The organism is Bacillus cereus group sp. RP43 (genome assembly GCF_040459645.1).
Taxonomy (GTDB): Bacteria; Bacillota; Bacilli; order Bacillales; family Bacillaceae_G; genus Bacillus_A; species Bacillus_A mycoides_C.
The window spans coordinates 230,687-346,029 of sequence record NZ_JARVHQ010000002.1; the positions used below are offsets into that span (position 1 = coordinate 230,687).

Consider the following 115,343-nt stretch of genomic DNA (forward strand, 5'->3'; position numbering starts at 1 on the left):
CGATAAAAACAGAAACATTCCGTGATTCATGTAGTATTTCATCGCCAATTCCGGTTAATTTACTTACCCGTTTTGCAGGGATCTATAATAACGATTTAAAAAATTCTATTGGCAAAGATATTACGCTGAAATTTGCTGATCCAAAGGTAAAGCAAAATAAGACGCCTAAGAACTTGTTGATTGGCGATAGTATTACGAATGCCAATGGTCCATTTTACGTGAAGTATTGGCTTGAAAAGTTAGGTTTTACTCCTACGATGATAGGTACAGTGGATAATGGTCATAACAATTATGGATATGGAATCGAAGGGTGAACAACAAAGGTAAAAGGCGAAGGTCGAGGTGGGTGGCGTTTAACAGACTTCACAGGCACAACAAAACGGAAGGATGGGACGATCTATTTCAAGCCAGATAATCCATTTTGGAATCCAAATACACAAGCATTTGATTTCACTTATTACATGAATGCAAACTCATTTGATGGTGTAGATTATGTCATCTTTATACTTGAAACAAATGACATCACTGGATTTAGCCATGAACTTGAAACGGAGAATATTGCTCAACCGACAATTGAAGAAATCCTTGCTTATACACCAATTGAATACAAAAAGATGATTGATTCAATTCATCAATACAACCCTGGTATCAAAATTGGTATTATTCCGCCGCCATTAGCTGGGAGAAATGACGATTTCAACTTTAAGCAAGCAAGAGTCGCAGAAATGCAGCAGTATCATTTTGATAAGAAAATAAATAATGTGTATGCATTAGGTAATTACTTAGCGACAGGAAAATTCGCGTCTAAGACTTTTGAATCTACACCAAGACCACCAGTAGATCCATTAAATAAATCATACAGGCTCGCAATATCACCAAACGTCCATGATGCTGTAAATGCACAAATGATTCACGGATTATGGAGTGCGAGTTGGATTATTAATCAGTCTAATTAATAAAAGGATTTAACAAATAAATCCTTTTATATGATAAATTTAACGTATCACAATTACTCCTAGGAGGATATATCAAGATGAATTTTAAAAAAGTAGCAACTATTTCTATCGTATTAAATGCAGCATTTTTTCTTGTAGGTGGTTATTTCGTCTACTCAAACGAAGGGATTTCTTATATTAAGGATAAAGTACCATTCTTTACAAGTGATGATAGAGAAGTAGAGACACCATCAGAAACAAAAGTAAAGGGGACTGAAGTGTCATTATCTACAAGTGATAATAATGATAAAAAAATAACGTTTACTCCATTGCATAAAGTACGAGAATCTGTATTTAATAGTGCGGAATCTGTAGGAACGGGAGTAGTATTTTTAGGGGATAGCTTAACAGATTATAATGAATGGGGAGAAGTTTTCCCACATGTTAAGACGTATAATCGTGGAATCAGTGGAGATACCACGATTGATGTGATGTATCGTTTAAACCAGGTAATGTCTTTAAAACCATCTAAAGTATTTCTTATGGTAGGAATAAATGATTTACGAGCTAAAACACCAAAAGAGGAAGTAGTAGACAACTATAAGAATATTGTTAAACAATTAAAGACAGATTTACCAGATACCAAAGTATTTATCGAGAGCATACTTCCTGTTCGTGTATCTAAGCCTTCTAATTTAAAAAATGAGGATGTTAATTGGATAAACAAAGAGCTTGAAAAAATAGCTAAGGAAAATGAATATAAATTTATTGATTTACATCCATTATTTACTGATAATGATGGCCAGTTAAAGGAAGCGTGGACAGTAGATGGCGTACATATAAATAGTACAGGATATAAGGCATGGGAAAATGAAATTAAAAATGATGTTTATCGATAAGTAAATTTCTAACAAAATACGGCATTTAAAACAAAACGAAGCATGTTTATTACATGCTTTTTTATTTTGCATAAAGGAGTGAAAAAATGGCCGAATTAAAACACGATGATATGAAAGAACTACTTGTAGGGTTAACCAGAGTAGAAACAAAGCTTGATACACTAGGTAATGTTAAAGAAGTCGCAATTGAAGCGCAACAGTCAGAAAAGAGTGCTCATATGCGTGTGGATAGATTAAACAAATTAGTTTTTTGGATTGGAACTACAGTAGTAGGGGCTATTATCACAGGTGGGATAATGGCTCTTTTTAAATTCACAGGAAAGTAGGGAGAAGCATGAATAAAGAAAATATCAAAAAACGATTCCGCAACTGGCGCACCTGGGTTGCGGTTTTTTCTTTGCTTGGATTCTTATTTACAAGGTTCGGTGTTCCTGAAGCTAAGAGTTTCTTAGATGAGCTGGCACCTTATTTATTATCAGTTGGTATTGCTTTAGGAATTTGGTCAGATCACGAAGAAAAAGGAGAAGATGCTTAATGAAAAAACAAATTAAACTAGTTTCCTCTGTATTAATGACCTTACTACTCCTGTTTAGCTTTACTACAGGGGCTTTTGCTGATAGAACGCTTATTATTGATGATTTATATAAGCAAGCATATCGTTATGGCGTAGGAGCTTATGAAGGCGTTGTGGCGCATTCATAAGCAACTCCTGAAGCGCCGGCTATTAATATTCAAAAGTATGAGTCTCGTACATGGCGTTCAGCATTTGTACATTACGCAGTAGATTGGAATGAGACGATTCAAATCGCAGATACGAAATACATTGCTTATGGAGCAGGACCAAGTGCGAATAAGCGCTTTGTACACGTAGAGTTATGTGAAACCGCCGACTATACAAAATTTAAACGCAGCTATGATAAATACATTAAGTTACTAGCTAAAATCTTACGTGATCGTGGAATTAGCGTAGAAAAAGGATTGTGGACGCATAGCGATGTGACGCATCATCTCGGCGGCACAGATCATGAAGATCCACTTGATTACTTACGCAGCCACGGTGTTTCAGAAGCCCAGTTCCGAGCTGACGTGCAACGTGCATACAATAATTCTAATGTAGCAGTTTCAGTTCTTGAAAAGCCATCTAAACCAGAAGCGGTACCAGCAGCTGTAACAGATGGTATTGCTTATATTGAAGGATACAACGTTAATTTACGTAAAGGACCAGGTACAAGCTATTCTAAGATTCGTCATTTAAATAAACCAGAATCATATATTGTGTGGAGTGAAAAGGATGGTTGGTTAAATCTTGGCGGTGAACAATGGATTAAGAATGATCCATTTTATGTGAAGTTTAATAAGAAGAGTGCAGTAGATTCTTCTATTGTTGGGAAGCGCGTTATTTCAAAAGTTAACAATCTACGTTTCTATGATGCTCCATCTTGGCAGGATAAAGATGTGGCTGGTTCTGTAGATATAGGATTAGGATTCACGATTGATGCGAAAGTAAGTGTTAATGGTTCGCCACAATATAAGGTACATAATAGCAAAGGTAAAACATATTATGTAACTGTAAATGAAGCCTATGTATATGTGAAGTGAGGTGAAAAAGGTTCTCTTAACTGAGAACCTTTTTATTTATCTCCAACGCCATTCTATTTCATTTGAATCAAAATAGACAGCGGGTATTCCAATTCCCTCTAATTGATCATTTTTAGATACAAACCAATTGTTTTCATCCAATAGAATTGGATTTACATCATCTAAAGATGGATTATTTTCATCTACCATTTTGTTAAGAAACTCTTTGAAATCAGAAATATTATTAGTGAAGTTAATATTCCCATACATCCAAAAACCATCACCATTTTCATTGGAAATATCACCTAAATGTATGTCTTTAAAGTATAGTTTCATAGCGAATATCCCTCTTATTCCTTAATGTTAAAGTATTTAATAGCAAAATTCATCTTATGTAAAGTTTAATAAGAAAATTACAGTGGATTCTTCTATTGTAGGTAAGCGTGTTGTTTCTAAAATTAATAACCTACGTTTCTATGATGTTCCATCTTGGCAAGATAAAGATGTTGCTGGAACTTTAAATATAGGTGAAGGGTTTATAATTGACGAAAAAGTAAAGGTCAACGATTCACAGCAATATAGGGTGCACAATAGTAAAGGGGAAATATACTATATTACAGCTAGTAATGTATATGTACGTGTGAATTGAGAATAACAGCCGACTCGATATAAATGAGTCGGCTGTTATTATTTTAACTATGACAACAATTCTTCTACTCCGACACCATCTATTAACAATGCTTCTAATGAAGGAGCTATTTTAATTGTCTCTTCAATATCTAAATCTCCAAAATCCACTGTATATAATCCGAATCCTTCTTTTCCATCTACATATAGTAATGCTTTTCCGCCTTCATCATCACCGATTGCCAGTGAATTTGGTATATATTTTTGAATATCATGTGCTTCATTCATCTCTATGCAATCAGTAGGGTTCCAAATACGTATGTAAAGTTCATTTTGTACATTAATCTCTGCATTTGTACAATGTTGGATTACTTCTAAATAATCTAATGGTACATCTATTGATGAGAACTTTTGTAATTCTTGAATAGCCTCTTTACTCGCTGGTGATTCATGAGCTTCTAATGTGAAGGCCCCATTTAATTTTTCTAGAATATTCATTAATAATCAATCCTTTCATACTTTACTTTTAATTTATCAAGCATTTTATATTGCTGTTCTAAAGTTTCTGAAATGTTTTCTTTAGGAAATCCTGCGTGTTCAAAATCAGATACTAGATTTTTTAATTCATCTTGTAAAGTAGAGCTCCATTTTCCATTGCCTGAACTTAAACGCTCATCACGTCTTAGATTCTGTGCATTAGAAATAATGGTATGAGGTAATCCTTTTCCGGTCTCAATGGTCACTGTTGGTGCGAGCTTCGGGTCATATCCATACTTACCTAAATTTTCTTTTGCCCATTGTTGCTGTAAGCCATGATGTGATTGTAAATTACCGCCGTTTGGTCCTCGGCCCTTAGGCTTAGGCATTGAATCACGATGTGTTTTATTAAATAATACATAATTTGGTTTTGCGCTGGTTACAGCTTTAGTAGCCTCAACGGCCTCAGTGGTCATTTTTACCCCTTTTCCCAATTAAAATTATGAGATAAAAAGAAAAAAATGTAAACACAGAAATTTTAGATTAGTATAGTAATATTTATATAAAATAAAATCTGCTTAATTGTAAATAAAGCCTATGTATATGTGAAAGAAGAGCCATCCAACAGGATGACTCTTTTCATTTAACTATTTAATTTTGCTATTCAAATAGTTTATCCATTAAGTCCTGGACTTCGCGTCTTTTTTTATCTGTTTCGTTCTTATCGATTGTATACTGATCATCCTCAATAATAAGAACGTCACCTTCTTTTGCAGTAGAAGGGAGTTTTGATTTTGGTACATCAATTGTGGAGTTATTAATTTCAATAACTGCTAGTTCTCCTTCAAAACGGTCAATAATACCTCTTTTCATAATTATCTCTCCGTTCTTACAGAAATGTTAGAACCATCACTGTTAACAACTACTGTTCCATTTAAATCAGTTCTATATACCTTAACAGACATTGCAGATAACTTGGCTAAAGTTTCTTGTGTTGGATGTCCATATCGGTTACCTGCACCGGCGCTGATTACAGCAATACTTGGTTTAACTGCATCCAAAAATGGCTGGGAAGAAGAAGTTTTACTTCCATGATGGCCAGGTTTTAATACATCAGATTTTAGGTTAGAACCATGCGCTGCAACCATATCTTTTTCACTTTTTGTCTCAGCGTCGCCAGTAAATAAGAATGATTTGCTGCCGTGCGTTACTTTTAACACAGCACTCCATTCGTTTAAGTCGTCACCATATTCTTTAACTGGGGCTAAGAACTGTGAGTTTAAACCATTGATTGGTAAAGTTACACCAGTTTTTGCTTCTTTAATTGTTAATCCTTTGTTAGCTACTGCAGTTAAAAAGTCTTTATATGTTTGTGTGGTATGGCTTACTTTAGGAGCGTAAACATTTTTTACATTCATAGAATTAAGGACCTCATCTAAGCCACCTACATGATCTGCGTCAGGGTGTGTAGCAATCATATAATCAATTGTTTGGAATCCTAATCCTTTTAGATAATTCGCCACTACTTTACCTTTTCCATTGTTGCCTGCGTCAATAAGGATTGTTTCTCCGCTTGGAGATTTAATGAATGTTGCATCACCTTGTCCGACATCAATATAATGAACCTCTAAGTTACCCTGAGGCTTAGGAAGAGCAGGACGGAAACTTGGTTCTAATACGCGAGCTAAGAATGCAGCGAATTGCTCACGAGTTACTTTTACGTCTGGACCAAATGTACCATCAGGCAATCCAGCGGTGATATTATTTTGAGCTAGAGTTTTGATATATTGGTAACCCCAATGAGTAGATGGAACATCAGGGAAATTGACGTCCGCGCCTGTAGGCTTCAAATCAAAAGTTTTAACGAGAACTACTGCCATTTCTGCACGAGATAATGAGCGGTCAGGGAAGTAGTTTTGCTCACGTTGTACAATGTTATTATGTGCTAACTTATGTACAGAATCATAGTAATAGATACCTTTGGTTACATCAGAAAAAATATGATTATAGCTAGATGGTTTTTCTAATTTTAACGATAAATCTAGCATTAAGGCCATTTGTCCACGAGTTACATTGTCACTTGGCTTAAAATGTCCTTCTGGAGTACCATTAATAATGCCTTTTTCTGATAAATAGTTAATCTCTTTAATTGCCCAATGGCCAGCTTGGACATCAGGGAAAGATTTAGCACTTGCAAGATTAGGGATGAACAATGATAAAACCATTACAAATGCTGTTAGTAATAAGCTTAACTTCTTCAAGAATATCGCCTCACTTTTTATGTTTTTAACGAATTTACCGAAAGAATTCTCCTTCCTCAAGCGTGTGAAGGGCGATAGCCCAACGGTAGGTGGGAGATGAATTCCGGTTTGGCATAGCCAAAAACTTTTGATAAACTAGCTATATGAAGTTCTTTGATAACTTGATATATGAGGTTGCAGGAAGAAAATAGAGTGCGAAAACCAAGCCATTCGGTTCCTGCGTAAAATATCAACCGTACCAAGAGAGCGTCCAAGCGTTGGACATCTAGGGGTGGAACACCCCGAAGTAACGCTCAGGGAGACGAAAGGTTACTTTCGTCGTGGAACTGAGAAGCTCCCACTTCAAGCTTTGCTAAGTGGCGAGTAGTTCACCCTACTTAACCTTAGCATTTTTTACAAATAATTCAAAGTTTAATAGGATAATATAAAGTGCAGAATGGCAAAAGGAAAACATACTATGTAACAGCAAATGAAGCCTATGTGTATGTGAAGTAAGGTGAAAAAAGGTCTGCTCAGATTAGAGCAGACCTTTTTTGCGTTTACTTAATAACTCTTATTAATTACGAACTGGACGGAAACTTGGTTCTTGTAAACGCGCTAAGAATGCAGCGAACTGTTCACGAGTAACTTTTGCTGTAGGTGCAAATGATCCATCTGGGAATCCAACAGTAATTTTATTCTGAGCTAAAATTACAACATAGTCATATGCCCAATGAGTACGTGGGACATCTTTGAATCTAACGTGAGCTCCAGTCGATTTTAAATCAAAAGCCTTAACGAGTACTACAGCCATCTCTTCGCGTGTTAATTCTCGTTCGCCAGCGAAATTAAAACTATTAGCTATGTAACCGTAATGCATTAATTTATGTGCAGCATCATAGTAATAGGAATCGGCCGGAATATCTTGGTACGTGTCCTTGTAGTTATATGGCATTTTTAAATCTAATGCTTTATCTAACATTACAGCCATTTGACCACGAGTTACATTATCGATAGGTTTGAAATACCCCTCTGGAGTACCATTAATAATTCCTCTTTCAGTTAAATAGTTAATTTCTTTGTACGCCCAATGAGTAGTTTGTACATCTGGGAATGATTTAGCACTTGCAAGATTAGGAATAAAAAATGACAGAATCATTGCAAAAGTAGTTAGTAACAGACTTGCTTTTTTCACTAAAAACACCTCTATATATTTTTATATTTATATATTACCATTGATAATTGCAAAAATAAAGTAGATTTACTGGACTTTAAACTTTTATTAAAAATGATATAGAGTTTCAAAAAAAAGAATCCATTATGTGGACCCTAGGTTATTTTACATCAATAATATCTATGAACTTCAATGTCATCTGATTGAAAAATGCATCCGTACAAATTATAGATTTATTCAGTGGATCAATATCAACAACGGTCATATAGCTAGTAAGCAAATGACCATCTTCATAATAGGTAATTTTTTTTATTTGCTTTCGACAAAATATGACAATATAGTTGTAACCATTTCTGTTATGATAATCTCGGAAATCTTACATTTTACATAACTGGAGGAAAGAAAATGTATAAAAAAATGGGTACAATTGCTTTAGCAGGAGCACTTGCTTTTAGTTTAGCTGCATGTGGTGAAACAGAAGTTAAAGAAGTAAGTAAAGACAATGCTCCTAAACAAGAGGAAAAAAAGGACAAAAAAGCATCTACTGAAAACAAGGTTTATAAAATCGGGGATACAGTAGAAGTTAATGGTCTACAACTAACTTTCAGTTCAGCTAAATTCGTTGAACCTAACGAATACATCAAAGCTGAAAAAGGAAAAGTTTTAGAAATCGCATTTAATGCTAAAAACAACGGCAAGAAAGATATATATTTCGGAACTTCTGAATTAAAAATTGCTGATGTTAACGGCAATCAATTCAAAGAGTACTTTGGCGGAGGAGATACATTCGTAAACGAAAATATTGCACCAGGTAATCAAATCACTAACAAAATGACATTTGACGTTCCAGAAGGTGATAAATTCGTTGGTACATTCAAACCAACATTTACATTCGATGAAAAATCTGTCAAATTCGAATTTGACGTGGCTAAATAAGGAGAAATTAAAATGAAAAGAACAGCTGAATTTGTATTAGGACTTATTGGTGGTATTTTCGGTATTATTTGTGCATTTATTGCATTATTAATCGGCGGTATGGGAGCTGCTTTCGAAGCAGAAGGTGCAAATACGATTATTGGATTAGGGTGGGGTGCTGTAGGCCTATCAATCTTAGGAATCGTTGGTTCTGTTATGGTAAGAAATAAAGCAAAAGTTGGCGGTATCATGATGACTATCGCTGCTATTGGTGGATTTGTTTGTATTTCTATCTTCTTCTTATTACCAGGAGTATTATTATTGATTGGCGGATTAATGGGAATCTTCCGTAAGGATAAAGCTGCTGTATCTGCATAAAACGAGCACTCGTAAGAGTGCTTTTATTTTGTAGATTGCATCCAGGAAAAACAACAAGAATTGAGGACAACTATGAAAAGAATCATTTTAACTATTATCACGGCAATGTTAGTTTTATCAGGTTGTGGTGGACCAGAGTATACCACTGAGAATTTAGATGGTATTGTCTCCGGAATATCAAAGGATAAAGAGATTAAAAAACATCTGAAATCCGTTACATATAAAGAACTAGAAAATACAGACCCAAATGCTGAAAATCCATATTATTCTTATGACATCGTGGCTTCCCTTAACGATTCATTTGATAACTTACAACCTAAAGAACAATATGAATACTTAGTATCCATAGGTAAAATCATTGAAAAACAAGGCGGAAAACCGCAAGGTAAAGATGGTGCGGGAAATTTATATTGTGGACAAGGCGTTGCATGCGAAGTGTTTAGCATTGTATTGAAAACAGAGAAACACGAATATTACGCATCTTATAATTATTATACCTCAGTTGGAGATCAGCTGCACTTAGATGATAAAGATAAAGGTTATATTGAAAGTAATATTATTTACGATGCAAGTGCTAAAGATGGAATACCTGTTAAACCCGTCAAAACTGAAACCAGTACTACACCACCTTCAACTGACACTTCCTCATCAGCTAATGAAGAAGTAGAAAAGATTAAAAGCGCCACTGGTAGAGATTGGGTTGAATTATCATTTGATGATAAATTTATATATGTTCAAACAGTTATTGAATCAATGAAATCTGCAGGTAGATCAGTAACAGCCGACGCATATTGGTTTATTGATGCATTAAACGCCTACTATGGAGGCGGAGAAGAAGCCACCGTATCAGATAAAATAATTGATATTATGGCAATGTCTGGGGTTTCTGGTGGTGTAATCAAGTAAATTAATAATAATGCACTCGAAAGGGTGCTTTTATTTTGTTCTAAGACATAAATAAAAATAGAGGTGATAGTCATGAAGAAGGGATTTATGGGAATATTATTGGCTGCTTCATGTCTTATGTTCACAGGTTGTTCAGCTGATATGAAAGTAGTGGAGACGGCTACTAAAGATAAATTAGAAGATAGTCAGTTAGGACCATACATTGAAACAGTTACTTATAAAGCTGGCGAAAAGGAAGATGATGACACGCCTGTGAGTGTTCAAATAAAAGCGAACGAAAAATTCTCTGACTTATCTAAAATGGAAACATACGCAGCTATGAACGACGCGTTCGACAAAATTATAGGATCTTATAATCAGGTTTCTTGTGGAGGTAATAACAACTGCAGATACACAGACATCCAAGTATTAGACAATCAAGATACATATGTTATGAATATTATGTATAGAGGGCTTCTTATTAACGATTTTGAAACATATACAAAAAATGATTATATAGTAGATGCTGATAGAAAAGAACAAAAAGAAAAAGCAACTAATAATACTTATACAGGTAACTCCAATAATACATCTAATTACACACCACATAATAAGGAACAGTATTCTAGTAACGGGATTAATTACAAATCAATATTCACATTCATGAAAGAGCAATATAACATCCTTACAAATAATGATGAAAACTACATCCCTGAAATGCATGATCCGCAAGTTGCTGAAATCGCTGCTAAACATTTCGGGATTACAGCTAAAGAAGCTGGATATATCTATGAAAAAGTTCAAATGGATGCTTTTAAATAAAATATAGATTTTAATCATAATAATATAAAAAGACGCCTGTATAAGCGTCTTTTTATTGTCTCTATACTACTCATCATATTTCACATCATCATACATTTCATCAGTATGTTTTTGCATCTCCTTTTGTTCCTTTTCTTGATCTAGTTCAATATTTTCATCTTGATTATCAAATTTATGAGAATCGATAAAAGTTATTGCAGCTACTGTACCTCCAATAATAAATACAGTATAAAACAACCATTTTAATAAAACTAACCCAAAATCATTTCTAGTCTCTCTAAGGAATCTACTAGCAGGAAATAAAAGGAGTAAAAGAGCAGCAATAACAAAAACTCCTATTCCAAATAAAAGTTTCAAAAATAACTTCCTCCTCACTACTAAATCAAAATAAATACATAAAATAGTATATAACAACCAGATAAACTCTGACTAAATACATATTATTAAAATTAAAGTGGTTCAAGTCGGAGAAAGGCACCTTAGGGTGTCTTTTCTTTATGCATTAAAAAATCGATTATCCCTTAGCGTGGTAAATCCCCAATATACTGGAGACTCCTGAAAAGACAAGCAAAATAAAAAAACTCCAGTAATGGAGCACTCAAAAAAACAGAAAATTATTATCATTATAATCTATATAGTGAATCAGTTCGAACTGAACCATCCGGTCTGATTTAAGGATAGGTTATTCCCACTCTTATTTTTTAAAATCCACCTAAAAATTTGTCCGAGTACAAAATATACTGCTATCCCAAATATAAAATTTAGATTCCAAGTATTTTCTGAGATAAATCAGATATTGATATTGGTTTCCGAAAAAAAGGACTAAATAAAGGACTACCATCTGGAGACGGAAATCTTGCAGCTGCAAAGTTTGTAACACTAATTTCTTCCGAGATTGTACCTATTTCACCACTTGCAGCAAATATCTGCACTGTATCTCCAGCTTGTAATTGAAGAATAGAAGAAACAGCCACAATATTTATGGCATTACTATTTATAAAGTTATTTTTTACTTGAATAGGACTACTGTTAAGAAAAATAACTATTGCTATTGTAAAGGTTGGTTCAGTTGTTTCAACTGTAACTCCTATACTTGCCTCAATTAAATATACTCCATCTTGTTTTGGAATAAATAATGATACATTCCCTGGAATATATTCATTATTTAAATCAAATTCCTCAGTATCAAATCCAACTAAAGTGAAATTTGTACCAATGGTTTGTGGACTGCCATTAACAGCCCTAAACGCCGATTGTGGTACCGGTCCTGTAGGTCCTGTTGATCCCTGTATTCCAGGAACCCCCTGTTCTCCCGTAGGTCCTGTTGATCCTTGTGTTCCTGGAACTCCCTGTTCTCCCGTAGGTCCTGTTGATCCTTGTGTTCCTGGAACTCCCTGTTCTCCCGTAGGTCCTGTTGGCCCTTGTGTTCCTGGAACTCCCTGTTCTCCCGTAGGTCCTGTTGGCCCTTGTGTTCCTGGAACAGGAAACGCGCAAGAAATATCACAAGGATTAAATTTATTTTTTGATGGCATAAACAATCAGACTCCCTTACTTAACATATTCATTATATATAATGTAAAGTGAGCTGTTGTTCCTGTATGTTTATCCAGGATTATCTAATAAATAGTGAAAATATACATCATATTCATGCAAAGCTAACATGATACTCCAATACATAAAATGTGGTTATCAAGTCGGAGGAAGGCACCTTAGGGTGTCTTTTTTTATTTCTTAAAGAACCTGCTCATTCATCATTAAAAAGCATAAGGTTATGTAAACTTCATTTTTATTTTTAAAACAAATTGGTTAATTGATTTAGATCATTTTAATAAAGTATTGAATACTATGAAACTATAATCTATAGGTTATTAATCTTTTAATTTAGTGGGAGGTGAATTTAAAATGCCTTTCTCTACTGGTCCGATTGAAAACGTAGGAAATCAACCTAGTAATGCAACTAGAGCGAGGGTTAAAATTCTCAATCGTACTGCAGGTCCACTTACTGGGGTAGTTAGATCTTTTAGACTTGACGGTACAAGAACATTAATCGAACAGGTAAACTTTAATGTGGTTGCTAATGCTTCTGGTTTTGTAAATCTAAGTTTAGTTCACTCTACTTTGGGACAAGCTCTTCAATACGAAGTTGAAATTGTTCCTAATCAAACCGGTGGTTTATACAGTGTCTACGGAATAGCACCTGGTAATGTTATTATTACTGCACAACGAGTCTTGAATTCAGAACTAACGCAGATTCTTTAGTGTTAAAAGTAAAGTGGTTCAAATCGGAGGAAGACACCTTAGGGTGTCTTTTTTGTCTTTCGACAAAATATGACAAAATAGTTATCACTAGATTTGTTATGATGATGCCGAAAATCTTATATTATTTTAAGTAGTACTTACACAACCATCAAAGAAAAAAGGAATTGTTAATTGATGATAACCATGTCTTTTTGAACGTGAATAAGAGTTCTAGTTTATCAGATGTTTAAATGTATATAAAAAATTACCTGAAGGGGATAGATATTTGAAAAAGAGGCCGGTTGTTATAATATGTGGTTTAGTTTTGGTCGTTTTTGGGGTTTGGGGATGGGATAAATATTTGGATTACAAATACGAAAAGGAACGTGCACAGGTCCATGCTGACTATGAAAAAGAACTGATAGAACGTGAAAAGGAACAAACCAAAAAGCTAGCCAAAGAAGAAAAAAGATTAGAAGAGTTAGAAGAACAGAATCGTAATGCAGAAGCTAAGCAGAAACGTATGATTGATGCTTTCAACAACTTACGTCAGGGTATGTCCTACGAAGAAGTTGCAGCCGCGTTCGGTGGAGAAGGTGATTTAAAAAACCAAGGTACATATAGTAACGAATGGAAAGACTATAAAAAAAATCACCCTGCGTATTTTTGGAACTATGACAGCATCTACAATATAGTTTGTAATTTTAGCTATAACAAACTAACGTCATGTAAGAAACAAGAACGTGTTCGAGTGAAAGTAAATGGAACTTGGTATGAAAATTAATCCCATCTAGTTCTTGATTGATGGATTTTTCTTATATAAAAATGGTCGTCAACAAAGGCGATAATTCGCTAAACAACCAGCGTTGTATGTCAAAATGCTGCTAAACAACAAAGAGATACTATGATTTGATTTCATCATAAAAGAAATCTTTTCCAAAACAAAGAAGTGAATCTTTACCAAAAACAAGAAGAGTGCCGATTGACTCTCTTCTTGTTTTTAATTAATCTATTAAGATAGTATCGTTACAACAATATATATATAAGATCCTTAAGTAAGCTTTCCATTTTGGTTTGAAGTAAATTCTACAAAGACTGCCTGACCTCTTGAAAGAAATGAACTACGTCGCAGTAGGAGTTATATCCACAGCTGTAATTTGACAAGTTGAAATAGCAAATCTAAAGAGTGTAGTTGGATTTAAAGGTATTGGCAAAGTACCTATCACTATGCCAAGAGCTGTTTGTTCCACATTAAAACCCGTTGCCATAGAACCATTACTTACTAAAAGATTCACTATGGATCCGATATACGTATCCAGTAATTCTCTAATTGGTCGTTCACGACAATCACATTCGCATCCTAAATCGGCAGGTGGCAGTAATGTTAGCGGTGGTACTGTTAGTGAAAATCCTACCCCTATTACATCAGAAATATTGACCACGAAGGTTGTGGTACTAACTGGATCTGTGACCGTAACTAAAAAATCATTCACGGAAATAATATTGAATAAAAAGAAACGAGGGGCTACGTTTGGTGCATCTGCAATAGTTGCAAGAATCACATTCTGCCCAATAAGTTGTTGTAAAACATTCTGCATTGGGAAAACACAGCAATCACAAAGACAGCCTTCAGTTGCTCCTGTTGGACCTGTTGGGCCTGTTACTCCTGTTGCTCCAGTCGGACCTGTTACCCCGGTTGCTCCTGTTGGACCCGTTGGGCCAGTAGGACCTGTTGCTCCAGTCGATCCGGTGACTCCTGTAATCCCAGTCGGACCAGTAGGTCCTGTAGGCAAAGTAAATGGTGGAATAGGTGGGAGTGTCGGACCAATTAAGCTTGGGTCTATTGCCGCACCATGTAAATCTTTTTCTTCTGACATAGGTCACCTCCAAAAATACTTATCATACTAAATAAATGCAGTTTGAAAGCAATTATGACAAAAGGACCCATTGACTCTCTTTTTTATTTGTTTAAACTCCAAAAAAGCTTGAGAGTTTTTCGAAATGCTGGTGGTATCCCAAATATCACTTAACATGGTAAAATAATATTTGGATAGGAGTCCAATACATATTATTAAAATTAAGATGATTCAAGTCGCAGGAAGGCACCTTAGGGTGTCTTTTTTATTATCTTCCGACAAAATACGACAATATACAGATAACTAGTTTGCTACTATAAGTTGAGAAATCTTACATTTTTGCTGAAATAACTAGTACATACTGGAGGCACTCAACATGAAACGAAAATTACTTACAGCATTAGCATGCAGCGCGTTACTTATGGGAATGGTTGCTTGTAGCTCAAACGAGAAGACTACAACTGAATCAAAACCTAAACAAGAAGAAAAGGTTCAGGAAAAACCGAAAGTTCAAACCATTCAAAAGCAACAAAAAGATAATTATGTAGTAAGTGAAGATGATTTATCTAAAGCGGCACAGTCGATTGGAGAAATCCAAAACGAGCAAACTATAAATGACATGTTGATACATATGTCTCTCCAAAAACTCACATTCAATGGAAATAATCTTCATGTTCCTGGTACCCGTGATGTAGGTCGATTTCAAATGACCAAAGCAAACATTCAATACCTAAAAAACAACTTAAATGTTATTAATGATGATGAAAGACAAAGCTATGAATCTCTTCTGAACAAATGGTACGATGGAGATTTCGAATCTGCAGTTGAAGACTTTGAAGAAATTCATTATTTACGTTCTGGAAAAAAGAAAAGTATGGAGGGATCTAAACTAGCTAAAAAAACTGATAGTGATGAAAAAGAATTTATTCTCCATTTCTTTGGTCAAGAAGGATTAGATATTCATAATAAAGAGTGGAAACATGGAGAGTTATAGAAATAAAACTGAATTCCACTCCACTAGGAAGTAGAATGTTTTTACTCTTTAATACGGTATTTCCTTTTGGAGTATTATGATAGCTTAACTTGATCGGCTCGGCATCCAATACATATTTTTAAAATTAAGATGGTTCAAGTCGGAGGAAGGCACCTATTCTGGTGCCTTTTCTTTTTTATATTTTAGTAAAACCTCCCATCATTTTTATTGACTATCAAAAAAATTCGATTCAAATGGCTCAATAGTAGTTTCAGCTTCATCCGGAACTACATCTTCCTCAATAAGATTAGAACCATCATTTACCACTTTACTATTTTCATTATCTTTTAAAGGATAGTATGGTGATGAAGTTTTATCTTTTATTTTAATTACACCCTTTCTTCATAATAAATAGTTTTAATTTTGCACTAATACTACTTTGCTTTGTCTAGCCTTTTGACACTGTAAAGAAGTAATAACCGGATTATTCCTCGGTACAGTCGGATACATAATATTATTTACATTATTATTATGAGCTATATCTCTAGCATTCGTCTGGGGATTAATATAAGGTCCTGATGGATCAATAGTAAGAAAAGCATTCTGGGCAGAATCATAGCTAGTAAATAAAACATGACCATTTTCATGAGCTAAAGCATAACTCCCAGCTGCTTGATTAGTAAGTGCTACATAACCAAATATCTTATAATCATTTGCATTTCTAAAGTCTGCAAATCTTCCAGAACCAGTCCCAAAAGTCCTACCGCTTCCACCAGCAAAATAGTCTCCACTTAAATAAACAACATAAATTCCAATAGCATTATTAGTAAGACCTTTAACTTGACTAATTAACGTATCAACTGGACCCCCATTTTTCATTGCTTGATTAGTTGTTAAAACACTAGCATTTATTATTTTCTGAGTAGAATATGTTCCACCTGAAACAAAATTTATACAACTTGTCCCTCCAGTCTGCCACGTCTGATTACATTTAGCAATATCCGCATTTAATCTTGCGCGACGTTGAGTAGCGGTTCCACCAGAAGTAGAACCATTAGTGAAAATACCATAAACAAACACATTATAAGAAGCCAAACATAAAACAACTCCTTTAATAAAATAGTAAATACTAATATAAACTATTAATAAAATGGACAAGTTGTGTGGACAAAAAAGCAGTTAATTTCACGTACTATAGTTTATTGATAAAACCAAATCCGACAATAAAGCATATTCTAAATATCCTCCACCAAAATAAAAACCCCCTAAATAGGAGGTAACATTAATTAATCTTAGAATCTACTTCAGAAGTATCAACATCTTCACCAAATAGATCCACTAGTTTATCTTTTGCTTGTTTTTTTACATCTTGATCTATATACATCATTACTTGCATTAAAGCTATACCTAAAGCTCCTAAATCATCTGCATAACCAACAATTGGTGTAAAATCTGGTATTAAATCAAAAGGTAAAATGAAATAACCTAAAGCTCCAATAATGATTCCTTTAGTTTTCATTGGAACGGTATCTTTTTGAAGAACATAATACAATAATAAAACTGTATATATAGCTTGAGTTCCAGCCTTCTTAGCGTATTTCTTTACTTTATCCCAAAACTTATTATCCGAATAATGTTTACCTGAACTTTCTAATTCTTTCTCTAGATCCTTAGATGAAGTCGACATAAAAAATATCCCCTTTCTCGTATATAAGAATAATAATATCAGGTTATTAAATAAAAAGTATAATAAATAACTAAAAATATCCATAAAACTTATTCTAATCGTCGTCCCTTTATCCTCTAACCAAGTAAGTAGTAATCCCCTTATTTATTCCTCTATCTTAGTAGGTAATTCTCCCAGATGTTATACAATCTCATATTTTTTAGCTTTTCTTCGTAATTAGCCTTGACTGAAGGTTTTGAGGGTTTTTATCATGTGGGAACGATTATGGAACACGGCTGGAAGGCAGATTTATCCCCTACTTTGAAAGACTACAAAAAAGTAATCAGTCAAAATAGATGGATAAGCGTCTTTGTTTTCGCCATGCGGTCACTTATAAGGTATCCGTATGTATAGACCCTGTTCACTCAGCGATCTTCACCGCATACATCCTTTTTCTATGGCTTGTCCTTGTAATATCGTCCCTACACGACAAACTGAATGTACTCCCTAGCACCGTAATGCTAACGATAACCACCCGAACCTTTTAGAGAATCGTCCCTGGGCAAGTTCTCGCCCTCCCTCACCAGAAGAACAGGATTCCAATGAGGGGTGCTGTTTTTGTAGGCGTGTACTCTGTACCCCCTGCACGACCAACAGCTAGCCACGCCGTAACACGTTCCCGCTAAATGTATGGCAGCACGGAATTACGGCTTATCAGTTTTTATTAACGTGGTATCAGGGGTCACCATACATGTCCATCAAGCTAATAATTTGAAGTATTCCTTAAGGTTCTGATGAGATGTGGATTCAGTGTTAAAGGTGAAGACAACGGTTTTTCCAATGCACGTAGATATGATTTAGAAGAATTTGTTCTCACCCTAAGCTATGCAATTAGTATGAGGAGAGCTTCTTCTGTTTTAGAGGGCTATTCTACAATGTAAGTGCCGCATGACTTCTGCATAACGATCTTCCATTATCGGGCGCATTTCTTAAAAAAGAATTGCATCTTTATTAAGAATCGAAAACCATGAGTGATTTCAATAGTAGCTGTCTCCATGGGAGGAAAGACCTCGATAACAATGTGTGAAACGAAGACATCAATGTTGTAGTCAGTATATTTAGGTAAAAACAAGTCTAAAGTTCCCTTTTTCTAGGAATCTCGAGCATTCAACCTACTGATAAAGGGAAACCTAAAGGGCATACTAAGATTATATTTAAAATGGGAGGTTATAAATTTGAGTACAATAGAGAATGCAATATCTATCTTCGCCTTAGGCGGCTTGAATGAAATCGGAAAAAATATGTATGCAATTGAATATTCAAACGATATTGTGATTATCGACTGTGGCAATAAGTTTCCAGATGAAAGTTTATTAGGAATTGATTTGATTATCCCTGATATAGCTTATTTAGTAGAAAATAAAGATAAAGTCAGGGCTTTAATTGTCACACATGGACATGAAGATCATATCGGGGGGATCCCGTTCTTCTTAAAAAAATTGAATGTACCCGTTTATGCCACACGCTTCACACTAGGATTAATTGAAATCAAATTAAAAGAACATAAACTCCTAAGAGAAAGTGAACTTATTGAAATCAACTCAAACTCAAACTTGACAATTGGAGAAATAAGGGTAAGTTTTTTCAAAGTGACCCATAGCATTCCTGATTGCTTGGGAATAGTCTTTCACACACCAGAGGGGAATATTGTACATACAGGGGACTTCAAGTTCGATTTAACCCCTGCGAATAATGAGAATTCGGATATTCATAAAATGGCTGCAATCGGCAAAGAAGGGGTCTTGCTTCTATTATCTGAGAGTACCAATGCAGAGCGTCCTGGTTTGACCCCATCGGAACAAATAGTAGGTGAACATGTGGAAGCAGCTTTCATGAAAGCCGAACGCAAAGTTATTCTTTCTACCTTTGCTTCAAATATTAGTCGCGTTCAACAAGTCGTGAATGCAGCACAAAAAACAAATCGAAAAATTGCGTTACTTGGACGAAGTATGGTTAATGTCATAGCGGTTGCTAAGGTGAAAATGACAATAAGTAGCCGAGGTATTGAGCCGACTCTACGGAGTATAAACGAGAAGATTCTTAGTCTTCTCCCAGTCACCGAACACAGGGCGTGTAGCCATACTAGTTGATACGGTGGTTTGGAGAAGGTTGAGAGTAGTCTTGGCCTTGGAATTAGAGGAACTTTGCCATTTGTTTTCTCTCTTTTCTCACATCCCCTTTAATATTTTTATAAGCTTGTAAAAGAGCCGTTACTCAATTGTAGCGGTTTCTTTTTGTTATAATGAGGTAAAGGTGATGGATGGAATAAAATGGGGTACTTAAAAAAATTAATTATTAATGACTATGATAAAGATCCGCAAAAATATTGTCCTGATTGTAACAAACAAATTAGTGATAATGATGCGAGTGAATTTAAAGGTAAATGTAAAGAGTGTTATGAAAAAGCAGAAGTACATAATTAATAAGTGAGAAGCACCCATAATGGGTGCTTTTTTCTTTGTTATATAGAAATTACACATTAAACATATATTTATACGAATTGTTACTACACGTTAAGGAATAGTAATAAAACGATGATACTGATGAAACCGTATAAAAACAAAAAGAATCCTAATATGGGTAGTTTTTTATGAAATTCGAGCATGATAAACCTCCTTGGGCATATAGAAGATTTTAATATATTGTTGGTCTATTTAGAAGAAAAAACATAAATTGGTATATGTGAGAATGTAATAGACAATTGTTTTAAATAATTATATAAATAGGAAGAATCCAATAATTAAATTCATATATTTACTCTAAGAGGTACAAATTCGATGCGACTTGAAAAGGATTTGTTAAAACAATGGAAGGCGGATTTACAAGCTGTTCAAGAAGAGAAAAAGCTGAAGAAGAAGGCTAAGAAAAAGAATAAGAAATATAGAATTCCTGGCAATACAGCTGACTTCATGAATGGCAATAATACTTATCGTAAAGAGAATGGGGTATGGAAGCAAAGAAATAAATGACGAGAGGATAAATAAATCGATTAAACCAATAGCAATTATCGTAGGCGCTGCCGTGATCTGGGTGGCGTCTTGTTTATTGTTAAAGAAAGATTTGATAAGTATATATAGTATTTGAAGTGTCGAATAAACATTTTCTAATGCTAGTATAGAAGTTTCTGTTCCTGAGAAACCATCTAAACCAGCAGAATTCCCAACGGCTGTTACTGATGGTGTTGCTTATATTGAAGGATACAACGTTAACTTACGTAAAGGACCTGGGATAAGTTATTCTACAATTCGTCAATTAAACAAACCAGAAGCTTATGTTGTAAAAGCTATACTGTAATGAATATGGAGCATAAAATTAATTTCAATCAAACAAAGGAGAGGAGTCTATTCTATGACTCCTCTCCTTTGTTTGATTCAATTTATATGACCTTTTTTAAGCACGAATAGCTTTTAAAATCGACACTTTGTTCGTAGTAAACAGTACATAATTTTGTTTTACCGTTTTGATTAAAATACGGTCTGTTGTCCCATAGGCTGCTCCAATACGAATTGCACTAGGATCTTCAACGCCAGCATAGGTACCATCTTCAGTAACCTCGATTACATCACGTAAAGGGATTGTAACCTTTACCAATTGCCATTTAATTATTAACTCTTCTTGTGTTTTTTTTACCTGAATACCTAGCATAGTACCAAGACCTTTCTATAATAGAATGCTACACTTCTTATCTTATTATACAAATTTTTAGAATATTATTCTATATGTTGAAATAGAATTGGTTTCTACGTGTTAGTATCTAATGCCTATCAAACGTATAGGAGGATTTGCTGTCTTTCTGTTACAAAATATGTTAAGAACAAAAGTTCACATCAAGTTAATATGAATTTGATATGGTTGCAGTATGATGAACGAGAAACATTTAGAGTGGCAGGAAGGAAATGAATCATGAGACTTAAATTAGTAGGAATCTTCGCTTGTATGATTGTGATGCTAGGTATCATTATACTTAACAGCAACATATCTATTGGTAAAGGACCTGGAAAGACAAACTATGATAATAGCAAAAACTCCATAAATAAAGAGAAAGTAAGTTCTTTTGCAAGTGTACAGGCTGTAGTGAATAAGGAATATGGGTTGCCTGAAGACTATAAGCCAGAAGATTTAGTTGTACCAAATGTACCATTCTCATTTAGTGGAACGGTAGAAAAGAGTCACCTTCGTAAAGAGGCAGCTGACGCACTAGAAAAGTTATTTGATTTAGCAAAGAAAGAAAGAATCCAGTTGAACGCTGTTTCAGGATTTCGTTCTTATGAATATCAAAAAAATCTGTATGCTAACAATGTTAAAGGGAAGGGACAAGAGCATACGGATCGTTTCTCGGCAAAGCCTGGACATAGTGAACATCAAACAGGGTTAACGATGGATGTTTCTTCTAAAAGTGCAAACAATGAACTAGAGCTAGCCTTTGCGAATACGAAGGAAGGAAAATGGTTGAAAGATAACGCACATCGTGCAGGGTTTATCATTCGTTACCCAAAAGGTAAGGAGAGTATTACAGGGTATGCTTATGAGCCTTGGCATATTCGTTATGTAGGAGATATCGCTGACAATATATATAAAGAAGAACTAACTTTAGAAGAATATATGAATCAGAAAAAAGAAAAATGAAGAATCAAACTGAATTGTAATAGAACATAGAGGTAATGAGTGCCGACTATAAAAAAAATTAGTACAATATAGATAAGAGAACAATTTGTACACATTTGTAAAATAGCGCTTGAAAGATTCACAGTTAATAAGTCTAACACGTATGGGTAAGTATACGTAATTTTAGAATGAGTTAATACATTGGTAAAGCATACTTTTATCAAGTGGTGTGAAAAGAATTAGGGATTTAGTAAAGAAATTAAAAAGTCCCCACATAGGTGTCATTAACTTGTTTAAGTTATTTTGACACCTATGTGAGGGCTTCTTTGTAGAAAGTTACAATCATTTTGAAAATAAAAATGATTTGAGCATTCAAGTGATATATTATATGAATACTAGTATCGAACAACAATGAGAAAACATTTTTTATAGATAGAATAAAGGATACCTTTGACGTAAAAAGGACTTAAGGAAACACTCTCTTTCGATATCACAACCTATTCAGTTTTTAGAGATTAAAGTTAACTGTTTTGTATTAAAGTTTTCATAACGTGTATTTATATGCTGAGTAAATTCTATAAGCAATCATGTAATCAATATAAAAATGTATAGGTGAATGTATCTGAAACTAATAGATATTTATACTGATGAAAGGTGAATGCTGCATTTTGTTGGATGAGCATAAAAAAATTTTAAAAAGGGGGAAAACAAACACCTAACAACTTCGCACGAAATACCAATTTTACGCAGAATAATACGATTATATAAAAATCAAATACAGTATCTAGGGATTTCAAGCCCAATTGCATGAATCTTAGTATATTGGTATACACCATATAATTGATATTTTATATAAGAATAATCAAATGCTGAATTACTCATAAACAATTTTTATAGTGAATTTCATTTTAATTTATAAGAGCTTTTCTTGTGTTATCTAACTACCTCCTGATTAACCTTGATTAAATTAACCAATTCACATTTTATAACGACTTTTAAACTGTGTTCATGTATTCATTTTGTTAGAATGTATATTTGAAAATCGTTTTATTTTATATACATATATAATTTTATCGCCAAATATGAATTTATCACTTGGTTATCTATAACTTTTATTAGAATAATTACACTTTCTCATTCAATTTCGAGTGAATTTTAGTATTACATAATTTAATTATGTAAATAAGTTCGTGTAAAAATTGAATTTAACGCGAACTTGTGTTCGTGTATATTTTCTGTTATAGTATATATGAGGTGATTTTTATGGATTACAGCAAGCAACGTCAAAAATCAGTACATCGTAAGAAATTATACGAGAATTTAAATGAAATGCCCTTTTACATAGAAGAATTTGTGGAGTACAAAGAATTGCATGATGCCTCTCCCTCCACTCTACTGAATTATGTATATGATTTTAGAGTCTTCTTTAATTGGCTATTATCTGAACAAATTATTGAATTTAAGCCCATTAAAGACATATCCTTCTCTGATTTGGAGAATTTAAAGAAAAAAGATGTTGAGAACTTTATGAGGTTTTTAAAACTACAACAAAATATGCAGAATTCCTCTGTTAACAGAAAAATTTCAGCCTTAAAGTCTTTATTTAAGTACCTTACCTCCCTATCAGAGAATGATGATGGAGAATGTTATTTTTATAGAAATGTAATGGCTAAAATTGAAATACATAAAGATAAGGAAACATTAAATGCCCGTGCAAAACGTATGAGATCTAAAATATTTCATAATGATGACGATCAAGAGTTTTTGAATTACATTAAGTACGAACATGAAAAATCTTTAACAAAACATCAGTTGTTCTATTTCCTAAGAGATAAAGATCGTGATGTAGCTATCCTTTCCCTTTTTCTTGGTAGTGGTATTCGTGTAAGTGAATTGGCCGATCTCCGTATGGAAGATATAAACTTAAAAGAAAGGTTAATTGATGTAATCCGAAAAGGAAACAAAGAAGATTCTGTATGGATTACACCAATTGCATTAAATGATCTTGAAAAGTATATGGAAATTAGAGTAAATAAATACGCTCCAGGGAAAGAATTACAAAATGTGTTTCTATCGAAGTATAAACATACTGCACAGCCTCTTTCGGTTAGGGCTATCCAAGATATAGTAGAAAAATATACTAAGGCCTATGGCAAAAAAATGTCTCCTCATAAATTAAGACACACATTGGCAAATAAATTATATATGGAAGAAAAAGACTCATTACAAGTCATGCAGCAACTTGGGCATACCAGTCAAGATACAGCTTTGTTATACACTCAACTTGGGGAAACAACTATTAAAGATAGTTTAGGCAGAATAGGGAAGAATAAAGTATAAAAGTTTAGCAATTTTATTTTGCTGAACTTTTTCTGGTATTCAAATGAGGTGTATTATTCGTTTCAATCTTGATTTTATTATGTAAAAAATACATAGTTCGAATTCTACTTTAGTTATTTCTTAAGAACTATGGAATATTGGTACTTACTATATTGGCTGGAGTTTTGCCAATAGTTCTTCGCTCCTCAAAAACTGCATAACTATGTGAAGATCCATTCGGAAGTATTATAGCAATTAGTATGAGATTTGCTGTGAATTTATGTGGTATTACAGGACTATTTTCTCTTAAGGGTACACCATTTCTATTTGTTAGTTTTAGTGGAGGCTCTTTAATAATTAATTTAATAGAGGGATATTACTTAATATTTCAATTTTCAATAAAATTAAGTTTGATAATTATAATATATAATTTTCTATATGTAATTCTATTTTTTATAAATTATAAAGTTTAACCCCATTGAGCAATCTATGTTCAAATAATTTCTAATTAGGTTTTTAACTGTATGAATATTAATTTTAATACCAAAAAAGGCAGGCATTAATATATGCTTGCCTTCCATTAAAACAACGTGGGGTAAATCATATCCAAGTACTGTCTTCTACGCTCTATTTTTTTACTATTCTAAAACAATTTCTGCTATTTCATTTGCATATTTTTTAGAGTCAAATTCATCATAGTTACTTAGTACCACAACAGACAAAGATTCTTCTGGAAACCGCATGAAGTGTGAACGATAACCTGCCCAGCTTCCTGAATGTTCCAAGTATCGACAGTTAAAACCTTCTGCAATCCTTAGCCCAAAAGCATAATCTTCATTGTCAATAATCGTCTCTCCAGTTGGAGAAATTTTCGGACCTATTTCGCTCATTCTTTTAACAAGGTCTTTTCCACCAACGGTACCTGTAGTTAAATTCTCTCCCCACTTTACCAGATCTTCAACTGTTGCGTGAACTGCCCCATCCCCTGTATGTTCCCAAGGACTTTCATAAATTTTATATGTTCCTTGTTCATTCTTCGAATATCCACTAGTAATTGATATAGTAGCTGGGTAGAAATCTACAATTGTTGTGTTTCTCATATTTAAAGGATCAAAAATACGTTCCTTTGTAAACTGACGTATAGACTTGCCACTTACCTTCTCTATCGCTTGTGATAATAAAAAATATCCTGTATTGCTATACTCAAATTTTGTTCCAACTGGGAACCTTGCGATCTGATGATTTTTAAGGTGTTCTAGCGATTCTTCCACAGTTAATGTATCCGTATATTTAATATTTGCTGCTTTAGCCAATTTCATATAATCAACTAGTCCACCTGTATGATAAATTAGGTGTCTCAATGTTACAGGTTCAGCATATACTCCTATAGATGAGACAAACTTTACAATTGAATCATCTAAACTCAATTTCTTCTCTTGTTCTAAGAGTAATATAGAAAACGCTGTAAATTGTTTAGAAACTGAGGCAATATTAAAAACGTTTTTGGTAGTTATGGGTAGGTTTTCCTCTATAGAGGCTAGGCCAACTGCACCTTTATAAGTTGCTCCGCCATCGAAACTAGCAATATATACAAAGCCAGGAGCTTGTGGTGAAAATTTGTTAAATAATTGTTTAATGGAAGTATGTGTCTTTTCATTATATGTATTATTCATCTCAATCACATACCTTTCACTTAAAATGATTAGAAATATATTGACCTGTTATCTTTCTCATATTGAAATGTTATTCCAAATCTAATTAGTTTTCATAAAATATCTTTTGTTTTCGCTGAAACGGATAAGTTTTAATTTCATCAGTATCTAAATTCTCATGAAATAAGTGAATAGCTATAATTTGTCTACAATCGTAGGTATGGTAATAATATGTACCGGACTCCATACACATTGCGCTTGTATAAATGGTATTATCTAATGTACCTTCTTCCGTTATAACCCCACCTTTTGGAACCTCACAATTTGATAAGATATGAAAAATGGCCGATATTCCCTCTTCTTCGTTATCTATACCTTGTATATTTTGTTTGCCATACGCTGCCCGTACAAACCTTGATGGTGGGGTGAAATCCCCAGGGAGTCCCATCGAACCTGAACCTTGTCCAAAAGCACTTAATGGTACATCCCCCCATTGTGTTGGCGCATATGGCTGCGATTTAAGACCAATATATTGTCTTAAATTTTGTAAATGCCAGTTAAACTCCGGACTATTGGTCATTACCCCAAGAGGATTATCATATATTTTTAATCCTTCAGTTGACGGCTCTAGTACAATACAATCTCCCCATTTATCCGCTAAAATCCAATGGAGCGGTGGAGTAACTCCTACAACAGGTAATGGTACATCCAAAAAGGAAATACTATCTACAGATTTCTTTAACTCTTCGACAGAATTGAATTGTGTGAGACTCCACGCTACAAAATCAAATGGAGCCAAATTCGTTTTATTGTCATCTATACTATTACTATAAGTAGAGAATCCTGGAAAATAGAGTGTTGCACATGTCATACCTGATTCATTTACTCCGTCCGCCAGGATGATCCTTCCTTGATGGTTAATCCCCATCCCGACAACAGCTTGTTTCGTCTCGATAGTTTCACCAGTTATATTGTTCCATTGATAACTTCGAGGAATTATTATTACTTCTTGATTGAAATCTAATGTAAAATCCATCGTTCTTGCAAAAAGATGCTGACCGCTTTTTGTCTGCAGTGTCAAACTAGTACACATAAAGAACACCCCTTTATTAAGTTTATTTGAACAAAAACTCATTTAATTTCTATCCTTAAGTTAATAGGCATATATGGTGACTTCTATTAAAAAATATGGTTACTAATTTTATTTCGATTTTTCTTGCACCCAAGCAGCAATATCATTTATAACATACTCAGGGATATTAGCAGGACTATAATATTCATCTGGTTTACTTAATTCCCCATCTCCTTCTGTAAAGAAGTGATTTAACTTTGGATATAGTCGATAATCAACATTATCTCGTTCTTTTAATTGTTCTTTCCAAAGAGGAATTTCGATTTTTGATTGAACTTGATAGTCTCTTTCTCCTTGAATAATAAGAAGCGGTGTCTTTTGTTCTTTTGACATTTCTGCTGCTTTAATTTTACGGATAGAATCCCAAAATACTGCTGATCCTAAATAAAAATCTTTTGGAGGATTCTGACTAGAGAAATTGGGATCATTTAATAATTCAAATTGCGATTTGTAAAATTTATATTCATCCGCTTTCATTGCTCCAATAGAAAAAAGATACTCAAATTGATCTAAAACAACATCTTGGATCGTACGAGCTGGTCCTCCCATTACAATTGCCCCAGCAATATTTTGATTTTGGTCTTTTTCAATCATTTTTGGAAGCATCATTCCACCTTGACTATGACCAAGGATATAAATTTGATTCTTATCTATCAGAGGTTCATTTTTAAGAAATTGAGTCACAAGAAGAGCATCATCTGTTGTCTCTTTATCAACTGTATAAAAGGGACTGGATTGTGTTTTCAATCCATGTTCATAAGTTCGTTTATTATAGCGAAGGACAGCAATTCCTTTCGAGGCAAGACCTTCAGCTAAATCGCGAAATGGTTTTAAAGCAAACGCCGTTTCATCCTGATCGGTTGCTCCAGATCCTTGCACAAGAATAACAGCTGGGAAAGGACCCTTTCCCTTTGGAACAGATAATGTTCCTGGTAATGGAAACGCACCACTTCCAACTACTACTTCTTTATCAACAAATGATTCAGGCTTACTATATGATGGACGATCTGCAACAGGACTAAACGACATACTAAGTTGAAAATCATCTATTTTTCCAGATGGATCTAGTTTAATTAGTAAAGGTACAGTAAATTGTTCAAAAGCTAATTTAATCTCTACATTTGTATGAACGGAATTTGTTTCTTTTTGTGTTACCTCTCCAATTCCCATAAAAGAACCTGCTTGTAATTGCGCAGGGATTCCCTTCCAATAGCTCTTCAGCCATTCTTCGGATATTACTTTCTGTAATGATCGAGAAGTTAAATCAATTGCAGATTTATAATCTTCTGTATCCATATAACGGATAAATGAAAGGGTAGTAGCTATAACAGGGTTTTCATCTTCAGTATTGTCTATTTTTTTTATATTTTTGTTCGTTTCCTTTAATGTCGAAATAAATTGGTGATTGAACGGATTTTTATATGTACCAGGATATAAGCTTGATTTCAATATATCCGTATTCCGTCCCTCATATAAATTTGAAGAACTCGCGAAATTTTTAGGTGAAATTACCTCCTCCGCATATGAAACCGAGGGAATAGCTATTGCACAAATTGCACTGACAAGTATTAACTTATTCCCTATTCTTTTTTTCGTGCTCATATTTATTGATTCTCCTTTCAAAATTAAATTTTTTTTAATACAGCATGCCATATACTATAAGGAAAATTAAAATTATCAAAGAGATTACTAATCTACTTTATGATCCCCCTAACAGTTTAAAAAGCTATTATAAACAATCTTCAATAAAAGATGCCTTCTCCCTCTTTTTTTATGACTGGATTTTTTGAGTGGATGTGACACCTAATAATCATTGCAGTTTTGTAATATTAATGTTACTAAAATCAATTTCTTCTTTATAAAAAATCCACTATAATTTCCATATACAAAGATAAAGAGAGAGTTATATAAAAAAACATTAGTTATATTATTTGCACTGTTTCCTAGATTTTTCTATAAGATACGAGAGATTTAGAATGGGAACAGAACAATAAAAACCGTAGAAATTAATTATTTCTACGGTTTTTATGTTTACATAAGGCCATATTAATTATTTTACAACAATATAGAATTTACCTGGCATTTCTTCTTGTGCATCTTGAAATGTTATAAAATTATATCTACCTCTTGACCTAACATATTTTCACCTTCTTTTTAAGAATGAGAATACAATAGATATGTTCGAAATACATCTGCACGAATAACTACCCAGGTAGAATCAACCCAATCAATAATTTTTACGTTGTCATTTAAAGATAAACAAAAAAATAGATTACCTGCACTCTAAAAAGTATAGTAAACAGGTAATCTAAGTGTTTTGAGATTAATATAAAACTAATTTATTTTTTGAATTCTTCCATCAATAATAAGCTGAATTGGTTCTTTTGCTTGTTTTATATAATCTACTAATGCTTCAAAATCAGTTGGTCCTGTTTCAGCATCTTTCCCGTTTTTAAAGGACACAAATCCATCTCCACCTGAAGCTAGAAATGCGTTCGCAACGACGCTGTAAGTTTTAGAAGGAATAATTTCTTCTCCATTTGTTAAGCGAATACTTGTGACTTTTTCTCCATTTGGCTTATTCGCATCCCAAGTGTATTGGATCCCTGAAATTTGAAGCATTCTTGTAATGTCTTTTTGCCATTGTTGATTTAAAATATCACGAATGTCTTGACCCGTTAAATTAACTTTTATTAATTGATTTCCGAATGGTTGAATGCCATATATCTCTCCCCATGTAATATCACCAGCATCTAAGTCATTACGAATACCACCAGGGTTCATAAGAGCAATTTGGGATTGCATTCTTGCACGCTGGGCATCAGCAACTAAATTGCCGAGGGTAGATTCACCAGCCGTATTTAGTTTACGATCTAGTGGAGCGGTAGACTTACCAACAACTTCATTGACAAGAGGTGCGATTTTTTCTTGATATTTCTCCATCTTCTTTTTTATTTTTTTATCAGGCTCCATGCCTTCATGGTAGGTTGTAACAATTTCTGCTTTTTTCTCAACAATATCTTGTGTCTTACGATCAATCTTTACATCAACATCAGCAAAAGCCATACCATAAGAATTTGCTTGTACGACAAGTTTATTATTAACAGTTCCATTTACATAGGTGTGGCTATGCCCTCCAAAAATAACATCGACTTCTGGATCAGTCTCATTTGCTAATCGGGCGATATCACCATTTGTTATACCGTTCTCATTTGTTGTACCTCCGTTATGCGCAAGAACAACGATAGATTTAACGCCTAGCTTTTTTAATTGCTTTACGGACTTGTTAATGGCTTCAACTTCATCTGTAATTTCTACATTCTTTAGCATAGTAGGCATAACAAGGTTAGGAACATCTGTTGTTACGACTCCGATAAAGCCAACAGGAACTCCTTGTACCTTTTTTATAGTAAATGGTGGTAAAAATAGACGACCGGTGGATTTATTATAGAAATTTGCGGCAACATATGGGAATTTTGCTCCTTTAAAATTCCCTGTTTTTTCATGGTATCCACCATAAATAAGGCGGTGCATTTCTTCAATGCCTTCATCAAATTCATGATTTCCTATGGTTCCAACATCAAATTTCAAATCATTTAGAAATTCAATCGTGGGTTCGTCTTGTAATAATGCTGAAACTGGAGGACTTGCTCCAACAACATCGCCAGCATGTACCTTTAATGTATTTGGGTTTTGTTTTTCACGATCACGTAAATAAGCCCCTAAGTACTCGATTCCCCCTGCATCTTTATTGTTAATTTTCTTTACAGTGTCTAGTTGCCCATGAAAATCGTTAATACCGAGCATTTGTACATCTATGTAGCGGTTTGGTTCTGTACTTGCTTGAGCTGAAGGCGCAGCAAATACACTTGAAAAAGTAACTGTACTTAATACCAAAGCAACTGGAATGATTTTTTTCAACATAAATCTCTCTCTCCCCTTAACGTAATCTGACATTATACGATATAATCTGACATTATACGATATTATTCTAATAGATTAGGAGGATTATTTCTATAAAAATTCTACTAATTATAATAATTGATAAGATTTTATTGTTTTCCGACAATAGATTCCTCAAAAATGTGAAGGTGTGAAACACCAATTTTAGGGGGAGATGAATATCGGTAGGCTTGAGCCTACATTTTTTGATTAGGATATAAAGGGCCCCCCATGCCAATCAACTTAAGAGACTTAACTACCCCCAAAACGAGAAAATGTACATCTCCAGATGAAATGTACATTTCTTTGTTTTGAGGATTCTTCAAAATATTATCTTGATAGCGATGTGGTGCTACCCCTGATAAATCAAAGATTTCCTGGCATACTCTTAAAATGATTTGTGCACGGATATACTCACTACGTGAAGGTCCAGTAACTATAAAATATACAAAAATTTAGAAATATAATAAACACTCTTATGATTTCCCTTTTTAGCAACTAAATTCGATGTAACTATCCCCAACTATGATTAATCAGTTAAAGAGAACAACCAGTATTGCGAATCCGGCACATGAACATTAAAGGAAAGAAACAGCTAGTATTGGAGATTGAACGAAAAGCAGTAGCGTGGTATCGAAGTTGAAGAGCATAGATTATATTATTTCACTCATACGAACTTTAGTTAAAGAACAAATCATAAAAAAAAAGGCTGTTTGACATATTAGTCATGTAAAATATGTCAAACAGCTTATGTTCTTTAGTTTTTCTAAATTTAGGTCTTGATAATTTTTTTTAAGAACTTATTTATTTGTGATCATTGTCTTTTCTGATGTAAATTATAAAAGTAAGCCTATATCTTTAGCTTTTTGCACGGCTTCATCTCGATTTTTGACTCCTAGCTTCTCATAGAGATTGGAGGCGTAATTTCTTACTGTTCCGTTTGACAAGTAAAGCTTCGAGGCTATTGTTTTATAACGGCTGCCTTGTGATAATAGTTCCAAAATCTCTAGTTCTCGTTTCGTTAATCCATGCTCTTTTCCATCTGATTTTGATTCAAATGATCCTATTTCTTCATTTTCTTTCCACATTCTATGGAACAAGTCATGATTAATCATCGTGCCTCCTCGATAGACTAGACGAATTGATTCAGCTAGTTCACGCGAATCTATGGATTTCAATAAATATCCATCCGCACCATTTCGTATGATTTCCTTTGCCTTTTCTGTATCCTGAAATGTTGACAGAATGAGTACACGAATGTGCGGCCATTTTTCCTTAATCATTTTAGTCGCATGAATTCCATTCAGATTGGGCATCTCTAAATCCATTAATACTACATCTGGTTTTAGTCTTTCACACAATTCCACAGCCCGTTCTCCATCTTCAGCCATTCCCACTACTTGTAAATCCTCCTGTACATCCAAAATTGTATGAAGACTTTCTCGAATAAAAGAATGATCATCTACAATACACAAGCGAATTTGTTCATTAGACAGTTGTACTTGTTTCGGTAATACACATGAAATTAACGTCCCTTCCCCTTTTTTGGAGTAAACAACGACTCTTCCTTGTGACTGACTCACACGCTCTTTCATTGCAGTTAATCCAAAACCATCCGTCCACTCGTCTACCCCACAGCCATTATCCTGTACATCCAATCGTATCTGTTGTGGTTCAAAGTGAAGTGAAACAAGGATTTCTGTAGAATGCCCATGGCGAACAGAATTTGTTAATGATTCCTGCAAGCCTCGATATAGTGTCATTTTTGATTGCTTGGAGACCATATACTCTTCCCCTATTACTCGAGTACGTACAGTTACTTTTGCATGTTTCTTAAATTCCTCTGTCAATTGTTGTAATGTGACAGCTAAGGGAAGCGATTCTTGTGATAAATCCATTTGATGCAAATACAGTCTTACTTCTTCCATACTGTTACGGGCTAATTGTAATAATGAATCAAGCTGTTGCTCCCCTTCTTTAGAATTTAATTCCGTACGTAATGTTTCCATCCCCATAATAATTGAGGTATAGGAATACCCCATCGTATCGTGTAAGTCTTTTGAGAGCCTATCACGTTCCTCAAGTAATGTTATTCGCTCGACTTGGGATATGTATTGTTCCAATACATGTTTCTGGTTCCGAATAGTTTCACTTTGACGGTAATTAATAACCAGTAAACGAAAAAAAGAACCCATAGCAAAGGCTAAACCAATTTGTAGGATGATTACCCATAAATCTGTTACTTTGAAAAATATCGCAATGAGCAACGGGAACAAAATAATTGTGATAGGACCCGACCAGCGGTAAGATTTATGAGCGCTATTTGCCGCAATCATAAAAGTTGGCATTAAAAAAGCAAGATACGCTGACGGAAATAATAAAGTTAAATAGAAACTCACTCCGCCAAATAATATTATTTCAGTAAACAAATAATAGCGATAACTGAACATTAAACAAATCCAAGGTACTGAAAATGAAACTACTTCCCAAAGAATTATGATCCAAAGTGGTACTGTCAAATGATCTTGTTGTTGGATAGTCATTGATATCAATGATAGCCAAATAATAAAACGTATACAAAGTAAGGCCCAATCAAACCAGAACCATATTTTCAAAGTCTTAAACAAATTATCACTCCCTTATAGCTTTAAACATTGTACGTGTATAGATTCCAATTATTCGAACTAAACAGTTTCCAATACATATACGTATCCAGATGAGAATGCATCCAATAATCATGACAAAAAAAGCTTTCGTCCATGAATTCATAGCAATTCCCAATAAGTATATATTAAAATACCTAAAAAGTAAGGGCGTAACGATAAATACTAGCGGCGTTACATACAGTAAAATAGCACATATAAGACTCATTATTCCGATAAAAAATTTCTGCATGAGCCAAAAAATAGCCCTCCAGTTGCTATTATTAAGGATTGTATCTCTCGCTTTAATCCATTTATCTCCCTCCTTTTTTTTCCTTGATTCGAATAACTCTATCGATATATCCGTATAAACCTTCGTTTGAATGCGTTCATACTGAACAAACGTGTGAGTTGTTTGTAGCACCCAAACCAACAAGGGAATACCTAAAAAGATAATCGTCATTACTAATGCAAATGTAATGCTGACCAGATAGAAACAAAAGTAAAAGAATCCGGATACAAAGGTAAATAACAAGAAATAGAAATCTTGCAAAGTCTTTTGAGCTGATGCTTTTGTCATTAAAATCTCTCCTCCTCATTCATTGCTAATGCGTTAAAAGCTGCTCTTTGATTCTAAGTGTTTTTCTGTCACATACGGTAGTGTCAAAATGTCACGGTTTCTATGACATAGCTATTAATACAGCCGTATCCCACTAAATTTTTGTTGTTCTTTATAAATATGACAAAAGTTCACTATCGACTATGACTCGCCGCTTGCTACACTCTGTTCATACACTAACGAGCCGCTAACTCGTTGTGCCAACAAAAAATTTCAAACTAATAAAGGAGCGTACCAAAATGAAAAAAGTAATTAACAAACTGGGGATAGTTGTAATTCTGCTCACTTCTACAAGTATGATTTCTGCTTGTTCCCAACAATCATTAGAAGCTGGAAAATCAAAATCATCCGCAGCCACAATCGATATCCAAAAGACGAGAGCACCCAATAATAAAAAAGAAGTAGAATCTTTTGCTGATTCGTTATTTGAGGAAAAAATGAAGAAGTACAATGTAAACGGTTCCAGTTTTGTCGTCGTTCATGATGGAAAGGTCGTCGTCAATAAAGGGTATGGATATGCTGATAAAGAGAAGAAAATTCCCGTCACTAAGGACACAGTCTTTCAAATTGCTTCAGTCTCAAAAACTTTTACTGCCTTAGCTGTGATGCAGCAAGTTGATAAAGGAAATCTTAAACTAGATCAGGATGTACAACAATATCTCGGTGGATTGAAAATACCTAATAAAACAGGAAAACCCCTTACCTTGTTTAATATGCTTACTTATACCAGCGGAGTAGATTTACCTGATATCACCACGATAACCGGACCCGAATACGTTAATCACAGTATACCGATGAAGGAATTTTTCTCTAAACAAATGCCAACGGTGGTACGGCCGCCAGGAGAATCTTATACGTATGACAACGTTGCATTTGCACTCGCAGGGTTTGCAGTGGAAAATGTTACAAATACACCTTTTTCGCAATATATGGAAAAAAACGTTTTCAAACCATTAGGTATGAAATCTTCAAGTTTGAGCTTTACGCCTAATCTTCTCAAGAGAATGGCTACACATTATGGGCCCACTGGCGATCCAATTCCAACAAGTGGAAACGGTCTAATGGATGCACCACAAGGAGGTATTATATCTACCGGAGAAGACATGTCAAAATACATGATTATGCAGCTACAGAACGGAAAGTTTAAGGGAAAAGAAATTGTAAGTAAAAAAAGCATGGATATGATGCATGCCTATCAAGTTTTTGATGATAAGACCATTCCAGTTGCAACAATTGGATTTGAAACGCCTTTCAATGACTTGGCTAATGGGCAACACGTTGTAATAAAAGGGGGAAGTATGCCGGGACATCAATCAATGATGATTTTAGTGCCTGAGCAGAAAACAGCATTCTTCATGTCTTACAATAATGATTCAACGATGAGTATAGACATGTATGAAGCTCTCATGGATCACTATTTCCCCGCTAAAAAGGGGGAAAAAACTAGATATCTCCCGTTAGAGGAAAAGGGAGCCCAGAAATATTTAGGTTTGTACCAAAACACACGTTTAGCTGCAATTCGCACCCACTTTACCTATGAAAATGGGACTTTGGTCATGGAAGGGGGAATAGCCGGAAAACAAGTTCTCAAAATGATTCATCCGATGTTATTTGAGGATTCGGAAGGAAAAAAGGTTGCTTTCAAAAAAAATGCAGCTGGAGAAATCGTATATTTTCACTACAACTCTCCTAAGAGCCTAGACTTTATGGCTGATGCCCAGAAAATTAACAACAAGCCATCCTTTGCGGATGTCCCGCAAAAGAGTAACTATAGAAGCCATATCGATAATCTTCATACTTTAAACATCATGGATGCTAAAACGGGCAATATATTCGAACCAATGGGCACTATGACACAAGGAGAATTTGCTGATTCCTTGTTGCGTGCACATGGGTGGAGTGCTTTTCCAGACGAATCCAATGAGGCCAAGGAGAAATTTATAATAGGTATTCCTGGATATGACCGTACAGCTCCGATTACCCGACAGATCGCAGCAACCATGATTCAAAATTTAAAGCAGATTCAACCTGACCAAGCTAAGAAAGTTAAATTACTTGATGCTGCGGATGACTGGGCAGTCCAATCTATTCAAGCACTTGCTTCTCAAGGAATCGTAGACCCTGATACTTTGATCAACGCTGATGGATCCTTTATTTTCCGTCCGAAGGATCTGTTACTGCGCCAAGAAGCAAGTGCCTTGCTCGATTTAGCTTTTGGTTATTATGCCCTACCTATTATACAGAAGTAGGCATTCATACAAACACGAATTATGGCAAACATTTAGGATGGGTGTTCCATCTGTATTAAGCCAAAGCAAAAAACAAATTTCGATTATTTAAAACCATTATGGGACAATAACTCATAAAAAAGCAGTAAAATAAATAACCGGTTTCTTAAGGTACAGGGAACCGGCTATTTTTTGTCTAAACATACAATCTTCTTTTTGATATAGTTCCCACACATACATCAACTTAAGAGTTTTGACTATCCCTAATAAGAACCTAGTATCTTCATGAAGTTCTTGAAAATCTCAAATCTAACTACCTTAAAGTTATCGTTTTATCAAAAATTGCAAAGTTTATTACAAGTGGACCGAAAAATAACGAACCCTTGCGTTACTTCTAGTGGATTTCACCTAATCGAATTATAAATACGCCTTCGTAATGGTACTCTGCTTCTTATCAATTTAAATGTGTTTTTATTCTGAATGCAGGAAGCAAGTGTTCCTCTCTCACATAAAAAATGGAAATCGAAGCAAAAAAGCCGACACCCCCTTAAATAAAGGGCACGATGTCGACTTTAAACTTAACGGCCAAATTCTTTATTGAAAATTTTATCCCGCCCCACCATAACTTCCGGACCTACTGTGTTTATGGAAGTTACTAAAATATGCTCCCCTCTTAGAGAGCCACCAACTCTAGATTCAAATCCGAAAGTACCGCCGGCATGCCCCCAATATGATTGCCCATCCGGTGTCTTTTCTTCATAAATTCCTAGCCCGACTTTACCAATAGGTGAATCTACTGTTGTGAGCATCTGGTCCATCATCTCTTGATTTAGAAGCTTTCCGCCCAACAGCGCACTGAAGAAAGTAGTTAAATCTTTGACAGATGAAACCATATTTCCCGCTGCATTTGCCCATGATTGATTTATTTCTGTCAAATCATACAAATGACCCGATCTGTCCATATTATATCCTGTAGCATGCTCCCCTGGTATATGAGGATTTGCTTCCATTACAAATGTTTCTTTTAGCCCAAGTGGTTCGATGAAGCGTTTTCTGATTTGTTCTGCATACGTATCTCCCGTTACTTTTTGAATAATTTGACCAGCTAGCACCGTATTGGTATTTGAATAGTCCCAACCCTCTCCTGGTGCAAATACAGGCTGCTTAGCAAGTCCCAAGCCGATCAGTTCATCAGCTGTATAGTAACGATATGGATTTTGAGGCAAGGTAATATCTCGTATATCCAAATCTGTATAGGATGCTATCCCGCTTGTATGATTTAGTAACTGACGAATCGTAATTTTGTTACCGTCATAACCATTACCCTTTACGACCCCCGGTAGCCATTTTTCAACAGAATCATCAAGGTTTAATTGTTTCTCCTCAGCCAACTGTAGTATAACTGAAGCTGTGAACGTCTTCGTGATGCTTCCGATACGAAATGAAAAGTTCGGTTCCACTGCGCGTGGTACCTCGTAACTCGCTATCCCTGTAGCATAAGACCAGTGCTTGCCGTCTTTTAATCCACCTGCTATGACACTTGGGATTTTTTTATTAGTTACTACCTGATCGATTACGTATTTGACTTCTTCTCGATGGTTCCTTTTCTTTTCTTTATCCATAAGTCCTTTCTTAATTTTCCCTGTAAATTCTGACACTAAAATATTATTAATATGTTTTTCTGCTCCTAGTACATTGATGTTTATTGAAATGACATGTTGACCATCTTCCGTTCCACCTGCAAAGTTAGTAAATCCGGGAATGCCACCACCATGCCCCCATACTTCGGTACCGTCCGGCAATTTTGTTGCATGTAAGCCAAGCCCATACTTTCCTAATGGTGAATCAGCTGTACTAGTCATCATTTCTTTTTTCATCTCTGGTGTCAACAACTTTCCACCTAATAATGCGCGGAAAAACGTCGTCAAGTCTTCTCCTGTCGAGATCATTTCACCGCCTGCATTAGCAAATGATGGATTAAGCACTGTAATATCTACTAATTTATCACCCGTATTTAAGTAGCCTCGAGCGTTTTTTTTCGGGATATCCATCGAGCTTCCAGGAAGGACTGTATCTTTAAGTCCGAGTGGCTCAATAATTCGTTTCTTAATCTGTTCGGCATATGTCTCCCCAGTAACCTTCTGGATAATACGCCCCACAATAACTGTATTTGTGCTCGAGTATGCCCAACCCTTTACTGGTTCTAATTCCAAAGCGCGAGCAATTAACTGCTCAGGTGTATAATTTTCACTTGGATTTTCAAGTAATTTATTCTTAAGCTCTGGAGTCAAGAAGTCCGGAATTCCGCTCGTATGATTTAATAATTGTCGGATTGTAATTTTGTTTCCATCATACCCGTTCTCCTTTAAGAGCCCCGGCATCCATTTCTCTACCGTGTCATCGAGACTTAGCTTCTTCTCTCCAGCAAGCTGTAATATAACTGTCGCGACAAACGTCTTCGTTGTACTTCCAATCCTGAAGGCAGAATCAGCATCCACCTTATGATTTCTCTCAATGTTTGCTTCACCAGAAGCATATGACCAGTTTGCATCTCCAGTTTTCACGGAAACAATAACACCTGGAATATTATCAGTATTAGCTGCTTTATCAACAGCCTGTTGGGTGTGAGTCTTTTTATACACTGCGTTTACATTTCCATTAGTAGGTAATACTAGCGCTCCAGCCAGTATAGTCGCTGTTAAAGCAATTGTTGTTCCTTTTTTTGTGATGAATGACTTCATAGCACATCTCTCCTATTATTTTAAAATTTTCTGTTGCTTCACTCCCTCACCTTAACTTCAAATTTGTTAAATAACATAGTGATAAAACAACTAAATATTTCATGACACCATGCGTAAATATGTCATATAAATCGTATGATAATCTGTCACCTATATCATGTGACAGATTTAACAGCTATTCTATGACTTTCCTTCCTCTTTTTATTGACGTATTGAAAGTTATGTTACATGATAAATCTGAATACTTAGTAAATTAACCTCAAAATAATACAAGTAGGTGTGCATAATCTATGTTCTCAATAATAAAAAAATGGTTTTGGTATGATTGGATATTTGTAACTGTTCGAACATTTTGGCTGTTCGTAATTATAAGTGCTGATTTTATATATCCATCATTAATCAATGCGTCATTTGGGATTGTACTTTCTCTTGCTATAGTTGTTTATCTTGCTCCATTAATCGTCCGATATAAGAAAGAGGATTGGTATCTTGCGGTCGATGTCACGGCATCAGGCTTATTTTATCTTTATTTAGCTTACGTAGCACCGGGATTGCTCTGGTCTTTCGTTTTACTCGTGATGATTATCGGTTTAGCAAACATTCATAAAAACTATGTATGGACAGGTATCTTCTGTGGAATTGTATTCCCAGCATTGAACAGTTGGATCGCTAATCAGCTCCCATATGAGTCTATCTTTAGCTGTAGCCTTGGTTTTGTCATTGGGATGGCATTTAATATATTAATTCAGTATCATAAGCAAGCCCAAATTATACAAGAGCAGAAGCTGCTACTGGAGCAACATATTAGGCGGATTGAGGAACTTACGCTAATAGAAGAACGCAACCGACTGTCACATGAGCTGCATGACACAATCGGCCATACTCTTACCTCCCTCATTGTGGGTGTCGAATCACTGCGAACCTCAGTGCCAGATTCGCAGTTTGAGAGAATTGATTCACTCGTCGGTATTGCCCAAAACAGTCTGAATGATATCCGAAAACATCTTCATCAGCTCTCTCATAATCCATTAAATCATTTGTTAAGTGGATCATTGAGAGAATTAACCGAAGAATTTATGAGGTCTACAGGTACAACGGTTACATTCCGTGTGATTGGCAATGAAACTCTAGTAATACAAAAAATAAACTTTTGCCTATACCGTTGTCTTCAAGAGTCACTTACAAACGCGGTTCGACACGGCAAGGCAAGCTCGATAGCCGTTCAACTGCACTTTGATAGGCAACAGATCCGGTTACAGATTGAGGATAACGGCATCGGAATGAAAGAAATTCAATTTGGATTTGGACTCAATGGTATAAAGGAACGGCTTGAATACTATCACGGCACATTGTCGGTTTATTCTGAAGCTGAGCAAGGAACATTTATCATATGTAATATACCGTTGCAGACAGATCCTGCACATGATAGAATCCACCTGTTAATCGTTGATGATCAGACACTTATTACCGACAGTTTGGAGCAAGTTTTGGATCAGCATGCTGATTTTACCATCGTTGGTAAGGCAAAGGACGGGCTCGAGGCATTAGAATATTGTGAGCAGTTCCCTCCTGATATCGTACTAATGGATATTCGCATGCCGGGAATGGACGGACTTGAGGCTTTAGTTGAGATGAAACAGAGATGGCCTAATATTAGGATTGTGCTCATGACAACATTTGAGGATTCCTTACAGGCGGCAACTGCATTGGAGCATGGAGCGGAAGGCTACGTGCTAAAGTCAATTCATCCACGTGAGATGATAGAAATTTTGAAACTTATTTATAATGGAGGAACCTGGATTAATCAATCTGTCGCTACGCGAATCTTCGAAGAAATGAAGCGTCAACGCGAGCAACTGGAAAAGGTCAGCTCAAGTAAGGAAAACTACCCGTATGGACTTACGAAACGCGAGATGGAAATTTTGGAACATCTGTCGTACGGGCTTCGCTACAAAACAATTGCTTCTAAGCTGTTTTTATCGGAGGGAACGATACGCAATTATTGCTCAAATCTTTACTCGAAGCTCGGCGTCAACAATCGCGAAGAAGCAATTAAAATGGCGCGAACAAAGAATATATTATAGATGCTGCAGGACTTTCCAATGGTACTCAAGTTTTATATTCTTTTGATATATTTACGCCTGCTTCGCCAATTAATGAGCCTATCTTTCCGAGGAAAAAACTTATGGAAGTTCGGACGGAAGACGAAAATATTTCATTATGCAGTATAAATCCCCTTACATTATATATAAGGGGATTTGTACGATAGCTATTAGTGATTGGAGTGTTTTTATATGCAAACGATGAATATTTACCTTTATGTTTTTAATAAAATGTCAGACTAGGAATATGGATATTAAAATGCTGATTGAAACTCGAGAAGAGATTAAATACTTACTTTCACATATGAAATCAGGCTCGTTACTCCCGCATGTAGAATGTATTTATTTTAAAAGTAATGTAAAGCCATTAACTTTTCACGCAGATTATGAATGTAAACAAAAAGTAGTTTAAATAGCTCCAGACGCTTATATGAGACAAGAAGAGCTTTTATTGATGTAGTTGAGATGGACTCACTTTTTGGATTTGAACAAGTATATCAAATGCTTTACCTAATGATATATCAACAGTTTTTGGTATATCAGGTCCTTCGGTAGTTATTCCAGGAAAAATTGGATGTTGTTCGTTTAACCAGGTTTTTGTCACTCCGTTTGCCTTACGCAAATCAATAAAAAATTGATCTTTTTTGACTTGTCCAAAGATGTAATTATAACTGTTTGGATCATCTGATTTTAATGTTCCATATGGACCAAATTCGCGGTTGCTATTATATACATTATATCGTCCTTCATAAACAGATGTTCCAATAGACACATACCGTTTCCCATAATATTCTGCCAAATGCTGCCCAGCTAATTTAGGATATATAAAAGGAATCATATTTGTTTTCGAAACGTGTCCATTATGTCCCCATACAATGGTTTTTCCTAAATGCTCTTCTGTCCACTTCGCATTTTCATACATTGCGATATCATGTTTCAAAAAAAGTTCTGATGGTTTATCAGGAGGTGACGCTAACATTGTAGTAAATTGCTCAATAATACGGGCATTTTGTTTTATCCATGCGAACTCTTTCGATTTTCCATTTAGATTACTTTTATTTTGTTCTAATAAAGCACTGATTTGTTTAGCATCTGAATTAAACTTTTCTTTCTTTTCTTTCGTAAGGCCGCCAAAGGTATCCATATCCTTTGTTACAGGAATAAGGCCTCTTATCTTCTCTTCTAAACTAGGCACAAGCTCTGAATTGTTTCTTTTTACATATTCTATTATATTGTTATAAACATTTTCGTTTACTGATTGTATATCCATCCCAATGACACGCACTTTAGATTTATGTTTTGGATTAGCATTATATTGTTTTATCCAATTAAGCATATTTAATATTTCTTTCGTGTTAAATTCAGGTGTTAAATGTTGGCTTGGGTTTCCTTTACCAGTAAGAACATATCGATCAAGTTCCAAAGCCCTGTCCCATCCCTCTTCTAATACTAAGTTGATAAAACCCTTTTCAGATACTAAATAATTAACAATGCGGTGTTTCATTGTAAAAACTTCATGAGCTCCATGCGTAGCTTCACCTAAACCTACGATTGAAGCTGATCCTACCATATTCTTAAGTGGTTTCAAATCATTAAGAGGTGCAGTTGGATTAGTTGTTTTTAAAGGCTTTGCATGTGCTTCTAACCATTCTACTATTTGATTTGTATTGTAGGGAGCTGTAACAGAAACTTCTGTTTTCAAGTCTGCATAAGTACTTCCTACAAAATTAGTCAGTGATATAGCAAAAGCACCAATTGCAATAATTATTTTCTTTTTCATAAAAACCTCCTGAAATACTTATTTATTAGTTTTTTGACATGCTCTATGAACTTCCGTTTAAATCATTAACTCTCTTCTTACTGGTAGGATAAATTTATTCTAGTTCCTAAAACTCACATATTTCTTAATAGATTCTTAAGAAACCCTTAATTCACTCATACCAATATAAAAAACCAAATAACCTTCCATCAAAAAATAAATAGAGCAGGTTATTTGGTTTTTCATTTCGCAAGTTTAGAAAAATTGCAACGTGACCTCTTGAAAGAAATGAACTACGTTGCAGAAGGAGTTATATCCACAGCTGTAATTTTACAAGTTGAAATAGCGAATCTAAAGAATCTAGTTTGATTTAAGGGTATTGGCAACGTATCTATCACTAAACCAAGAGCTTGTTGATCAATTATAATAACCTGCATTTCTCTCCACTATCCCTTGAAAATTTGCATAGTTTGTATGAATTCTAAATCTAGTAGAATGCACTCTATCATATAAAAATAATGTAGGTTAATAAACAGAGAGCGTATTTATAGTAGTGGAAAACTACTAAGAAACGTAAATGAAAAACAGTTCAAAACCAAGGGTAATACGAAAGTATAAGAAAGGCGATAAAGTCATGCACGTAATAAGGGCTACGTTCTATAGGGATGGGTAGAAATATCATTTGCTTGTAGCTTTAGGGATATGGATGGCATCGCAACTTCACCCACAGTAGCTCTAACAAAAGATGAACAAAAGCGAATAGTAGATGCTGCACGAATGAGTGAGCCGTTTAATTAAGTAAGAGGGGTCACCATACATGCCCATCAACTTAAGAATTCTAACTACCCTCAAGTGTAAAAGAACGTTATTCTTTCTAAACAAGCTAAATAGGAAAGGATAATATTTTTTATAAATCTCTCAATTCAAGATGAACTACAGCCATTTGCGGAAGAATTACAACGATATGCTACACCTGTATTTTTAGAAGTACTCGCAAGATAAATAGGATTTATAAAGCGAAAACGTAAGTTTTCAGGATCAAACTTAGCTACTATTTGTATTTAGATCAGTCAGCGAGTGGCAAGTGATCCCTTAGTCCGATTATGCAGTAGGCTTCATGCAGCTACTGGTACTTTAATCAGCCCTGAGGGCTTAAATAAACGTTTAAATGCTAAAGCAGTTTTGTTTTTAAAACATATTTTTAATTTACTGATACAACAAAAAGTATGTGAACAAACACAAATTTCTAACCATCTCTTCTCTTATTTCCAACGAATTCGTATTCTAGATGCCACCGTATTTCAAGTGCCCAATGCTTTAGAGAATGTATAGCCAGGCTCTGGGGGATGCGCCCAAACAGCCAGAATCAAAATTCAATTAGAATATGATCTGCACAGTGGAGAATTTCTTAACTTTCAAGTCGGGCCAGGAAAAAATAATGACAAAACATTTGGTACGGAATGCTTAGACACCTTACGACCAGGAGATTTATGTATTCGTGATTTGGGTTATTTTTCATTGGAAGACTTAGATCCGATGGATCAACGAGGTACATACTATATTTCTTGTTTAAAATTAAATACGAATGTATATATGAAAAATCCAAACCCAGAATACTTTAAAAATGGTGCAATTAAGAAGCAATCGGAATACATACAAATCGATGTGAAACAGATTTTGAAACAACTACAGCCAGGAGAAACATTTGAATTAAAACACGCTTATATTGGTGATAAGCAACAACTGTTTGCGCGCGTTATTTTTAATCGATTAACAAAAAAACAACTTCAAAAACGACGAACAAAGATAAGAAATGGTGCCCGTGGCACTTGCGTTTTCGTTTCATTCCGCCTGCTTCTATGCATGGGTGTATATGCTCTTGGTCTCCCAAAATGAAAGGGAATATTATATGGATTTTTTTATTTAAAGTTATATGGTTTTAGAAATAACAAGTAGGAATTTATGGTAAAATAGTAAATGTTTTCGAATAAGGGAGTGGAGGGGTTTTAATTGAAACTTAGAAAGTTTTTTATGCTTTGTTTTTTGTTTATATTCACATTAACTATTGTGACTGGTTGTAGTTCTTCACAAAGTTCCACAGCTGTAAAAAATGGAAAGGCATCGTCGTCTTCGAAGAATGTGGAAATTGAAGTAGAAAATGTTGAATACGTATTACCATTAAGTGGGTTAACGGGAGGAATAAGTAAAGATAAAGTATTAAAATTCAAAGTGAGTGTGAAAAATAAAGGGGATGAAATGTTAGAGATATCACCCTATCTCTTTACACTATATCAAGGTGATGAAAAAATGAAGAAATATGATAAGGCCGATTCAGATAAATTACGCTTAATAGAATTAGAACCTGGTAAAAAAGTATCGGGGACCCTATACTACGAAGTGAATAAAGCCTCATCATATGAGCTTGTTTATTCCAATGAGGAAACAAAAAAAAGAGACGAGAAAATAGAAACAGTTTCTTTCAAAATTGATACGAAAGAAATAGAAAAAAATACAAAAGACTTAAATAAACCAGCTGAAGCTCTAAAAGCCTATATAAATGCTATTTATTATGATAAAGATATAGACAAGATTAATAAGTTATCCGGCGAAGATGGCAAGCAATTTACTGAGAATATACTAAAGGAATTTAAAAAAGATGCAACGTCCAGTACATATAATGAAATTAGTGACCAAGAATTTGAAAGTTATTATAAAAAGTTGAAATCTGTACTACAGGAAAAAGTTACATTTAAAGTAAAATCAGTAGGTTCTTCACCTGAGGAAGATAAAGTTGAAGTAGAATTAAAAGTGAAACCCTTATTATTAAGTGAATTGCAGCCAAAATTAAATAAGGAAAATGAAAGATTACTAAGTGAAAATCCAGGAATCGAACAGTCAAAATTATTTAGTCAATCGTTTGATTACCTTATATCCATATTGCCAGAAGCAAAAGTTTCAGATAAAGAAAAAGTAATAAAGGTTGAGATGGAGCGATACGGAAAAGACCAATGGCGCTTTTCAAAAGATAAAGTAAGCGATGCAGAGGACATAATGGAAATAATGGGAGAATTTTTAAAACAATAGAAAGATATAAACGAAAACGAAGTTTGCAACAACCAAACTTCGTTTTTTTGACGTATAATGAATTACAACAATTACTAAAGATTGCATAAAATCCATCTGCAATCATACCAACTTTTTATCTATTAAAAAACTTTGCAACAGAACGCTCTGAAGCAAAGTTTCCACTTAACTTAGTGCCTAGTTTAGTGTATCATCTCCAATTGCTGCATAATTTTTCTGTCTAACTTTTTGGGTTTAGTTCATTGTATTTTCTATTTTGTCTTTATATACAACATATTCTTTCCCATCTACTACTGCTACCACAGCAAATTCATCTTTTGGATTGAATGAAAGCCAGTCAGCCCACATATTTGTATTTGGTCCTCCACTCCACATATTATGAACAGTGTTTTTAGTTAAATTCATAACTTTATAAGACGCATTTGGTGCATTTGTTCCAGTCTTTATTTCAAATGTATATGCGTTATGAATTTTTTTATAAAAGTAGAAAACGTTTGATGGACGAAGCTGATTTATAAAATCCTGTTCTTTTTTCTCTGCAATTTTTATCCCTTCTTGTAATGTGACAACATCAGTTCTTAATGTTTTCCAACTGTCTTTCGCTGCATTCAAGTTAGGGATTAAGAATTTATATCTATTTTGATCAGCTTTTTGATCAGCTTTATCAATATGTCCCAGTACGCCAGTATATTGAGAGTCTAAATCATCCCATTGCGTGGACATATAAGTAAGAGCAGTAATAGCATTATCAATCGCACTATGCATATCACTAATATTATGAAACGCAACTCCAACCACACGATTTAATGTTATTTTATAATCTACATTCTGACGTAATTTTGCTAATTCCGGCTCTAGCCAGCCTAACTTACCTCTTGCATCACCTATCATTATACCACCAGCAATCAATGTGGGCAGAAAGGGGATTTTCACCATGTCCAATCCCTTAGATTCTATGTCTTTCTGATAGTTTACTTGCCCTAAAAGGTCCTCTAGTCGCTTTTGATCATCCTCAACCGCAGCTCCTTGGCTTTTTAAAATAGACTGCAAGAGATTTTTATTACTTCCAAATGCTCTAACATCTTGTCCAATATTTTCATTTAAATTAGTTAATTCTTCTATTAATGCTTTTGCAGATTTTTGATTTTGTTGAATTTCCCCCCGTAAATCTGTAATCCCTTTTTTTAAAGTATCTCCATTCCCAGTATTGATCGCCTCTACTAATGTTTCATAATGATTTTTAAATTTTTTATCGTATTCAATAATGCCTGTCAATGTATCTAAAAGCTGCTTTTTTACTTGCGTATTCCATGTAACTGCATGTGCTCTTGCATTCTTTTGATCTTGTACAATTTTACTAGGTAAATCTTCATAGCCATTAATAGTAATTCCTTCAAAACTCACATCAGGGTTATTGATTAACAAATAAGAATATTCATTCATAGATTTCAAAAATAAAACAGCATCTTGCAAAGATTTTTTCATCTGTTCTTCATTTGCTGAAAGAGACATATTTCCATTGTTAGTTTGTACAATTTCACTTGCAAAAGCTGCTACTGGTGTGACTACATAAGTAGTTGTAATAGTTAACAACGTTGATATAGCGAGTATTTTGTAAGGGATTTTTTTCAGCATTTCATTTTCCTCCTATATAGGGTTTGATTTCAAGTTCTATTCTTCTTTAAAAGCAATTTCTTTCGAAATGAGTTCTACATCTTTAATGAGTATCATTCTCACTTTCTTTAGCAGCCTTTAAATCATCAAGTATTAAAGAGAATCTATATTGTTTCATAGAGTCGATATTACCAAGCAAATCTATATAATCTGTCCCCAATTAATCGCTTCTGTTGCAAATTTTTAAAAAACAAGTAAAATTGCAAGGTTATCTTTTTATTTTGGATGAAACTTATATATAAGTGAAAGGCGAAGTCATTAATGAGACTCCGCCTTTCTAATGTATAAGGATTTATTAATTGTCGCATTACTATTTAACAACGTAATCATAGATTCTATATGTTTTAGGTGACTTTGCAACAAAACTAATATTTTCTTATTTTTGCGGAGTAACAGGCTCCACTTTTAATTCTTTGATTCCTTCTTTTAAAGTGACCGCATCTGTGTGCAATGTTTTCCAACTGTCTTTCGCTGCATTCAAGTTAGGTTTTAAGAATTTAAATTTATTTTGATCAGCTTTTTGAGATGCAGTTTCAATATGTCCAAGTACTCCCGAATATTGAGAATCTAAATCATGCCACTGAGTGGACATATAAGTAAGAGAATTAATAGCATCATCAAGTGCCTTATGCATCTCACTAATATTAATATACGCAACTCCAACTACACGATTTAATGTTACTTTATAATCTACGGTCTGACGTAATTCTGCTAATGTAGGCTCTAACTTAGATAAATTACCTTGTGCTCCGAGTACTATTAGACCACCAATTAACGGTAGGCCAAAAAGGGCACCCTTCATTACATTAAATCCATCAGATTCTAATTGTTTATAATAATTTACTGATCCTAAAATTTCATCTAGACGTTTTTGATCGGCCTCAACATCAGCTCCTTGGTTTTTTAAAATCGATTGCAAGAGATCTTTATTACTTCCAAATGCTCTAACATCTTGTCCAATAGCTTCTCTTAATTTAGTTAATTCTTGTATTAACTGTTGTGCAGACTTTTGGTTTTGTTGAATTTCACCTTGTAAATCTGTAATTCCTTCTTTTAAAGTTTCTCCATCCCCTGCATTTATAGCATCTACCATTGTTTCATAATAATTGTCAAATGTTGTGTCGTATTCAACAATGCCTGTCAATGTATCTAACAGCTGTTTTTTTACTTGTGTATCCCATGTAAGAGCATGTGCTCTTGCATTCTTTTGATCTTGTACAATTCTACCAGGTAAATCTACATATCCATTAATAGTAATTCCTTCAAAGTTCACATCTGGATTTTTAATTAACATATAAGAATAGGCATTCATAGATTTTGCAAATAACCCAGCCTTTTGCAAAGTTTCTTTCATCTTCGTTTCATTTGCTGAAAGAGACGTATCTCCATTGTTAGTTTGTTCAATTCCACTTGCAAAAGTTGCTACTGGTGAAACTACATTAGCGGTTGTAATAGTTAACAACGTCGATACAGCGAGTAGTTTATAAGGGATTTTCTTCATCATTTCATATTCCTCCTATATAGGTCTTAATTTTCAGTTCTATTCTTGTTTAAAAGCGATGTCTTTCGAAATGAATTCTGCATCTTTATGAATATCATTCCAACTTTGTTTAGCAGCTTTTAAATCATCAGGTATTAAAGAGAATTTATGTTCTTGCATAGAGTCGATATTATCAAGTAAATCTGTATAGTTGGCCCCCATTGTATTCCATTGTTTTTGAATATTTGTTAGAGACAGTATCGCTTGATCCACTGTCTGATACAGATATGCCAAAGTGTCTTTCGCGTTAGTAATCGAAATAACTGCTTGGCTAGCGAGATCAGCTTTCGTACTTAATTCTCCGATTTTTTTAGAAATTTCGTTATAAGAGTTCATATGATTAGACGCCGTGACACCAGCTGCTGTTCCTAAACCAATACCAGCTGCACCAAGAGCCGAAAGGCCACCAATAACAGCCGGTGTTGCTGTACCGCCAGTCACAACAATTACTACCGCTCCTCCAATAGCTGCAATAACTAAAATAGCTGCTCCCAATCCACCGCCAATTGACCATGCTAATACATCATCAAAATGTTTTTTCTGAGTAGAACGGAGTTGCTCAATTTCAGCTTGAAGTTGTGGAATTGTTGCCTGCTGACCTGCTAATATTGCCGTTAATCCACCTTTACCATCTGGGCCACCAACATTATTTTTAAAATCTGTAGAATTTTGATATAGTTTCCCTTTGAAGTCTTGTAACATCTTAATTACATCTGTAACTTCTTTTGAATTTGTATTAATTGTAGTGATTAAATCATTTATGCCCTCTTTTAGGCCTGCCTTATCTTTCTTTTGTACAGTATCTACTAATGTGTCGTAATAATTTTGAAATTGTTCATCGTAATTTACAATATTACGTGCTGTTTTTTGAATCTGCGGTTTTGCTGTATCTAGCCAATAATTCGCATTGATTCGAGACAGTTCCTGATTAAGGTGAATATTTTTGATTAATTCTCCCCCTTCTGAACCTAAATCAATATTGGATAAATTTACATTCGGTTGCTTAATCATTGTTTTTGCGTACAAATCCATTACAAGAATATGAGATCCTGTTTCAGCCAATGCTTTCTTCAGTCCTTCAGGCCCTAATACATAATTCCCTATTTTCTGTTCTTGTGCGGTCTGTTCTTGTGCAAATGCATGAATAGTGTTACCGGTAGTAGAAGTTATAACCGTTGCCAGTGTGGCTAAAGTTAACACTTTAAATGGAAATTTATTCATATCTATTTTCCTCCCTATTTTTTGATAGATTCTTATAATCTTCACGTTTTTATAAATTCTTAATATTAAAATTTATAAACCTGTTCTTCAAGATAACTTGTCATGTTTTTTAATCTTCTTAATGTATCTTTTTGAGACCCCTGGTTAGTAGTATCAACATTAGTAGATAAAGTTGTAATACTATTTTTTATTAGATTCAAATCTTCTTTATAGCGTTTCATTAGATCAAGTTCTACATCTACTTGATTTGCAAACGTATGCAAATCATTTTGCATAAGAAGAAGCATTGATTTTTGTAAATCTGCTATTGATAGTTTCGTTGTTAAATCATATAAATTTTGGTTTTGTTTCTCTAAATCATCTAAATGTGCTCGCTGTTCTGCTGTTAGTTTATTCATTTCAGCGAAGGCACCAAATGTTTTCTTAATTTTTTCAGTGTCAATGGCTTTCATCAGGTCATACTCTTGCGTTTTTGTGGCTGCAGCTGCAGCTATTTCACCTTGTTTGCTTTTCTCAATTGCTTCACGAGCTGCTTTTTTCGCTGATTCAATCTCTAAAGCAGTTTTACCCTTTTCCTTCGCTTCTTGCGCCGCTTTTGTCTCTGCTTCTAAAATAGAGTTATTAATTTCTTTTCCTTTGTTATACGCTGCCAACCCTGCTTGTGCAGCCGGTTCAATGATTTCTTTTGAAAGACTATAGACTTCTTTGAAAATAACAAATCCTTGTTCATTTAAAGCTCCTGGTACTAATGCTATTTGTTGTAAATCATTTTGAATTGCTTTTTTTGTATTTAGTAATTCATTTTTTAGCTGGTCTATTTTCCCTGTTCCATCTGAACTAAGTACATCCTGTGCTTTTGTCACATCAGTATCGAAATCTTTAAGTTTTTTATCAATCTGTAATTTAAGATCTGTTAATTCATTAATCTGACGTTGTACATTGTCTTGGTTCGTCATAGCCATTTCTTGAAGAACTTCAAGTCTATCTACAAAACCTTCTTTATCTTCTTTATTGTCTACAAATGCTTTTAATGTTGGATAATAGCTATTAAATTTAGTTACAAACCCTTTATTTTTTGAATTTAATAGAATTAAATGCGGATAAAGTTCTGATGACCATTCCTTCATATCTTGCTTGATTAGGAATTGATTTGTATTTAAAGCTGGGACTTCCTCAAGCTGTACATTAGAACTCATTAAAGCTTGATCAATATATGTTTGGATTAATTTAGATTGTGCACCTAATTTTCGTAAGGATGAGGAAATATCCGTATTCTCTTGTTGCGTTTCTGCCTGAACGATTGGCATTGCGAGAGTATTGATAGGAATAGTCGCCCCAGTTACTATTGATGTTATTAAAAAACCTTTAATTATTTTATTTTTCATTCCGTACACCTCTTCACTATTGTCTGTTTATAATCTTATACATACCTCTTGAACGACCTAACGCTAGGCTCTTTTCTTGCACATACTTGAGGAAGGAGAATTCTTTCGGATAGAGAGTGTTAAACCCTCGTTATTATTTACTTTTTATAGAATGTAAGGACCTTACTTCTCCCTCATTTAAATATTATGTTTTTTACAAGTAAACAATAAAAATTCATCACCTATATTTGAATTGGCTGTCAAATGAATAGTATAATATTGATTTTTCTCTGGAGTTGCTGCTTGACTTACAGGAGCCCAGATAGATAAACTCATTGTTCCTAAAGCTAAACCTGCCATAACCTTTTTGATAATAATTTCATAATATCTCTCCTAGTTTTGTCGGCAAGGCCCTACAAGATTACAAAAGATGAAATTATACTGTACATTGCTTATACTTTTATTACGGAATAAAATCATTTTTGCTATGTAGAAACTTAAAACACTTTTTTTCAAATGTGATACTTTTGAGATTCTAGACCCTTTCGAAAATGAACGAATATTATGATAATTATTATCGACATAATGTTACTTGCAACTTTAGTGCACATTTATTATTGCAATCTTTTCCCCCTCGAGTGGTCATACCAATTGCACCTTTATTAAAACATCAATTTTTTAATACGTAAATAGTAGAATTTTGTCGATTATATTCAATAATTCGACTATTGAGTATTAAAGTGAATGAAAATGTTATACTTATAAAATGATTTTTTAATATAATTCAAGTAATTATATCAGTTATAACTTGATATACTTAGTTAAAAAGGAGTTATTTTAACTATATAAAAAATAGATAATATAATTTGAACTTTGTTTAATATAATTTAATCACACTCTGCATATCGATCCCCTTTATTTAGATATGCATAATTACATATTTCTCCATGACAAAAAACAACAAATAAACAACAAATATCAACAAACAATAGACAAATAAACAACAAATAAAAGATGGATAAGCAACAAATAACAACATTTCTAAAAAACATGTCGTTATTTGTTATTTTTCGTTATAAGTTTCATAACTTAATATAAAGATTTAATAAAATGTGGTTTAATGTCAGCTCTAAAAAACAGTAAGATTGGTACAAAGTTGAATACATTAATGATTACAGCTAGTATCGTATGGGTTCTATTGCAAAGTTTTCTAACTAGGGTACACTCTAGAAAAAGGAAGGAATGAAGTATTCTTCTCGTAGTAAACGACTCAGAGGTATCAATGTATATATGACAAACACCCCTACAGATATTGTCCCGATGGGACAAGTACATGACTGGTATTCTTTGCGTTGGCACATCGAAATTTTATTTAAAACGTGGAAGTCATTCTTTCAAATCCATCATTGTAAAAAGATAAAACCAGAACGATTGGAGTGCCATTTATATGGTCAATTGATTGCCATTCTACTCTGTTCTTCTATCATGCTTCAAATGCGCCAATTGCTCCTCATGAAGAAAAAACGAGAGCTTAGTGAGTATAAAGCAATATATATGATTAAAGACTATTTTCTTCTTCTATTCCAAACTATTCAAAAAGACACCCAAGAGCTATCAAAGGTGTTACTTCGCCTGTTCAATCTCCTACAGCAAAACGGGCGGAAATCTCATCGATATGAAAAAAAAAACGGTCTTTGATATATTAGGTGTCGTTTACAATTGTACCATGTCTGATAATCAAGCCGCTTAATTCAAAAAAGTGAAACCCATTAGGGTTTATTTCGTATGCAAATTTTTAAATTACCTACACTTGCCCTTTAGAAAAAAGAAACAATCTCGCCTAAAATTGACTTTGCATAAGCTTAGCTTGATAGCGATGGGGTGCTACCCCACATCCATCAACTTAAGGATTTAGAGTATTTTTGAAGTTAAAAGCACGTTACTATTTTCTTATGTTAATGAGAACGACATCAATTATTTATTACCTAAAAATCAAAAAATCCCCTGTAAAAAACACCAGCGACTCAACCGTCCTGATGTTTTTTGACATTTTATTAAAGTAATTTTCCTAGATAATACGGCATTTGGCATCGCCACCAAGCCCAATCATGCGAAACATCCTCGCCCCACTCATCAAACCATGCTGGAATTTGTTTTTCTTCAAAGGCTTCTTTTAATGTAAAGTATGAAGGCAGCCCATCCTGTTCCCAATCACCCCGCCCGGTACAAATAATGATATCTGCTGAACGATATCGATCAATAAACCAGCCATCATTTTGATTCCATATGTAATCACTCGGTGAATTTTCGTATACAAGAGGATCATTTCCGTAATCCCCAAAAAAGAAACGTACATCGTAAACACCGCTAAGTGCAACGGTTGTTTGGAAGACATCCGGATGTCTCAAGAAAAAGTTCAACGCATGATATGCTCCCATACTACACCCCGTTGTCATCATTGAATCAAACCAACCTGTTTTATGTTTAATAAATGGAATAACTTCTGAAATCACATAACGGTCATATGCTTCATGAGCTAATGCACGGTCATGCGCCGGTTTTGAGTCGTGCAGCCAACTTTCGCTATCTATACTAGCCAATGTAAAAAACTGAACTTTTCCGGATTCAATAAAGTCATGACACACATCAATTATTCCAAAATCATAGTATTCAAAATGCGTCCCTCCAGATGAAGGAAAAACTAAGATTGGCATGCCGCTGTGTCCATATCTGTTCAACAGCATTTCACGTCCTAATTCGCCACTCCAATGGTTTAAATGTTCTATATGCATAGAAAAATCTCCTATCCCTATACGTTTACAATGCTGCAATTTTTTCGTTCATGTACAAAACTGATAATGTCATCGACTTCTTCCTGCGAATCTGCATTAATCGCATAAAATTGATTTCCTTGGAGTTCCGCAAACGCATCTGGCATGCGCTGTTCAAACTTCACACGGTCTCCAAATCGTTCATAAATAGCATTTGTATCATGTTTATACTTATACGCATCACGCTGTGTTACACCGACACAAAACTGGTTTTCGGCATCGGAATCCTTAAATTCTCCTCCTGTCACAAGAGAAGCATACTGAGCAAATAAATCAATGGAGTACGCGAAATTGTACATATCAATCGTGTAGCCGCCAGCCAAGCGGTTATTATATTCAAGTGCAACATAATCCCCATCTTCCAATTTAAAAAACTCAATATGGAAAAAGCGTTCTTTCATGCCAAAAGCTTTCACAATCGCCTTTCCATAAGTTTCGAGCTTTGGATCAATTTCTTTTTGAATCACATAAGCTAAATCCAACTGACCCTTAACGAGTTCCAGAGTTGGCACATTATATGTAAAGCTTGTTTGGAAAACAATGTTCCCTTTCTGATCCACTAAACCATCAAATGTACAAAGTACGCCTCCTTCGACATATGGTTCTAAGAAGTAAACTTGTGCCTCTCCCCATTCTTCTTCAAAATGACGTACAGCCGCTTCTGAACTTAATTTAAAGGTTGCAGCTGATCCAACTCCATTATCCGGTTTAGCGATAACTGGAAGTCCTAATTCATCAATGGCTTTAGATAACTCCTTTTTAGTTTTAACGATTCTTCCATCTACAACATGTACATCTGCCTTTTTAAACAGCTTCTTCATTTCAGATTTATATTTAACTTTTTTCAAGTCATTCGTTTTATTGCCGTACACGTTAAATTGCTCACGCAACTGCGCATCAAGTTCTAACCAGTATTCGTTATTGGATTCAATGCGCTCAATTGGACCATGTTTATAAAATAAAAATGCAACAGCACGTTTCACTTCATCTACATCTTCTAAATTATTCACACGATAATATTCTGTTAAAGCGTTTTGTAATTCGGAACCTAATTGGTCATATGGCTCTTCGCCAATTCCTAAAACATTGACACCTGCGTCTTTTAAACGATGAGCAAATGACTGAAAATTACCTGGATAATATGGTGATATCAAAATATAATTCATAAAAAAGCTCCTTTCTCAATGTCGTAAAATTCATTACTTTCACAACTGAAGTGCAATTACTTCATTTTAAAAACGATGTAATATTCCAAAAACATTTAAAAAAGTGATAGATTCCTCCCATGATCTAATTCAGTCAAATATAATTATTCAGTTCATTCAAGACCACTTCTCACTTAAGAAACGTAAACATTCTGGCAGGTGTTTTGCCCAAGCTTTTTCATCATGTTCTTCATCCGCAAAAATATTTAAACGCATGCTATCAATTGGAACAGAGCCTTTTATCAGTTGTTTATAATACTTAAGCGAGCAATCGATATATGCCTGCTTCATATTACCATACATCAATTGTTGATCGGCATCATCGCCTTCCTGAGTCCCAACTTGAATGTACACGCGTTGTTCAGGATCCAACTCTTCTCTAGCAATATAACTGTCAAAGGATTTACTTGTAATCCAATTGGCTAAAGAAAAAATGCCTAAACCACCAATTTGCTCTTTATATTCAATACCCATAAAAGCCGAAATATTTCCTCCAAGTGAACTGCCAATCATCGCTGTATGATATTTATCCGATTTAGTTCGGTAATGCTTATCGATAAACGGCTTCACTACTGTCATGACAAATTTAGCAAACTCCACGCCTCTTCCGCCTAGTTCATTATCTTCAGGAAGTAGGCTTTCAGTAATTTTCCAAGGCGTGTATTCATTAATTCGATCTTGTTCAGCGTTATCTATCCCAACAACAATCATCTGCGGTAAATCGGGGTTTAGAATAATCGCTGGAATAACTTTCCATGAATACCCGCTATAAGCTTCACTACTGTAGAAAACATTTTGTCCATCATGCATATAGACAACTGGATAATTTTTAGCCTCATTTTTATCATAATTTTTCGGCAATAAAATACGCACGCGACGTTTTTCATTTTTATAAGACATATGTAATTGATGTGTTTCTAGTTTTAAATAAAAATAGGATTGATTCATTTTATCTTCCTCGCTCCTTTGATATTACATTAAATATTGGAAATTTTACTTTAGAAAAATCCAACTGCTAAAGTTCTTCTAATGAATAAATGTTTGATAAATATAAATCCCACTGGGCAGATATATCTTCAATAACTTTATATATATTGCTGTTATAAAAATTATAATCATCCATATATTTCATATAATATTTATCACAACAATTACAAATTTGTTACTGCTATTTACTACACCCAGCAATAATTCAACTAAATTTCATTATTTAACTCTAAGTCAATCTCAATAAACTTTGATTCTGACCAACTACCTACATATTTGTTCTTGCACACCAGTTACCACCTCGGTCTGTTAAATGCAATTTGTAATTAATTCAACGTAAATAAATTAGATTCCTTCTTCAACAAACCTGCCCGTTAGTTTAAGTAAAAATCTTCACAACCCCCTCTATATTGATATAAAGGTTCTGGTGCAAAGATAAAATAAAAGAGAATATAGCGCATATATTTCTAGCAGAATTGTATTTTATGCTGTTAGTCCAAACAATTGATGGATGAATTTTTTCTGGTTTTGAACAGACTGATCTCATAAATCAATCTGTTCTTTTTTAATTATATGCATGGCTTCAACACCACTCAATATAGGGGTATAGCCGAGATACGTGTATATCTCGGCTGTACCCCATATAGAGATTGCTGTTTTAAGTGACTTTAATCCTAACATAGAACGAACCCGTCTTTTAATAAACCGGTGGTCTTGTTCCACAATGTTATTAAGATATTTTACCTGCCTTATTTGGATGCCTACGGGCATCTTTTTCTCTTTCTTCAACTCTTCAATTGCCATAGGATAGGCTGGGTTCTTGCCTACTGTGATAACACGGGGCTTTGAAACATGAAAAGACCGCAAAGCTTTCTTGAAAAAGCGCTTTGCAGCCTTATGATCTCTTGTTTTACTTAAATAAAAATCAATCGTATTTCCTTTTGAATCAACGGAACGATATAGGTACATCCATTGACCTTTGACTTTCACATACGTCTCATCGACTCGCCAAGAATCATTGGTTGGCTTAAGATGACACCTTAATCGCTCATCTAATTCAGGGCCATATTGATGAACCCAGCGCATGATGGTTGTATGAGCAATAAATAGCCCGCGTTCTTCCATCATTTCGACTAAATCACGAAAACTGAGATTGTACCTTAGGTACCATCTTACAGTTAATAAAATAATATCAGGTTGATAATGTTTCCACTTGAATAGATTTTGCTTTTTCATACTGATCACATCCTTTTTTAGAGTACTAGTATCAGTATGTCCAAGTTTGGGAGATTACTTCCAGATATTTTGAATTTTTTGCACCAGAACCGCCAACCGCTAGTATACCGACAAACGACAACAATAGATGAATAATTAGCTCCCAGCCTGATAGAATGATTTTCTTCGACACAGAACCACATCCTTCTTACTTAATTTTGCACTCTTAATAATAGATTTAATTTTCAGAATTGAAAACCCTTATATCGGTATAGGTAAACTTTCAACGGGGCATTGTCAAAAATATAGTTTAATTCAAAATCGAATTAAACTATATTTTTGTAAACACTAAACTTATAAACTTGGAGCTCTATTATAAAATTGGCTATAATCTAACATCATTTAGAGCATCGTTATTTTAAAGTCATGGATAGTTTTGTATGGGGAAGTCCGTGAAAAAACGGATGATCTTTAGCCTATTCTATTACCGTTGAGGAGTTTGAAAAGGCCGTAATGGAACTTCTTACAGGGCTACCGTCACATTGCTATCAAGCAAAAAAATAAAACTATCCACAATGAGATTTTGTGCTAACTTGTAATAAAAAAGCTTATTTTTCGTTTTGGGGTATTTGCTTTTCTTAGCTTGATAGCGATGGGGTGCTACCCCTAAAGGGAAAAATTAATACCTTTTTACAAATAACAGGAAATGATATTACACCTTGATGGAGTAAATCCCCCTTCACTTCCTCTATTTAATTCTTTGGTAAGGATATATTTTCCTGATGATAATCATAACCTATATCAGAATTTCATTTATTATCGGAAAATTCCAAAAGGGGTGAATGTGATGGGTTTCCCGCCTCAACAACAAAGTAAACCTGGCATTGAATCATTAATGATACCTAGACCTATATTTGATAACCCCAATTACAAACCAGCCGGTAAACTTATAAATAAGGTAGCGCTTATAACTGGTGGGGATAGTGGAATTGGGAGGGCTGTCGCTGTAGCCTTCGCGAAAGAGGGTGCAGACATAGCAATCTTATACCTAAATGAGCATAGTGATGCAAAAGAAACGGAGTTCTATGTTAAAAAGTATGGCCGTAGTTGCATTACCATTCCAGGTGATATTGGGTATGAGCAGCATTGCCAACAAGCAGTAATGCAGACAATTCACCAATTTGGTCGTATTGACATTTTGGTGAATAATGCCGGTGTACTATACATAAGGAACAGTCTACTTGATGTAGATTCTAACCAACGAACAAGTACCTTTCACACAAATGTTTTTTCTCAGTTTATTTTGACGAAAGCTGCTTTGCCATATATGAATTCAGGGAGCTCCATAATAAATACAACATCCCTTAGTGCCTATCATGGAGATCAAGATGCAATTGACTACGCGGCATCTAAAGGAGCCATTGTTTCCTTTACACGTTCGCTGTCATCGTCACTGGCACCGCAAGGGATCCGAGTTAATGGTGTGGGCCCCAGGACCAATTTGGACTCCATTAATTTCATCTTCCTTGCCTCCAGAATGGCTTGCCACATTTGGAGACCATGTTCCTATGAAGCGAGCCAGTCAACCGTTTGAAGTGGCACCTGCTTATGTATTCTTGGCATCCGAAGATGCATCTTACATATCAGGACAAATTCTGCACGTGAATGGTCGGAAAATTATAAACGGTTAACTATTTAACAAAAAATTACTTATAAATAAATTTGTATTATATTGGCTTAAGTATTATGGAATTAAAATTACAAAAAAAAAAAAAAACACTGTTTAACTACCCTGTAACCACTCATATAAGATTTAATTCACATCGATACCTATGGCATTGATGTGAATTTTCAAAGTGCTTACAAAGAAATCTAAGAGGTCGTTTTTTTAGATTCACAATCATTATTTTGAAGTTTATGTAAAAAAAAGAAAAAGAATCCATTTTTAAAATAGATTCTTTTTCTTTTTACTTCTTTAAATTAGTGTAATTTATATTCTCCTGTTAATTGTTCCTCGGCCATTCGAACTAAGCGTTTTGTAATTTCTCCACCGACAGAACCATTTGCACGCGATGATGTATCAGGTCCAAGTGTGACTCCTAATTCGCGAGCAATTTCATACTTCATTTGCTCAATAGCACTTGCAGCAACTGAAATATGAACTTCATTTGCATTATTTTCGTGTCTTTGAATATTCATCGTTGCACCTCCATTATATTTGTATATAACATTTGCTTGATTATGATATTTATACATGAGTTAACTATTTTCTTCTATTTTATTCATTGCAACATATCCGCAAAGGAAGTACCCACATTATTCTTCCGTTTCATATGCTTCTCTAAATAGATTTTTGTTGTTTGGATATTTTCATGCCCCAACGTTTGCATTAAATGATATAGATCCGCATTTCCTTGTTCAACGGCCATGATTGCAAAAGCATGACGGAATGTATGCGCCGTTACTGGATTCTCACGATACTGCAGAAACTCTAAATTTGTCTTTTTTATCATATCTGTTATCTGACTCGATAACGTTTTTGAATTATAAAAGTTCCCCCTTTGATTTACAAATAAAGGACCTTCATCTCCTTGATCCAATACAGTTTGGAACCCTCTTCTTCGTCTCATTTCACAAATGCACTGATACAAATGTTCCGAAATGAAAAGTTCACGTACTTTATCCCCTTTGCCCATTACTTTTAACCAGTGCTTTCCGTCATAGTGTAAATCTTTGACTCTTGTTGTACACAATTCTTGAATTCTTGCACCGGTACTTGCCAGGGCTAATAAAATTGTATAGTTTACTAAATGCCCTCTTTCTTTATAAAACCCTAGGATTTTCATAACTTCATCATACGATAGGTCCCGATTTGGTCGATCCTGTTCATTTACATTCGCACGCTGCAGTTCTTCATGAAGAGGTTTTTCAATATAAGCAAATACATGAAGGTGTTTTAAAAAAGAACGAATAAGTACTGTTTTCTTTGCAAGTGTTGCGACTGCATACGTGTCACTATTCCTACCGTTCTCTACTTGCTTCAACCAAGAATTATATTTACGAATATGCCATGGTTGCAATGTTTTCAGTAAAGAGGCATTTTGCTGTACCTCTTCCCCATTTAATTCGAACTCTTCTGCATGCTGCACCATGCACTGACAAAATGATAAGATTTCAGATACATAACTCTTTTTCGTAACATCTTTTCTATTCTTCTTCTCATCCATATCTTTTTGTAAATGTACGAAATGATAAATGACTTCCAGATCACTTAAATACGTATATTTACTCTTTCCCTCTTTTTCTGCAACCTCCATCTTCTCTTCTACCTTATCTACATAACTATTGTTATGCAGGAAAGGAACGATATCACTTATATTCTCTAAATATGTATCTATATATTCACTTTGATTATTTATAATAGGTAAGTTTTCACTTCCACTTTTATTATCCATATTTCAAATTCACCTCTCCTATTAAAGATTATGAATACAATTCTCTTTATTAACTATACTTATCATTTTATTTCACTTCTATCAATTATACAAATGATAACTCATATTCTTTCTATAAGAATGCTATATTCTTCTCCATTTACTTATACCTATATTTTTTTATAATTTATTAGTAAATATATATTATTTAATAGCAAATTAAATAACTTTTATATCAAATATATAATAAAATCCGCGATAATAATCAATTAAAATATAAAATAATTTATAAATATTCATTAACTATAAAAGTGTATATGATGTTTAATAAAATCTATTTATTATTTTAAATATAAATCAGATTCTGATATGATATATACATATCTAAAATATTAGCAAACAATAGTTATGGAGGTGTCCTTTCATGACACAAGATTTATTGTTTATTACAAAACCTACTGTAAAGACAAAAGAGGCAGCCGACTTATTAGGAGTAACTGTACAGACGATATTAAAGAAAGAAAAAGATGGATTAATAGAATGTGTATATAAGGATAACTGGAAGCAATTCGGTAGTAAGATTTTCTATTTAGAGGATATTGAACGCTTAAAAAATATAGAAGAGGTTAAAGGTCTTAGTACAAAAGAAGCAGCTGAAATTCTTAATGTAGCACCATCTACTGTCTTTACATATATCAAATCTGGAAAATTACCTGCTTCAAAGATAGAAAAGCGTGGAAAAGAAGTGTATGTCATTGATAAAGAAGACCTTGAATCTTTCCAGCTTAATTATGAAAAAACTACAACAAAAGAGCGAAAAACATTCATTACTAAGATTCAAGATGAAGATATATATTTGTATCAATTATTAACACATCAACATACCGGAAAAACAGCAAGAGTAATAGAGATCAATGGAGCAGACGGCAAGATTCTTACAGAGGACGAAGAAATTTTCCCTCTATCCACTTATAAGGAACATGATTATTCCTTTGAACCTTTCCAAAAACAAGCAGTGATTACGAAACGAGGGTATTTATCTTTCTTATTTAAAAAACCCCAACTATTTAATTCCATCACTTATAATCTAATAAACTTATTTTATAAAGAGCTTGGTGTCACAAATATGCGATTGAATATTTCATCAGATACTATCCGATTAGAAATTAAACCTTTCGTATTACAAGTAGAGCCATTGCAGTTTCAAGAAGAGATAAAATACTTACATTCTCATATGAAATCCGGCACGATACTTCCACATGTAGAGGGAATTTACTTTAAAAGTGATGTAGAACCATTAACTTTTCATGCAGATCATGAATTTAAGCAAAAAGTAGTTCAAATGGCCGCGGATGCTGGTATGGGGCAGGAAGAATTCTTATTGCAAGCTATAAAATCTTATATAAAAAATTCAGAAAAATATTAAATTTATTATCAATTAGAAGTAGCGTAGAAATTAAACCTTTCTACGCTACTTAAATTTTTCACCTTAAGAATTGTATAACACCCTAAAACAAAAAATTAAGCTTTTTCCTGGAGATGCCAATTTTCTTGTTTCGGGGTATTTGCTTTTCCTAGCTAGATTGTGATGTGGTGCTACCCAACAAGCTTGAATTGTAATTTGGGGCTAGTACAATGTTTGTGTATGTACCTACACCTGAAAGGTACTTGTATTTATGTTTGAAACCTGATGGAATAAAAACAGATGCAGGGCTCTCAATGGTTTGCACGTCTCCCTCGATTTCCACTTTACATATAAGCCCTGTACCATCTATGTTATTACCCCAAAACACAAAAGCACTATCACAATGATGTGCATGATAATCCACATGACCTTCCAAGTTTTCGTCCATATGCTGATTACAGAATATACGTTGTATTACATAGAATGAAGCACGCTCATCCGTTCTATAATCCATCTGCACCCATCGTTCTCCTGGCCCATCCCTATGATACAAAAGTTCAGATGCCCCTTTTACAAATGGTTTACTGACGCGTAAATTCTTTGAAAGGCGAGGGCCTTTTCGTTCTACCCGTTTTTGTTGTATCTTCCTCACTCTTCCTATCATTTCAGGTTGAATTCCTTCATATGCTAAAACATTATGATTCACAGCTTTTACGTGATAAGGTGCTGTATGTGTAAAAACATTTTTTCCAATAATAGGTCTCCAATGATCGACTTTACAACCTGTAGCCAATTGAAGAGATTGTGTTAATTCTGGAATCATTTTTAATTGAAAGTGTTGATTATATTTTTGTGATAACAGAACAGATAAATTTAGTAAATCAACAATCCCAGCCCGTTCACCAATCCCGCATAAAGTTGCATCAATGACAGAAGCCCCAGCATCAATAGCTGCAAGAGCATTCGCTAGTGCTAGTCCTAAATCATTATGTAGGTGTACTTCAATTTCACAGGGGAACGTTTCAACCGCTTTCTTGACTATGGTTGCACACTCATTAGGTTCCCAAATTCCCACCGTATCAGCTAAACTAATTCGATTTGCTCCCGCTTGATATGCGATTTTTCCAAGGTAAGAAATATCTTCCCAAGTAGTTCTGGAAGCATCTTCAATTGTGAATCGGATTTTCATGCCTAAGTAACGAGCTTCTTCAATCGCTTGTTTCACTTGATTCATCACATAATCTTTTGATCGATTTGTATACTTGGTTTGTAAAGAAATCGGATTAATAGATGCCCAAATCCCTACCCAATCAGCTCCTGCTCGATATGCAGCATGAACTTCTTCTTTTTTCGCTCGAGCATGCATTAAAATATCAGCTTGTTTTGCAGCAGCCGCAACTTCTCGGCAAACCGCTTCTTCTTCACGAGAAATTCCAGGATGTCCAACTTCAATTAACCGGATTCCAAAATCCTCAAGCATATGAACCAGCGTAATTTTATCTTTCTTTGAAAAACGAACACCACATTGTTGTTCCCCTTCTCGCAAAGTAGCATCTAAGATTGTTATATCTCTGTTCATCCCTTTTTTCCTTCTTTCATTTCTATAAAATTCAATACTTCTTTAAATAGAACATCATGATTTTTTTCATATACTGCCCAGTGTGTTGCATTAGGAATCACAACTTCCTTTTTTTGCTTAGTCCCAGTTAATTTCGATAGCATATCTCTATCGGCAAATAAATCATCTTCTCCATAAATAACCAGCACAGGAGCAGTAATCTGAGATGCATCATATAAAGGGCGGTTATTCCAAATAGAATATAAATCTTCTAGAGGCCCCATCGGTCGACGAATGATGCCATTATTTTTCTCGCTAATTGGATCTGAGTGAAGAAATACGTCTTTTACAGAATCCATAGCTTCATTTGTGACAATTTTTTTCTCGCCCATCATCATATGCCAGTGATGCATTCCTTTATCAAAGTCTACAGTTTGATAAGAGGGTGCATGAGGATTGAATTCCCCCTGCTGTAACCGATTGTCAAAGGGCTCTGTCATCATTGGAAGCGTAAACCCATGCATGTACCCATATAAAACAAGTGTATTAATATCATCAAAATGTGATATTGCATAATTTCCAGCTACCACTCCCCCATATGACCAGCCAACAAGATGAATTTTTTTTACATTCCTTTTACTTTTAATCCAATTCACAACCGTTTCTAAATCTTTTGTTGCATCATCTAAATGAACGACTGGTTTATTTAAGTTAGGCGCTTCTGACATTTCTTTTGGCCTTGAAGATTGCCCAAATCCTCTAAAATCCATTGCCCACGTATCATATCCTTTTTTTGCATACTCATCCATCCATGAATATTTTGATACATCAAAAGCTGCTGCAGTAGGAACACTAAATGGTTCTAAAAACAAAATGATTTCGTCTGATGTATATTGCTTTTTTGTATTTACACTTTTATGAAGTAAAAATAATGTTTCGTCTTCTAGTGGAATTTTATATTCTTCTTTTATTATTTTAGAAGTTTTTGTCCCCTTTGAAACTTCTTGATGATTTGAGCAGCTAGACAGTAAAAGAACGAAAAAAATACCCATTAAACTTATAGATTTCCAATTCTTTTTCATTTTTAAAATCCCTTTCATTTCATAGAAATGATGGCTATTATTCCAGCTGCAATAATTAACCCCGCCGGTAACCCCTTTGTAAACAATACAGCCATCAAAGTACCTATTAAAACACCCAATAATATAGTTGGATTCATCGGTAGTACCCCTACTCCTTTTCCTCCTATAAACGACACTATAAACCCCGCTAAAATCGATCCCCACCCAATTGGAGAAGTAATTAACTTCATTATGTTATCACTCGAAATCTTCCCTGAAGTAATGGGAACTAAAAGAAATAACATGAGAAAGAAAATCCCAATTGGAAAAGCATATTGCTGAATAGCATGCAAGATAGCTTTTTGTCCCATAGCAAATAACACACCTAATAAACTTGCTGCAATAGCTAGTGCATAATCCTTAACAATCAAAGCAAGTATAAAAATAATTCCTAACAATAGAAAAGAAACCATATATTTTACCTCTTCTATAAAGTTGTATAATCCCAACTGCCGTTTTCAGGTTCACATACCTGTACCATATTTGGATGTGAAAGGTTAATCTGTATAAGGTTTGGACTGATAACAGGTTGTAAATCTTCTCGATTTACAATAAACTTAAATGCTTCAAAGCTTGCTAGAATCCCTATAATGTTTGCAACAGGAGATAGTACGGCCCATGGTTGCTCTTTATTTATATAGCTATTCGCCCACTGTTCATCTGCACCATGTTTAATAGAATACAGAGCACGTCCATCTTTTAAACCATGAATTTTGTTTTGCATCTCAAGCGTTAGTTCTTGCTGATAAGATGGATATCCTAACGCAATTTCATAAGGTACAGATTCAGGGGTTAATGACATGACTCCACCTCTAAAGGGTGGTGTAACAGCAATCCAAATAGAAGGAATCTCTAAAGCTTGAGCCATACGGTGAATAATAACCCTTGCTACCAAATTATCAGTTGCATCTACAATAATATCAGTATTTGCTAACAGATCTTTTGCGTTATCTTCTGTAACAAACTCTTGTGTTATTTTTACCTGTAGTAGGGGATTAATGTCTTTTAAGGTTTCTAGAGCCACAAGTGCCTTTGGCTTCCCTAACTTACTTATAGAACTAAGCATTTGTCGATTAATATTACTCGCCTCAAAAACATCTTGATCAATCACATGAAGATTCCCTATCCCCATTCGTGCCAACTGGATAAGCGTAATCCCCCCTACTCCCCCAGCACCAACTACAGTAACACGAGCATTCTTTAATTTTTTCTGTTCTTCTATTGAAATTACACCAATATTTCGTGTAAAGCTTTCTTCATATATATTTTGTGTATTTAAATTTTCAGTGAACAATTTTGCTTCCCCCTTATAATGTTGCATAATCCCAACCGTTTTCTGGTGCGTCTTTTATCTGGACAGGAGTGAGACTATCTACATCTATAACAATGCCCTTTGGTGCTCTAGCCAAAGGTTCACGACCAGTTAACACTTGTATTGCTTCATGAAAGCTAAATAACGATAAAAGATGTGCTCGCATAGGAGTAATAATCCAGCCTACTTTTCCCTCACAAAAATCTTTCGCCCACTCTTCAGGCGCTCCCTTATCAACCGAATACCATGCTCTTTTTTTCTTAATATCAGCAATTTGCTGCCTTAACTTTGAATCTGTTAATATGGATCCTACAACAGAAACATTCAAGGCCTCTTCATATGGAATCCCAGTTGGAAAGAATGTAGAAACAAATCCTCTTGTAGGAGGACTCCCTGACATACCTACACTCGGTATCCCTAATTCTCTAGCTGTTCTATGTATAATGACCCTAGAAGGCATATCATCCACTGCTTCTACCACAATATCATGACCCTTCATTAATTCCACCACGTTGTCTTCATCTACTTTTGTTTGTATAAAGTTTGTTGAGATATAAGGATAAATATCTTTTACAACTTGTTCAGCAACTTTTGCTTTTGGTTTTCCTACCACACTAGAAAGCGCTAACATTTGTCTGTTTATATTAGATATTTCAAATTCATCTGGATCGATTCCTGTAATATGTCCAACCCCCATTCTAGAAAAAAGGATGGCTTCATAACCTCCTACTCCCCCTAATCCAAAGATAATTACTCTTTTATTCCTAAGACATTCTTGTTCTGCTTTTGAATAGACACCAATGTTCTTTTTTACCATTTCCCAATAGTAAGTATCCATATCCATTGAAAAACCTCCTGTGATTTAATAATTATAAAAAACTATCCATATAAAATAATCAACATATATAACAATAAATTTAAAATATGTTAATTTTGTGAGTTATTTGTAAAAAGAATTAAAATTTTCAAGTTATTTATCTTTTGTTAACAAAAGGCATCTTCTGTTTTTTGTGAGTGGTGTAGATTGACGGAATTATACCCACTTAATACTCAGGTTTTTGTTTATTTAAAAATAGATTTTCATACGGTTAACAAAGTAAAATCTAATTTTTTATATGTGTACCCAACTAATTTACCATTAGGAATTATACATGCATGCTCATATTTATTTGGATCGTTTGGCAAGATTGGTAAGTATGCTGGTATCATCTCGCCAACGCATAAGTTCTTATTATCTATAGTCGGGGTAGCACCACATCACAATTAAGCTAAGACAAACAAATACCCCAAAACGAAAAAATGCACTTTTTGTTACAAGTTAACACAAAATTTCGTTCTGGAGGTACTACAAAATTTAGCTTGATAGTGATGGGGTAGCGTCAGAATTTTGTACTTTTACAACGTTAAGGATAAAAAGTCTTGTGTATCAATGTTTTTTAGTTCGTTCCAATAGAGTAAAGCCTATTGAGACAAGGTTTATATAACGTGGAATAAGGCTTTTGAATGTCTCATATGACTTGTTTCAAAATTCTTATCGTTGTTAAATCTTTAATTTTGAGTGATATAAGCACCTTAACGTTATAAATCCTCATTTTCGGGCGGGACCCCATTCTTAAGAATGTCATTGAAATGTATCAATTGATTCTAGTGCAGCAAAATAAATTGTGCTATGATGTGAACAAATATAAAGCTATCTAACGGAGGGATTCACATGCCGCATGTTGTGTTTCGTGGAATTACTACTGAACAATTAAAACACATAAGCAAGCCATTAGTAGAAGAGCTCGCAGAGATTTGTGAGTGTGGTACGGATAATTTTACGTTGGAACTACCAAGTTCTACGTTTGTATTCAATGGAGAAGAAATAGAAGCGTTTCCTCTTATTGAAGTGAAATGGTTCGAGCGTGGACAGGAAATTCGTGATCGATTTGCCAAGGCCATTACTACATATGTAATGGATTTTGGACTTCCAGAAGTAGAGGTTGTATTTACGGTTTTCACAGAATCAGCGTATTATATTAACGGGAAGCATTGTGCAAGTTAGAGCTATTTGAAAGATTTATGTAACCTTTATAAGGGGTAGAACCACATTACTATCAAGCTAATAAGACAAAATCCCCCCTAAAAAGAAAAAGGCGTTATTCTTTCTGTGAAATCATAGGAAAGGATAACGCCTTTATATCAATATGACGGTATCCTATATGAAAAATTAACATCGTTCCAAATTTATATATTGGGGTCACGCCACATGTCCATCAACTTAAGAAAATAAGTTACCCCAAAAACGATAAAAATAAACTTCGGTGCTATAAAAACACAAAATTTCCATTTAACGGGTACTTTAAAATCTTAGCTTGATGGGTATGTGGCACTACCCCTAATATAAATAAGTGGAACTTTTTTATTTCTCTAATTTGGCATTTCTAATCATTTACTCCAGTGTTACTTTATTCAATCACAATAATATATTAAAAATTTGTGACACCTTACATTGTTAACATAATATTTTTATCGTCTCCTTATGTTGATACCTACGCCTTAAGGAATACGGACACGATTCTGGGTATGAAGGGACACTCTAGGAAAATGTTCAAAGTAATTCTATCAAATTCATTAATGATTTTGATACGTTTCCTTCAAAAAACTTACAGATTGTTTGATTAGCGCTTTTAGAACATTACTATCAATGTCTGCTATTTTATTTATATAAATACACGATTTTCCAGAGGTGTATTTTCCAAAGCTTTTTAATAGTTCCTCTCGCTTAGGATCACCTGCTGCAAAATATAGACTAATTTTAGCTTTTCTCGGAGAAAAGCCTACTAATGGAGCATCTCCCTCATGACCAGATACATACTTATAATGGTATGTTCCAAAGCCGATAATACTTGGTCCCCACATTTTTGCTGTATAGCCTGTTGTTTCAGTAAATATATCTAATAATTGATATGCGTTTTCTCGTTTTTTAAGATTTTCAACACTTTCAATAAATTCAATTACACTATTGTTAGTTTCTTTTGTTTTAAGTTTGTACATATTAATATCACTCCTTTTTAGATATAGTTTTCATAACATATATAATTATAATATAGGGCTCATCATACAAGTCTCTCAACTTTAAAATGCTAACTGATTCCTTTTTTATCTTTCTGTCCATTATGGGGAATAAAGATAATTGAATCACTTAAAATCCACGTATTGCTGAATTTTTGATATTAATAATAAATACGGTACGTGAAATTTTTAACTCTAACATCACTGGAGCACCCCTTATCTCATCCATGTATGTATTTATTTACTCAACTGATGCTCAACTACCCTATATGTCATCCTCCACACGTTCCGTAACGTTTCTTGAAACCAAGCTAATTCTGGACTTTCTTTGATTTCTTGAACCATTTTCCGCTGCTTGCCCTTATCCGTTTCATTCAGCGCTTCTTCCTTCCGTTTTACCTGTTCTTCTGTTTTTTCAATAACCATTATCCTAACCTCGCTTTCTATTCAAAGGATTATTTTGTTTTAATTCCATTTACTATTTGCTAAAATTCAGTAAAAAACATCATGTTAATAAAAGGGCAATCATGAAACATACTATAAACTTGTGGTCTTTTATTTTTTCATTTATTTGTGTTGGTTTACTTATCCTATACTTTGAAAATGAATCTATTAATACAGCGATGAATTGGAGTTCTACCGACCCAATAAATTTTTTACTGATATTAACAGCTTGGACCTACGTTGGTGGTCTTATAGGAATGAATACGCCAACTACTGCAAAAACAACGAATAAAAATATAATTACAATCACACTTGCATTGTTCTTACTTTTTGTACTTAATATTAATAGTGTGTTTTAAGTATCTTTAATCGAACCGTAATTAGTAAATTTATTTTTTGATTTAAATGAAACAAAATCCAATATTCCGTCAATACTGTAGACAACCCATTTCTTAACCAAATTCCATTAGTGGAGCAGTTAGCTTTTGCTAGCTGCTCTTTTTATGAAACCATGGTAAAACATTCTTCTCGATACAATGCTCGTTGCAAATATCCCGTTTCTACAAGCACCTCCTTTTTTATATAAAATCGCCTTATATTTTTGACCTAATGTTAATTCAGCATAATTGTTATGCCATTTTGGATATATAACTTCCATATCCATTCCCCCTTTTCTACAAAATGAAATTTTTATTAAAACAATACTTCTTTATTTCTCAATATAAAGAATCTAGAATTTTCACTAACAAACATGTAATATATGAGCAAAGAGTAAGGTAAGAGTTACTCTTTGCCATTTTAGGAGAGGATTTGCTATACATAGCAAGTCCTCTTTTGTTTTGATAAACCCTCACTAGTTACGATAGGTGAAATTTTGAAGTTATCTCCATCTTTTCCCCCGCTTAACACTGTACGTGCGACTTTCACCGCATATAGCGTCCCATCTTCTCCTTTTATACTACCGCAACTAGATTACAACCAAATGTTGTTACTACAGATATTATAAACCATATACATAACCCTATAGGAACTAGAACTACTACTACGCAACCAAGGTTAGGAAGGTTACTTTGAATAAACTCAAACTTTTTGGTTTCAATTTTCATTCTGGATCAAAAATAAATATAAAAAGATAAGCACATCTTGTTATAAAAACAGATGTGCTTATCTTTTAATTTCTATGCATTTTTACGTTTTAAGAATATTACTCCACCAACTAGCAACAACAACGCTCCCGCTGCAATAGAGACCCAACTTGTAAGGTTAGTACCTGTTTGAGGTAACAATCCAATTTTAGATTCACTTTCTTTCTTAGGTTGTGGTTTTTCTGATGTTGGAGTGTTTTTATCTGGTTGCGGCTGTTCTGGTTTAGGTTGTTCCGGTTTTACTTCTTTAAATTTCACTGTTTGGCCCTTATCTTTGATGTCCACGTGAATAGCTACCAAGACATTATCTTGATACAATTCTTCAAATACTACCACTTCTTTACCTTGTAATGCAGAAGCATTAAATGTGAAATCGAGTGTGATAGAACCATTTTTCTCTTTTGCAGTAAACTTAGATTCTACTGTTACTTCTTTACCATCAACTAATAATGGCTTGTTTGTTGCTTTATCCATTAGTTTACCTTTTACAACGTACTCTTTACCAACAATCAAGTCTTTGTATTCCACTTTATCTTGGATTGTTACAGATTTAGAAGCGTCTAACTCTTTAGAACCATCCACCTTGTTTGTAGCTGTTGTTTTAATGGAAGGTTCTACAAATCGAACTGTTTGACCTTTGTCGTTAATATCAGCATGTGTTGCAATTACTTGCCCTTCATGTAATAAGTCTTCAAACACTACTACTTCTCTTCCCTGCTGTTCAGCGCCAACTAAAGTAAAGTCTAATGTTACAAAACCATTCTTTTCTTTTGCAGTAAACTTAGTCTCAGCTGTTACTTCTTTACCATCAATTAATAACGGTTTGTTAATAGCCTTGTTCATTAGTTTACCTTTTACAGTGTACTCTTTACCAACAACTAAGTTAGTATACTCTACTTTATCTTGGATAGTAATAGAATCGTTTGCATGAATCTCTTTTCCACCATCAGCTTTGTTTGTAGCTGTTGTTTTTACTGATGGCTTAACAAACTTAACTGTTTGACCTTTGTCGTTGATATCAGCATGTGTTGTAACAATTTTTCCGTCTTTCAGTACATCTTCGAATACTACTACTTCTTTTTCTTCTAAGCCAGTTGCATCAAATGTGAAGTCTAATGTAATAGAACCATTTGCTTCTTTTGGTGTAAACTTAGTTTCAGCTGTTACTTCTTTACCATTTACAACTAATGGTTTATTAGTTTCTTTATCCATTAATTTACCTTTTAAAGTGTACTCTTTACCTACTTGTAGGTCTTTGTATTCCACTTTATCTTGGATTGTTACAGACTTAAAAGTGTGCATTTCTTTTGTACCATCGGTTTTATCAGTAGCTGTTGTTTTTACTGATGGAATCTTTTCATCTTTGACAATATGTTTAATGATTTGACCATTCTCTTTGATCTCAAAAGAGAACGTTTCTTCATTTAATACATAACCTTTTGGTGCAACAGTTTCCTTATATGTATATTTTCCAAATGGTAACTTTTCAAACTTCGCGATACCTTTATCGTCTGTTTTTCCTTTTACTACTTCTTTCCCTGCTTCATTATAAATTGTAAACTCTGTATTTGGAAGTTTGTTGTTTCCATCAGCTACATCAACTTTTGTAATTTCTAGATCACCTTTAATAAGATGATTGACTGCCAATAGCTCAATAATTTTTCCGTGTTCCTTTATTTCGAACACAATTGGTTCTGTAATAAGAACATAACCATTTGGAGAGGCCTTTTCTACAAATGAATATTTACCATACGCTAAATCTTTGACGTTAACTTCACCATTTTTATCTGTCTTATATTCTCCAATTACTTTCCCACTTGCATCTTTTAGCTCGAATACTGCACCTTCTAATTTCTTGCTGATATCTTCATTATCTACTTTTAGTAATTTTACACTACCTTTCACTTCGGTATTTTCCACTGTAAAAGTAAGTGTTTTATTGTGCTCTTTAATTTCAAAAGGATACTTTGTTTTATTTCCAATATATCCATTAGGTGTTTTTGTCTCTACGAAATAATACTTACCATACGTAAGACCTTCAACGTTTGCAATTCCATTTTCTTTTGTTACTACTTTTTTCACTTCTTTTCCATCTTCAGTGAAGACTGTGAATTCAACATTTGGTAAAACCTTACCTGAATCACTAAGTTTTTTAATTTCGATGTTACCTTTTACTTTGTTGTTTACTACTTGAACAGCTCCTGTTTCCCCTGTCTTAACTTCAATAGTTTGTGGTTTATCACCTGAAACATAACCTGTTGGTGCTTTAATTTCTTTTATTGTATAAGTACCAATTGGTAGGTTATTTAATTCTGCAATGCCATCAGCACCAGTAGTAATGTTTCCAACTGATTCATTATTTGTATTAAAAACTTCAAAAACTGCACCAGCTAAAACTTCCCCATTTTCTCCAACCTTTTTAATTTTTAAAGAACCATTAGCTTCCCAATTTACTGCAAGGTCACTACTAAGCTTCTCCTCGTTTCTTTCTAGTAGTACTGTAGCATTCTGAACAGTATCAGTACCGCGATAAGCAATAGCTTGAACTTTAGTTAAATTTGCAGCAACACTTAGATTAAATTCACCTGTTGTTGTATCTTTAGGAATTTGGATACGGAATTTTTCCCCAACTGAAAGCTGATCTTTCACTTCTCCATTTTCACTAACAATTTTAACTCCATTAGGTGCATTTTTCGATAATACCTTATAAGAACCACTCTTAGCATTTGTTTGTACTGTGTATAGGTTTGTTTCAAAGAACTCACCTTTTAATTCTGCTTTCTGCTTTTCAGCAGGAATTACATTCATAAAGATTTCTTGTGTATCTTCACTTCTATTAGCACCATCAATAATAGCTTTAGCTGCTTTTTCAACATTCTTATTCATATGCTTTAATTCATTTACATCAAGTTGACCTAAAGCATTCCAAACAGCAAGTTGTGTTGCATAATGTGCCTCATTTTTATTCTCGACACCCAACTGTTCTGCACTTTTTTGTGGATAACCATTTAATAATACTCTATATACAACATTATCTGTCTTCCCCATTTCGGGTAGGTCTTCCCCATTCGGTGATTTTAATCCAAGAGTTAAGCAATAAGCAATTTGACCACTTGAATTTTTGATAATTTCAGTTCGGATATCCTTTCCTAAACTGTTGCTATAACTCCAGTTCATTGAATACTTTTCATGCGTCATTACCTCCGCACTTGCATTCGGTAGAAACACATTAAAGAATAATGCTAGTACTGATAATAATGCAAAAACTCTTTTAACAACTCTTTTCCCCAATTTTAAAACCTCCCTAGATAAAATGACCCTGATGTATTATTCAAATATTTAAAATAATCACAACGAAGATATTTCATATTATAAGACATAAAGTTACAAATATTATATTATTTTTACAAATTATTTATTTTCTCAACATCCATTACAAATTATGATATTAAAATATATAATTTAATAAAAGTAACAATATTCGGGATACCTTAACAAAATTAGAAGCTGGGTAAAATACTAGAATAACAGTAGTTGAAGTACGGAAACGATTCTGGGTATGAAGGACCACTAAAAAGATATTTTAATATGTAAACAGATATTTTCAGCTTGAATATAAGGATTAATAATGAAATTTTATTGCATTTACACCTGCATTGTTTATATCAAAGATAGTAAATTATGTTATTATAGGATTTTTTCTATTAGTTTACTGGAAATTTGCATTATTATGTGACAATAAATATCATTGTATTTAATATAAAATGATATAAAAAAGGGGGGTACGCAGAAAACTATCAGAACTTTCAGTCGATTATCACACTAAAATTAGTAATAAGAATATGAGTAAAAAAGTAACAACGTTATTACGAAGTTCGACTATTGGTCTAAGTATACTAGCATCTCAATCGTGACCTCTTGAATACTTTTTCGTTTTCAAATAAATTAATCTAACAAAAAAATAATAATTTTTAATTTTTTCTTTGTAATTTAATAAATTACATGTTAATATGGCGAACGCTATAAAATGGATTTCGTCATATACAATGTTTTTTCGGAATATTCACTCCAGAAAAACGTAACTATTTCAGTAATTCACTTCATGTTTTACCTATATAAGGGATACGTTCAGTTTTTTTTGTTTATAAGTAAAAGTAACTTTTTATTTCTATCTTCCTCATCGGTTCTAATATAAATAGTAAAAAAGCACTTTTTCAAGTGCCCTTCCTTTTCTTTTTTAAAGATAGAAAATCTTATAACACCAAACACCTAGATTAAACACATTCATAATCCTGCTTACAAACTCGCAGAGAGGCATAAACTATGGGAATTCCTACACTATTATTAAATACCTTTATTATTATAATTTGTATCCTTAGTTACCAAGTATTTTGGCTAGAACATAAAGAAAAAATGGCATGTAATAATATATTAATTTCTGTTCTTTCCTCCATTGCAATTATTTTTTGTATGACTTTTCCTTTTCATTTACATGCTGGGTTCATTTATGATTTACGTTTTATTCCCATCATATTAGTTTTTCTATATGGAAATACAAAGTGCATTACTTGTATTGGAGTTTTATATCTTTCTTATAGATTTTACTTAGGTGGAAGCGGAGTTTTCCCATCATTTATTATCTTTACTATTATTTCTGTTATTACAATCACGTTTCGTTACTTATCACCTACTTTTTTCAAGGACAAGAAGATATTATTAAGCATTATACTTATTTTGATATGTACAACTTCCCTTTCTATCTGCGGTATTGTAACGCAAATAAATACAGGTGGTAAAATTGAATCTACTCTCATCGAATTTTCATTTAATTATATAGTCATAAATATTTTCACATTATTATTATCAGTTTATTTAATAGAAGGAATGATCGAGAAATATAAAATAAAAGAAAGAATGCAAAGAGCAGAAAAATTTTATATAGCTAGCGAACTAGCTGCATCTATTGCGCATGAAATCCATAATCCACTAACCACGGTACAGGGATTCACTCAGTTATTAAATGAAAATGAAAGTTCTAAGGTACCTCAAGATAAGTACTTGGAAATCATGTTAATTGAAATGCAACAAATACAGGCTACTATAAATAACTATTTATCTTTAACCAAACCACAAAACATTATTAAAGAGAAACTAGATATTAATCACATTTTGAATCAGGTAATAGATACAATTTCACCACTCGCTCTATCATGGAATGTTGAATTAAAACTGAATATTACAGACTCCCTTTTTATAAATGCTGATTCTGAGAAATTAAAACTGTGTCTAACCAACATAATACAAAATGGAATTGAGGCTATGAAAAATGGTGGAGTATTACGAATAAATATACAAAAAATGAAAGATAATATTGTAATTGATATTATTGATACAGGAATTGGAATGTCTTCTCAACAAATAAAACGAATTGCTTTGCCATTTTATTCAACAACAGAAAAGGGTACTGGGCTTAGTACTATGATTGCGTACAGTATTATTAAAGAATTAAACGGAGATATAGAGATAGAAAGTGAACTAGGAAAAGGAACACACTTTTCTATCACTATCCCCTGCTAATATAATAGAAGATTTATTTAAATGATATTATGATGAAGGGATAGCTATTAAGCTATCCCTCCTCTGCGTTTATTATTGTTACTTAATTAGAAAATCCCATTGATATTAGTGACAAAAAATGTGATGTGATTTGCAATGTTTGCACCTCAAAAGGGAACCCGTTAGTACGTAACTGCCCTCTTTTTATTACTGATTTCTTTTAGAATATTTCAAAGGATTCTATTTCTCTCTCATTTGATTCTTCTGACATTTTTTGAACTTCTTGTTTTACCTGTTTTTCTTGTATTGATACCTGATTATTATCAGATGTCATTTTGTATCCAAAGTAAATTACAAAAAACAAAAAAATAATTATCCAAATACATATAAACACTTTATAAGAATTTTTCACTTTATATACCTCAATCACTCTATTTAAATCCATTTCGAGATTAATTTTTTAATGCTGTTATAATTACCAATCTCTTCACTTATTTCGATACACTCATATGCAAAAGAAGCTGTACAGCAATTAGACTGAACCTTAAATATGTACTAAATTGTGTGGGAAAGGAAGTACATTTTATATAATCTCATTACCTAAAAACCCCTAAATAGTTGGTATTCTTCTTCTTTTAAGACAGAAAGGATTTTTAATATAATGTATGACGTTATAACTCAGACTTCTTACTACACACACTCTTACGCACATAGAAATAACGTTTCTAGTATATGATTTGTAACAAAATATAAACAGCAAGAAAATAAAATGAAACAAAAGTCACATAAAGTAATACTTTTGTAACATAAATGTAACATATAAAATTTTAACATACAATAGTTTTTTTACAGTATTTTTTATAAACATATACTCATTGAACATCCGCCTTCCTTACAATTTATCCCCAGATACTTTAAATACCGGTGCTATCCTTTCGATGTATTTTTCGAACTAGATACAGTTTTTTTATTTACTACTATTCTTAAAACTCCGTTGGTTTGTGAGCTTTCTTTTCAACCTCTCATATTTGCAACATTGTCTTTTTCATATGTCACTTATTACATAATTCCTCTAGAAATATGTGTATCCTATGCTCTCTTATAGTATCTATGCACTACAACTCAATAAATAAGCACACACTCTTCAATAGTAATCTCAAGATTCGTTCCGCTTTCATTTTCGTGCACTCTACTTTCACACAAAGGAGAATTGAAAAATAAATAAGTGCTAATATAAGAAATATATATAATGCCATACTTCATCATTATTACATGCTTGTTTCTTTCATCTTTCACAACAAATTCTATATGATAATAGGTGCACTTCTTCTATTCATGAAGTTTTTGATGTACTATTATGACTCTCTCAATTCTGTCAAAACAGTCCCTTCTTTTTTTATTTTTTCTTTCTCAAATAGTTCTGATTTTCCCATTGATTCTTTTACCATAACTATATAACCGCCATAAGATTGTTTGGATTGTAGAGGTAAATCTTTATTTTCGATGACGGATTGTATATCAAATCTTTTTACACCAAAAAGTATACCTACTTCTGTTTCATCCATCATAGCTAAACCGCACAGTGATACTGTCGCTCGTCTCTTTGTTTTGGTTGCACAAGTCATCAGTGTATGAGCTAACTGAGCCGGACTAAGTTTTCTTCCAACATCTGTACTAATAGGAACTGCGCCTATAGCTGTAGTTCACTTACTTCCCTTAAACCGAATAAAAGTAAACGACCCTGTAAATGGATCTAGTCCATATTTTCTGCATACAAAATGGTAATATTGCCGCTTTTCTTCCTCTGTTAGCTGTGATAAATCACTATTTATCATTTTAGCCAAGAAGACTCCTTCCTCAAGGAACGATTAGTGAGTAGGTGGGAGATGAATTGGCTTCGGACAAGGGATGGCAGGAAGCCATCTTAATTGTTCGACATACATAAACTGTTACTTCACTACCTATCGAATGTATGTTTGTTGTATAATAGAAACATACCGAAATGGAGGTGAAATGAATGATGATTAATAAAGCATATAAATTTCGTATCTATCCAAATAAAGCACAAGCAACCCTAATCAATAAAACGATTGGCTGTTCTCGTTTTGTATTCAATCATTTCCTATCTCTATGGGATAGTGCATACAAAGAAACAGGAAAAGGTTTGACATATGGTACATGCTCTGCGAAACTCCCTGCCATGAAGAAAGAATTTGTTTGGCTAAAAGAAGTGGATAGTATCGCGATTCAGTCGTCTGTTCGCAACCTTGCGGATGCTTATACACGCCTTTTCAAAAAACAAAACAATGCCCCGCGTTTCAAATCTAAGAAGAACAACGTACAATCTTATACCACAAAACAAACAAATGAAAACATTGCCGTTGTAGGAAACAAAATAAAATTTCCAAAATTAGGTCTTGTTCGATTTGCCAAAAGTCGTGAAGTAACAGGACGTATTTTAAATGCTACAGTTAGACGGAACCCTTCTGGCAGATACTTTGTGTCATTGTTAGTTGAAACAGAAGTGCAAGAACTTCCGAAAACAAACTCTTACATTGGAATGGATGTGGGACTAAAAGATTTCGCCATTTTGTCAGATGGAACAACCTATAAAAATCCGAAGTTTTTTCGATCATTAGAAGAGAAGTTGGCAAAAGCACAGCGTGTTCTTTCTAGAAGAATGAAAGGATCTTCTCGCTGGAATAAACAACGAGTAAAAGTAGCTAGAATTCATGAATACATGACGAACGCTAGAAAAGATTACTTGGACAAAATCTCGACTGAAATCATCAAAAACCACGATGTTATCGGTATAGAGGATTTGCAAGTATCGAATATGTTAAAGAATCAAAAGTTAGCAAAAGCAATTAGTGAGGTATCATGGTCTCAATTTCGAACTATGTTGGAATATAAGGCAAAATGGTACGGTAAACAAGTCATTGTTGTATCGAAAACATTTGCTTCAAGCCAATTATGTTCTTGTTGTGGATATCAAAACAAAGACGTTAAAAATCTAAACCTACGTAAATGGGACTGCCCTTCTTGCCTTACACACCATGATAGGGATATTAACACAAGTATCAATCTAAAGAATGAAGCGATAAGGCTTCTAACCGCAAGGACTGTGGAGATAGCCTAATAAATTAGAGTTCGATAGAACTCTTTACTTAGGAATCCCCCTCTTCTAAACGAAGTGAAAGTGGGGGTAGTTCAACCAAAGCAGATTTTGTACATAGCCGCTATATGGCTATTGTGAATAAGGAACAAATGATGGACATTCAGGGATCATTTGAGGAACTTGAGACTCGCGATCGTATGTTGAAAGAGTCATATAAATTTTAGTCCTACGATTGCTGGACACCGCATAGATACCTATCGCCGTCTTCTTGAAGGATGGAGTCCTGGACCAGAGGATGTGTGGAGTGATCTTAATATGTGGCGAAAATTTCTAAAGCTAGATAATATAACTTTTCATTCAATACCAGCTGTAACTGCTCTTATTCTTCCTTCTCCCTTTAGAACTAACATGACATTACAAGAAAGAGAAGCAGAAACGGCATTTTGGACAAAACAAATTCGTTGCCAATCTTTTCGTTCTACTATTCAAGATACATTTTTTACAATCTAATTCTAGATGGTCCTGCTGCAAAGATGCCTAAAATGTAGAAAGAATTGGATGAAGGGATTATCTGATGGGTTAACTGTTTTATTAATTGATTCAGCATATGAAAACTCAAAGGTCGTGCATGTTTATGAAAAGGCTGGTTTTAAAACTGTGAGCACCTTTCCCCCAAGAGAAGGAGGGATTAATAGATTATTATATTTTTTGATGAACTGGAAAAGAAGTAACTTTTTAGTACACTAAGCAGTTACATTAGAGCTTATATACCTATTTAATCTTCCACTACATTTTTTACACGTTCTAAAAATGCAACTACTACTTTATCATAAGCAAACTATAAAAAGAATTTGACAAACCATTTTAATGGATGATTTGTTACGGTATATTGAAGGGGGATTAATAGTGGAGAATGGAAAACCAAAGGTTATTGTGTATACTTCCTTATTTGGTAATTATGACTCAGTGAAAGAACCGTTATTCATAGATAAGAATGTGGATTATATATTATTTACAGATAATGGTTCTGGTGCAAATATGAACAAAAGAACAAATGGGCTGTAAATTCCTAGCGGAATTTTATCTTATGCAACGAGTCCAAACAACTGGTTGATGCAGGTATTCTGATTTTGAACAGACTGGTCTCCTAAATCTATCTGTCCCTTTTTGACCATATGCATGGCCTCTATCCCAGCAATCATCTTTTTAGCAGTTTGAAACGATTTTAACCCTAACATGCTCCAAATCCGTTTTTTAATATACCTATGGTCTTGTTCAATGATATTGTTTAAATATTTTTTCACACGAAGTGGCATATCTTGAGGTATGCTATTTGCTTGTTTTAATTCTCGTATAGCAACAGGATAGGCTTTATCGCCATCTGCAGTTATCACACGAGGTTTTGTGGCATGACAAGCAACCAAGGCCTTGTTAAAAAAGCGCTTGGCTGCCTTTACATCTCTCTGCTTACTTAAATAAAAATCAATTGTATTTCCTTCGGAATCAATGGCACGATATAAGTACATTTGCTTTCCTTTGATTTTGATGTACGTTTCGTCCACTCTCCAAGAATCATTGGTTTGCTTCAAATGTTTCCGAATTCGTTCATTCAATTCCGGTCCATATTGGTGAACCCAGCGCATAATTGTTGTATGAGCAATAGACAAACCTCGTTCTTCCATCATTTCTACCAAATCCCGAAAGCTTAAGTTATACCGAAGGTACCATCTGACAGTTAGTAAAATAATTTCAGGTTGATAGTGCTTCCATTTAAAATCTGCTGATCTCGTCATCGTCATACACATCCTTTATTTATGAATATTTCCAGTGTACACAACGACAGTATTTTTTGCACCAGAACCCTACTTTGTCAGTACCAGTAATTTCTTTCCTTTAAACGTTTTTCAGAACAGTTACGTTAGATAAGCTGTTAATCTTTAGAAACGTTATCGTATCTTGCGCTAACTTTAAGGGGAATATCGTTCTCAATTAATTGCAGGTATTGGGATATTTGTGTTTTTATATCTGCATCTAGTATTATTTTGATCGAACTCCTTAGATTTTTCCTACAAGGTCAAGGCTTGGTTTAAGTGTTGCAGAACCCTCTTGCCATTTAGCTGGGCAAACTTCTCCTGGGTTGTTACGTACGTATTGAGCTGCTTTAATTTTGTTAACAAGGATGCTTGCATCACGGCCGATACCGTCTGCATTGATTTCCATAGACTGGATAACACCGTCTGGATCGATGATAAATGTACCACGAGCAGCAAGACCTTCTTCTTCAATTAATACATTGAAGTTACTAGTGATTGTACGAGTTGGATCACCAATCATAATGTATTCGATTTTGCCTATGGTTTCTGAGTTATCATGCCATGCTTTATGTGTGAAGTGAGTGTCTGTAGATACAGAGTATACTTCAACTCCTAATTCTTTTAGAGTTGCATATTGGTTTTGTAAGTCTTCAAGTTCAGTTGGGCAAACGAATGTGAAGTCTGCTGGATAGAAGCAAACTACACTCCACTTACCTTTTAAATTTTCCTCAGTAACCTCTAGAAATTTACCATTATGGTACGCCTCTGCTTTAAACGGTTTTACTTCTGTTCCAATTAATAACATAATAAAATTCCTCCTAATTGTGTTTTTTGATAAACCTAAATAAATTTGTTTATAAGAGTTTGAATCTATTTTAAATCACAATTCTTAAGATCAATCAATTTAGTTTTATATTTTAGCTTGTAACCAAACCAAATACATAAAAACATAACCACACTACTATATGTTGTACAAAGATTAATCCATGAAATCTCCATTTTGAGGATAGCATTATACTCTTGACCTACTATAATAGTTATACATAATATAATTGAAATAATAGGAGCAAATGGAAACCATTTAGCTTTATAAGGAAGATTGTTAATATCTTTCCCTTGTGCCATATATGCCTTTCGGAATCGATAATGACATAATGCGATGCCTATCCATGATAAAAAACCTGATAGTCCTGAGGAGTTTAGCAACCACATAAATACCACTCCTTCACCAAAAAACGAAGATAGAAAAGCGAGCATACCCACTAGAGAAGTTATAATTAAAGCATTTACTGGTATACCATTTTTATTTAACTTCAAAAGTGATTTTGGGGCTTTCCCCTCTTTAGCTAAGGACCAAAGCATACGAGTAGACGCATACATTCCCGAATTCGCAGCTGATAAAATAGATGTTAATATTACAGCGTTCATAACCGATGCTGCAAATGCAAGACCAGCCTTTTCAAAGACTATCGTGAAAGGACTCATTGAGATATTCTCAATATCACTATTCATCAAATAAGGATTTGTATATGGGATAAGCAATCCAATAATTAAAATAGAACAAATATAAAAAAGTAGAATTCTCCAAAACACCTGTTTTATAGCCTTAGGTACACTCTTTTTAGGATTCTTACTTTCTCCAGCTGCAACTCCAATTAATTCTGTTCCTTGAAAAGAAAATCCTGCAATCATAAAAACGGAGAGGATACTGAGACTATTAGATGGAAAAGGTGCTTCCTCTATAGTGAAATTTTTAAAACCTATAAATTCTCCACCTATGATTCCGATAATGGTACATAATCCTACTAATAGAAAAATTATGATTGTGATTACTTTAACTAAAGAAAACCAGAACTCAGCTTCTCCAAATGACTGTGTAGAAAAGTAATTAAGCAATACAATTATGGTTAAGAAAATAGCGCTCCATATTATTCCTGGGACAGATGGGAACCAAAATTTCATTATGATAGCAGAGGCGGACAATTCAACAGCTATTGTAATAGCCCATGTATACCAATAATTCCATCCAAGAGCAAAACCAAGAGCTGGATCAACAAATTTAGTGGCATATGTACTAAATGAACCTGAATCGGGTAAGAATGTAGCTAATTCACCCAAACTCATCATAATTAAATACACCATTATGCCTATTAATATATAGGCTATTAATGCTCCACCTGGCCCAGCCGTTTGAATAGATGTACCACTAGAAACGAATAATCCTGTTCCTATTGATCCGCCTATAGCAATCATAGTCAAATGTCTTGTTTCTAATGTTCTTTTTAACGTACCTGTAGGATTTCCATTGGGTTTATGAATTGTATTGTCTATACTCGACGTTACAGTTGCTCTTTCGGAACTCATGATTTCCCCCATATATATATAGCGTGTTTAGAGATTAATTAAACATATCAGAAACCTGATAAAAATTGATTAGGCGTCTATTTAAAGTTTAATTAGAACAATATAAAATCAATTAATCTATTTTCCAATGTACATCAGTATGTTTTAATTCTTTAAAATCCAAAACAATACAGCCGAAGGGAATGAACTCTTCTCTCCGACTGTAAAAATGTTTTAATTAACCTAAAGCTTAAACTTCAACTAACTCCTTAGTATCTTCATAGATTTCTCCCATAGTCTCATGAGAAATATTTTTAATTAAATCTTCTTCAGATGCATAACTAAAGACCACAACAGTACGACGAGAATCGTTTTCTAAAGGTGTCACCCTATGCAATGTAGTACCAGCTTTCATAAAGTAACAATGGTCTTGAGGAACATATACATTTTGAATTTCACGATTTTCAAGTACCGCTTTTAATCCCGTTTCAGGATTTTCTTTATCCCATACGGTATTAGGAATATATTCGACAATCGCGCCTTCCCCTTCTTTAGGTGCTTCAATTACCCAAATTAAAGCAAAAGTGTAGTCATCCCAATGCCAACCATGAGTATCACCTGTTTTTTGCTGATTATTAATAATAAATTCTTCTGGCGTATATGGAATACGATGTACCGGTTCATTATTATTTAAAAATGTTAAGAAGTTTAATACCACTTCAGATTTAAAAAATGCTGGAATTATCTTTCCCTTTTCAGAAATACTGTCACGATTTACTACATTAAAGTTACGAGGTGTATTACCTGTAGCTTTAATAGTAATATCACGACGTTTTGCATTTTCTGAAAGAAGATATTTCGCTTCAGCAGACATAGCTGCAATTAATGGTTGAGGTAACATGTCATTCATCATTGCTAATCCTTCATTTTTAAATCTCTCCTGAAGTACCAGTAAGTAATCTTTTTGAAGCGAGTTGATATGATTTTCTATAATAGTGTCAAATTGTTTTTGAAATTCCATAGTAAATTCCTCCTAGTTTTCAAATAAGTATAGTTTATTTATCATCAATTACTTTAATCGCATGTAAACCATTACTACTTTGTACAGAGAGTCCTAATTCGAGACAATAATTAAGGTAGTCTGTAATATCTTTCGTAATTATCTCTCCTGGTAAAAGAACAGGTATACCCGGAGGTGTAACAAGGACTGACTCAGCAGCCACTCGTCCAATAGCTTGATCTAACTCCACATATTTTACCTTTGAAAAATATGCTTCTCTTGGTGTGAGAGCTAATTGAGGTGGTGTTAGTACGTTCATAGACCACTGACTTCTTGCAAATTGTTTTGCATCTGACTGTATTTCCCCATTGTTGAATCTCCTAGCCAACGAACCTAACGCTTGTACTAATTGATTAATATCCGATTCATCATGCCCAATTGTAATAATAAAAAGAATATTATTCACATCGGAAAGCTCAACTTCTATGCGGTAATCATCTCGCAAAATATTTTCTACTTCTCTTCCTGTTACACCCCAATTAGTAACGTTTATACAAAGCTTTGTCTCATCTAAAGCAAAACTAGAGCTCGAATGATTCAAATCTTCTGGTTTTAAACAAGAAAGTCCATACATTTGATCAATTTCATTTCTAGCTTTACGAGATAATGCAATTGCACGTCCTAATAATTTTTCTCCGTTTATCGCCAGTTGTTTACGAGCAGCATCTAAGGAGGCCATTAATATATAATTTGCACTAGTAGTAGTAACTAAAGAGAAATTCTCTTTAACTCTGTCTAAGCTAACTAGTCCCTCTCGAACATTGATAACACTTGTCTGAGTAAATGAACCACCCATTTTATGCATACTAGACGATGCAATATCCGCACCAGCTTGCATTGCAGACATTGGTAAATCAGGATGAAAATGAACATGTGACCCCTGAGCCTCGTCAACTATTACAGGGATTCCTTTCGAATGAACATAATCTATTATTTGTTTCAAGTCTGTTACAACACCATAATAGGTAGGGTTTATTATACATACTCCTTTAACGTCCGGATGCTCATCTAAGGTTTTTTGAATATTTTCTAGACTAATCCCATGACAAACTCCATATACAGGATCAATTTCAGGAGATATAAAGATTGGTACCGCACCGGATAGTATAAGTCCACTAACAATAGAAGCATGAACATTCCTAGGTACAATTATCTTATCTCCAGGATTACAAATGCTCATAATCATAACTACATTAGCACTACTAGTACCTTGAACACTAAAAATCGTGTAGTCAGCCCCAAAGGCTTTTGCAGCTAGCTTCTGTGCCTCATGAATAATTCCAGTTGGATGGCGTAAATAATCTAATGGCGGTATTCCTACTAAATCAAAATCTAAAGTGTTTTTCCCAAAATATGTTGTAAATTCCTCGTCCAAACCTCTTCCCTTTATATGGCCAGGGGTATGCATTTGTAGAAAATTACCCTCTATGTAATTCTTTACTCCAGTAATTAGTGGTGTTTCATATTGCTCATCTTTACATTTACTTTTTACGGTATTTAATTGGATCTGCAAAGAATCACCTCTCTTAATTATGTACTTTCATATTTGATAAAATAACAAATTTCCATTTAATATCCATTACCTATCTACTCACTAATACCATCAATGTTATCTGTATCTATAATTCTCTTGCCTTATCCCTCCTATTTATCTAAGCCGCTTAAGATTAAATCTAAATTTCTTAAAATTAAAATTTCTTAAGATTCAATTTTTATTATATATTTACTGAAAATAATGTGAAGTAGGCACTTTTTTGTATCAGAGTACCCCATTGCATACATAATTACTTATAATAAGTTATTTACTATAAGTAACTTATTATAAGACATTCTTAATACAAAAAAGAGCCCCATTGTATAGGGCTCTAAAACATTCGTGATTTCCAGCATAAGAATAAATCTAGTTAAATATCCATCACTTTAACCTTGCTAAATTTTTCAATATGATTTATATAATCTGTTGCACTTTCCTCTAATTTCTCATCAGGTAAATTATAATCTACACCATAAAGAGCAAATGTAGGAAGGAATTTCATACCAGTATAAAGACAAGACGCTTGATAAGGTCTTAACAATTCACTTAATGTATACTCATTTGCCTCACCAGCTCGATATTCTTGTTCTATCACACCAGCTGAAATGGCTAACCCAAATTCTTTTCCACGAAGCTTATCTCCTGTTGATCCATATGCAAATCCATATGTCAAAATATCATCAAACCATTTCTTTAATAATGGTGGCGAACTATACCAGTAGAATGGAAATTGAAAAATATAACGGTCATGTTCTACTAACAACTTTTGCTCACGCTCAATGTCAAAGTTCCAATCTGGATACTCTTTATATAGTTCATGTATTGTAAAATCTTCCGGGTATTTTTTTAATTCTTCTAACCAACGTTTATTAATGCGAGACTTCTCAATATTTGGATGTGCAATAACTACAAGTGTTTTCATGAATATACTCCCTCTCAAAAGATTAACATCACATTCGTAAAATAATCTTTTTATATTTTGGTAACATTGACATTATCTACTACATATAGCAATATTTAAAGTACGCACTTATAAGTTCCATAGGCACTTTTAAGTTTCATAGGTACTTTTAAGTGCCTAATTAAGAGAAAGGAGATTCAAATAATTTTAGGACTATTATATTTGAATTACATAACACTTTGTGAAGCCTATTATGAAAACGCATTCTTTTGTATGTAATCTTATTCTTGAAAGGAGAATATGCAATGAAAACTTATAACTTCCCTATCGAAGTAACTCTTGACGTTGTAGGTGGCAAATGGAAAGTAGTAATATTATGTATTTTACTTGATGGAAAAAAAAGAACGAGTGAGATAAAGCGAGCCATGCCTAGTATTACTCAAAAAATGCTTACACAGCAATTAAGAGAATTAGAATCTGATGGAATTATCGATCGTACTGTTTATACTCAAATCCCACCAAAAGTCGAGTACTCTTTAAGTGAGTATGGAACGTCCTTAACCCAAGTACTTGATAATATGTGTGAATGGGGTAAAAATCACATTGAAAAAAAACTAGAAGATGACCTTCTTTCTGCTAATTAAACAGCTATATAACTGGCGCTAAACTAGCCTAATTCAAATAATTAAATACGAGTTTTTTCATCATGTTATATTGGTTTTGGTTTTTAAATCCCTTTTCAAATAAGCATGATTCCCCCTCCAAAATACTCGTAAAAAAATATATTAATAATTTGTAAATAAATCTAAAAACAATTGACTTTTCTGAATCTTTAAATATAATTAGCTTGTCATATGTTGCCAATAAATTTATACTCTTTTGTCAATGTAAATAACAAAAAAGTTTAATTTAGCAATTATGAATATAGGCTTCTACTCAATGTTTCTGCTCAAAATTGAGTAGGAGATGAATAGTCAAAAAACTATTCGAACATAATTATTAAAAAATTTATGGAGTCAGAAAAGGAGATTATTAAATGAACGTAAAAGAAAAGATGCAACTAGGAGAAATTTATTGTGGATTTGACAATGAATTAGTAACAGCAAGAGAAAATGCTAAAAAACTTACACGATTGTATAATGTAACCACGGATACTGACCGTGATTATCGTGATATGCTACTTACAAAGCTATTCAGAAAACGTGGTTTAAATACATTCGTAGAGCCCAACTTCCGTTGCGAGTTTGGATATAACATCGAGGTAGGCGATAATTTCTTTGCAAACTTTGATTGTATTATTTTAGATTGTGGTAAAGTGACCATTGGAAATAATGTATGGCTAGGACCAAGGGTACAAATTTACGCTGTAAATCATGTAAAAGAACCACAAGCTAGACTAGAAGGATATGAAATAGCTGCACCTGTAAATATTGCTGATAATGTTTGGGTAGGAGGAAATACGGTAATAAATATGGGCGTTTCTATCGGTGAAAACAGTATTATTGGATCTGGAAGTGTAGTAACGAAGGATATTCCGGCTAATGTTGTAGCAGTAGGAAACCCTTGTAGAGTGATTAAGTCAATAAGTGAACTTTAAGTATAACCAGTATTCTTATACATACCATTTAATTTTTATATTAGAATAAAATATTTATTTTAGGTAAAATAAAACCCTATAGAGTAGATACTATGAAAATCTACTTTATAGGGTTTTATTCTGATTATCAAACTAATTGTACTGCCTTTTGATAACTATCCTCATGATCAAGATACCTTGTTCCAACTTCACACATTTGTAGTAAAATTACTTCTAATTCCATTCCTTTAGCAGTAAGAGAATATTCCACTTTTAGTGGCACTTGATGATATATCTCTCTTTTTATCAATCCATCTCTTTCTAATTCTCTCAATTGTTTGGTTAACATTTTCGAGGTAATTCCAGGAAGTAAACTCTTCAATTCACTGAAGCGCTTGCTTTTAGTAATTAAGTAATACATAATTAAAGTCTTCCATTTTCCACCTATCATGTTTAATAATAATTCTATTCCACAATTATATGTAGCGCCCTTCAAAATATTCCCCCTATTTACATATGATAAGTCGGATTAAATCGACCGTATACCCAATAATATCCATTCTTAAGTGTCTTTTCGATGAAATTTTAACATATAATTATGATAAAACCATACAAATAAATCCAAATCTCTAATTTATAGTTCTTATTGTAGAAAATCACTTATGTGGCATTATTTAATTTTTAAATATATCCTTTTCTTTCAACCTTACTTTGAAAAACTCGCAACCTCAAATAACCCAAGTGATTCCCTATATACAAATAATACACTTCCAATAAAACATCTGGCAAGAAAAAAACTATTTTCATATGTTGAGAAAAAAGATTCCATCAGCATCAGAGTATTTTAAATACGGTCTTGGAGCATTGGCAGACCTTGAGCATTTAATCATTTGTTTTACCGCTAAAAGACTTATGGTATTAGAAATATCAATGAGTGGTAAGTTCACTGGTAATATAAAGTGTATAGGCATGAAGGATATAGAAAGTGTGAAAGTTAAGAAAGGTTTGTTTAGGACTAAGATGACTGTCACTTCAACAGGTAACAGGGGAGATATTGTAATTAAAGCAAATAGTTTTACAATAGGCTTATCGAATCAGAAGAAAAACCTAATAAAATTAGAAAAGAAGTATAGTTAAAGATAAGAGGCAAATAGGTTTTTATTTGAAGAAGGATTACGCCTACTGACATTCATCTCCCACCTAAAATTGGTGTTTTACACTTTTATATTTTTGAGGAAGGAGTCTTCTGTCAGACACCTAAAAAAATTAGATACTCCCATTTTTTTAGGTTTTGGAGTATCTCGTTTTCATTAGCTTGATGGCGATGTTTCCGTATCCACTAAAATAAAAAAAGCAGCTTAAGACATCTCATCTTCTTTTCAGACATAGTTATAGAAAGCATTTTATCCAATAAAATGCTTTCTATAAGAACTAGCTCTGCAAAAATCGCTGTATTTCTATTTCTGGTAATCCTGTAAGCTTTGCAATATCTTCTACAGACACACCATTTTTATGCATTCCTCGAATGAGTTGCATCTTTCCTTGCTCAACACCTTGTTCAATTCCCTTTTTAATTCCTTGTTGTTCTGCATGAGCAAATTTTGCTGCCTCATCCATTAAGGCCTTTTCCCTTGCTTCATATGCTTGACGGAAAGAAGAATCTTGACTCATACGTTCCCATTTATTCATTGCTTTTTGTAAAATCGGATCCCGGTTCATGGCAATATCCTCCAATGTTTGTGTGAGATGTTCATCTTCATTCGCAGGTAATAATAATAACCAACGAACAAACGAATCTTCCCACGGATTGACTTTCTCTTCGCGCCATTGCTGCATTAACTTTGGAATCTCTACTATATGAACTTCTATATCATCACTTAATAGCTTTTGTTGTTCCTGATTCCAAAGGATGCCTGTTGTATGAAATGCTTCATATTCAGGAAACATCACAAAGTTTAACAGGTTAATTGTAATCGTTTTATGAAGTGAACTATATGGCATGCCCTTTTGCAATTGAGAAGTGTACAACCTTCCCCAATAATACAAACTGCGTTTAATCATATCATGATTGTTATTCAGCTGTATTTCTACATTTACCTTTGTTCCTATATCTAATGTAGCCGAAATATCTAAAATCGATAATTTATCTTCTTCATGTTCTCGATGTAAATGTGGATCTTCTAACTGTAGGGAAACAATAGGTGCTTCTAAAGAATTTTTTAACATAGCATTTAAAAAAGCGATTAAAATGTCCTCATTCCCATTTGTTCCAAATAACTGTTTAAATGCAAAATCAATACGTAAATTTACTAATGGATTAGACATCGTCTCCCTCTTTCTGTTCCAGATAATATCTATATCTTTATTGTACATAAAATCAAGGTATAGATGCAAATAAGCTCTTATAGTGAACTACCAGTTCCGGTGCAAAAAAATGATAAATAAAAAGAATCTAGAAGTCCTAACGGAATCACCTGCTAAGCAGTTAATCCAAACAGAATGATGATTTTTACACTACAGAAGTTTTTGCGTGGTTTGAGGATTACGGATATGAGTATTGGGCTTCTATTAAGCAGGGGTTATCGTTAATTGATACAGAAAAACATGCCATATCCATAGCAATGAAACACTTAAAAGCGTATTCAGATTTCAAATTTAATTTTCATAATAAAAAATAAAAGATGGCTTAACATCAACCATCTTTTATGGCCCAGTACCTAAAAAACCGCCATCCTTTCCTTAGATTCTGCAGAAAGAATAGCGCTTTTTTGTGGTTCTGGTGCGAAGATAAAATAAAAGAGAATATAGCGCATATATTTCTAGCGGAATTGTATTTTATGCTTTTAGCCCAAACAAGTGATGGATGAATTCTTTCTGATTTTGGACAGACTGATCCCGTAAATCAATCTGTTCTTTTTTAATCATATGCATGGCTTCCACACCACTCAATATAGAAGTTGCAGTTTTAAATGACTTAAACCCCAACATAGGACGCACACGTTTCTTAATAAAACGATGATCTTGTTCCACTATATTATTGAGATATCTAACTTGCCTTATCTTTATGCCTTCGGGCATATGTTTCTCTTCTTTCAACGCTTGAATCGCTACAGGATAGGCAGGGTTTTTATCTACTGTTATCACACGAGGTTTAGAAATATACGAAAAAGCCAAGGCTTTCTTGAAAAAGCGCTTGGCTGCTTGTTTATCCCTTGATTTACTTAGATAAAAGTCAATGGTATTCCCTTCTGAATCAACGGCACGATATAAATACATCCATTGCCCTTTCACTTTAATATAGGTTTCATTGACTCTCCATGAATCGTTTGTTGATTTAAGATGATGCCGTATTTTCTCTTCTAATTGAGGTCCATATTGATGAACCCATCGCATAATCGTTGTGTGGGCTATGGATAAGCCTCTTTCCTCCATCATTTCCACCAGGTTACGGAAGCTCAAATTGTACCGTAGGTACCACCTTACTGTTAATAAAATTAGTTCTGGCTGATAATGCTTCCATTTGAACAAATTTTCCTTTTCCATACCGATCACACACCTTTTTTAGAGTCATACTATCAGTAAGGAGATTACTTGCAAGAGCTTTAGAGTTTTTGCACCAGAACCAGTTATCCCTAGAACGAAATTTCATGCTAATTTGTAACAAAAAGTTCATTTTTTCGTTTTGGGGTATTTCTGAATTTTTAAGTTGATGGGCATGTGGCGGTACCCCATCGCTATCAAGCTAAGGTTTTATGCTGCCCCCTATACAATAATTTTTTACATTTTTACTCTGGGGATGTCAATTTTACTATTTTTGGGGTATTTATTTTTACTAGCTTGATGGACATGTGGGCAAAGCTCTCTTTAAAAAAAACTGTAGGAATCAAAAAGAACCGGGCTATTTATGCCCAGTTCTTTTTGATTTTGATTTCTCAATTTAATTATCTTATTTTACATCCTCTTTAGAGGTTGCTGGTACTGCATCTTTAGGTGCATTAAAGTCTTGTGAGAAAGAAGTTGTTCCATCTGCACTCATTGAAATTGAATTACCTTCATTTGACTTTAGGTTATCCATTCTTGCATCTTCTTTTACATCACCTTTAGGAGTTGCTGGTACTGCGTTTTTTGAAATTTCACTTCCATCAATTTCTTTATACGTTATATTTCCATCTTTATCTGCAACAGTAACTTTTATTTTTTCATCCGTTTTTATATCTTCTGTACCTACTACACCACCCGCAAATAATCCTGTACTTAAAAGTGTTGCTGCTAATAATGTTTTTTTTCATTACCTCCTTGTTTTGTTTGAGCATGCATTTAGCTTGAACTACCCCCACTTTCACTTCGTTTAGAAGAGGGGGATTCCTAAGTAAAGAGTTCTATCGAACTCTAATTTATTAGGCTATCTCCACAGTCCTTGCGGTTAGAAGCCTTATCGCTTCATTCTTTAGATTGATACTTGCGTTAATATCCCTATCATGGTGTGTAAGACAAGAAGGGCAGTCCCATTTACGTAGGTTTAGATTTTTAACGTCTTTGTTTTGATATCCACAACAAGAACATAATTGGCTTGAAGCAAATGTTTTCGATACAACAATGACTTGTTTACCGTACCATTTTGCCTTATATTCCAACATAGTTCGAAACTGAGACCATGATACCTCACTAATTGCTTTTGCTAACTTTTGATTCTTTAACATATTCGATACTTGCAAATCCTCTATACCGATAACATCGTGGTTTTTGATGATTTCAGTGGAGATTTTGTCCAAGTAATCTTTTCTAGCATTCGTCATGTATTCATGAATTCTAGCTACTTTTACTCGTTGTTTATTCCAGCGAGAAGATCCTTTCATTCTTCTAGAAAGAACATGCTGTGCTTTTGCCAACTTCTCTTCTAATGATCGAAAAAACTTCGGATTTTTATAGGTTGTTCCATCTGACAAAATGGCGAAATCTTTTAGTCCCACATCCATTCCAATGTAAGAGTTTGTTTTCGGAAGTTCTTGCACTTCTGTTTCAACTAACAATGACACAAAGTATCTGCCAGAAGGGTTCCGTCTAACTGTAGCATTTAAAATACGTCCTGTTACTTCACGACTTTTGGCAAATCGAACAAGACCTAATTTTGGAAATTTTATTTTGTTTCCTACAACGGCAATGTTTTCATTTGTTTGTTTTGTGGTATAAGATTGTACGTTGTTCTTCTTAGATTTGAAACGCGGGGCATTGTTTTGTTTTTTGAAAAGGCGTGTATAAGCATCCGCAAGGTTGCGAACAGACGACTGAATCGCGATACTATCCACTTCTTTTAGCCAAACAAATTCTTTCTTCATGGCAGGGAGTTTCGCAGAGCATGTACCATATGTCAAACCTTTTCCTGTTTCTTTGTATGCACTATCCCATAGAGATAGGAAATGATTGAATACAAAACGAGAACAGCCAATCGTTTTATTGATTAGGGTTGCTTGTGCTTTATTTGGATAGATACGAAATTTATATGCTTTATTAATCATCATTCATTTCACCTCCATTTCGGTATGTTTCTATTATACAACAAACATACATTCGATAGGTAGTGAAGTAACAGTTTATGTATGTCGAACAATTAAGATGGCTTCCTGCCATCCCTTGTCCGAAGCCAATTCATCTCCCACCTACTCACTAAGCGTTCCTTGAGGAAGGAGTCTTCTTGGCTAAAATGATAAAAATTTTGGCGTATTGTTTTTTTTTAGTTTCTTAAATTATTTTCATTCTCGATATCAATATTGGGTAGTATCAAATTGGTATCATCTTTTGACAATTTTATTTTACTTTTAGACCTCACCATACCATTTCGGGAAAATTGTACGCTAAGGATTACAAACCTTTATCATTACAGTGTTTTTTTAAGATGAGTATATGTTCATAAAGATAAAATACTAAGTTTAATTGAACACTGATTTATATACACACTTTATGAACAAGATTATAGCTACAAAACGTTGATATTATTGAGTTTTATCGCCTGTCCATAAACATAGATTTTCTGGACAGATGGCTCTTAACGTACATAAAACGCTTAAAATGTGTCCAAATTGTGTCCAAATTGTGCGGTTTTCCCAATATGGCATGGGGTACAAGCTTAGATACGCGTAAAAATCGGTCACAGGTTAAATTTTATTCCCCAACATAATTTAAGAGTATTTATTTTTACATTTTGGAAAGATAAGCACATTCAAAATCATTATAGAATTTATGACAATTAACGATGGATTTCTTAATTCATATATATCTTTTTATTATAAATATGACATTACCAAAAAAAAAATATATATTTCAAATGGCATATATATAACAAAACATAAAAAAACTAGTCACTATTATCTTATAGTGGGTGATTAATCATAAAATTGCGTATTTTCTGACGTTTATATATTCTAATAGGGGGTATCTTTTTCCATCCCCCGAAAAAGGAGAATAAGAAAGAATCTAGTCAATATCTATTGCTATTTCCTTTATAAAAATAGTAATTGTAACAGACTTAATCTAGAATCTCTCTTTAAAAAATAAGAAAAGGAGGAGTTCAAGTGAAAAAAACTTTAGTTACAGGATTAATGGTTACAGCAATATTAGCAAGTCCTTCCAACTATGTAAGTGTTTACGCGGAGAAGGTGCAGTCTAAATCAGAGTCAACATATGTACAAAATGTCAAAAATGCGAATACATTATCACATTCGATTAGAACGTTAGGTTCACAATCACCTTTAGCACAAGCATATGGATTAATTATTTTACAGCAACCAACCATTAAAGGGACTGGTATGAGCAGTTTAACGAATCACCAAGAATTTGTAAAAAATCATGTTCGCGAATGGTTAGATGAATATAATCCTAAGTTAGTTGATTTAAATCAAGATATGCAGCGTTTTAGTACAAGATTCAATGGTTATTATGGTACATTATATGATTTAGCGGGAACGGTAAATACAGATGCGGAAACAAAAGTGAGTTTTGTAAATGCTTTTAATAGACTACAACAGGACGTACAAACTATCCAAGATAGTATGAACCAAACCTTATTGCAGCTAAATCGTTTTAATGATTTATTGCTTCAAGATAACAAAGGGTTTTCTGAAAAAGCAAAAATAGCAATTCAATCCTTAGAGGGGTCAGATGGAACTGTTACACAGCTAAGAGCTGATATTAAAAGACTTCAAGAAGAGATACTGGTAGAACTCGCAAAAATTTTAAATAGACCAAATGAAGTTCGTAACGGCGTTATAAATATTGGGAAGCAAGTCTTTACGATTGCGGGCGGAGCAGCTCAGACTCAAACTATAGATTTTATCTCTATTTCATCTCTTGGTGGTGGAATTTTAGATCTTTTCGACAGCCAAACAGCTGCTTCTGCTAGGATTATTGAGCAGAAACAAAAAGAATTACTACCACTAATTCAGCAGTTAGCAGAAACCCAAATTCAAGTGACTGAAATGACTTTTATTGAGGATCAAATGAATGGGTTTACTGAGATGATTAAGAGGCAAATTACTACTTTTGAATATTTGATGAATGATTGGAAAGCGCTAAATGATACAATGATCCAAATCCAACTCAATCTGAGTGCAGGGGCACACATGGATAGTGTTGGATTGCAAAATCAATTAATTCAGCTCAAAGAATTCAGTGATGAACTGTATTTGCAAACAAAAAAGTTTGAAAATTTCATTTCAAATGTAACAATAAATTAAGTTTAAGCAAAGAGTGAAATATGATTATACTGAAAGTTAAAGGAGAAGACAAAAATGACAAAAAAGCCTTATAAAGTAATGGCTTTATCCGCATTAATAACGGTAATGGCAGCAGGTAGTATCATGCCAACATATGCTTCTGCAGCGGAAAGCACGGCAAAATCAACTCCTATTCACGCTAAAACAGGTACAACGGGCGATTACCCGGATTATTCATTAGGACCAGAGGGTCTTAAAGAGGCAATAACAAATACAGGGTCAAATGCTTTAGTAATGGACCTTTATGCTTTAACAATCATTAAACAAGCAAATGCTGATTTCAATGGGCTCAATTCAATTGATACATCTTTACGAACGAAAATAATTAATGATCAAAATATTGCCAGAATAAATGCAGGGCAATGGTTAGATAAACTTAAACCGCAAATGATTTCAACGAATCAAAATATTATTAATTATAATACTAAATTTCAAAATTACTATGATACGTTAATAACAGCTGTAAACAATAAGGACAAGGAAACATTATCAAATGGACTTACAAGGCTAAATAATGATGTTGTAGCAAATAAGGCGGAAGTGGACGAATTATTAGGAGAACTGCGAGAATTCCGAAAGAAAATGGCAACAGATACGCAAAACTTTAGACAAGATGCAACTCAAATAACGTCTATTTTAGCAAGTCAAGATGCTGGAATTCCGCTGTTGCAAAATCAACTCACAACGTATCATGCTACAATTGCTGAATATAATAAACTGCTTATTGCCTCAGCAGTTGCAACGGCTTTAGGCCCACTTGCTATTATAGGCGGAGCAGTTCTAATTGGTACTGGTTTAGGAGCTAAACTAGGAGTGGTGTTCATTGTAGGTGGTTTAGGAGCAACAGCAGGTGGTATAGCGGGAATTGTTATAGCAAAGCAAGAGATGGATAAGGCTCAGGAAGAGATTAAGAATATAACAGGACAAATAACCCAGGCTCAATTAGAAGTAGCTGGTTTAACCAATCTAAAAGAGCAAACTGAATCCTTAACAGAGACTATTGATATAGCAATTACTGCACTACAAAATCTTTCAACCAAATGGGATGTAGTTGGATCAAAATATAAATCTTTACTTAAAAATATTGCAGTTATGGACCCTAACGATCTATTTTTCATAAAAGAGGATCTCAATGTGGCTAAAGATAGTTGGAAAGAAGTTAGAGATACTGCTGCAAATCTTTATGAAACTGATATTAAATTAGTAGATACAAAATAATCAATTGATTTTATGTGATAAGGGTTCCCTGTTCAAACTTGAGCAGGGAACTTCCTCAATGCTCACTAAAAGATACGAATTCTTAAAAAGCGTAGGTGGGATAATATGAATAAGAAATTGTACAAGAAATTCTTATTATCAATGATGATTGCTGGAATGGCAACAAGTAATATAGTACCACTTCATTCTTTCGCAGCAGAACAAAAAGTCCATACAACTATATCGCAAGAAACCATTCATAATTATTCACTTGGTCCTGAGGGCTTTCAAGATGTACTAGCACCAGCAATGTCTAATGTACTTGTTATGGATTCATATGCCAAAACAATACGTAATCAACAAGAGACAGACCTTAGTGGTATAAGTTCTCTTAATAGTTATTTACGAGCAAATATGTTGAAGCACCAGGACGATGCAAAAAAAAACGCGACCTATTGGTTAGATAATCTTAAACCACGTATTATGAATACGAATCAAAACATTGTAAATTATAATGATACATTTCAAACACACTATAGTATTTTACTAGCTGCAATAGATCAAAAAGACACTGAAAAATTGAAAACTGAGCTCGAAAAATTGTATCAAAGTATATTGACTAATAAAAGTGAAGTTAACGAGCTATTGGAACAGCTGAAAACATTCCGAAATAAAATGACAGCAGATACGCAAAACTTTAAACAAGATACAGATCAATTGACGACTATTTTAGCTAGTACAACTGCAGGTATTCCATATTTAGAACAGCGAATTAATGGGTATAATGAGTCTATCAAAAAAAGCAATGATCAAATTATTGCAGGTTCAGTACTTTGCGCGACGTTAATAACGTGTATCATTGGTGGACCGCTGATTGCAACAGCAAAAAGTAATATTGCATCTGCTGAGCGAGAAATAGAAATTTTAAAAGCACAAATTTCTGGGGCACAAGCAGAAATAGCTATTATAACTGATGCAAAAAATAAGACTACGAATATGGCGGAAACAATTGACACAGCTATTACTTCTATACAGAAAATGTCTAATAGTTGGGATACTGTAGCAGCAAAATATAATAATTTAGTAAAAAATATCAAATTTATTACCCCAGAAGAATTTACTTTTATAAAAGCAGATCTTAATACAGCAAAAGATAGCTGGCAAGATCTTAAGAATTATGCTGATAAATTATATGAATCGGTGAAAATTGCGGAGAAAGAAGAGCAGGATCTTATGGATCGACTTCGTCCGTCAAGTGTTCAATATTTCTACAAACCGATACACAATGCCTATACATTTGAAATAAAAACGGGAGCAAATGCACCAAATGCGTCCTATAAAGTTATGAATTTAACAAAACGGACTACTCATAACATGTGGAGCGGAGGACCAAATGCAAGCATGTGGGTTGACCAGCTTCCATTAAACTTAAAAGACCAATATGCGGTAATAGCAACGGTCAATGGAATGGATTATGTCATATATAAAGAAGTAGGAGAAAACATTCCTGGAGCTAATTTGAATGGTACCTATCAACTATTTTCTGCGTTAAATAATAGTAGCGTTATAGATATGGATCGATCAACGAATAATGTTACCTTATGGAGCAATAACGGCGGTAATCATCAAAAATGGAAGTTAGTATATGATTCAAATAAAAAGGCCTATCAAATTAAAAGTGTAACAAATCAAAATTTAATATTAGCTTGGAATGACTATCAAGGTTCTAACAATGTTTTTGCTACACCTAACCAATACTATGAAGAGCATTATTGGATAGTTGAAGATGCAGGAAATGGATATTTTTATTTAAAAAATAAGAAAAACTCTAGGTATTTAGATGTAACTGGTTCTGGTACTAAAGATGGAACAAATGTTATAGTATATCCATTTACAGCTAGTAATAATCAAAAATTTAAATTACAGAGACTAAATTAAATTATAAGATTCCGGTAGAAAAAATTTCATCTTGAATTTCAATTGTTGTAAAATAGGGCATCTCTCCTGCTTCGGAAAGATGCCTCTTTTCTATTCTAACGAATGTTGGGGTACAGCCGCATGCCCATCAACTTAAGAATTTTTAAAAAAGGCGTTATTCTTTCTTAATAATATAAAGGAGAAAGGGTACCGTTTTTTAGGTTCTGTTGCAAAAATAGTGGAATATGAAAGAAGGGTAAAAGATTCCTAGCGGTATTGAACGTTATGCTGTTAAACCAAAGAGTTCATTGATAAGATATATCTGCCTTTGGACAGACTTCTCCCCTTGGAGAGTTTGTCCTTTTTTGACCATATTTGTGAAATTACCAATGTTTCAAGAGCTGCTTTATATAGAATACTACAAGACAAAACATAATAAAAAATACCCGCCCAAATTGGAAATTTTCAGATGTGGCGGGTTATTCCTTGAATCGTTTCTATACCCCAGTTTAACATTTTGTATGTTTTGTAAAACTATTTTTCTTTCGGAAGTACAATTCTTTTATACAATTGAACTGTAATCAAGTAGTAAATTAAGTAAATCACTACGAAAATGACAAGTGGCAACCAAATTCGGAAATACGGATCAATCAAAAGCGGACCGAACATGTTCATACCAACTAATATATGAGCAATACCCACAATTGCCGGTACTAAGAATATGAAGAATAACTCTTTATAAATCGATTGTGTTAATAACCCCTGGCGGACACCGATTTTACGAAGCATTTGATAACGTGTGCTGTCTTTCGATGCACCAGATAGAATTTTAAACATTAGGCAACTTGCCATCATTGCTAAGAACGCAATTCCAACGAAGAAGCCCATGAACATGAATCCACTGGCCATACTATGACTCAGATTATACATTTGATACGTACTACCTAATTCTTCCGCTTTCACATTTTTATATTTCGCTACCTGTAATTCATCAAGTTTTTTCCATTCTTTCAAATGTGCTCCAAAATCATCTGTTTTTCCAATAAAAACAGTATTTTCTTTATCCTTCATACTATCGTATATGCTTTGGTCTATAATTTTTATTTCATGATCAGGATACATATAAGTTGGCTGGATTGTGAAGAAAGCTTCTTTCCATTGTTTTGTTTTCGTATCATCGTTATACAGTTTATACAGTTGTTTTGGCAATGTAAATGCATCCTTGGGAAATTCTTCCGAAACTTTCATCATCTTCCTATTGTCACTATCTTGTGCTAAAGGACGATTTTTCTCTACATCTTCTTTTATATAATACACATACTGATTATCTACTTTGTAGCGATATTCAAACTTCTCCTGAAATAAGATGCCACTCAAAATTTTCTTTTCTTCCGCTGTTGGATTATGAACGACTGAATCGTAAACTTTTTCTTTATCAGTCGTCTTTAGAACGTTATTTTTAAATGCCATACCACACGCAATTCCACCAGCGCCAAGAGCCACTAGGATTGCTACCGTTGCAAGCACCCGTGTGAGGCTATTAATTCGGAAATTCAATTGTGCAAAAGTAAAAGCATTCAGCCCTTTTTCACGACGTTTTTTATTACTCTTTATCTTGTTAAGCATAACTGGGAGAAGTGATCCAAATAACATGTAAGTACCGACTGTTGCTGTGATTAATCCAATACCCATGAATTTAGGTACGGTTAATAGCTCTTTTTCCTGTAAATGTGCTATATGGATCAGTGATGCATACCCAATACCTAGCAAAATCAGACCAAGAAATGCAACTACACCTGTCATTTTTCCTTTTACAGCGATACGCTCTGTTTTTGCATCTGCATGTACAAGTTGTAATACAGAAATACGAGATAATTTCATACTATTCATGATTGCTGATACTATAAATAGTGCAAAGAAAAAGAGGCAAGTAACAGTCATAGATGGAATATAAAATGCTTTATAGTCTTCACCAGAGAATTCCAACTGCTTCATTAATAACTGACCAATACCTTCTGCAAGCCCTATACCAACTGCGATTCCGATTGCAAGAGATGCGGCACCTATTACGATTGTTTCAATAAACATAAGTAAGGTAACTTTATGCTTTTTTGCCCCTAACATCATGTACATACCAAATTCTTTTTGTCGAAGAGATAATAAGAAAGAATTTGCATATAAAATATAGAAAAACGTTACAATCGCTAATAAAAAGGAACCGATTTGGAATGCAATTGCAACCATATCGGCATGTGGATTGGATTCAAGGAACGCTTTATTTAGTGATAACGTTTGAAACATATAAAAAGTTGAAATAGAGACAATCAAACCAACAAGTAAGACAATGTAATCTTGCAACTTACTTTTTAGACCAGACATGGAAAGCTTAAATAACATGATTGAACTTCCTTCCTTACGCTTTTTGTGTACCTAAGTTTGCAAGCACGTCTAAAATTTCTTTATAGAACTCTTCACGTGTACCACCGCGATAAATTTCTTTATATAGCTCACCATCTTGAATGAATAAAATACGCTGACAGTAACTTGCACTATATGGATCATGAGTAACCATCATAATAGATACGCCTTGCTCTTTATTTAAGTTTGTCATCGCATCCAGTAAACTCGTTGCATTTTTAGAATCAAGAGCTCCTGTTGGCTCGTCCCCTAAAATAATTGCTGGTTCATGGACTAAAGCGCGCGCTGCTGCTGAACGTTGCTTCTGTCCACCAGATACTTCAGATGGATAATTTTGAAGTATTGCTGAGATGCCTAACATATCAGCTACTTTTTCTACTTTTGGTCCAATATTTCGTGATGAAACACCTTGAAGGGAAAGTGGAAGAGCGATGTTTTCGTAAATAGATAAGTTCTCCAATAAGTTAAAGTCTTGGAAAATAAATCCTAACTTTTGTGAACGGAAATCAGAAAGCTCACCTTGTTTCATTTTCGTAATATCTATTCCTGCAATTTCAACAACGCCGCCCGTTGCTTTATCTAAGGTTGAAATTACATTTAATAATGTCGTTTTACCAGAACCAGATGGTCCCATAATTCCGACAAACTCACCCTCTTGAATTGAGAATGAAACACCTTTTAACGCGTGTGATTGGTTCTCACCTTTTTTACCGTACACTTTTTGAACGTTTTTCACGTCTACAACTGGTTTCGTCATATATATCCTCCTACGCTTGTTTTTCCATTATCTATTTTGTGCTTTGGGGAGGGGAACTGCAATTGATTTATATAACATTAACCTTACATTTTCGTAAGAATCCATTCATTCGGTAATGAGTTCTGTGGTATATAATGGGGTATTTTTTTCGCTTGAAACCACCTACCTTAATATGGGAAGGATACACATAATAAACACCAAATGCTGATCGGATTGTTACAATGAAGGATAAATGGTTTAAATGACATCAAAGATACTCCCATTTTTTCGGTTCGGGGGTATTTCGTTTTTGTTAGCTTGATGGCGATGTTGCCGTACTCCTTGTAGTCCAGATATGTAGAAAGTTGCTCATAAATAAAAAAAGCTTTGCGAAATTCGCAAAGCTTTTTTATTTAATTTCTACAAATTGTGTCCCTTCCACTAGTCCTCTATAGTTAAATCCTTTTTTAGGATTTTTATCATATTTCAATACACCTACAGATTTCTCTTCGCCTTTCACATTTCCATATGCCGCATCATCAACAATTGCGAACATATCTGCATAAGCACGACCATTACCGATAATCGTGTTACCTTCATATTTCAGTTTTGCTCCATCAGTTGTTACATTCTCTACTTTTTCTTTTGCAAATAATATACCTTGATTCGATGATACAACTGGTAATTTATGAACTGCTTCTGTATCATCATCCTTGTCTACTTTCTTTAATAACCCTTTTTCAACTAGTTCTTCACCAGTTTTCTTATCCATTACAGGTACTTTCTTATCCTCTAATATTGTACGCTTCATTTTATATATGTTCTTTTCTTTAATATCATTTTTGTATTTATCGATTACTGTATTAACTTGTTGTTCACTTCCATAAGCAATGATACCATTTTCCTTCTCTAGTAAGGAACAACCTGATAGTGCTCCAAATGAACTTACGCTGCTAACCCGATTGTTACTAATTTTTTCATGATAGTATTTCCTTTGTATTTGAAAAAGACTATTTAAAATTGCTTCGTGATTCAGGAAGTATGTTAGCAGAAGATTTAGTAATGAAACACTTAGGAGAAGATATCACATTAGAAACTTTTTGGGAAAAAGGGATAAAATTATGTGTTAACGATGTTAATGAGTTCATGAAATTAACTTCTTCACAAAATAAAGTGTTTCAATAAGTATAAAATACTGGAGGAAATAAAATGACTCAAAATGGGATTGTTTTAGTAGTTAGTATATCAGTATTTAAAGATGAAAAAGTCTTAATAATAAAAGAAAATAAGCCAAATTACAGTCCCCTTTGCTTAATATATTTTAGTTAGATTACTAATAGAAAAAAATAGGTATTGAGAAAATGTAATTTCTTAGGAATCCGAAATTTGTTTATTCGTGAATTATGGCATAAACTTGTATTTTAATTTTAGATGGTGTAATTGTTACAATAATACATTTAAAAAAACCACCGATTCATTAAATACGCTAAGTTGGGTCACCATACATGTCCATCAATTTATTTTGTCTCTGTTCTTAAGTTTTGGGGAATGCCATCAGCCCCCTATGTCAGTGGATTCCATAATGCCAAAGCGAATATCCAATTTGGGTCACCATTTCCTTGATGATTTTGAATAGCTTCATACACTTTCCCTTGATGTTCTACTTTATCTCCCTTTGTATACGCCTTCTTTGGATCCCATTTTTCATAAGATGTATTTTGATCTTTTGTTTTTACCGGAAGAATGTTACTTTGAATTGATGTATTTCCAGCTGCATCTACGGCCTTCACTGCATATTTATATTCCTTATTAACTGTTAAGTTTTGATCAGTAAACGTCGTTCCTTGTACCGTTTGAATCAATTGTCCATCACGTAATACCTGATATTCTTTTACACCTACATTATCTGTAGAAGGATTCCATTTTAGCTCTACACTGTTAGAAGTAAGGTTGCTTGCATATAATTCTTGTGGCTGTGTGGGAGCTTCCGTATCTGGTTTCGGATTAACAATTTGATTTAATTTCTTCAAGCCATCCTTTGTAACTTCATAAATTGCTTTTTTATCAAAGTTTTCACGTTTATTATTCTCTAAATTTATTAATGTTGCCCTCTCTCTGCCTTCTAGATGTGTAAGTTCAATAAAATCGCCGATCTTTACTGGAACTTTTTGTGTTTCAGCATTTTGCTGTTGATTCCCATAAACCTCTTTGTTATATACCACTTTACCTGATGTGTTTTGCACTTTAATACTTGCATATGTACTATCAAAGTAGTTATGTGGTACACCTGCTTTTAGATCAATTTGCATTTCTTCTGTTGATTTATTTAAATTTACTTTCGCAAATTCAAAATCGCCAATCCCTTTCAGTGACCATGCAAATTGGTCTCCTTCTAAGATACCATCTCTATTTGGTACATGGTCTTTTATTTGAGTAATAAGATCCATCATCGGTCTCGGTTCATTCGCAAAAACGGAAATGATACTGTTATTTAATTCTTTCCACTCAGCATCTGTTACATTTGGATTTTGTAACATAAGTGAAACGTAATCTTTCCATACTAAAAAATTGATTGGTAAAATATTGGTGGATATTTTATAAATTGCAATTTTATTATCTGTTGAAGTCATCGCTTTCGCTAACCAGCGTAATCGCTCTGATTGATCTAGTTTTACTGGGTCACGTTCAGCATTTTCAAATAGTAACATATACGGCACTTGATTTGTCGGGCTATTATCTGACCAAGGAATAACAGTTGCATCATGACGGCTCGACTGACCCCATCCAGATATATCATATCCTAAATTCCAAGAAGATGGCTTGTTATTCCATATAAGTGCACAATGTCCAGGTTGTCCAACAGGCATAGCTGCCACTCCAAATGCTTGGCTTACTTGCGTACCAAACTTCGAAATATTACCGCATACCCCACCAAATCTATAAATGGAAGAAAGATTCCAACCTAAACCGTAGAATGCATCATTTCCAGCTTGAATGCTAACTCCATCTTTGTTATGGGTTACATAATCAATCAAATATGCACTTTCCCCTACCTTATCTTGGTTTTTAAGTTCTGGATGTTCCGTATTAATCATATTTCTTGCCCAAGTTAAATCTTCTTCTGGTGACCAAGTATTCACTACTAATCTTAAATGCCAAACATCATATGTTCTAAAGCAAGGAAGTAACTCATTATTTTGATCTGCTGATTTATAATGTTGGTACCTTGTTAATGGATTAATAGGTTGATTGTTTGTCCAATATTTTATAGGTTCAGCATGAGCTAACGATGTAGCTACCGCTAATTTCAAATACAACCCTTCGTGAGAATCTGCATCCGCATTCCAGATTGTATTCCATATCTCAAGTGCATTTACAGGATTTTTTCCCGTTGGACTACCACCTTCAAGATAGGTATTCATCACGCTTGTATTTTTCATAGCCCAGCTAAGAAATTTCTGATGGTCAGCATCTTTTTTGGCAAATGCATCCATTGTTGCACCACCTGTTTGTGATATGAATTGCCACTGAGCCAAAGCTGCTGCAAATACTGGGTCTGCAAGCTTCTTTTTCAAGTTTTCTTCAGTCATACCCCCAACATTTCCATTTAAATATGCTGTGAGATTTTTCAAATGGGCTTCAAAATTACCATTTGCAATGGCTTGATCTGTCTGTTGATTCAATGTTTCTAAAGTGAATGTTTCTTGATTGAATGACATTGTTTCAGCTGAAACCTTTGTATGCGGAATCGTAGCAATACTTCCTAAAATAATAGGCATAGTTAATAATAAAGATGAAATCCTTTTCAAAATAATTTCTCCTTTTTTGTTTTTGACTTTTGACTTTTGACTGTTGCATGATTCTCATTTATATAAAATAATTCCCATGCCATCAACTTAAAAATTCAAAATAAGCGGGCTCCATAACGATAAAGCAAATATCCAATTTGGGTCACCATTTCCTTGATGATTTTGAACAGCTTCATACACTTTCCCTTGATGTTCTACTTTATCTCCCTTTGTATATGCCTTCTTCGGATCCCATTTTTCATAAGATACATTTTGATCTTTTGTTTTTACCGGAAGAATGTTACTTTGAATTGATGTATTTCCAGCTGCATCTACAGCCTTCACTGTATATTTATATTCCTTACTAGCTGTTAAGTTCTGATCAGTAAATGTTGTTCCTTGTACCGTTTGAATCCATTGTCCATCACGTAATACCTGATATTCTTTTATACCTACATTATCTGTAGAAGGATTCCATTTTAGCTCTACACTGTTAGAAGTAAGGTTGCTTGCATATAATTCTTGTGGCTGTGTCGGAGCCTCTGTATCTGGTTTCGGATTAACAATTTGATTTACTGTTTTCAGGCCATCCTTTGTAACTTCGTATATGGCTTTTTTTCCAAAGCTCTCTTGTTTACTATTATCGACATTCATGAAAGTTGCTCTATGCACACCTTCTAGATGTGTTAACTCAATATAATCTCCTACTTTGACTGGAACTTTTTGCAGTTCAGCATTTTGTTGTTTGTTTCCATAAATGTCTTTCTTATATACTACTTTTCCTGATGCATTTTGTACTTTAATACTCGCATATGTTTCATTAAAATAATGATGCGGTATGCCTTCTTTTAAGTCGATTTGCATTTCTTCTGTCGACTTATTGAAATTGACTTTAGCAAACTCAAAATCACTAATTCCTTTTAATGACCATGCAAACTTGTTTCCTTCTAAAATATTATTTCCATTAGGCATATCTGGTTTAATTGGATTAGAATCCGTACCCTTCCAAATCTCTGCTGTTAAAATTGGATATCCTAATGCAGCCACTTTTTGGATGGTATCGTTATTTGGACGTAATCCCCACTTCTCAAAGAAAGGAATCAAATTTTGTTTGGCTACTTTTGATGCTGAAATCATAAATAATTGTTTTTTATTTTCATCAGTTTGTGGAATTTCATTTGAAGGCATGTCTCTATACAATTGATGCAATTTAGGATAGAAATCCTCTCCATATGCTAACTGTAGTTGCCAAAGCATAACAAGCTTAACAAAAACATCACTAATTTCATCATAATTTTTATTCGTTTGTTCTAGATATTGAAACGCTTTTGGATAAATTCCACTTTTCTCTAAATTGGATGGTTGATTAAATGCTTTTTCTACAGAAAGGCTGTATATATTATTTTGTACTTCTGTCATATTATAAAACTTCCAGGGCGATTGTTGTCTCAAATGTCCTGCCTCGTGCCATGGACCCCAGCCATCTTTTACAAATTTATCAATATCTAACACGTATTGAATTGCATCTCCTACATATGCAGTTCGATAAGAAGTTGCATACATATAATAATCAGGAGAATGATTTTCCTCTACGTAATGAACATAATGTTTATCTACTTGTTCTTCGGATAATCCAGCTACTTTGTCTTGAATTCGAGTAGCTTCATCCATCTTTTTTAAGAGTTGTACAGGATCTGTATTAGAACCCAACAAATATTTCTTAACACGTGCAGGGCTGGCTGTAATTAATACACGTTCTCCTTTTAACTCCACTGCGTGTGCATTAGGATATTGGTCCAGCATGTTTATTAGATCTTGTTTCGTATGCTTTCCTAATTCAAAGAAAGGCGTAGTCGTTCCACCTGTTGTGACTGTTGTTCGAATGGTGCCACCTTGTTGTTTATTATAAAAATAAATCATCCCCCCATTTGGAGATTGAATCGTGTTTATACCAGGTTTTAATGTAAATGATTTTATTTTAGAATCTTCTCTCCAAGAAGCATCATACGAATACGTTCCAATATATACCTGAATATCTTGATCACCTTCTACATTAATCGTTATTTGTTCATTTGGTTTTGCATATAAACCAGTGGGTTCATATGGGCTAAATGCCATATTTTTTCTTTCCTGTTGTTTCAGTCCCTCGACATCCCCTTTCCCTGGGACTGTATACGTTCTATTTTCTGATTTAACTGAATTTTCACCTTGCAGTGATGTCGATAAATTTTTTTGCTGCTGCGTTTCCTCTGCAAAGACATCTGGTGAAGAAGCCATTCCAGAAGCAAGTATAGTTAATGTTGCAGTAGCTACAAGTATTCTTTTGGTTTTATGCTTTGATTTATTCCCCATAGTATCTCCCTCTCATTTCCTTGATAAATTTAAAAGTTTTCATTTCTTTAGCATGTGTTTACGTGCAAAAACAGTTCATTAACTTGTATTTATTACTTTTTACATAGCCCTCCCTTCACTCTATTTATAATTATATTTAGATGTTATTTTATGACACATATAAATACAACTTTATAAAATATCTATCAAAAACGTGTATTTATGTTTTAATCTAGTATTCCTAACTGTCTTACAAATCAAATAAATTACACAAAGGTAGTCATTTCGTGTGAATAATACATTAAATCTAATTATTTACAGAGTAATAATTCACAAAAAATTAATATTATGTAAAATTCAAGAAAGTAAATAGCTATAGGCGGATTTGTCATATATACATTGACACCGCTAAGTCATTTACTGCCATCAGAATACTTCATTCTTTTTTCTCTTATAGTTTAAGTTTTTAAGTTATTGGGAGATAAAAGCGTCATCTTTTCCTATGGTTCCACAGAAAAGATAGCGTAGTTTTTATATTTTATCATTCTAGCAAAGAAGACTCCTTCCTCAAGGAACGTCAAGTGAGTAGGTGGGAGATGAATTGGCTAAAATGATAAATGTGATTTGTAGCATACATCTGCCACAATTTAAACCATAACTTTCCCCGGAACGTTAAATATAAATAACTATAAATAAACATTGAAAAATAGTTGTAGTATACAGAGTGAATAAAGTTGTTTCATTTCAGATGTACAAAGATAATAATGTTGTTTAATTTTGAGGTGAAAAACTAAGAACTATGCTAAAATTCGTATGTAGTATGGTTGTTTATAATCGAAATGTTCTTTTAAATCAATATTTAGATTCGAGGAGGAAGTATGTGATCCAGTAAATAATTATTTGACCACATAAAACCATTCCTATTATTTGTGCAATCTCAGGCATATCCATAACATTGAATAAAATAATTGCGAATCCCTCCACAAGAATAGAATAATAAAAGGTATGAGAGCGAGCTCTATTCGCAACATAGTGATTACGCTCATCATTATGTTTTACCATCAATTTTTTTGCATACTCGGCATCGTTCTTAAAACGCCCAATCTGAACTAAACGTATAATCGAAATAATGACAAAAACAATCCCCATCCCACTCCAAAAGCTATCTATCACTTCAAAAGACTCAGCTGATATATACAAAGTAATTCCTATAAATAAGAGTGTCACATACCATATTATTCTACTTTTCACATTTTGCATTTTTAGCTCTCCCTTATTCTTCTTCAAAAATATTTTCCCTGGTCCAACTTGAAAGTTAAGAAATTCTCCACTGTGCAGATCATATTCTAATTGAATTTTGATTCCAGCTGTTTGGGCACACCCTCCAGAGCCTGGATATACATTCTCTAAAGCATTTGGCACTTGAAATACGGTGGCATCTAGGATATGGACTCGTTGAAAATAAGAGAAGAAATGGTTAGAAATTTGTGTTTGTTCACATATCTTTTGTTCTAACAGTAAAGAAAAAATATGTTTTAAAAACAAAACTGCTTTAGCATTTAAACGTTTATTTAAGCCCTCAGGGCTAAGTAAAGTGCCTGTCGCTGCATGAAGCCTACTACATAATCGAACCAAGGAATCACTTGCCACCCGTTGACTAATCCAAATGCAAATAGCAGCTAAGTTTGATCCAGAAAACTTACGTTTTCGCTTTATAAATCCTATTCCACTTGCAAGTTCTTCTAAGAATACAGGTGTAACATATCGTTGTAATTCTTCTGCAAATGGTAGTAATTCATCTTGAATCGAGAGATTCATAAGAAAACATCATCCTTTCTAATTTAGCTTGTTTAGAAAGGATAACGCTTTTTGATATTTGAGGGTATTAAAATCTCCTGAGTTGATGGTTATGTATGGTGACCCCATAGCCAAAGAAGTAAGAAGATATTTAGAAGTGCATCAAATTTTGAGGAAGTGCTTGTGAACCGTATCATAAATAAATGAGGTTTTGTATGTTCGATTTTTAAATAATACCCAAGAAGGAGTGGGTTGCAGTTATAGTAATACTCTATTTTTGTATTTCTATAATAGATAATTTTTTAAAAAAACAGAATTATCTTGACAGTTATTGAATGGATTGATAAGGTTATAAAAAAATATTTCTTATCCAGAGAGGTGGAGGGACTGGCCTTATGAAACCTCAGCAACAGGTCTGCTTAAGTAGACACTGTGCTAATTCCAGCGGGTGATAATCCTGATAGATGAGAGCTTCCGTTTTTATTTGTCAGTAGCGCCCTCTTTTTTAGAGTGCGTTTTTGTTTTTTCTGGATAGTAACTAAAGGAGAGTAGAAATGGAGAACAAAAATGGGCAAGAATTTCAAAGGAAAATGCAAGCACGTCATTTAGTCATGCTATCACTTGGTGGGGTGATTGGAACTGGCTTATTCTTAAGCCCGGGTTACACTATTCAACAAGCTGGCCCATTTGGAACAATTCTATCCTATCTGATTGGTGCGCTAGTGGTTTATCTAGTTATGCTATGTTTAGGAGAGCTTTCCGTACATATGCCTGAAACGGGTGCATTTCATAGTTATGCAGTTAAATACATTGGACCGGGTACAGGGTATACAGTAGCCTGGTTGTATTGGTTAACTTGGACTGTTGCTTTAGGTTCTGAATTTACAGCCGCAGGATTACTTATGAAGCGATGGTTTCCATCGGTTAATGTTTGGGTATGGAGTGCTCTTTTTGCCATTTTGATCTTTGTATTAAATGTCCTGACTGTTAAATTTTTCGCCGAATCCGAATTTTGGTTTTCATCGATAAAGGTTATAGCTATTGTGTTTTTTATTGTTTTAGGAGTAGCGGCAATGCTAGGGTTTCTTCCGATGACTCATTCAAAAGCAGCACCATTCTTTTCTAATTTTACAAGTGGAGGTTTATTTCCTCATGGTGCTACGGCCATTATGATGACCATGCTTGCGGTTAATTTTGCTTTTTCGGGAACAGAATTAATAGGCATTGCAGCTGGAGAAACAGCGAACCCGGAAAAAATGATACCGAAGGCCATTCGAACTACTCTGTGGAGATTGATTATCTTTTTTGTAGGAACAATTGTTGTTTTATCTGCGTTATTGCCTATTTCCGATGCAGGGGTATTAGAGAGCCCTTTTGTTGCAGTTCTAGAACGAATTGGGGTGCCATATTCAGCTGACATAATGAATTTCGTTATCTTAACAGCCATTTTATCTGCGGCAAACTCAGGCCTTTATGCCTCTTCTAGAATGCTTTGGTCGCTTGCTAATAAGAATACGATATCCCCGATTTTTGGGAAAATGACGAAGCAAGGTGTTCCAATCAACGCCGTCATTTTCAGCATGGTGGGTGGAGCTTTGGCTTTGCTCTCAAGTATTGTGGCACCAGATACTGTCTATATCGTACTTGTTTCCATTTCCGGTCTAGCAGTAGTTATAGTTTGGATGAGTATTAGTGCTTCCCAGTTCCTATTTCGCAGACAATTTTTGAAAGAAGGAAATTCTGAAAAGGACTTGATTTATCGCACACCACTATATCCATTAGTACCAATTGCTTCTTTTATCCTGTGTCTGGCATCGTGTATTGGAATTGCATTCGATCCAACACAGAGAATTGCCTTATATTGTGGCATACCGTTTATTTTGTTTTGCTATGGAAGTTATTATCTAACAAAAAATCTAAAAAAGAGGGGCGTAGATTATGTCGAACAAAATCAACCCAATTGATGATATTTTATCCCAACATTCCATTATGCTTCTTGACGGAGCATTAGCTACAGAATTGGAGGCGCATGGATGTAATTTGGACGATCCCCTTTGGTCGGCAAGTGTGTTACTAGAAAATCCGGAACTAATTTATCAGGTTCATTCAGACTATTTTCGTGCTGGAGCGGACTGTGCCATAACAGCAAGCTATCAAGCTACTATTAGTGGTTTTTCCGCGCGTGGAATACAAGAACAGGAAGCTTTGGAATTAATTAAGAAAACGGTGTTACTTGCAAGAAGGGCAAGAGATGATTTTTGGAAGGAAAATAAGCAAACGAATAGGCCTAAACCATTGGTTGTTGCATCAGTTGGGCCGTACGGGGCTTACCTTGCAGATGGTTCAGAGTATGTAGGCAACTATGGTGTGACAGATAAAACATTAGCAGACTTTCACCGTTCGAGAATGTCTGCGTTAATCGAAGCAGGTGCAGATCTATTGGCATTTGAAACGATCCCTTCCCTGCAAGAAGCAAGAGTATTAGATACATTATTGCGTGAGTTTCCAGAAACATATGCGTGGCTTTCCTTTTCGCTAAAAAATGAGAAAGAGATTAGTGAAGGTATGAAACTCGTGGAGTGTGCACGAGCTTTTGAGAAAAGTGAACAAATTGTAGCGATAGGCATCAATTGTGCGCCAGTAACCGTTGTGACTGGTGCAATCCAAGAGTTGAGGGCAAACACCAAAAAAACGATTATTGTTTATCCAAACTCTGGTGAAACTTATAATCCAGAAACAAAAACATGGCATGGTCATGAACAATGTAACTCGTTGGATATTCAATCTGAAGAATGGTACCAAGCAGGTGCACGTTTAATAGGTGGATGCTGCAGAACGACACCTTATCACATTGAGGAGATATCGAACAAGTGGCGTTCTTCCGAGTTTTTCTATTCGAACGAAGCAAAACAGTAATTTAATGGATGATAATCTATCTTTGTGTGTATTTTCATGATTTTGCTTGTTATAAAAAAACTAGAATATCAATAAAACTTTTACTGATAGATGGCACCAACAGTAACCGAATTTCTTTCGCTAATCTTATAAATAAAAAGTCGATTTCCTGTACGTTAAGAAATCGACTTTTTATTGAGTAACTTAATTTCTTTATTAGATTCGAGCTTGGTTAAATTAAATTCAAAATATCTTTTGGGGTATTTAATACATAATCAGCTTTTTCAAAACCTTCGCTTGTCTTTGAGCCCCAAAAAGCGAGTGCGAATTTAACACCAGCACTTTTCGCGCATTGCATATCGTATATAGAGTCCCCAATGTATACTGCCTCATTATTAGGAATATCTAATTGTTTCAAACAAGCTAATAATGGTTCGGGATGTGGTTTGTGTTTATCCGTATCACACGCACAAATTGTATGTTCAAAATGACCGCTTAGATCAAATGGCTCGAACTCATCTATTAATTCTTGCTT

92 protein-coding genes, 20 pseudogenes and 1 riboswitch (2 of these 113 running past the window's edge) are annotated in these 115,343 nt (G+C 34.1%); of the genes and pseudogenes, 48 read left to right on the forward strand and 64 right to left on the reverse strand.

The window, feature by feature from the left end; all coding sequences use genetic code 11:
- From QCI75_RS27860 to QCI75_RS27885, 7 genes are all read left to right on the forward strand, one after another.
- Positions 1-314: the 3' portion of a hypothetical protein gene (locus QCI75_RS27860; RefSeq protein WP_353761762.1), read on the forward strand. The gene continues 19 nt to the left of window position 1, outside the view; the window shows 314 of its 333 coding nt (coding positions 20-333); its start codon lies off the left edge, out of view; the stop codon is at positions 312-314.
- A gap of 147 nt (positions 315-461) precedes the next feature.
- Entirely contained in the window at positions 462-956 is a 495-nt protein-coding gene (locus QCI75_RS27865) for an SGNH/GDSL hydrolase family protein (RefSeq protein WP_353761763.1), read from the forward strand.
- A 77-nt stretch (positions 957-1,033) separates the two neighbouring features.
- Entirely contained in the window at positions 1,034-1,834 is an 801-nt protein-coding gene (locus QCI75_RS27870; RefSeq protein WP_353761764.1) for an SGNH/GDSL hydrolase family protein, read from the forward strand.
- A gap of 86 nt (positions 1,835-1,920) precedes the next feature.
- Positions 1,921-2,160 carry a hemolysin XhlA family protein gene (locus QCI75_RS27875; protein WP_353761765.1) on the forward strand — a complete coding sequence of 80 codons (240 nt, stop codon included), beginning with the start codon at positions 1,921-1,923 and terminating at the stop codon, positions 2,158-2,160.
- An 8-nt stretch (positions 2,161-2,168) separates the two neighbouring features.
- Positions 2,169-2,369: a hypothetical protein gene (locus tag QCI75_RS27880; protein ID WP_353761766.1), complete on the forward strand. Its 201-nt coding sequence runs from the start codon at positions 2,169-2,171 to the stop codon at positions 2,367-2,369.
- The gene (locus QCI75_RS30625; RefSeq protein ID WP_483299481.1) at positions 2,369-2,536 is read left to right on the forward strand and encodes a hypothetical protein; all 168 of its coding nucleotides are present in this window, start codon (positions 2,369-2,371) and stop codon (positions 2,534-2,536) included. Before QCI75_RS27880 ends, QCI75_RS30625 begins: the two co-directional genes overlap by 1 nt.
- 27 nt (positions 2,537-2,563) lie before the next feature.
- The gene (locus QCI75_RS27885) at positions 2,564-3,433 is read left to right on the forward strand and encodes an N-acetylmuramoyl-L-alanine amidase (RefSeq protein WP_483299485.1); all 870 of its coding nucleotides are present in this window, start codon (positions 2,564-2,566) and stop codon (positions 3,431-3,433) included.
- Positions 3,434-3,469: 36 nt separating this feature from the next.
- Here the strand turns inward: QCI75_RS27885 and QCI75_RS27890 are convergent, their stop codons facing one another.
- A complete protein-coding gene (locus QCI75_RS27890; protein WP_353761767.1) occupies positions 3,470-3,748 on the reverse strand; it encodes a hypothetical protein in 279 nt (92 codons plus the stop codon).
- 52 nt (positions 3,749-3,800) lie between these two features.
- Between QCI75_RS27890 and QCI75_RS27895 the strand changes: the two are divergent.
- Positions 3,801-4,061, forward strand: a pseudogene (locus QCI75_RS27895) (N-acetylmuramoyl-L-alanine amidase); the annotation flags it as partial.
- Positions 4,062-4,108: 47 nt separating this feature from the next.
- Here QCI75_RS27895 and QCI75_RS27900 read toward each other — a convergent pair.
- The 6 genes and pseudogenes from QCI75_RS27900 to QCI75_RS27925 all read right to left on the reverse strand — a co-directional run.
- Entirely contained in the window at positions 4,109-4,537 is a 429-nt protein-coding gene (locus QCI75_RS27900) for an SMI1/KNR4 family protein (RefSeq protein WP_353761769.1), read from the reverse strand.
- Positions 4,537-4,992 (reverse strand): hypothetical protein, encoded by a 456-nt coding sequence (locus tag QCI75_RS27905; protein ID WP_353761770.1) that lies wholly within the window; start codon positions 4,990-4,992, stop codon positions 4,537-4,539. Before QCI75_RS27905 ends, QCI75_RS27900 begins: the two co-directional genes overlap by 1 nt.
- A gap of 184 nt (positions 4,993-5,176) precedes the next feature.
- Positions 5,177-5,389: a DUF3006 domain-containing protein gene (locus tag QCI75_RS27910; RefSeq protein WP_002162229.1), complete on the reverse strand. Its 213-nt coding sequence runs from the start codon at positions 5,387-5,389 to the stop codon at positions 5,177-5,179.
- 2 nt (positions 5,390-5,391) lie between these two features.
- A complete protein-coding gene (locus tag QCI75_RS27915) occupies positions 5,392-6,777 on the reverse strand; it encodes an S-layer homology domain-containing protein (protein WP_353761771.1) in 1,386 nt (461 codons plus the stop codon).
- Between the two features lie 568 nt (positions 6,778-7,345).
- A pseudogene (locus QCI75_RS27920) lies at positions 7,346-7,951 on the reverse strand (S-layer homology domain-containing protein); the annotation flags it as partial.
- 139 nt (positions 7,952-8,090) lie between these two features.
- A pseudogene (locus QCI75_RS27925) lies at positions 8,091-8,234 on the reverse strand (YolD-like family protein); the annotation flags it as partial.
- Between the two features lie 101 nt (positions 8,235-8,335).
- Here QCI75_RS27925 and QCI75_RS27930 point away from each other — a divergent pair.
- The 4 genes from QCI75_RS27930 (at position 8,336) to QCI75_RS27945 (ending at position 10,930) form a co-directional block, all read left to right on the forward strand.
- Positions 8,336-8,866 carry a DUF4352 domain-containing protein gene (locus tag QCI75_RS27930; RefSeq protein WP_151582602.1) on the forward strand — a complete coding sequence of 177 codons (531 nt, stop codon included), beginning with the start codon at positions 8,336-8,338 and terminating at the stop codon, positions 8,864-8,866.
- Positions 8,867-8,878: 12 nt separating this feature from the next.
- Complete coding sequence (locus QCI75_RS27935; RefSeq protein ID WP_353761772.1) at positions 8,879-9,223, forward strand: DUF4064 domain-containing protein; 345 nt, start codon at positions 8,879-8,881, stop codon at positions 9,221-9,223.
- 72 nt (positions 9,224-9,295) lie between these two features.
- Entirely contained in the window at positions 9,296-10,129 is an 834-nt protein-coding gene (locus QCI75_RS27940) for a hypothetical protein (RefSeq protein WP_353761774.1), read from the forward strand.
- Positions 10,130-10,201: 72 nt separating this feature from the next.
- Entirely contained in the window at positions 10,202-10,930 is a 729-nt protein-coding gene (locus QCI75_RS27945; protein ID WP_353761775.1) for a hypothetical protein, read from the forward strand.
- Positions 10,931-10,996: 66 nt separating this feature from the next.
- Here QCI75_RS27945 and QCI75_RS27950 read toward each other — a convergent pair whose 3' ends face one another.
- Both QCI75_RS27950 and QCI75_RS27955 read right to left on the reverse strand, forming a co-directional pair.
- Positions 10,997-11,287 (reverse strand): hypothetical protein, encoded by a 291-nt coding sequence (locus QCI75_RS27950; RefSeq protein WP_353761776.1) that lies wholly within the window; start codon positions 11,285-11,287, stop codon positions 10,997-10,999.
- 404 nt (positions 11,288-11,691) lie between these two features.
- Positions 11,692-12,462 (reverse strand): hypothetical protein, encoded by a 771-nt coding sequence (locus QCI75_RS27955; RefSeq protein ID WP_353761778.1) that lies wholly within the window; start codon positions 12,460-12,462, stop codon positions 11,692-11,694.
- Between the two features lie 370 nt (positions 12,463-12,832).
- Between QCI75_RS27955 and QCI75_RS27960 the strand changes: the two genes are divergently transcribed.
- A complete protein-coding gene (locus QCI75_RS27960) occupies positions 12,833-13,189 on the forward strand; it encodes an ATPase (protein ID WP_353761780.1) in 357 nt (118 codons plus the stop codon).
- 265 nt (positions 13,190-13,454) lie between these two features.
- A complete protein-coding gene (locus tag QCI75_RS27965; RefSeq protein ID WP_353761781.1) occupies positions 13,455-13,952 on the forward strand; it encodes a hypothetical protein in 498 nt (165 codons plus the stop codon).
- A 337-nt stretch (positions 13,953-14,289) separates the two neighbouring features.
- Here the strand turns inward: QCI75_RS27965 and QCI75_RS27970 are convergent, their stop codons facing one another.
- Entirely contained in the window at positions 14,290-15,045 is a 756-nt protein-coding gene (locus QCI75_RS27970) for an exosporium leader peptide-containing protein (protein WP_353761782.1), read from the reverse strand.
- Between the two features lie 355 nt (positions 15,046-15,400).
- On the opposite strand from QCI75_RS27970, the gene QCI75_RS27975 reads away from it, so the two are divergent.
- Positions 15,401-16,018 carry a DUF6241 domain-containing protein gene (locus QCI75_RS27975; RefSeq protein WP_353761783.1) on the forward strand — a complete coding sequence of 206 codons (618 nt, stop codon included), beginning with the start codon at positions 15,401-15,403 and terminating at the stop codon, positions 16,016-16,018.
- 396 nt (positions 16,019-16,414) lie between these two features.
- On the opposite strand, the gene QCI75_RS27980 is transcribed toward QCI75_RS27975, so the two are convergent.
- Positions 16,415-17,155, reverse strand: a complete 741-nt coding sequence (locus tag QCI75_RS27980; RefSeq protein ID WP_353761784.1) for a hypothetical protein — start codon at positions 17,153-17,155, stop codon at positions 16,415-16,417.
- Positions 17,156-17,279: 124 nt separating this feature from the next.
- Entirely contained in the window at positions 17,280-17,684 is a 405-nt protein-coding gene (locus QCI75_RS27985; RefSeq protein WP_353761785.1) for a YkvA family protein, read from the reverse strand.
- A gap of 1,214 nt (positions 17,685-18,898) precedes the next feature.
- Here QCI75_RS27985 and QCI75_RS27990 point away from each other — a divergent pair.
- From QCI75_RS27990 to QCI75_RS28005, 4 genes and pseudogenes are all read left to right on the forward strand, one after another.
- Positions 18,899-19,696, forward strand: a pseudogene (locus tag QCI75_RS27990) (ribonuclease J); the annotation flags it as partial.
- A 297-nt stretch (positions 19,697-19,993) separates the two neighbouring features.
- A complete protein-coding gene (locus tag QCI75_RS27995; protein WP_353761787.1) occupies positions 19,994-20,146 on the forward strand; it encodes a hypothetical protein in 153 nt (50 codons plus the stop codon).
- A 354-nt stretch (positions 20,147-20,500) separates the two neighbouring features.
- On the forward strand, positions 20,501-20,692 hold the full coding sequence (locus QCI75_RS28000) for a hypothetical protein (protein WP_353761788.1): 192 nt from the start codon (positions 20,501-20,503) through the stop codon (positions 20,690-20,692).
- 142 nt (positions 20,693-20,834) lie between these two features.
- Positions 20,835-21,008 (forward strand): annotated as a pseudogene (locus QCI75_RS28005) (N-acetylmuramoyl-L-alanine amidase); the annotation flags it as partial.
- 105 nt (positions 21,009-21,113) lie between these two features.
- Here QCI75_RS28005 and QCI75_RS28010 read toward each other — a convergent pair.
- Complete coding sequence (locus tag QCI75_RS28010) at positions 21,114-21,368, reverse strand: SunI/YnzG family protein (protein WP_353761789.1); 255 nt, start codon at positions 21,366-21,368, stop codon at positions 21,114-21,116.
- A 258-nt stretch (positions 21,369-21,626) separates the two neighbouring features.
- On the opposite strand from QCI75_RS28010, the gene QCI75_RS28015 reads away from it, so the two are divergent.
- The 3 genes and pseudogenes from QCI75_RS28015 to QCI75_RS28025 all read left to right on the forward strand — a co-directional run.
- Positions 21,627-22,349: a M15 family metallopeptidase gene (locus QCI75_RS28015; protein WP_353761790.1), complete on the forward strand. Its 723-nt coding sequence runs from the start codon at positions 21,627-21,629 to the stop codon at positions 22,347-22,349.
- A 1,242-nt stretch (positions 22,350-23,591) separates the two neighbouring features.
- On the forward strand, positions 23,592-24,668 hold the full coding sequence (xerS, locus tag QCI75_RS28020) for a tyrosine recombinase XerS (protein WP_353761792.1): 1,077 nt from the start codon (positions 23,592-23,594) through the stop codon (positions 24,666-24,668).
- A gap of 140 nt (positions 24,669-24,808) precedes the next feature.
- A pseudogene (locus QCI75_RS28025) lies at positions 24,809-25,077 on the forward strand (cell division protein FtsW); the annotation flags it as partial.
- Between the two features lie 208 nt (positions 25,078-25,285).
- Here the strand turns inward: QCI75_RS28025 and QCI75_RS28030 are convergent.
- From QCI75_RS28030 to QCI75_RS28060, 7 genes and pseudogenes are all read right to left on the reverse strand, one after another.
- Positions 25,286-26,320, reverse strand: a complete 1,035-nt coding sequence (locus tag QCI75_RS28030) for a serine hydrolase domain-containing protein (protein ID WP_353761793.1) — start codon at positions 26,318-26,320, stop codon at positions 25,286-25,288.
- A gap of 85 nt (positions 26,321-26,405) precedes the next feature.
- On the reverse strand, positions 26,406-27,392 hold the full coding sequence (locus QCI75_RS28035; RefSeq protein WP_353761794.1) for a choloylglycine hydrolase family protein: 987 nt from the start codon (positions 27,390-27,392) through the stop codon (positions 26,406-26,408).
- A 108-nt stretch (positions 27,393-27,500) separates the two neighbouring features.
- Positions 27,501-29,033, reverse strand: a complete 1,533-nt coding sequence (locus tag QCI75_RS28040) for an alpha/beta hydrolase (protein WP_353761796.1) — start codon at positions 29,031-29,033, stop codon at positions 27,501-27,503.
- Positions 29,034-29,594: 561 nt separating this feature from the next.
- Positions 29,595-29,681: pseudogene (locus tag QCI75_RS28045) on the reverse strand (aminoglycoside phosphotransferase family protein); the annotation flags it as partial.
- An 84-nt stretch (positions 29,682-29,765) separates the two neighbouring features.
- The gene (locus QCI75_RS28050) at positions 29,766-31,355 is read right to left on the reverse strand and encodes a bifunctional metallophosphatase/5'-nucleotidase (protein WP_353761797.1); all 1,590 of its coding nucleotides are present in this window, start codon (positions 31,353-31,355) and stop codon (positions 29,766-29,768) included.
- An 854-nt stretch (positions 31,356-32,209) separates the two neighbouring features.
- Complete coding sequence (locus QCI75_RS28055) at positions 32,210-34,000, reverse strand: response regulator (protein WP_353761799.1); 1,791 nt, start codon at positions 33,998-34,000, stop codon at positions 32,210-32,212.
- 4 nt (positions 34,001-34,004) lie between these two features.
- Positions 34,005-34,595, reverse strand: a complete 591-nt coding sequence (locus QCI75_RS28060; protein ID WP_353761801.1) for a sensor domain-containing protein — start codon at positions 34,593-34,595, stop codon at positions 34,005-34,007.
- Between the two features lie 278 nt (positions 34,596-34,873).
- Between QCI75_RS28060 and QCI75_RS28065 the strand changes: the two genes are divergently transcribed.
- The gene (locus QCI75_RS28065; protein WP_353761802.1) at positions 34,874-36,883 is read left to right on the forward strand and encodes a serine hydrolase domain-containing protein; all 2,010 of its coding nucleotides are present in this window, start codon (positions 34,874-34,876) and stop codon (positions 36,881-36,883) included.
- A gap of 557 nt (positions 36,884-37,440) precedes the next feature.
- On the opposite strand, the gene QCI75_RS28070 is transcribed toward QCI75_RS28065, so the two are convergent.
- Entirely contained in the window at positions 37,441-39,603 is a 2,163-nt protein-coding gene (locus QCI75_RS28070; RefSeq protein ID WP_353761803.1) for a serine hydrolase domain-containing protein, read from the reverse strand.
- A 290-nt stretch (positions 39,604-39,893) separates the two neighbouring features.
- On the opposite strand from QCI75_RS28070, the gene QCI75_RS28075 reads away from it, so the two are divergent.
- Together QCI75_RS28075 and QCI75_RS28080 are read left to right on the forward strand one after the other, a co-directional pair.
- Entirely contained in the window at positions 39,894-41,687 is a 1,794-nt protein-coding gene (locus QCI75_RS28075) for a response regulator (RefSeq protein ID WP_353761805.1), read from the forward strand.
- Between the two features lie 283 nt (positions 41,688-41,970).
- Positions 41,971-42,114, forward strand: a pseudogene (locus QCI75_RS28080) (helix-turn-helix domain-containing protein); the annotation flags it as partial.
- Between the two features lie 39 nt (positions 42,115-42,153).
- Here the strand turns inward: QCI75_RS28080 and QCI75_RS28085 are convergent.
- Positions 42,154-43,485, reverse strand: a complete 1,332-nt coding sequence (locus QCI75_RS28085; protein WP_353761806.1) for an erythromycin esterase family protein — start codon at positions 43,483-43,485, stop codon at positions 42,154-42,156.
- A gap of 888 nt (positions 43,486-44,373) precedes the next feature.
- Between QCI75_RS28085 and QCI75_RS28090 the strand changes: the two are divergent.
- The 3 genes and pseudogenes from QCI75_RS28090 to QCI75_RS30630 form a co-directional block, all read left to right on the forward strand.
- A pseudogene (locus QCI75_RS28090) lies at positions 44,374-45,271 on the forward strand (IS4 family transposase); the annotation flags it as partial.
- A 203-nt stretch (positions 45,272-45,474) separates the two neighbouring features.
- Positions 45,475-46,548: a DUF5105 domain-containing protein gene (locus tag QCI75_RS28095; RefSeq protein WP_353761808.1), complete on the forward strand. Its 1,074-nt coding sequence runs from the start codon at positions 45,475-45,477 to the stop codon at positions 46,546-46,548.
- A 5-nt stretch (positions 46,549-46,553) separates the two neighbouring features.
- Positions 46,554-46,637 (forward strand): annotated as a pseudogene (locus tag QCI75_RS30630) (IS6 family transposase); the annotation flags it as partial.
- Positions 46,638-46,782: 145 nt separating this feature from the next.
- On the opposite strand, the gene hblB reads toward QCI75_RS30630, so the two are convergent.
- From hblB to QCI75_RS28120, 5 genes are all read right to left on the reverse strand, one after another.
- Entirely contained in the window at positions 46,783-48,183 is a 1,401-nt protein-coding gene (hblB, locus tag QCI75_RS28100; protein WP_353761809.1) for a hemolysin BL regulatory component HblB, read from the reverse strand.
- Between the two features lie 415 nt (positions 48,184-48,598).
- Positions 48,599-49,726 (reverse strand): hemolysin BL binding component B, encoded by a 1,128-nt coding sequence (gene hblA / locus QCI75_RS28105; RefSeq protein WP_353761810.1) that lies wholly within the window; start codon positions 49,724-49,726, stop codon positions 48,599-48,601.
- Between the two features lie 36 nt (positions 49,727-49,762).
- A complete protein-coding gene (gene hblD, locus QCI75_RS28110; RefSeq protein WP_353761811.1) occupies positions 49,763-50,983 on the reverse strand; it encodes a hemolytic enterotoxin HBL lytic component L1 in 1,221 nt (406 codons plus the stop codon).
- 65 nt (positions 50,984-51,048) lie between these two features.
- Positions 51,049-52,368: a hemolysin BL lytic component L2 gene (hblC, locus tag QCI75_RS28115; protein WP_353761813.1), complete on the reverse strand. Its 1,320-nt coding sequence runs from the start codon at positions 52,366-52,368 to the stop codon at positions 51,049-51,051.
- Between the two features lie 177 nt (positions 52,369-52,545).
- Positions 52,546-52,707 (reverse strand): hypothetical protein, encoded by a 162-nt coding sequence (locus tag QCI75_RS28120; protein WP_353761978.1) that lies wholly within the window; start codon positions 52,705-52,707, stop codon positions 52,546-52,548.
- Positions 52,708-53,577: 870 nt separating this feature from the next.
- Here QCI75_RS28120 and QCI75_RS28125 point away from each other — a divergent pair.
- A pseudogene (locus QCI75_RS28125) lies at positions 53,578-54,097 on the forward strand (transposase); the annotation flags it as partial.
- Positions 54,098-54,401: 304 nt separating this feature from the next.
- On the opposite strand, the gene QCI75_RS28130 reads toward QCI75_RS28125, so the two are convergent.
- The 4 genes from QCI75_RS28130 to QCI75_RS28145 form a co-directional block, all read right to left on the reverse strand.
- The gene (locus tag QCI75_RS28130) at positions 54,402-55,139 is read right to left on the reverse strand and encodes an esterase family protein (protein ID WP_002120809.1); all 738 of its coding nucleotides are present in this window, start codon (positions 55,137-55,139) and stop codon (positions 54,402-54,404) included.
- 17 nt (positions 55,140-55,156) lie between these two features.
- Positions 55,157-56,344, reverse strand: a complete 1,188-nt coding sequence (locus QCI75_RS28135; protein ID WP_002120811.1) for an ATP-grasp domain-containing protein — start codon at positions 56,342-56,344, stop codon at positions 55,157-55,159.
- Between the two features lie 156 nt (positions 56,345-56,500).
- Positions 56,501-57,331, reverse strand: a complete 831-nt coding sequence (locus QCI75_RS28140) for an alpha/beta hydrolase (RefSeq protein WP_353761815.1) — start codon at positions 57,329-57,331, stop codon at positions 56,501-56,503.
- A gap of 582 nt (positions 57,332-57,913) precedes the next feature.
- Positions 57,914-58,606, reverse strand: coding sequence for an IS6 family transposase (locus QCI75_RS28145; protein WP_353761816.1), 693 nt, complete (start codon positions 58,604-58,606; stop codon positions 57,914-57,916).
- Positions 58,607-59,432: 826 nt separating this feature from the next.
- Here QCI75_RS28145 and QCI75_RS28150 point away from each other — a divergent pair.
- Positions 59,433-60,276, forward strand: a pseudogene (locus QCI75_RS28150) (SDR family oxidoreductase).
- 289 nt (positions 60,277-60,565) lie between these two features.
- On the opposite strand, the gene QCI75_RS28155 reads toward QCI75_RS28150, so the two are convergent.
- Together QCI75_RS28155 and QCI75_RS28160 are read right to left on the reverse strand one after the other, a co-directional pair.
- Positions 60,566-60,784: an alpha/beta-type small acid-soluble spore protein gene (locus tag QCI75_RS28155; protein WP_353761817.1), complete on the reverse strand. Its 219-nt coding sequence runs from the start codon at positions 60,782-60,784 to the stop codon at positions 60,566-60,568.
- Positions 60,785-60,867: 83 nt separating this feature from the next.
- Entirely contained in the window at positions 60,868-62,040 is a 1,173-nt protein-coding gene (locus QCI75_RS28160; RefSeq protein WP_353761818.1) for a tyrosine-type recombinase/integrase, read from the reverse strand.
- 403 nt (positions 62,041-62,443) lie between these two features.
- On the opposite strand from QCI75_RS28160, the gene QCI75_RS28165 reads away from it, so the two are divergent.
- Positions 62,444-63,445 (forward strand): helix-turn-helix domain-containing protein, encoded by a 1,002-nt coding sequence (locus QCI75_RS28165; RefSeq protein WP_353761819.1) that lies wholly within the window; start codon positions 62,444-62,446, stop codon positions 63,443-63,445.
- A gap of 148 nt (positions 63,446-63,593) precedes the next feature.
- Here QCI75_RS28165 and QCI75_RS28170 read toward each other — a convergent pair whose 3' ends face one another.
- From QCI75_RS28170 to QCI75_RS28190, 5 genes are read right to left on the reverse strand one after another with little or no spacing between them, the layout of a single operon-like run.
- Positions 63,594-65,003 carry a homocitrate synthase/isopropylmalate synthase family protein gene (locus tag QCI75_RS28170; protein ID WP_353761821.1) on the reverse strand — a complete coding sequence of 470 codons (1,410 nt, stop codon included), beginning with the start codon at positions 65,001-65,003 and terminating at the stop codon, positions 63,594-63,596.
- Positions 65,000-66,064, reverse strand: coding sequence for an alpha/beta hydrolase (locus QCI75_RS28175; RefSeq protein WP_353761822.1), 1,065 nt, complete (start codon positions 66,062-66,064; stop codon positions 65,000-65,002). Before QCI75_RS28175 ends, QCI75_RS28170 begins: the two co-directional genes overlap by 4 nt.
- A gap of 14 nt (positions 66,065-66,078) precedes the next feature.
- Positions 66,079-66,516 (reverse strand): DUF441 family protein, encoded by a 438-nt coding sequence (locus tag QCI75_RS28180; protein ID WP_098882594.1) that lies wholly within the window; start codon positions 66,514-66,516, stop codon positions 66,079-66,081.
- A 14-nt stretch (positions 66,517-66,530) separates the two neighbouring features.
- Positions 66,531-67,397, reverse strand: coding sequence for a HesA/MoeB/ThiF family protein (locus tag QCI75_RS28185; protein WP_353761824.1), 867 nt, complete (start codon positions 67,395-67,397; stop codon positions 66,531-66,533).
- A gap of 13 nt (positions 67,398-67,410) precedes the next feature.
- The gene (locus QCI75_RS28190) at positions 67,411-68,259 is read right to left on the reverse strand and encodes a HesA/MoeB/ThiF family protein (protein WP_098448395.1); all 849 of its coding nucleotides are present in this window, start codon (positions 68,257-68,259) and stop codon (positions 67,411-67,413) included.
- Positions 68,260-68,439: 180 nt separating this feature from the next.
- Between QCI75_RS28190 and QCI75_RS28195 the strand changes: the two genes are divergently transcribed.
- The gene (locus tag QCI75_RS28195) at positions 68,440-68,682 is read left to right on the forward strand and encodes a hypothetical protein (protein WP_353761826.1); all 243 of its coding nucleotides are present in this window, start codon (positions 68,440-68,442) and stop codon (positions 68,680-68,682) included.
- Positions 68,683-69,126: 444 nt separating this feature from the next.
- On the forward strand, positions 69,127-69,459 hold the full coding sequence (locus QCI75_RS28200) for a DUF1904 family protein (protein ID WP_001120954.1): 333 nt from the start codon (positions 69,127-69,129) through the stop codon (positions 69,457-69,459).
- A gap of 569 nt (positions 69,460-70,028) precedes the next feature.
- Here QCI75_RS28200 and QCI75_RS28205 read toward each other — a convergent pair.
- The 4 genes from QCI75_RS28205 to QCI75_RS28220 form a co-directional block, all read right to left on the reverse strand.
- Positions 70,029-70,451: a DUF1801 domain-containing protein gene (locus tag QCI75_RS28205; protein WP_353761827.1), complete on the reverse strand. Its 423-nt coding sequence runs from the start codon at positions 70,449-70,451 to the stop codon at positions 70,029-70,031.
- Between the two features lie 255 nt (positions 70,452-70,706).
- Positions 70,707-70,895 (reverse strand): hypothetical protein, encoded by a 189-nt coding sequence (locus tag QCI75_RS28210; RefSeq protein WP_353761828.1) that lies wholly within the window; start codon positions 70,893-70,895, stop codon positions 70,707-70,709.
- A 496-nt stretch (positions 70,896-71,391) separates the two neighbouring features.
- Complete coding sequence (locus QCI75_RS28215; protein ID WP_353761829.1) at positions 71,392-71,571, reverse strand: hypothetical protein; 180 nt, start codon at positions 71,569-71,571, stop codon at positions 71,392-71,394.
- A gap of 520 nt (positions 71,572-72,091) precedes the next feature.
- Complete coding sequence (locus tag QCI75_RS28220; RefSeq protein WP_353761831.1) at positions 72,092-75,349, reverse strand: VaFE repeat-containing surface-anchored protein; 3,258 nt, start codon at positions 75,347-75,349, stop codon at positions 72,092-72,094.
- Between the two features lie 1,032 nt (positions 75,350-76,381).
- Between QCI75_RS28220 and QCI75_RS28225 the strand changes: the two genes are divergently transcribed.
- Positions 76,382-77,635, forward strand: coding sequence for an ATP-binding protein (locus QCI75_RS28225; protein ID WP_353761832.1), 1,254 nt, complete (start codon positions 76,382-76,384; stop codon positions 77,633-77,635).
- 199 nt (positions 77,636-77,834) lie between these two features.
- On the opposite strand, the gene QCI75_RS28230 is transcribed toward QCI75_RS28225, so the two are convergent.
- Both QCI75_RS28230 and QCI75_RS28235 read right to left on the reverse strand, forming a co-directional pair.
- The gene (locus tag QCI75_RS28230; protein ID WP_353761833.1) at positions 77,835-78,059 is read right to left on the reverse strand and encodes a hypothetical protein; all 225 of its coding nucleotides are present in this window, start codon (positions 78,057-78,059) and stop codon (positions 77,835-77,837) included.
- A 910-nt stretch (positions 78,060-78,969) separates the two neighbouring features.
- Positions 78,970-79,182: a hypothetical protein gene (locus QCI75_RS28235; protein WP_353761834.1), complete on the reverse strand. Its 213-nt coding sequence runs from the start codon at positions 79,180-79,182 to the stop codon at positions 78,970-78,972.
- Between the two features lie 449 nt (positions 79,183-79,631).
- Between QCI75_RS28235 and tnpB (QCI75_RS28240) the strand changes: the two genes are divergently transcribed.
- From tnpB (QCI75_RS28240) to QCI75_RS28250, 3 genes are all read left to right on the forward strand, one after another.
- Positions 79,632-80,753 (forward strand): IS200/IS605 family element RNA-guided endonuclease TnpB, encoded by a 1,122-nt coding sequence (gene tnpB, locus QCI75_RS28240; RefSeq protein WP_353761835.1) that lies wholly within the window; start codon positions 79,632-79,634, stop codon positions 80,751-80,753.
- A gap of 294 nt (positions 80,754-81,047) precedes the next feature.
- On the forward strand, positions 81,048-81,242 hold the full coding sequence (locus tag QCI75_RS28245) for a hypothetical protein (RefSeq protein WP_353761836.1): 195 nt from the start codon (positions 81,048-81,050) through the stop codon (positions 81,240-81,242).
- Positions 81,243-81,638: 396 nt separating this feature from the next.
- Positions 81,639-81,797, forward strand: a complete 159-nt coding sequence (locus tag QCI75_RS28250; RefSeq protein WP_353761837.1) for a hypothetical protein — start codon at positions 81,639-81,641, stop codon at positions 81,795-81,797.
- 20 nt (positions 81,798-81,817) lie between these two features.
- On the opposite strand, the gene QCI75_RS28255 is transcribed toward QCI75_RS28250, so the two are convergent.
- The 7 genes and pseudogenes from QCI75_RS28255 to QCI75_RS28285 all read right to left on the reverse strand — a co-directional run bounded on the left by QCI75_RS28255 (position 81,818) and on the right by QCI75_RS28285 (position 88,405).
- Positions 81,818-82,531 carry an IS6 family transposase gene (locus QCI75_RS28255; protein WP_483299482.1) on the reverse strand — a complete coding sequence of 238 codons (714 nt, stop codon included), beginning with the start codon at positions 82,529-82,531 and terminating at the stop codon, positions 81,818-81,820.
- Between the two features lie 134 nt (positions 82,532-82,665).
- Positions 82,666-82,773 (reverse strand): annotated as a pseudogene (locus QCI75_RS28260) (hypothetical protein); the annotation flags it as partial.
- 14 nt (positions 82,774-82,787) lie between these two features.
- A complete protein-coding gene (gene ahpC, locus QCI75_RS28265) occupies positions 82,788-83,351 on the reverse strand; it encodes an alkyl hydroperoxide reductase subunit C (RefSeq protein ID WP_353761838.1) in 564 nt (187 codons plus the stop codon).
- A 65-nt stretch (positions 83,352-83,416) separates the two neighbouring features.
- The gene (locus tag QCI75_RS28270; RefSeq protein WP_353761839.1) at positions 83,417-84,910 is read right to left on the reverse strand and encodes an amino acid permease; all 1,494 of its coding nucleotides are present in this window, start codon (positions 84,908-84,910) and stop codon (positions 83,417-83,419) included.
- A gap of 229 nt (positions 84,911-85,139) precedes the next feature.
- Complete coding sequence (locus tag QCI75_RS28275; RefSeq protein ID WP_353761840.1) at positions 85,140-85,910, reverse strand: HalD/BesD family halogenase; 771 nt, start codon at positions 85,908-85,910, stop codon at positions 85,140-85,142.
- Positions 85,911-85,944: 34 nt separating this feature from the next.
- Positions 85,945-87,462, reverse strand: coding sequence for an aminotransferase class I/II-fold pyridoxal phosphate-dependent enzyme (locus QCI75_RS28280; RefSeq protein ID WP_353761841.1), 1,518 nt, complete (start codon positions 87,460-87,462; stop codon positions 85,945-85,947).
- 391 nt (positions 87,463-87,853) lie between these two features.
- On the reverse strand, positions 87,854-88,405 hold the full coding sequence (locus QCI75_RS28285; RefSeq protein WP_353761842.1) for an NAD(P)H-dependent oxidoreductase: 552 nt from the start codon (positions 88,403-88,405) through the stop codon (positions 87,854-87,856).
- Between the two features lie 284 nt (positions 88,406-88,689).
- On the opposite strand from QCI75_RS28285, the gene QCI75_RS28290 reads away from it, so the two are divergent.
- Both QCI75_RS28290 and QCI75_RS28295 read left to right on the forward strand, forming a co-directional pair.
- Positions 88,690-89,028 (forward strand): winged helix-turn-helix transcriptional regulator, encoded by a 339-nt coding sequence (locus QCI75_RS28290; RefSeq protein ID WP_353761843.1) that lies wholly within the window; start codon positions 88,690-88,692, stop codon positions 89,026-89,028.
- Positions 89,029-89,438: 410 nt separating this feature from the next.
- Positions 89,439-89,981, forward strand: coding sequence for a sugar O-acetyltransferase (locus QCI75_RS28295; RefSeq protein WP_353761844.1), 543 nt, complete (start codon positions 89,439-89,441; stop codon positions 89,979-89,981).
- Between the two features lie 127 nt (positions 89,982-90,108).
- Here the strand turns inward: QCI75_RS28295 and QCI75_RS28300 are convergent, their stop codons facing one another.
- Positions 90,109-90,411, reverse strand: a complete 303-nt coding sequence (locus QCI75_RS28300; RefSeq protein WP_353761970.1) for a winged helix-turn-helix transcriptional regulator — start codon at positions 90,409-90,411, stop codon at positions 90,109-90,111.
- A gap of 356 nt (positions 90,412-90,767) precedes the next feature.
- Between QCI75_RS28300 and QCI75_RS28305 the strand changes: the two genes are divergently transcribed.
- Positions 90,768-91,097: a hypothetical protein gene (locus QCI75_RS28305; RefSeq protein ID WP_353761845.1), complete on the forward strand. Its 330-nt coding sequence runs from the start codon at positions 90,768-90,770 to the stop codon at positions 91,095-91,097.
- Between the two features lie 294 nt (positions 91,098-91,391).
- On the opposite strand, the gene QCI75_RS28310 is transcribed toward QCI75_RS28305, so the two are convergent.
- A complete protein-coding gene (locus QCI75_RS28310; RefSeq protein ID WP_098800452.1) occupies positions 91,392-92,285 on the reverse strand; it encodes an Rpn family recombination-promoting nuclease/putative transposase in 894 nt (297 codons plus the stop codon).
- 167 nt (positions 92,286-92,452) lie between these two features.
- On the opposite strand from QCI75_RS28310, the pseudogene QCI75_RS28315 reads away from it, so the two are divergent.
- Positions 92,453-92,638, forward strand: a pseudogene (locus tag QCI75_RS28315) (hypothetical protein); the annotation flags it as partial.
- Positions 92,639-92,795: 157 nt separating this feature from the next.
- Here the strand turns inward: QCI75_RS28315 and QCI75_RS28320 are convergent.
- The 3 genes and pseudogenes from QCI75_RS28320 to tnpB (QCI75_RS28330) form a co-directional block, all read right to left on the reverse strand.
- Positions 92,796-93,503 carry an IS6 family transposase gene (locus QCI75_RS28320; protein ID WP_353761846.1) on the reverse strand — a complete coding sequence of 236 codons (708 nt, stop codon included), beginning with the start codon at positions 93,501-93,503 and terminating at the stop codon, positions 92,796-92,798.
- Between the two features lie 406 nt (positions 93,504-93,909).
- Positions 93,910-94,107, reverse strand: a pseudogene (locus QCI75_RS30635) (hypothetical protein); the annotation flags it as partial.
- Positions 94,108-94,357: 250 nt separating this feature from the next.
- The gene (gene tnpB / locus QCI75_RS28330; protein WP_353761847.1) at positions 94,358-95,479 is read right to left on the reverse strand and encodes an IS200/IS605 family element RNA-guided endonuclease TnpB; all 1,122 of its coding nucleotides are present in this window, start codon (positions 95,477-95,479) and stop codon (positions 94,358-94,360) included.
- A 1,050-nt stretch (positions 95,480-96,529) separates the two neighbouring features.
- Here tnpB (QCI75_RS28330) and nheA point away from each other — a divergent pair.
- The 4 genes and pseudogenes from nheA (at position 96,530) to QCI75_RS28350 (ending at position 100,864) form a co-directional block, all read left to right on the forward strand.
- A complete protein-coding gene (nheA, locus tag QCI75_RS28335) occupies positions 96,530-97,690 on the forward strand; it encodes a non-hemolytic enterotoxin subunit A (protein ID WP_064474295.1) in 1,161 nt (386 codons plus the stop codon).
- Between the two features lie 54 nt (positions 97,691-97,744).
- Positions 97,745-98,947 (forward strand): non-hemolytic enterotoxin subunit B, encoded by a 1,203-nt coding sequence (gene nheB / locus QCI75_RS28340; protein ID WP_353761848.1) that lies wholly within the window; start codon positions 97,745-97,747, stop codon positions 98,945-98,947.
- Positions 98,948-99,052: 105 nt separating this feature from the next.
- A pseudogene (gene nheC / locus QCI75_RS28345) lies at positions 99,053-100,129 on the forward strand (non-hemolytic enterotoxin subunit C); the annotation flags it as partial.
- 369 nt (positions 100,130-100,498) lie between these two features.
- A complete protein-coding gene (locus QCI75_RS28350; RefSeq protein WP_223268712.1) occupies positions 100,499-100,864 on the forward strand; it encodes an RICIN domain-containing protein in 366 nt (121 codons plus the stop codon).
- Between the two features lie 262 nt (positions 100,865-101,126).
- On the opposite strand, the pseudogene QCI75_RS28355 reads toward QCI75_RS28350, so the two are convergent.
- From QCI75_RS28355 to QCI75_RS28370, 4 genes and pseudogenes are all read right to left on the reverse strand, one after another.
- Positions 101,127-101,216 (reverse strand): annotated as a pseudogene (locus QCI75_RS28355) (IS6 family transposase); the annotation flags it as partial.
- 161 nt (positions 101,217-101,377) lie between these two features.
- Positions 101,378-103,240 carry an FtsX-like permease family protein gene (locus QCI75_RS28360; RefSeq protein WP_353761849.1) on the reverse strand — a complete coding sequence of 621 codons (1,863 nt, stop codon included), beginning with the start codon at positions 103,238-103,240 and terminating at the stop codon, positions 101,378-101,380.
- Between the two features lie 16 nt (positions 103,241-103,256).
- On the reverse strand, positions 103,257-104,018 hold the full coding sequence (locus QCI75_RS28365) for an ABC transporter ATP-binding protein (RefSeq protein ID WP_353761850.1): 762 nt from the start codon (positions 104,016-104,018) through the stop codon (positions 103,257-103,259).
- A gap of 388 nt (positions 104,019-104,406) precedes the next feature.
- A pseudogene (locus tag QCI75_RS28370) lies at positions 104,407-104,978 on the reverse strand (lipoprotein BA_5634 family protein).
- An 18-nt stretch (positions 104,979-104,996) separates the two neighbouring features.
- Between QCI75_RS28370 and QCI75_RS28375 the strand changes: the two are divergent.
- Positions 104,997-105,182 (forward strand): annotated as a pseudogene (locus tag QCI75_RS28375) (M3 family oligoendopeptidase); the annotation flags it as partial.
- A gap of 377 nt (positions 105,183-105,559) precedes the next feature.
- On the opposite strand, the gene QCI75_RS28380 reads toward QCI75_RS28375, so the two are convergent.
- From QCI75_RS28380 to QCI75_RS28390, 3 genes and pseudogenes are all read right to left on the reverse strand, one after another.
- Complete coding sequence (locus QCI75_RS28380; protein WP_353761851.1) at positions 105,560-107,806, reverse strand: putative mucin/carbohydrate-binding domain-containing protein; 2,247 nt, start codon at positions 107,804-107,806, stop codon at positions 105,560-105,562.
- 87 nt (positions 107,807-107,893) lie between these two features.
- Positions 107,894-110,137 (reverse strand): M60 family metallopeptidase, encoded by a 2,244-nt coding sequence (locus QCI75_RS28385; protein WP_353761852.1) that lies wholly within the window; start codon positions 110,135-110,137, stop codon positions 107,894-107,896.
- 1,272 nt (positions 110,138-111,409) lie between these two features.
- Positions 111,410-111,934 (reverse strand): annotated as a pseudogene (locus QCI75_RS28390) (IS4 family transposase); the annotation flags it as partial.
- A gap of 342 nt (positions 111,935-112,276) precedes the next feature.
- Positions 112,277-112,384, forward strand: a riboswitch (SAM riboswitch).
- Between the two features lie 83 nt (positions 112,385-112,467).
- Here QCI75_RS28390 and mmuP point away from each other — a divergent pair.
- On the forward strand, positions 112,468-113,877 hold the full coding sequence (mmuP, locus tag QCI75_RS28395) for an S-methylmethionine permease (protein ID WP_353761854.1): 1,410 nt from the start codon (positions 112,468-112,470) through the stop codon (positions 113,875-113,877).
- The gene (gene mmuM / locus QCI75_RS28400; protein WP_353761855.1) at positions 113,852-114,829 is read left to right on the forward strand and encodes a homocysteine S-methyltransferase; all 978 of its coding nucleotides are present in this window, start codon (positions 113,852-113,854) and stop codon (positions 114,827-114,829) included. Before mmuP ends, mmuM begins: the two co-directional genes overlap by 26 nt.
- A 211-nt stretch (positions 114,830-115,040) precedes the next feature.
- Here mmuM and QCI75_RS28405 read toward each other — a convergent pair whose 3' ends face one another.
- Positions 115,041-115,343, reverse strand: the end of a protein-coding gene (locus tag QCI75_RS28405) for an HAD family hydrolase (protein ID WP_353761857.1). The gene runs 318 nt beyond the window's last position; the window shows 303 of its 621 coding nt (coding positions 319-621); its start codon lies beyond the right edge, outside the window — the gene reads right to left on this strand; the stop codon is at positions 115,041-115,043.

Excerpts from the sequence above, each read along its gene's own strand:
- QCI75_RS27865 (WP_353761763.1), top strand. The coding sequence starts at position 462 with ATGAATGCAAACTCATTTGATGGTGTAGATTATGTCATCTTTATACTT.
- QCI75_RS27870 (WP_353761764.1), top strand. The coding sequence starts at position 1,034 with ATGAATTTTAAAAAAGTAGCAACTATTTCTATCGTATTAAATGCAGCA.
- QCI75_RS27875 (WP_353761765.1), top strand. The coding sequence starts at position 1,921 with ATGGCCGAATTAAAACACGATGATATGAAAGAACTACTTGTAGGGTTA.
- QCI75_RS27880 (WP_353761766.1), top strand. The coding sequence starts at position 2,169 with ATGAATAAAGAAAATATCAAAAAACGATTCCGCAACTGGCGCACCTGG.
- QCI75_RS30625 (WP_483299481.1), top strand. The coding sequence starts at position 2,369 with ATGAAAAAACAAATTAAACTAGTTTCCTCTGTATTAATGACCTTACTA.
- QCI75_RS27890 (WP_353761767.1), bottom strand. The coding sequence starts at position 3,748 with ATGAAACTATACTTTAAAGACATACATTTAGGTGATATTTCCAATGAA.
- QCI75_RS27900 (WP_353761769.1), bottom strand. The coding sequence starts at position 4,537 with ATGAATATTCTAGAAAAATTAAATGGGGCCTTCACATTAGAAGCTCAT.
- QCI75_RS27905 (WP_353761770.1), bottom strand. The coding sequence starts at position 4,992 with ATGACCACTGAGGCCGTTGAGGCTACTAAAGCTGTAACCAGCGCAAAA.
- QCI75_RS27910 (WP_002162229.1), bottom strand. The coding sequence starts at position 5,389 with ATGAAAAGAGGTATTATTGACCGTTTTGAAGGAGAACTAGCAGTTATT.
- QCI75_RS27930 (WP_151582602.1), top strand. The coding sequence starts at position 8,336 with ATGTATAAAAAAATGGGTACAATTGCTTTAGCAGGAGCACTTGCTTTT.
- QCI75_RS27935 (WP_353761772.1), top strand. The coding sequence starts at position 8,879 with ATGAAAAGAACAGCTGAATTTGTATTAGGACTTATTGGTGGTATTTTC.
- QCI75_RS27940 (WP_353761774.1), top strand. The coding sequence starts at position 9,296 with ATGAAAAGAATCATTTTAACTATTATCACGGCAATGTTAGTTTTATCA.
- QCI75_RS27945 (WP_353761775.1), top strand. The coding sequence starts at position 10,202 with ATGAAGAAGGGATTTATGGGAATATTATTGGCTGCTTCATGTCTTATG.
- QCI75_RS27955 (WP_353761778.1), bottom strand. The coding sequence starts at position 12,462 with ATGCCATCAAAAAATAAATTTAATCCTTGTGATATTTCTTGCGCGTTT.
- QCI75_RS27960 (WP_353761780.1), top strand. The coding sequence starts at position 12,833 with ATGCCTTTCTCTACTGGTCCGATTGAAAACGTAGGAAATCAACCTAGT.
- QCI75_RS27970 (WP_353761782.1), bottom strand. The coding sequence starts at position 15,045 with ATGTCAGAAGAAAAAGATTTACATGGTGCGGCAATAGACCCAAGCTTA.
- QCI75_RS27975 (WP_353761783.1), top strand. The coding sequence starts at position 15,401 with ATGAAACGAAAATTACTTACAGCATTAGCATGCAGCGCGTTACTTATG.
- QCI75_RS27985 (WP_353761785.1), bottom strand. The coding sequence starts at position 17,684 with ATGTCGACTTCATCTAAGGATCTAGAGAAAGAATTAGAAAGTTCAGGT.
- QCI75_RS27995 (WP_353761787.1), top strand. The coding sequence starts at position 19,994 with ATGGGGTACTTAAAAAAATTAATTATTAATGACTATGATAAAGATCCG.
- QCI75_RS28000 (WP_353761788.1), top strand. The coding sequence starts at position 20,501 with ATGCGACTTGAAAAGGATTTGTTAAAACAATGGAAGGCGGATTTACAA.
- QCI75_RS28010 (WP_353761789.1), bottom strand. The coding sequence starts at position 21,368 with ATGCTAGGTATTCAGGTAAAAAAAACACAAGAAGAGTTAATAATTAAA.
- QCI75_RS28015 (WP_353761790.1), top strand. The coding sequence starts at position 21,627 with ATGAGACTTAAATTAGTAGGAATCTTCGCTTGTATGATTGTGATGCTA.
- xerS (WP_353761792.1), top strand. The coding sequence starts at position 23,592 with ATGGATTACAGCAAGCAACGTCAAAAATCAGTACATCGTAAGAAATTA.
- QCI75_RS28030 (WP_353761793.1), bottom strand. The coding sequence starts at position 26,320 with ATGAATAATACATATAATGAAAAGACACATACTTCCATTAAACAATTA.
- QCI75_RS28035 (WP_353761794.1), bottom strand. The coding sequence starts at position 27,392 with ATGTGTACTAGTTTGACACTGCAGACAAAAAGCGGTCAGCATCTTTTT.
- QCI75_RS28040 (WP_353761796.1), bottom strand. The coding sequence starts at position 29,033 with ATGAGCACGAAAAAAAGAATAGGGAATAAGTTAATACTTGTCAGTGCA.
- QCI75_RS28050 (WP_353761797.1), bottom strand. The coding sequence starts at position 31,355 with ATGTTGAAAAAAATCATTCCAGTTGCTTTGGTATTAAGTACAGTTACT.
- QCI75_RS28060 (WP_353761801.1), bottom strand. The coding sequence starts at position 34,595 with ATGACAAAAGCATCAGCTCAAAAGACTTTGCAAGATTTCTATTTCTTG.
- QCI75_RS28065 (WP_353761802.1), top strand. The coding sequence starts at position 34,874 with ATGAAAAAAGTAATTAACAAACTGGGGATAGTTGTAATTCTGCTCACT.
- QCI75_RS28070 (WP_353761803.1), bottom strand. The coding sequence starts at position 39,603 with ATGAAGTCATTCATCACAAAAAAAGGAACAACAATTGCTTTAACAGCG.
- QCI75_RS28075 (WP_353761805.1), top strand. The coding sequence starts at position 39,894 with ATGTTCTCAATAATAAAAAAATGGTTTTGGTATGATTGGATATTTGTA.
- QCI75_RS28085 (WP_353761806.1), bottom strand. The coding sequence starts at position 43,485 with ATGAAAAAGAAAATAATTATTGCAATTGGTGCTTTTGCTATATCACTG.
- hblB (WP_353761809.1), bottom strand. The coding sequence starts at position 48,183 with ATGCTGAAAAAAATCCCTTACAAAATACTCGCTATATCAACGTTGTTA.
- hblA (WP_353761810.1), bottom strand. The coding sequence starts at position 49,726 with ATGATGAAGAAAATCCCTTATAAACTACTCGCTGTATCGACGTTGTTA.
- hblD (WP_353761811.1), bottom strand. The coding sequence starts at position 50,983 with ATGAATAAATTTCCATTTAAAGTGTTAACTTTAGCCACACTGGCAACG.
- hblC (WP_353761813.1), bottom strand. The coding sequence starts at position 52,368 with ATGAAAAATAAAATAATTAAAGGTTTTTTAATAACATCAATAGTAACT.
- QCI75_RS28120 (WP_353761978.1), bottom strand. The coding sequence starts at position 52,707 with ATGGCAGGTTTAGCTTTAGGAACAATGAGTTTATCTATCTGGGCTCCT.
- QCI75_RS28130 (WP_002120809.1), bottom strand. The coding sequence starts at position 55,139 with ATGCATATAGAACATTTAAACCATTGGAGTGGCGAATTAGGACGTGAA.
- QCI75_RS28135 (WP_002120811.1), bottom strand. The coding sequence starts at position 56,344 with ATGAATTATATTTTGATATCACCATATTATCCAGGTAATTTTCAGTCA.
- QCI75_RS28140 (WP_353761815.1), bottom strand. The coding sequence starts at position 57,331 with ATGAATCAATCCTATTTTTATTTAAAACTAGAAACACATCAATTACAT.
- QCI75_RS28145 (WP_353761816.1), bottom strand. The coding sequence starts at position 58,606 with ATGAAAAAGCAAAATCTATTCAAGTGGAAACATTATCAACCTGATATT.
- QCI75_RS28155 (WP_353761817.1), bottom strand. The coding sequence starts at position 60,784 with ATGAATATTCAAAGACACGAAAATAATGCAAATGAAGTTCATATTTCA.
- QCI75_RS28160 (WP_353761818.1), bottom strand. The coding sequence starts at position 62,040 with ATGGATAATAAAAGTGGAAGTGAAAACTTACCTATTATAAATAATCAA.
- QCI75_RS28165 (WP_353761819.1), top strand. The coding sequence starts at position 62,444 with ATGACACAAGATTTATTGTTTATTACAAAACCTACTGTAAAGACAAAA.
- QCI75_RS28170 (WP_353761821.1), bottom strand. The coding sequence starts at position 65,003 with ATGAACAGAGATATAACAATCTTAGATGCTACTTTGCGAGAAGGGGAA.
- QCI75_RS28175 (WP_353761822.1), bottom strand. The coding sequence starts at position 66,064 with ATGAAAAAGAATTGGAAATCTATAAGTTTAATGGGTATTTTTTTCGTT.
- QCI75_RS28180 (WP_098882594.1), bottom strand. The coding sequence starts at position 66,516 with ATGGTTTCTTTTCTATTGTTAGGAATTATTTTTATACTTGCTTTGATT.
- QCI75_RS28190 (WP_098448395.1), bottom strand. The coding sequence starts at position 68,259 with ATGGATATGGATACTTACTATTGGGAAATGGTAAAAAAGAACATTGGT.
- QCI75_RS28200 (WP_001120954.1), top strand. The coding sequence starts at position 69,127 with ATGCCGCATGTTGTGTTTCGTGGAATTACTACTGAACAATTAAAACAC.
- QCI75_RS28205 (WP_353761827.1), bottom strand. The coding sequence starts at position 70,451 with ATGTACAAACTTAAAACAAAAGAAACTAACAATAGTGTAATTGAATTT.
- QCI75_RS28210 (WP_353761828.1), bottom strand. The coding sequence starts at position 70,895 with ATGGTTATTGAAAAAACAGAAGAACAGGTAAAACGGAAGGAAGAAGCG.
- QCI75_RS28215 (WP_353761829.1), bottom strand. The coding sequence starts at position 71,571 with ATGGAAGTTATATATCCAAAATGGCATAACAATTATGCTGAATTAACA.
- QCI75_RS28225 (WP_353761832.1), top strand. The coding sequence starts at position 76,382 with ATGGGAATTCCTACACTATTATTAAATACCTTTATTATTATAATTTGT.
- QCI75_RS28230 (WP_353761833.1), bottom strand. The coding sequence starts at position 78,059 with ATGGATTTAAATAGAGTGATTGAGGTATATAAAGTGAAAAATTCTTAT.
- QCI75_RS28235 (WP_353761834.1), bottom strand. The coding sequence starts at position 79,182 with ATGATGGATGAAACAGAAGTAGGTATACTTTTTGGTGTAAAAAGATTT.
- tnpB (WP_353761835.1), top strand. The coding sequence starts at position 79,632 with ATGATGATTAATAAAGCATATAAATTTCGTATCTATCCAAATAAAGCA.
- QCI75_RS28245 (WP_353761836.1), top strand. The coding sequence starts at position 81,048 with ATGTGGCGAAAATTTCTAAAGCTAGATAATATAACTTTTCATTCAATA.
- QCI75_RS28255 (WP_483299482.1), bottom strand. The coding sequence starts at position 82,531 with ATGACGATGACGAGATCAGCAGATTTTAAATGGAAGCACTATCAACCT.
- ahpC (WP_353761838.1), bottom strand. The coding sequence starts at position 83,351 with ATGTTATTAATTGGAACAGAAGTAAAACCGTTTAAAGCAGAGGCGTAC.
- QCI75_RS28270 (WP_353761839.1), bottom strand. The coding sequence starts at position 84,910 with ATGAGTTCCGAAAGAGCAACTGTAACGTCGAGTATAGACAATACAATT.
- QCI75_RS28275 (WP_353761840.1), bottom strand. The coding sequence starts at position 85,910 with ATGGAATTTCAAAAACAATTTGACACTATTATAGAAAATCATATCAAC.
- QCI75_RS28285 (WP_353761842.1), bottom strand. The coding sequence starts at position 88,405 with ATGAAAACACTTGTAGTTATTGCACATCCAAATATTGAGAAGTCTCGC.
- QCI75_RS28290 (WP_353761843.1), top strand. The coding sequence starts at position 88,690 with ATGAAAACTTATAACTTCCCTATCGAAGTAACTCTTGACGTTGTAGGT.
- QCI75_RS28295 (WP_353761844.1), top strand. The coding sequence starts at position 89,439 with ATGCAACTAGGAGAAATTTATTGTGGATTTGACAATGAATTAGTAACA.
- QCI75_RS28300 (WP_353761970.1), bottom strand. The coding sequence starts at position 90,411 with ATGATAGGTGGAAAATGGAAGACTTTAATTATGTATTACTTAATTACT.
- QCI75_RS28305 (WP_353761845.1), top strand. The coding sequence starts at position 90,768 with ATGTTGAGAAAAAAGATTCCATCAGCATCAGAGTATTTTAAATACGGT.
- QCI75_RS28310 (WP_098800452.1), bottom strand. The coding sequence starts at position 92,285 with ATGTCTAATCCATTAGTAAATTTACGTATTGATTTTGCATTTAAACAG.
- QCI75_RS28320 (WP_353761846.1), bottom strand. The coding sequence starts at position 93,503 with ATGGAAAAGGAAAATTTGTTCAAATGGAAGCATTATCAGCCAGAACTA.
- tnpB (WP_353761847.1), bottom strand. The coding sequence starts at position 95,479 with ATGATGATTAATAAAGCATATAAATTTCGTATCTATCCAAATAAAGCA.
- nheB (WP_353761848.1), top strand. The coding sequence starts at position 97,745 with ATGACAAAAAAGCCTTATAAAGTAATGGCTTTATCCGCATTAATAACG.
- QCI75_RS28350 (WP_223268712.1), top strand. The coding sequence starts at position 100,499 with ATGGATCGATCAACGAATAATGTTACCTTATGGAGCAATAACGGCGGT.
- QCI75_RS28360 (WP_353761849.1), bottom strand. The coding sequence starts at position 103,240 with ATGTTATTTAAGCTTTCCATGTCTGGTCTAAAAAGTAAGTTGCAAGAT.
- QCI75_RS28365 (WP_353761850.1), bottom strand. The coding sequence starts at position 104,018 with ATGACGAAACCAGTTGTAGACGTGAAAAACGTTCAAAAAGTGTACGGT.
- QCI75_RS28385 (WP_353761852.1), bottom strand. The coding sequence starts at position 110,137 with ATGGGGAATAAATCAAAGCATAAAACCAAAAGAATACTTGTAGCTACT.
- mmuP (WP_353761854.1), top strand. The coding sequence starts at position 112,468 with ATGGAGAACAAAAATGGGCAAGAATTTCAAAGGAAAATGCAAGCACGT.
- mmuM (WP_353761855.1), top strand. The coding sequence starts at position 113,852 with ATGTCGAACAAAATCAACCCAATTGATGATATTTTATCCCAACATTCC.